This window comes from Streptomyces sp. NPDC088097, assembly GCF_044741845.1.
Classification (GTDB): Bacteria; Actinomycetota; Actinomycetes; order Streptomycetales; family Streptomycetaceae; genus Streptomyces.
On the sequence record NZ_JBIUTJ010000004.1, the window covers coordinates 166,908 to 280,268 of the forward strand.

A 113,361-nucleotide genomic window follows, 5' to 3' on the forward strand; every position below is an offset into this window, starting at 1 on the left:
CTGGGGCTGTTGTCGGTGTTCGTCGTCTCCGCTTCGGCCGCGTTCCTCGGCGACCTCGCGCTGTACTGGTTGGGCCGGCGCGGGGTGCACTCGCGGAGCGGCTCGCGGCTGTTGGAGTCCCTGCGCAGGCGGGCCACCCCGGAACGGCTGGAGGGGGCGCAGGCCAAGCTGGACGAGCACGGGGTCCTGGTGCTGGTGCTGTCCCGGCTGGTCCCGGCGGGCCGGATCCCGGTGATGCTGGCCTGCCTGCTGGGCGGGATGCCGCTGCGCCGCTTCGCCCGGGGCGACGCCCCGGCGTGCCTGGCGTGGGCCGCGACGTACGGGCTGATCGGGATCCTGGGCGGCTCGCTGTTCTCCGAGCCGTGGAAGGGCGTGGTCCTGGCGGTGGGGCTGACCCTGCTGCTCAGCGTGGTGCCGGGGCTGTGGCGGCGGCTGCGGGACTCCGGAGCGGCGCGCAAGGACTCCCCGGCCGGGTGAGCCGGGGAGCGGTCCGGGACGGGGTCGGTCCCGGCCGGTCCGCTCCCGGTCCGGCTCAGTGCGGCGCTCGGGCGAGCTCCGGGATCCGGTCGGCCCAGGGTCGGACGGCCTCCAGTTGGGCGGCGACCTGGAGGACCGTCGCCTCGTCGTGTTCCCGGCCCACCAGCTGGACGGCGAGGGGCAGTCCGTCCCGGCCGAAGCCCGCCGGGACGGAGGCCGCCGGGTTCCCCGTCACGTTCCACAGGCCCGTGTAGGCGATCATCGGCAGCGAGCGGAGCATCGCCCCGGTCATCCCCAGCCCGTCGAGGGCGCCGATCCGCCGCGGCCGGTCCGCGAGCACCGGGGTGAGCAACAGGTCGGGCCCGTCGAACACGCGGTTGGCCCGTACCGCCAACCGCTCCCCGTGCCGCATCGCCCATGCGACGGCGGCCTCGGGAACCAGCGCGGAGGCCCGTACGACCTGGCGGGTACGCCGCTCCAGCAGTTCGGGGTGGTCCACGGTGCGTGCCTCGGCCCGTACGCCTGCGTAGAACTGCGGGAGGAACGCGGCGGTGGTGTCGGGGTAGTGGGGGTCGATCTCCCGTACGTCGTGGCCGAGTTCGCGCAGGGCGCGGACCGTCTCCCGCAGGGCCCCGACGTGCTCGGGGTGGGGCCGTACGCCGCGCACGGCGGGCTTGGCCGACCAGCCGATCCGCAGCCGGCCGGGCTCGGTGGACGCCGCCCGCAGGAATCCGGTCGGCGCCGGCCGGGCGGTCCAACGGTCGCCGGCGGCGGGGCCCGAGAGGACGTCGTAGAGAAGGGCGCTGTCGCGGACGGTGCGGGTGAGCGGGCCGAGGGTGCCGAGCGCGTACCAGAGGTGCGGGTGCGGTGCGGTGGGGACCCTGCCGCGCTGCGGCTTGAGGCCGAAGACGCCGCAGCAGGCCGCCGGGATGCGGATCGATCCGCCGCCGTCACCGCCGAGGGCGGCGCCCACCACCCCGGCGGCGACAACGGCGGCGCTGCCCCCGCTGGATCCGCCGGTGGTGCGGGAGGTGTCCCAGGGGTTGCGGGTGTAGCCGTGGGCGGCCGACTCGGTGAAGGGCCACTGCCCGAACTCGGGCATGGTCGTCTTGCCGATGACGATCGCCCCGGCGGCCCGCAACCGGCGCACCGCCTCGCAGTCCCGGTCCACGGGGGTGGTGTTGGCGGCGCCGCCGAAGGTGGTGACCTCGCCGGCCAGGTCGAGTTCGTCCTTGACCGCGACCGGGACGCCGAGCAACGGGAGCCCCTCGGAGCCCGGTTCGGCGCGGCCCGCGTCGCAGGCGTCGGCCTCGGCGAGGGCCCGCGCGAAGCGCAGCGTACGGAAGGCCCCCAACCGGGGGTCGAGGCGCTCGGCGCGGGCGAGCGCGGCCTCGGTCAGCTGCCGCGCGGTGACCTTCCCGGCCCGGACGAGTTCGGCCTGCCGGGCCACTCCCGCGAATCCCAGCTCGCTGTCGTCCACGTACGCGCCTTCCCCGTGCGGTGTGTTCCGGGCACGAGGCACCGTATGCCAGGCCGACGGCCCGGCGACAGGGGCCCCCTTCGAGATCGGTCGGGAAAGGGACTGGACCTCAAGCGCGGTCGAGTTCCTAGGCTCGGGGCACCGGACGAACACACCGGGCGAACACACCGGGCGCCGAAGCCCGAGCACCGAGCACCGAGCACCGAGAAGGAGCCGATCCACCATGGACTACTCGCACGAGGACGCGGAACTGATCAAGCAGCCCATCGGCTACTGGAGTTGGGCCGCCTACGACTCCGTCGTCACCCGCACCCGGGGCGCCCTGGCCGACATCGGCGTGACACAGCCGCAGTGGTGGATCCTGGCCCGCCTGGCCGGTGGCGCCGGCGACGGGACCCGCGCCGACCTGGTCCGGACCCTGGGCGGCTACCTCGCGGTCGGTGACGAGGGCATCGACGTGGAGGTCGACGGGACCGTCTCCCACGGCTGGATCACCGAAACCCCCGAGGGCATGACCCTCACCGATCTGGGCCGGGAACTCCACGCGCGGGCCGCGGTGCTCCAGGACGAGCTGTGGGCGGAGCGCCACGCCGGCATCACGGACGAGGAGTACCTCACCACCCTCAAGGTGCTCCAGCGCTTCGTCCACAACACCGGGGGCCGCGCCTGGCACCACTGAGGGCCACCCCTCCGCGGCGGCCCGGACCAGGGCCCGCGGACACGCCCTACGGGAGGCGGAGCCCGTGCCGGTCCGCCCAGGCCGACAGCCCGGCGGCGAGCAGCAAGGGCTGGTCCTCCGGCGTGTGGTGTCCCGCGACCGCCTCCGAGCGTTCGATCTCCAGCCCGGCGATGTTCGCGGCGCACCAGGCGACGGTGTCCTCGCGCATCATCACCCCCGGGCCGGGCGCGAAGGCGAGCAGCAGTTTGGGCACGTCCGTACTGGCCTTGAGCCACCGGTCGTACGCCTCGATCCGGGCCACCACGTCGGCGGGCTCGCCCCCGAGCGGCATGGCGCGCGGCCACTGCAGGAGCGGCAGCCTGCTCTCCCGGGTCGGGTAGGGCTTGCGGTAGACGTCGAGGTCCCCCGGGGCGAGCGGCGTCGCGACGGTCCCGGGCAGGGCCTCCTCGATGAAGGCGTTGGCGTCGAGGATCATGGCCTCGCCGATCCCGGGCGTCTTGATGGCCCGGAACAACTGCCTTCCGCCTTCGGGGAATTCCTCCCAGTCCATCGGCTTGACGATGGTCTCGGTGAAGGCGATGCCGCGCACCCGGCCCGGGTGGCGCGCGGCCCAGTCGAAGGCCAGCGCGCCGCCCCAGTCGTGCCCGACGAGGATCACGTCCCGGAGGTCGAGCGCGTCGAACCAGGCGTCCAGGTAACGGGCTTGGTCGGCGAAGGTGTAGTCGATGTCGGGCTTGCCGGACTCGCCCATCCCGATGAGGTCGGGGGCCAGCAGCCGCCCGGACCCCACGGCCGGCATGACCTCCCGCCACAGGTACGAGGAGGTCGGATTGCCGTGCAGGAAGACGACGGGCACCCCGGCGCCGGACTCCATGTGGTGCATGGTCGAGTCGAGGATGTGATGGACGGGCACGCGGGTCTCCTTCGGGCGGAGTTGACCGAACACAAGTGAGTCAGTCAGCTGACTCACTCTACACCGGTGTCGGCGCGGGGGCATGGCGTTCCTGTCGCACCGCGGGAGACGATGAGCCGGGCAACGAGCCCCGTCGCCCGTACAGTCAGACGACCGGCCGCGGCCTGCCGCAGGGGGCTCCGGGCCCCGTCCGGCCGGCGCCGGCCCTCGTCGGCACCCTCGCCTGGACAGGAGCACGGCCGTGCGCGCATACGCCCAGACCCCGGCCCGTCGGAACCGTCAGGTGCTCGCGGACCTGATCGCGGTGGCCCTGATCGCGGCCGCGGTGGCCTTCGCCCTGGCGGTCCACGAGGTCATCATGCGACTGGCTGAACCGGGCCGGACGGTACAGAACGCGGGTGACCACCTCGCCACCAGCCTCGACGACGCCGGCGACGCGGCCTCGAAGGTGCCGCTCGTCGGGGACTTCCTGAAGAAGCCGCTCCACTCCGCGGCCGACGCCGGCGGCGGTCTCTCCGATGCCGGGCGGTCCCTCCAGGACACCGTGGGCCAGGTGGCCGACCTGACCGCACTCGCCCTCATCGTCATTCCGGTCGTCTGCGTACTCCTCCTGTGGCTGCCCCCGCGCCTGCTCTGGATCCGGCGCAGCGCGACCACCCGACGCCTGTTCGGCGCCCCCGGCGGCGCCGACCTGCTCGCCCTGCGCGCCCTCACCGGACCCCCGCGCGATCTCGTCGACATCTCCACCCCGCCGGAAGGCCTCGCCGACGCCTGGCGCCACGGGGACCGGCAGGTCATCACCGAGTTGTCCGAACTCGCGCTCAAACAGGCGGGCCTGCGACCCTGACCGGCGCGGCGGGCTCGGGGCACGCCCCGGGTCCGCGCGGGCGGGGTGGACGGGGAGGCGGGCCGTCAGCCGACCAGCGCGGCCAGGACCGATCCGAGCCCGTCCAGCGCGTCCCGCACGTGCGGGAGCGCCAGCGGGTCACGGGAGTTGAGCGCGGCCAACCGCTGCGCCGGGGTGACGCCGAGCAGGGGGCCGGTGGACAACCGGACCCGCAACGCGCCGAGTTCGTCGGCGAAGCGCTGCCCGCCGGGTGTGGGCGAGCCCAGCCGGCCGCCGAGCCAGTCCTCCAACTCCATGGCGTCGCCGACCCCGTTCCGGGCCAGTCCGGCGCGCAGCGGCGTCAGGTCGGCGTAGAGGTGCCGGCCGGCCTGCGGGGGCCGGGCGAGCGCCCCGACGGCCAGGAGTTCCCGGTGCGCGGCGGCGGCGACGGCCCCGTGCAGGGCGGCCGCCGCGTAGGCGCGCCCGGCGACGGCGTCGGGTTCGTCGAGGGCGTGCGCGGCGGCTCCGGCCACCGGGCCGGCGACGAGTGCGCCGGTGGCGGTCAGGATGTCGAGGGTCCGGGCGCGCAACCAGGTGCCGCGCGGGGTGGCCGGCAGGCGCAGGACGGCGGCGGGCCAGCCGGCGGGCAGCAGGGACCCGGACAGGTCGACGAGGACGGCGGCCCGGTCGGGGAGCATCTCGGCGGGGCTCAGTACGAGGGTCTCGTGCGGCCGGTGCACGGTGTCGCGCCAGCTCTCGTCGCTGACGACGAACAGGCCCGCCTCCTCGGCCGCCTCGCAGGCCTCCCGCAGCATCTCGGGCGGCGGGACGGTCGCGGTGGGGTCGTCGGCGACGGACAGCAGCAGGACGCGGGGGTCGCCGCCCTCCGCCCGGACCCGCCGCACCGTCTCCAGCAGCGCGTACGGGTCGGGTATGCCGCCGCACTCCGCCGGAGTGGGCACGTGGTAGGCCCGCCGTCCCAGCAGTCGGACCTGCGGAGTCCACCAGGCGGGACAGGGCCGGGGCAACATCACGTCCCCGCCGTACGCGCCGAGCAGCGCGAGCAGCAGGGTGGGCGCGCCGGGCCCGGCGGCGACGTTCTCCGGCGCGGTGGGCAGCCCGCGCCGGGCCCAGTGACGGCAGGCGGCCTCGCGTACGGGATCGCCTCCTCCGGGGGGCTCGGGCGCGGCGCGGCCCGCCGCGCCGGCGAGGACCGCTGTCAGCTCGGGCAGGACGGGCAGGCCCGGTTCGGGGGCGGGCGGACCGTAGCGGACCGGTCCGCGCCCCTCGGAGGCGGCGCGCCACGCTCCGGCCGGCCCGCCCGCCGTGCCCTCGGCCATGCCCGCCACCGCGCTCCGCCTTCCGCTGTCGCCACCGGCCATTCGATGCCGCCCTTCCCACGCTTCGTGCGATCGTTCGGCGCTTCCCGCCCGTCAGCCCCGCCGGCCGACGAGCGCGAGCAGCCGGGTCTGGGCGTTCGCGCCCGGTGGGATGTCCAGCGGCTGCGCGAACAGGCCGGTGGCCGCCAGACCGTCGGCGTAGGGCATGACCTCCTTGATGGCGAACTCCACGAGGCCGTCGGGCAATCTCTCGTCCGCGCCGACGGCCCGGGCGAGGTCCCAGGCGTGCACGACGCAGTCCGCCGTCATCTCCGAGCAGTACGCCGATCCGCGCGTGGGCCCGTACGACAGCGCCACGGTCCGCTCCAGCGCGTCGGGCGCGCCGAAGGCGGCCACGGCGGAGGCCGCGGCGCGGTCCCAGGCGGCGACCGGGTCCGCGCCGAGGAGATCGCCGGAGAGTTCGTCGCCGATGTCGGCGACGGTCCGGCCCTCGGTGAGCAGCGGGGGTATCCACCGCTGCTCACCGGTGACGTGATTGACCAGGTCGCGCACGGTCCACTCGGCACAGGGGGTGGGTGCGTCCCACTGGGCTTCCCCGACGGCCCGCACCCGCTCCCCGAAGAGCCGCAGCGCCGCGGCGTGCTGTTGGAGCAGCGTCTCCGGCATGGGTCTCACCGTCCTCCGTTCGCCCTGCGGACCACTCTCCTCGCCCCCACGCCGCCCTGCCACCGACCCGAGGCCGATCCGCCCGGACCCCTTGCCACCGAGGTGGTGTGTCCACATTTTGAAACGCATATCTCACATCGCGGCACGATCGCCTACGGTGATCACAGTGCTTCGACGACGAGGACGAGACGGGGAGTTGCGCCATGAACGAGACCCAGGGCACGCCGGAGATCCGTGAGACGGCCGTGTACACGCACGGGCACCACGAGTCGGTGCTCCGCTCGCACCGCTGGCGCACCGCCGCCAATTCGGCCGCGTACCTGATCGGCGAGCTGCGGCCGGGCATGCGGCTGCTGGACGTGGGCTGCGGCCCGGGCACGATCACCGCCGATCTGGCGGAACTGGTGGCTCCGGGCGGCCGGGTCACCGCGGTCGACGCGGCGGCGGACGTCCTGGCCCAGGCGAGCGCCCACGTACGGGAGCGCGGGCTCGCCGACTCGGTCGACTTCGCCACGGCGGACGTCCACGCGCTGGACTTCCCCGACGCCTCCTTCGACGTGGTCCACGCCCACCAGGTGCTCCAGCACGTCGGCGATCCGGTACGGGCGCTGCGCGAGATGCGGCGGGTGTGCCGGCCCGGCGGGATCGTCGCCGTCCGGGACGCGGACTACGCGGCGATGACCTGGTACCCGGCCACCCCCGGGCTGGAGGAGTGGCAGGACCTGTACGGCCGGGTGGCCCGGGCCAACGGGGGCGAGCCGGACGCCGGGCGGCGGCTCCTGTCCTGGGCCCGGGCGGCCGGCTTCGAGGAGGTCCGGGCCTCGGCGACGGTCTGGTGCTACGCCACCCCGGAGGAGGTCCGCTGGTGGTCCTCCCTGTGGGCGGACCGCACGAAGGCCTCCGCGTACGCCGACCGCGCGACGGAGGGCCGCCACGCCACCCCGGCGGACCTGACGGCGGTCGCCGACGCCTGGCACGCCTGGGGCGCTGCCCCGGACGCCTGGTTCTCGGTCCTGAACGGCGAACTCCTCTGCCGCGCCTGACTCCTGACGGCCCGGGGTGCTCCCCGCCTCAGGGCTGTCCCGTGATCCCCGGCGGGCGCATGCGGAAGTCGTAGGCGGCGGGCAGGGGGCGGGTGGTGAGGGCGGACCAGAGGTCGGACAGGGTCTCCTCGCCCTCGCGCAGGTCCGGGATCTCGAAGCCCTCCTCGAAGACGTGCAGGGCCGTGCTCACGTGGCCCTCGGCCGCCAGCAGGCGGGCGGCCAGCAGGCGGAAGCGGCCGTTCTCGCGCAGGGCGGGGCGGAGCCGGTCCCAGACCGCGCGGGCCTGCGGCAGCCGGCCTACGGCCAGTTGGGCCGTCATCGCCTCCCGGGCCAGCGCCGACTCGGCGGCCGTCCACGCCTCGCCGCCCCGGCTCTCCTCGATCAGGTCCGCGAAGGCCTCCGCGTAGCGGTCGGCGGCCCGCTCGGGGTCACCTGCCTGCGCGTCGGCCTCGGCCAGGCAGCGGAGCAGGGGCCAGCGCGAGGGGGCCAGGGACAGCCCGCGCTCCCAACTGCGCACGGCCTGGGCCACATCGCCCGCGTGCCACTGGGCCACCCCCAGGTGGTACTCGGTGAGCGGGTCGGCGGGGGCGGTCTCCAGCATGTCCCGCCAGTGCGCGGTGACCAGCGGGGGCCCCGGCGGGACCACCTTGCGGGGGGTGGGGAAGACTCCCGTGCGCCACAGCTCCAGCCACGGGGCCTGCTCCTCGCCGAGGTCGGCCTCCTCGAAGGGGGTGCCCGGCAGCTCGAACCCCCCGCGCAGCACCTCCAGCGCGCCCCAGCCCGATCCGCGGGCCAGCCGCTCCCCCGGTTCGGTGTCGACGACGCCACGCCACGCCTTGTGGGCGGCTTCCAGGGCGGCGGCCGGCAGCGCCCCGTCCAGGGCCTCGGCGGCGGCGCCGCGCGCCCGCGCCCAGTCGGCGCCGTGCACCGCGGCCGGATCCGCGGACAGCGGCCCGTACGCCTCCAGCCAGGAGAACTCCGTCCCGCCCTCCAGCCGTACGTGCTCCAGTTGGGTCCGGGCCAGACCGGCCTGGATCTCGGCGTAGCCTCCCGTGCCGGGCTCGGTGAGCCACTCCTGCCAGCGCCGGCCGCCCTCGCCCGCGCCCCACACGAAGAGCTTGCGGCCGCGCAGCCGGCCCGTGGAGGCCTGGACGAGGCCGTGGCCCTCGGCGTCGAGGGAGGTGATCCAGGGGCGGACGGTGTCTTGGACCTCGTAGAAGAAGTCCGCGGGGTAGGTGCTGTTCGACGGGTACGTGCGGTCCGCGTCCTGCCAGTCGGGCACCGGGATGCGGCGCAGGCTGCGCTCGTAGCCGAAGTGCCAGGCCTCGTCGGCGGGGGCGAGGACCCGGGTGCCCGGGTCCTCGGGGACGGCGATGTTGGACCACCAGTACACGGGCGCGGGCCGCTCGTGCGGGTTGCGCACGCGGACCCCGACGTAGAGGAACTCCGAGTCGGCCGGCAGCCACAGGTCCACTTGGAAGGGCAGGTCGCGCAGCCGCTCCCACTCCCACAGCCGGACCATCACACCGCCGTCGGGCGCGGGGACCAGCGCGGCGTGCAGGGGGGCGCAGGACAGGGCGGTGTGACCGGTGGCGCCGATGTTCCACTCGATCCCGCCGGAGAACCAGGCGCCGTTGAGGGCGAAGTTCGCCGGCTGGAACACCGGGTTGCGGTAGAGGAGTTCGCGTCCGCTCGGCAGGTGGACGAGGGAGTGGATCCGGCCGCCGAGCCCGGGCAGCACGGTGACGCGCAGCAGGCCGTTCTCGATGATGACGGCCTCCAACTCCTCCTCCGTGCGCTCCCGTCCGTATCCGTCCCGGATCCGGACGGGCAGCAGGGACCGCAGCGGCTCGTAGCCGATCTGGCGGGCCATGTCGCGGGGCAGCCCGTGGCGGGAGCGCTCGTCGAGGGTGTGGACCCCGTCGGGCGCGCGCAGGGCGGGCAGTGGGTTCTCCGGACCCAACGGGGCTGCGGGGAGGGACAGTCGTGCACGTCGGACGGTGGTGGCCATGGGGAAATGGAACACTCCGGCGCGGCCGGTGCACAGGGGTTCCGCACATCACCACCGGTCAGGATTACGCAAAGGCCCCCGCGACCAGGTCCGCGAGCAGGGCGCCCGCACGCGCGTCCGGATCCAGGTCGGGGTCGTAGACGGTGACGTTGAGGCCGACGCAGCGCGGCGAGTGGACCAGTACGCCCAGCAGTTCGGCGAGTTCGTCGGGCAGCAGCCCGCCGGGCTCCGGGCTGTCCACGGCCGGCATCACGGACGGGTCGAGGACGTCGGCGTCCAGGTGGATCCAGAAGCCGGACGTCGCCGGCGGGTGCAGCCCCTCCAGGGCCGCGCGGGCCACCGGCCCGGCGCCTCGTTCGCGGATCTCGCCGACGGTGGCGGCCGCGATCCCGGCGGCGTCCAGTTCGGGCAGGTCGGCGTCTCCGTCGCGCAGCCCGAAGAGGCGCACGTCCGTCTCGCGCAGGTAGGGACGGAGCCCTTCGAGGTCGGTGAGGTCGGCTTGGCCGCGTCCGGTGGACAGGGCCAGTTCCTCGCCGGCGGCCGCTCCGACGGGGCCGTTGACGGCCTCGTTGCCGGGGTGGCGGAAGTCGGCGGAGCCGTCGATCGCGGCGAGCCCGTACCGGCCCAGGCGGCGCATGGCCAGGGCGGCGCCGAGCTGGACGGAGCAGTCCCCGCCGAGGACCACGGGGAACTCCCCGGCCCGCAGGTGCCCCTCGATCCGGTCCGCGAGGGTGACGGTGTACCGGGCTAGGGCGGCGGCGTGGAAGACCCCGTCGCCCTCCTTCCAGTCGCCGCGGTCGTAGCGGGGCGCGACGACGACCCCGCCCTCACGGGCGCCGAGGCGTTGCAGCAGCCCCTGCTCGCGCAGGGCGCCGGCGAGCTTGTGGACCCCGGGGACCGCGGTGGGCGTGGGCGGGCGCAGGCCGAGGTTGGAGGGTGCGTCGAGGAGCACGAGGGTTCGCATGTCCCCATCCTGGGCGACGGACGGCCCCCGGGCGGCGCATTCGCACACACGACCGCCGCCCGGGTCCGCCGCTGCCCGCACCAGCGCACGCCCGGTGACGTCTCACCCGACGGGCGCCGTCACCGCCCAGCGCTCGTGGTCCCGCCAGGCCCCGTCCACGTGGAGGAAGTCCGGGGAGAACCCCTCCAGCCGGAAGCCCCTCCCCCGCACGAGGGCGATCGAGGCGGCGTTGCCGGGCTGGATGTTCGCCTCCAGCCGGTGCAGGCCGAGACCTCCGTCCTCCTGGGGGGCGAAGGCGTGCCCGAGGAGCAGTTCGAGGGCCTCGCCGAAGAGTCCGCGCCCGGCGGCGTGCGCGAAGGCCCCGTAGCCGAGCGCGCCGGACCGGAAGGCGCCGCGGACGATGTTGTTGACGTTGACGAAGCCGGCGAGGGCCCCTGTGGCGGGCTCGCAGACGAGGAAGCCGGCGCGGTCCTCGGCGCCGACCAGGCGGGTCGCCCAGGCCTCGAACTCCTCGGGCGTGGTGGGCGGGAACAGCCAGGGCCGGTGGAGCTCGCGGCTCTCGTGCGCGTGGGTGGTGAACTCGGCGCCGTCCGCGAGCCGCAGGGGCCGCAGACCGACCCGCGCGCCCTGGGCGACGTAGGGGTGAAAAGTCATTCGTCCAGGTTAGGAGGGTCCGGCATGATCCCGATGTGATCATCACCCGCGACACCGACGCACTTCTGCTCGCCGCCGTGCGCGACAACGCCGAATGGTGCGACGCCGTCTGTCGGGCCCACGGCGTGGAGGGCTCCGTCGGCGCGGACGCCTGGACCAGTGCCCGGCGGACCCCGCCCCTGTACCCCGACGCAGTGTCGCTGAGCCCCACCGCCGCGGCGGCCGCGTTGGTGGACCCGATCGACACCGCCTCGCCGGGGTGTTCGGTGAAGGACAGCTTCGCCTCGCTGGACCTGGCCCCGGCCGGGTTCGAGGTGCTGTTCGAGGCCCAGTGGATCCACCGCCCGGCCGGGCCGGCCCCGGCGGCGGCCTCCCGCCTGGAGTGGTCCGAGGTGACGGGGGCCGAGGAGCTGGAGGCCTGGGAGGCCGCCTGGGACGGGACGGAGTCCGGCGGGATCTTCCGCCCGACCCTCCTGGGCGAGGACCGGGCGTTCCTGGCGGGCCGCGCCGGGGGCCGGATCGTCGCGGGCGCCGTCGTCTGCTTCGGCGCCGAAGTGGCGGGCGTCTCCAACCTGTTCGCCCGGGACCCGGCCGACACGGACGCCACCTGGGCCGGGGTCCTTGACGCCGTCGCCGCGCGCCGGCCCGGCCTGCCGGTCGTCGGGTACGAGCACGGCGAGGACCTCGACGCCGCCGTCCGCGCCGGCTTCGCCCCCCTCGGACCCCTCCGCGTCTGGCTGCACACCGGTGGGGAAGCGAACTGAGCCGCACCGTTCCTGCGCCACGTGGCCCTGTTCGAGGCCGAACTCGGCCGGCCCTCGGGCATCGGCCCGATGCGGGACGACGAGTGCCCTGTCGACCCGGTCGCCTTTCGGGCCTTCGCGCAGGCGCTGGTGACCCGGCACCTGGCGACGCGGCACGGCGTCCTGACCGCCCCGTCGGAAGGGTTCGTCGCCGCGGTGCTGGTCCTGGCGGAGCGGGCCGCCCTCGAACTCGCCGCCCCGGCGCCCGCCGAGGAGGCGTCCGCCGCCGAACTGCGCGCGAAGGTGCGTGCGCCGGACCGCGCCATGACGCGCTGAGTCGGAGCCCCGGGCGGGGCACCCGTGCTCGGCCTACGCCTTCTTGCGGCGGCGGACCGCGTACGCCCCGCACAGGGCGCCCAGGACCGCCGCGATCAGCAGGGCGACCCACAGGGGCATCGTCACCTCGGGGATCAGCAGGCGGATCTTCGTGGAGCGGCGGTTCTCGAAGATGAAGACCAGGGTGAGGACCGCGAGCGCGATCATGCCCGCGCGCGCCGGGGTGATCGGGCCGCGGCCCTTCGAGCCGTCCTTGCGCGTGTGGGTGCTCATGCCCCCATGATCGGACCGTCCGGTTCCGGGCGATCAGATCTGAAGGTCCGTTCGGGGGACGTCGGGCCGCTCGAAGTCGAATACCTGTGCGTACAGGGACAGCTCCGCCTCCAGCGCCCGCACCATGCTCTCCGCGCGCCGGAAGCCGTGGCCCTCGCCCTCGAAGGTGAGGTAGGCGTGCGGTACGGAGCGTCCGCGCAGGGCGGCGAGCAGCCGTTCGGCCTGCGCCGGTGGGCAGATCGGGTCGTCCAGGCCCTGGAGCAGTACGAAGGGAGCGGTGATCCGGTCGGCGCGGGCCACCGGCGAGCGCTCCCGGGACAGCACGGCGAGGGTCTCGGGCGGGCCGGCGAGCCCGTCGAGGTAGCGGGACTCCAGGTCGTGGGTCTCGTCGGCGAAGCCCGCCAGGTCCAGGACCGGGTAGATGATCGCGGCGCAGGCGTACAGGTCGGTGGCGGCCAGCGAGGCCGCCGCCGTCCAGCCGCCCGCGCTGCCGCCCCGGACGGCGAGCCGATCCGGGTCGGCGGTGCCCTCGGCGGCCAGGGCGCGGGCCACGGCGGCGCAGTCCTCGACGTCGACCACGCCCCACTGTTCGCGCAGCCGATCGCGGTAGGCCCGGCCGTAGCCGGTGGAGCCGCCGTAGTTGACCTCGACGACGCCGATTCCGCGCGAGGTGAAGTAGGCGATGTGCAGGTCGAGCACGGGCGGCACGTGGTCGGTGGGCCCGCCGTGCGCCCACAACACGTACGGGGGCAGCTCGCCGACGGGGGTCCGCCGGCCGGGGTGGTGCGGCGGGTAGACGTGGGCGTGGATCTCCCGGCCGCCGGTGCCGTAGAAGGTCCGGGTCTGCGGTTCGGGGTAGTACGCGGGGTCGACCGGGTCCGCGGCCCGGGCGCCGACCACGCGGGCGTGGCCCGTGGCGGTGTCCAGTTCGACGACCTCGTAGGCGCTGCGGGGGCTGGCGGCGACCCCGTAGATCCGGGTGCCGATGACGGCCAGGGTCGGCTGCCAGGCCGTCCAGGGTCCGGCGGCATCGACGAGGTGTCCGCTCTCGGGGTCCAGGACGCCCAGCACCGCGGCGCCCCGGCCGTGCAGGACGGCGAGGAGCCCGGGGCCGGGTCCTTCGGGCAGCGGGGCGATCCAGGCGAGGCCCGGCTTCCACAGCGCGCCGCCGAACTCCTCCTCGCGCGGGCACAGCGCGACGGGCTCCCCGCCCCCGGGGTCCACCCGGTACGGGTTCCACCAGCCGCTGCGGTCGCTCACCGCGAGGAGGCTCCCGTCGGCCCCCCAGGCCACCTGGGCCACGGCCTCCTCGGGTCCGCCGAGCACCGTCCGGGGGGTGGCCAGACCTCCGTCGGGGGTCACCTCGGCCAGCTCCAGCTCGGTGCCGTCCCAGGGCATCCGGGGGTGGTCCCACACCAGCCAGGCGGCGTGCCGTCCGTCGGGCGAGAGCTTCGGGCCGGTGCGGAAGCGGTGTCGGTCGTCCGTCAACTCCCTTACAGCGGAGCGGTCTTCGGCGGCCGACCCGTCGAGCGGCACGGCCGCCGCGACCCGTCGCACGTCGGCGGGGCCGGGGCCGGTGAACTCCTCCAGCACGCACCAGACCTCGCCGCCCCGCAGGACGGGGTCGGCCCAGCGCAGCCCGCCGCCGACGGCCGAGAGGGGGGTCAGGGGGCGGGGCTCCGGGGCTCCGGGCGCGTCGGGTTCGTACGCGTAGAGCCGCTGGTCGGGGTGGTGGACGAAGACCACCAGCGGTCCGCGTCCGGGCTGTTCGCCGCCCGCCCAGGGCAGGCCCCCGTACTCGGTGAGGCGGCTGCGCACGTTCCAGGGCGCCGGGAGCACGGAGCGGGCGGCGCGGCCGTCGGCGGGTCGGCGCACCAGGGTCCGGCGGCCGCCCTCCCCGGGTCGGGGCTCGGTCCACCAGACCTCCGCGCCGACGGCGCCCAGGTACTCGGGGCGCCCGTCGTGGGCGGCGGCCAGGGCGGCGTCGATGGGCGAGGGCCAGCTGCCGTAGGGGCCGTCGGGGGCGGCGGCCATCAGCGGGGGCCCATCACAGGGTCCGCAGGGCGCGGTCGAGGACGCTCACGCCGAAGTGCAGGGCCTCGACTGGGACCCGCTCGTCCACGCCGTGGAAGAGGGACCAGTAGTCGAAGCCGGGCGGCAGCTTGAGCGGGGAGTAGCCGTAGCCGGTGATGCCGAGGCGGGAGAACTGCTTGGCGTCGGTGCCGCCCGCCATGCAGAAGGGGACCACGCGGGCGTCGGGGTCGAAGTGCCGGACGGCCTCGCACAGCACCTCGTACGTCCGCCCCTCGACCGGCGACTGGAGGGCGATCTCGTGGTGGTGGAACTCCCACCGCACGTCGGGGCCGGTGAGTTCGTCCAGGATGGCCTTGAACTCCTCCTCGCCGCCCGGCACGATCCGCCCGTCCACGAAGCCGATGGCCTGGCCGGGAACCACGTTGACCTTGTAACCGGCGCTGAGCATCGTCGGGTTGGTACTGCTGCGGATGACCGCCCGCACGAGTGCGGCGGCCGGGCCGAGCTTGTCGAGGAGGCCGTCCAGGTCGAATCCGCGGGCGCGCGGGTCGACCGACAGGCCCTGGAGGGCTGCGAGTTCGGTGATGCAGGCGACAACGGTGTCGGTGAGGTGGACCGGCCACTCGTACGCGCCGATCCTGGTGACGGCGGCGGCGAGCCGGCTGACGGCGTTGGCCCGGTTGGGCTTCGATCCGTGCCCGGTGGTGCCCTGCGCGGTCAACTTCACCCAAGCCGTGCCGCGTTCACCGGCGGCGATGGGGTAGAACGACCGGCCTCGGCCGGGGTGCACGGTGAAGGCACCCGATTCGCCGATCCCCTCCGTGCACCCCTCGAAGAGGTGCGGGTGGTGGTCGGCGAGGAAGCCCGACCCGTCGATCGCGCTGTCCTCCTCGTCGGCGGTGAAGGCGACCACGATGTCGCGGCGGGGTTTGATCCCGGCGCGTGCCCAGGACCGTACGACGGCCAGGACCATCGCGTTCGTGTTCTTCATGTCGACGGCCCCGCGGCCCCAGACCACACCGTCGCGGACCTCCCCGGAGAAGGGGTGCACGCTCCAGTCGGCGGCCTCGGCGGGGACCACGTCCAGGTGGCCGTGGACCAGGAGGGCGTCGGCCGTGGGGTCGCTGCCCTCGATCCGGGCGACCACGTTGGCGCGGCCCCCGGTGCGCTCCAGCAGCACCGGTTCCAGCCCGGCGCCGGCGAGGCGTTCGGCGACGTACTCGGCGGCCGGGCGTTCGTGGCAGTCGCCGCCGCCCCGGTTGCTCGTGTCGATGCGGATCAGCCCCGAGGTGAACTCGACGACCTCCTCGAAGGCGCGCGCGTCCGGCCCCGCGGGAGCGGCCCCCTGTTTCTGCATGTCATCCATACTGCTCCTCCACGGCCGCCGAGACGACCGTCGTGACCGCCTTGAAGGTCCTGATCCCCTCGTACATGGTTCCGCTCGTGTAGCCGACCTTGCGCTCGCCGCGGCGTTCGACCCCGGGGACCACGGTCGCGGCCAGCGAGAGGTGTTCGGCGTCGAACTCCACCTCCACCGCGAACGGGCCGCCGCGCACCGGCTCGTAGCGGACGGCCAGGGGGGCGGCCTCGGCGGCGGCGGCGCGGATGTCGGCGGCGGTGCGGGTGGGCGTGCGGCAGATCGCCGCGTAGCGCGAGACGTGGTCCTTGACGGCGACGGTGCGCGCGTCCGGGGCGTAGGCGGCGGCGTCGACGCAGGTCAGGTCGTCGCCGGTGACGAGGATGACGGGGACCCCGTACTCGGCGACCACATGGGCGTTGAGCAGGCCCTCGCTGGCGCGCAGGCCGTTGAGCCAGACCCCGGTGATGGAGTTGGCGAGGTAGGTGTGGGCGAGGACCCCCTCGGCGCCGGCTCCCGTGTGGTAGCCGACGAAGGCGACGCCGTCGACGTCGCCGTATTGGACGCCCTCGACCATCGAGAGGGACTTGTGGCGGCCGGTGAGCATCTCGACGCGGGCGTCCAGCTCCTCCAGGAGGAGGTTGCGCATGGTCCAGTGGGCTTCGTTGACGACCACCTGGGTGGCGCCGGCGTCGTAGAAGCCGAGGGCGGCCGCGTTCACGTCGGAGGTGAACAGGGCCCGGCAGCGTTCCCACTCGGGGGTGCCGGGCAGTACGTCCCGGGGCCAGGTGACGCCCGTGGCGCCTTCCATGTCTGCGGAGACGAGGATCTTCATCGGGCCCCCGGTGGGTCGGGACGCGGTGCGCGGACCGCCCACCCTAGCCCCGCGGACCCGCCCCGCCACCGGGGCGCGCCCGGCGTGGCGGGGGCGACCTCCGCCGGCGGCCCGGCGGGAGCGCGGGCGGGGCGCGGCCCGGGAAGTGCACCCGAACCGGTGAGCCGCCCGCGGGCCTCCGCGCCGGGCAACGGCCTTGGTCAGGCCTCGACTTCGCGCGCCAGGTTCGTGAGCAGGGTGTCGTAGATGCGGCCGAGTCCCTTGGGCGCGAAGGTGCGCTCGAAGAAGCCGCCGATGCCGCCGGCGCCGTTCCACACGGTGCTGACGACGACCTTGGCCTTGCCCTCGCCGGCGGGGGTGACCGTCCAGGTGGTGACCATGGAGGAGTTGCGGTCCTTCTCCACGAGCTGACCGTCCGTGGGCTCGGTGACCTCCAGCAGGCAGTCCCGTACGCGCTTGCTGGTGGCCTGGAGCTTCCAGTGCACCAGGGTGCCCCCGCCGTCGCCGCCCTCGCGCACCTCGTACTCGCTGAAGTGCTCGGGGAGCAGCTTGGGGCGCGTGCCGGTGTAGTCGGCGAGCGCGTCGAACACGGTCTCCGCGTCGGCCCCGATGATGCGCTCCGTGGTGGCCTCGACCTGCGCCATACCTGTTCCTCCAGCGGTTGTGACAGCTCGTCGCGGCAAGACAACCACCTCCGGCCCGGGCGCCCAAATCCGGGTCGGCCCGCGCGGGGGGCGGGGCCCGGTCCGCACGATCATGGGAACATGTGTTCTATTCTCGGGGACGATCCACCGAGGGAGGCACACCATGCGCTGGGACAACCTGACCGAGGGCGCCGGGACCGCCGACGCCGCGATCGGCTCGAACGGCTCGACGGCCGCCGACGCCGCGAACCGGGCGGACCCCGCGGGTCCGGCGGACGCGGCGGCCGCCCCCGTCCGCCCCGCCGCGCTGTTCGGGGCGGACTCCGTCACCACCCGGACCTTCGACACCCCCGAGTTCCGCGGGATCACCTTCCACGAGGTCCGGGCCCGCTCGATCCTCAACCGGGTGCCGGGCGCCTCCCGCATGCCGTTCGAATGGACGGTCAACCCGTACAGGGGGTGCAGCCACGCCTGCGTCTACTGCTTCGCCCGCAACACCCACAGCTACCTCGACCTGGACACCGGACTCGGCTTCGACTCCCAGATCGTGGTCAAGGTCAACGCCCCCGAACTGCTGCGCCGCGGGCTGGCGGCCTCCCGGTGGACCGGGGCGCATGTGGCCATGGGCACGAACGTCGACTGCTACCAGCGCGCGGAAGGGCGCTACCGCCTCATGCCCGGGATCATCGAGGCGCTGCGGGACCGCGCCAACCCCTTCTCCATCCTGACCAAGGGCACGCTGATCCTGCGCGACCTCCCCCTGTTGCGTCAGGCCGCGGAGGTCACCGAGGTCGGGGTGTCGGTGTCCGTCGGCTTCACCGACACCGCGCTGTGGCGGACCGTGGAGCCCGGCACCCCCTCCCCCGCCGCCCGGCTGGGCGCCGTGCGGACGCTGACCGACGCCGGGATCGAGTGCGGGGTCCTGATGGCCCCGGTGATCCCCTTCCTCGGGGACTCCCCGGAACGGTTGCGGGCCACCGTCCGCGCCGTCGCCGAGTCCGGCGCCACCTCCGTGACACCCCTGGTACTCCATCTGCGGCCCGGCGCCCGCGAGTGGTTCACCGCCTGGCTGACCGCGCACCACCCGCACCTGGTCCCGCGGTACGAGCGGATGTACGCGGGCGGCTCGTACGCGCCGACCTGGTACCAGCGGCAGATCACCCGCCAAGTCCACGAACTGGCGGCCGAATTCGGCATCGGGCCGGCCGGACGCGGGGCGGCCCGCCGGATCGTGCTGCCGGAACGGCCGTCCGAGCCGGCGCCCGCCGGGCCCACCCAGTTGACGCTGCTGTGACCGCCGGCGCGGGCCCGGGGCCCGCCGCACACCGCTGAACGCTCATCACATCGGGCCAATGCGGGGCTCAATCCCGTCTTCCCCCCTCGGTTTCCGGGACGATTCGCCCCAGAACCCTCGGCTGGGAGGCCTGATGCTGCACCCCGTGACCCGTCCCCTGAAGAAGCGCGCCACCGTCCTGTTGGCCCTGTCCACCGCGGTCGCCGCCCTCGCGGGCCCCGTCGCCGCCGCGCCCGCGCGCGGACCGGCCGGCCCGGCCCCGGCTCCCGCGCCGGCCGCCGCCCCGGCCTCCGCCTCCGCCCTGCGCTGGACCGGCTGCGCGACCCCGCGCTACCCGACCCTCCAGTGCGCCTCCCTGCAGGTCCCCCTCGATCACGCGGCCCCCGCCGGACGGCAGATCTCGCTGGCCCTGACCCGGGTCCCGCACACCGCGTCCGCCTCCCGCGGGCCACTGCTGGTCAACCCCGGCGGGCCGGGCGGCAGCGGCCGGGGCCTGGCCGGTTTCATCGCCTCCGCCCTGCCGAAGGACCTCGCCTCCGCGTACGACGTGATCGGCTTCGACCCCCGGGGCGTGGGCAAGAGCGAGCCCGCGCTCGACTGCACCGGAGACCACTTCAAGCCCGTGCGCCCGGACTCCGTCCCCCTGGACGGCGCCACCGAGCGGGCCAACCTGGAGCGGGTGCGCGCCTTCGCCGAGAACTGCGGCAAGCGCCACGCGGACGTGCTCCCGTACATCGGCACCGTCTCCGCCGCCCGCGACCTGGAGGTGCTGCGCACGGCGCTGGGCGCGCAGAAGCTGAGCTACTTCGGCTACTCCTACGGGACCTACCTGGGCGCGGTCTACGCCCGCCTCCACCCCGACCGGGTCGACCGCCTCGTCCTGGACTCCGTGGTGGACCCGGCCGGGGTCTGGTACGAGGACAACCTCGCCCAGGACCGCGCCTTCGACGCCCGCCACAAGGCCTTCCTCGCCTGGGTCGCCCGCTACGACGCCACCTACCACCTCGGCGGCGACCCGGCCCGCGTCGAGGCCCTCTGGTACCGGATGCGGGACGCGCTGCGCACGGCCCCGGCCGGCGGGAAGGTGGGTCCGGCCGAGCTGGAGGACACCTACATGCCGGGCGGCTACTACAACGGCTACTGGCCGGCCCTGGCCGAGGCCTTCGCGGCGTACTCCCGCGAGAAGGACCCCAAGCCGCTGGTGTCGGCGTACGAACGGTTCGGCGCCGTGGAGCCCTCGGCGGGCAACGGCTACAGCGTGTACTCGGCGGTGCAGTGCCGCGACTCTGCCTGGCCCCGGGACTGGAACCAGTGGCGGGCCGACATGTGGCGCACGCACGCCAAGGCGCCGTTCATGACCTGGAACAACGCCTGGTACAACGCCCCGTGCGCGTTCTGGCCGCAACAGCCCCTGGAAGCGGTCGACGTGACCAACTCCGACCTCCCGCAGGCGCTGCTGTTCCAGGCGACGGAGGACGCGGCGACCCCGTACGAGGGCGCGGTCAGCATGCGCGGGAAGCTGGCCGGCTCGGCGCTGGTGGTGGAGGAGGGCGGCGGCAACCACGGCATCGCCCTCAGCGGCAACAAGTGCCTGGACGAGAAGCTGTTCGGCTACCTGCGGACGGGCCGGGCCGAGGACGCCACCTGCCCCGCGCAGGCCGCGCCGAAGCCCTCCACCGCCACCCGGGCCGTTCCGCCCTCGGCGGGCGGGGCCGCCCTGCACGGCCTGCTGGGCTTCCGGGGCTGACGCGGGGCGCGGGCGCCGGACGGGACCACGCCCGAGACCTCACGCACTCCGGCGCCCCGTCCCCCTCGCCTCGGACGCCCGCGCCGCCTCCTACGCCTGCGCGGCCGGGAGGCGGGTCAGGGCGCGGGTCGCCGCCACCGCCAGGCGCGGGTGTGACCGGGCGCGTTCCAGGACCTCGCGGGCCCGGGGGTCGGCGAGGGCTCCCAGGCCCTCGGCGCAGGCCAGCGCCACCCGCCAGTACGGGTCGTGCGGTCCGAGCAGCCGCCCCAGGGTGGCGATCAGGGCGGGCGCCGATTCGGGGGCCCGCAGGGCGGCCAGCAGTCGGACCGGGTGCAGCGCGTAGGCGGTGCGCAGGGTGTTGGTGGCCAGGGCCGCCGCCGCGCGGGCGGTGCGGGGGTCCCCGAGGACGGCGAGGGCCTGCGCCGCGGCCTCGCAGCGGGCGGGGTCGCGGTGGTTGAGGAGCAGCACGAGGGCTTCGAAGGCCCGCCGGTCCCCGCCCAGCCCCAGCCGGTAGGCGGCGAGTTCGCGGGCCCACAGTGGTTGCCCGGCCGAGGTCAGGGCGTCGGCCAGGGTGTCGGGGCCGGCCGTGCGCAGGGTCTCGTAGAAGGGCGATCCGTCGGACTCGGCCCGCAGGCGTTCCAGCACGTCGTTCACCCGCCCACCCTAGGGACATCCGCGGTCCGCCGGGTGGTGTACCCCACATCTCCCCCGCTCTGGCCAAGGAGTTACCGAGCGGTTAGTCTCCTCTCCAACACGTACGGGACCGGCCTGGTGACGCAGCCGCCCCGTGTCGTTCGGTTCGGTACCCAGGTACCGCGGCAGCTCCGCGCTGCCTCTCCCACGGCGTGATCCCGGGACAGGGTCCGCCGCTTCGCACCCCTCATGGCATCCCGTGCGGCCCACTTCGCCGCACCGCGTGCCGCTCCAGGCCCGTGAGCCGTGCACCGCGCGCCGTGCCCTCAGTCGTCACCCTCTTCCACTGGAGTCCCGCGATGGACCTTCCGTCCACGTCCGGTCAGTCCACCCCGCCGTCCCCCTCCTCCCTGCGCACCGTCGCCGTGGTCGGCCTCGGCACGATGGGCACCGGCATCGCCGAGGTCCTCGCCCGGGCCGGCCGCGAGGTCATCGGCATCGACGTCAGCGAAGCCGCCACCCGTCGGGCCACCGCCTCCCTCGCCGCCTCCACGGCCCGTTCCGTGGCCAAGGGGCGGCTCACCGAGGAGGAGCGCGAGGCGGTCCTGTCCCGGCTGCGCACCTTCACCGAGCCCACCGCCGCCGCCGACGCCGACCTCGTCATCGAGGTGGTGCCGGAGGACTACGACCTCAAGCACCTCCTCTTCGACGAGTTGGACGCGATCGTCCGCCCGGACACGATCCTGGCGACCGGCACGAACGCCCTGTCGGTGACCCGGCTCGCCGCCGAGTCCCTGCACCCCGAGCGGGTGCTGGGCCTGCACTTCTTCAACCCGGCGCCGGCGATGAAGCTCGTGGAGATCGTCTCCTGCGTGCTGACCGCGCCACCCGCCGTGCGGGCGGTCACCGAGCTGGCCCGCGAGCTGGGCAAGGAGCCCGTCGCGGTGGGCGACCGGCCGGGCTTCGTCGCGGACGGCCTCCTCTTCGGCTACCTCAACCAGGCCGCCGCTATGTACGAGGCCAAGTACGCCTCCCGCGAGGACATCGACGCGGCGATGCGGCTGGGCTGCGGGCTGCCGATGGGGCCCCTCGCCCTGCTCGACCTGATCGGCGTGGACACCGCCCGCACCGTGCTGGAGGCCATGTACGCCTCCTCCGGCGACCGGCTGCACGCCCCGGCCCCGATCCTCGGGCAGCTCTCCGAGGCCGGCCTGACGGGGCAGAAGGCCGGGCGCGGTTTCTACACGTACGAGGCTCCGAACAGCGCGGTGACCGTCCGGGACCTGCAGACCCCGCTGGACGGCTCCCTGCTCGGCTCGGGCCGGCCGGTGTCCTCGGTCGGCGTGGCCGGTTCGGGGACGATGGCGAGCGGCATCGCGCAGGTCTTCGCGCAGGCCGGTTACGACGTGGTCCTCGCGGCCCGCAGCCAGGAGAAGGCCGAGGCCGCGAAGGCCGCGATCGGGAAGTCCCTGGGCCGTGCGGTGTCCAAGGGCCGCCTGACCGAGGAGGCCGCCGCGGCGACCCTGGGCCGGATCACCCCGGCGGGCTCACTGGAGGCCTTCGCCGAGGTGGACCTGGCCGTCGAGGCCGTCGCCGAGGACCTGGCGGTCAAGCAGGAGCTGTTCGCGAGCCTGGACAAGGTGTGCCGGCCGGGCGCGGTGCTGGCCACCACCACCTCCTCGCTCCCGGTGATCGCGGTCGCCCGCGCCACCTCGCGCCCGCAGGACGTGATCGGGATGCACTTCTTCAACCCGGCGCCGGCCATGAAGCTGGTCGAGGTGGTCCGGACCGTCCTGACCTCCGACGAGGTGCACGCCACGGTCCGCGAGGTCTGCGCGAAGGTGCGCAAGCACCCGGTGGACTGCGGGGACCGGGCGGGCTTCATCGTGAACGCGCTGCTCTTCCCGTACTTGAACAACGCCGTGAAGATGGTCGAGCAGCACTATGCGGGCATCGACGAGATCGACGCCGCGATGAAGCTGGGCGGCGGCTATCCGATGGGCCCCTTCGAGCTGCTCGACGTGGTCGGCCTCGACGTCTCGCTCGCGATCGAGAAGGTGCTGCACCAGGAGTTCCGCGACCCGGGCCTCGCCCCGTCGCCGCTGCTGGAACACCTGGTCGCGGCGGGTTGCCTGGGCCGGAAGACCGGCCGCGGATTCCGTGAGTACGCCCGGCGGTAAGGGGACTCCCCCCGATCCGACGGCCCCCGAGCAGGATGCGTGGGGAGGGTTGCTCGGGTCCGTCGGACCCTCACGGCGGACACACCCTCCCGAGCCCAGTGCGGGCCCTCCCCCGCATCCGTCCCCGTCCCACCCCCCGCGGACGCCCTCTCCTGCGGGAATGAAGTACTTTCGCTCTATGTCCACGCCCGCCAAGACCTCGCCCCGCGCCTCCGCCGCCTCCGACGCCCCGGAGAGCACGGCCGGGACCAAAGCGGCGGCCCAGCGGCTCAAGATGCGCCGCGAGCTCGCCGCCGCGGCCATGGAGCTGTTCGCCACCAAGGGGTACGAGGCCACGACCGTCGACGAGATCGCGGCGACGGCCGGGGTGGCGCGTCGGACCTTCTTCCGCCACTTCCGTTCCAAGGAAGAGGCGATCTTCCCCGACCACGACGACACCCTGACCCGCGCCGAGGCGGTCCTGGACGTGGCGCCGGCGCACGAGCACCCGCTCGACACGGTGTGCCGGGGGATCAAGGAAGTCATGAAGATGTACGCCGCCTCCCCGGCGGTGTCGGTGGAGCGCTACCGGCTCACCCGTGAGGTGCCGGCGCTGCGGGAGCGGGAGATCGCCTCGGTGGCCCGCTACGAGCGGCTCTTCACCCGCTACCTCCTGGCCCACTTCGACGAGCAGGACCACCACGACGGCAACGACGATCCGTTGCTGGCCGAGGTGGCCGCCTCGGCGGTGGTGACCGCCCACAACCACGTGCTGCGGCGCTGGCTGCGGGCGGGCGGGCAGGGGGACGTGGAGGCGCAGCTCGACCACGCCTTCTCCATCGTCCGCAAGACCTTCGGCTCCGGGATCGGCGCCGGCCGGACGGCCGGCGCGGTCGCCCCGGCGGCGGTCCCCCGGGCCGCGGTCCGTACCGAGGGCGAGGTGCTGGTCGCGGTGGCCCGTACCGACGCTCCACTGGACGAGGTCATGCGGACCATCGAAGAGGCGCTCAGAGCGAAGCGCTGACCGTTCGGCCCGACCGTTCGGAAAGACAGCAGCAGTCGCGCGGACCACAGTGGCCGCTCCCGTTCCGGGGGCGGCCACTTTCGTTTGTCCGAGTTGCCCCTACTCGCGGGTAACTCTGATCGATCATCGCTCATCCGTGCAGGTCAATCGGCAAATGAGAGAAAGTTTTGGCACGCGGTGCCTTGCTGAGTGACACGGGGTGCCATACGTTGAATCTCGTCCGGATGTCCCCGCGGCCACCGCCCACCCGGCGGAAACCGCGCCCCGGACGCCTGCGTCACCAGGCACCCGCACGCCCCACCACGGGCGTCGCCGCACCACAGCTCCGCCGGACCGACGGCACACACCACACACACCACAGCCGCTTCGACGCACCCCCGCACACCTCAGCGCACCCTCATCAGCGCTCAGCCGGAGGCACTACCGTGAAGGACATCCTGGACGCGATTCAGTCGCAGTCCGCCACCGCCGCAGACTTCGCGGCCCTGCCGCTCCCCGACTCGTACCGCGCGATCACCGTGCACAAGGACGAGGCGGAGATGTTCGCGGGGCTCACCACCCGTGAGAAGGACCCCCGCAAGTCCCTTCACCTGGACCAGGTCCCGGTGCCGGAACTCGGCCCGGGCGAGGCCCTGGTGGCCGTCATGGCCTCCTCGGTCAACTACAACTCGGTGTGGACCTCGATCTTCGAGCCGGTGTCCACCTTCAGCTTCCTGGAGCGCTACGGGCGCCTGTCGGAGCTCACCAAGCGCCACGACCTCCCCTACCACGTCATCGGCTCCGACCTCGCGGGCGTCGTCCTGCGCACCGGCCCCGGCGTCAACGCGTGGAAGCCGGGCGACGAGGTCGTCGCGCACTGCCTCTCGGTCGAGCTGGAGTCCTCGGACGGCCACAACGACACGATGCTCGACCCCGAGCAGCGGATCTGGGGCTTCGAGACCAACTTCGGCGGTCTCGCCGAGATCGCGCTGGTCAAGTCCAACCAGCTGATGCCCAAGCCCGACCACCTCAGCTGGGAGGAGGCCGCCTCCCCCGGCCTGGTCAACTCCACCGCGTACCGCCAGCTGGTCTCCCGCAACGGCGCCGGCATGAAGCAGGGCGACAACGTCCTGATCTGGGGCGCCAGCGGCGGACTCGGCTCCTACGCCACCCAGTTCGCGCTGGCCGGCGGCGCCAACCCGATCTGTGTGGTCTCCAGCCCCGAGAAGGCGGACATCTGCCGCGCCATGGGCGCGAACGCGGTCATCGACCGCAACGCCGAGGGGTACAAGTTCTGGAAGGACGAGCACACCCAGGACCCGAAGGAGTGGAAGCGCCTCGGCAAGCGCATCCGCGAGCTGACCGGCGGCGAGGACGTGGACATCGTCTTCGAACACCCCGGTCGCGAGACCTTCGGCGCCTCGGTCTACGTCACCCGCAAGGGCGGCACGATCGTCACCTGCGCCTCGACCTCGGGCTACAACCACGAGTACGACAACCGCTACCTGTGGATGTCCCTGAAGAAGATCGTCGGCTCGCACTTCGCGAACTACCGCGAGGCCTGGGAGGCCAACCGGCTGATCGCCAAGGGCAAGATCCACCCCACCCTGTCGAGGGTCTACTCCCTGGAGGAGACCGGCCAGGCCGCCTACGACGTCCACCGCAACCTCCACCAGGGCAAGGTCGGCGTCCTCGCGCTCGCCCCCGAGGAGGGCCTGGGCGTGCGCGACCACGAGCTGCGCGCCACGCACCTCGACGCCATCAACCGCTTCCGCAACGTCTGAGACGCCTCAAAGGCCAAAGGGACAGCCTGAGATGACAGAGCGCCAGAAGGACCGTCCGTGGCTCATGCGGACGTACGCCGGCCACTCCACGGCCGAGGCGTCCAACGAGCTGTACCGCCGCAACCTCGCCAAGGGCCAGACCGGCCTGTCGGTCGCGTTCGACCTGCCCACGCAGACCGGGTACGACCCCGACCACGTCCTCGCCCGCGGCGAGGTCGGTCGGGTCGGCGTCCCCGTCTCCCACCTGGGCGACATGCGGCGGCTGTTCCAGGACATCCCCCTGGAGCAGATGAACACCTCGATGACGATCAACGCCACCGCCATGTGGCTGCTGGCGCTCTACCAGGTGGCCGCCGAGGAGCAGGGGGCGGACGTCTCCCTGCTCCAGGGCACCACCCAGAACGACATCGTCAAGGAGTACCTCTCGCGCGGGACGCACGTCTTCCCGCCCGGGCCCTCGCTCCGACTGACGACCGACATGATCGCGTACACGGTCAACCACATGCCCAAGTGGAACCCGATCAACATCTGCAGCTACCACCTCCAGGAGGCCGGGGCCACCCCGGTCCAGGAGATCTCGTACGCGATGTCCACCGCGATCGCCGTGCTCGACTCGGTGCGCGACTCGGGCCAGGTGCCCGAGGAGCGCTTCGGCGAGGTGGTCGCCCGCATCTCCTTCTTCGTGAACGCCGGCGTCCGCTTCATCGAGGAGATGTGCAAGATGCGCGCCTTCGGCCGCATCTGGGACAAGGTCACCCGGGAGCGCTACGGCATCGAGAACGACAAGCAGCGCCGCTTCCGCTACGGCGTCCAGGTCAACTCCCTGGGCCTGACCGAGGCGCAGCCGGAGAACAACGTCCAGCGGATCGTCCTGGAGATGCTGGCGGTCACCCTCTCCAAGGACGCCCGGGCCCGCGCGGTGCAGCTGCCCGCCTGGAACGAGGCCCTGGGCCTGCCCCGACCCTGGGACCAGCAGTGGTCGCTGCGCATCCAGCAGGTCCTGGCGCACGAGAGCGACCTGCTGGAGTACGAGGACATCTTCGAGGGCTCGCACGTGATCGAGGCCAAGGTCGACTCCCTGGTCACCGAGTGCCTGGCCGAGATCGACCGGATCCAGGAGATGGGCGGCGCGATGGCCGCCGTCGAGTCCGGGTACCTGAAGGGCGAGCTGGTCTCCTCGCACGCCGAGCGGCGGGCCCGGATCGAGGCCGGCGAGGACAAGATCGTCGGCGTGAACTGCTTCCGGCAGACCGAGGAGAACCCGCTCACCGCCGACCTGGACGGGGCGATCATGACGGTCGACGCGGCCGTCGAGGCGCTGACCGTGGAGCGCATCACCCGCTGGCGGGCCGAGCGGCAGGAGTCCTCGGACCGGCAGGGCGGCGGCGACCCGTTCGTCTTCCCGACGGTCGGTCAGGCCCTGGACCGGCTGAAGGAGGCCGCGGCCGGGACCGAGAACATGATGGAGGCCACCCTGGAGTGCGCCCGGGCCGGCGTCAGCACCGGCGAGTGGTCGAGCGCCCTGCGCGAGGTCTTCGGCGAGTTCCGCGCCCCGACCGGGGTCTCCTCGGCCCCGGTGGCGGTCACCGCGGAGGAGGGCACGCCCATGGCCCTGGTCCGCGAGAAGGTCTCCCGCACGGCGGACGAGCTGGGCTCGGGCCGGCTGCGCCTGCTGGTGGGCAAGCCCGGTCTGGACGGGCACTCCAACGGCGCCGAGCAGATAGCCGTGCGGGCCCGCGACGCCGGCTTCGAGGTGGTCTACCAGGGCATCCGACTGACGCCCGAGGAGATCTCCACGGCGGCGCTGGCCGAGGACGTGCACTGCGTGGGACTGTCCATCCTGTCGGGCTCGCACAGCGCGCTCGTCCCGGACGTCCTGGAACGCCTGCGCACCGCCGGAGCGGGTGACATCCCCGTCATCGTGGGAGGCATCATTCCGAACGCCGACGCCGTCACCCTGATGGCCGCCGGCGTGGCCGCCGTCTTCACTCCCAAGGACTTCGGCATCACGGAGATCATCGGCCGTATCGTCGACGAGATCCGCAAGGCCAACAAGCTCGCCCCCCTCGACGTAGACAACGCATTCGTCGCAAGCACGGAGGTTTCCGCATGACCACGCCCCCTTCCCCGGTGAACCGGCTGCGCCCGCGCCGTTCCTGCCTCGCGGTGCCGGGATCGAACCCGCGGTTCCTGGAGAAGGCGCAGGGCCTGCCGGCCGACCAGGTCTTCCTCGACCTGGAGGACGCCTGCGCCCCGCTCGCCAAGGAGGGCGCCCGCCACACCATCGTGGAGGCGCTGAACCAGGGCGACTGGACCGGCAAGACCCGCGTGGTGCGCGTCAACGACTGGACCACGCACTGGACCTACCGCGATGTCATCACGGTCGTCGAGGGCGCCGGCCAGAACCTCGACTGCATCATGCTGCCGAAGGTCCAGGACGCCCAGCAGGTCGTGGCGCTCGACCTCCTCCTGACCCAGATCGAGAAGACCATGGGCTTCGAGGTCGGCAAGATCGGCATCGAGGCGCAGATCGAGAACGCCAAGGGCCTGGTCAATGTCGACGAGATCGCCGGCGCCTCACCCCGCCTGGAGACCATCATCTTCGGGCCGGCCGACTTCATGGCCTCGATCAACATGAAGTCCCTGGTCGTGGGCATGCAGCCGCCCGGCTACGGCGCGGACGCCTACCACTACATCCTGATGCGGATCCTGATGGCGGCCCGCATGCACGACCTCCAGGCGATCGACGGCCCCTTCCTCCAGATCAAGAACGTCGACGGCTACCGCGAGGTCGCCGGGCGCGCCGCCGCCCTGGGCTTCGACGGCAAGTGGGTGCTGCACCCCGGCCAGGTGGACGCCGCGAACGAGGTCTTCTCCCCCTCGCAGGAGGACTACGACCACGCCGAGCTGATCCTCGACGCCTATGACTGGTGCACCTCCGAGGCCGGCGGCAAGAAGGGCTCGGCGATGCTCGGCGACGAGATGATCGACGAGGCCAGCCGCAAGATGGCCCTGGTCATCGCGGGCAAGGGCCGGGCGGCCGGCATGCGGCGCACCACCAAGTTCGAGCACCCCTCGACCGAGAAGACGGCGGAGGCCTGAGCACCATGCAGTTCGGACGCACCTACGAGGAGTTCGAGGTCGGCGCGGTCTACAAGCACTGGCCCGGAAAGACCGTCACCGAGTACGACGACCACCTCTTCTGTCTGCTGACCATGAACCACCACCCGCTGCACATGGACAGCAACTACGCCGAGAACAGCACGGACTTCGGCAGGAACGTGGTCGTCGGCAACTACGTCTACTCGCTGCTGCTCGGCATGTCCGTGCCGGACGTCTCGGGCAAGGCCATCGCCAACCTGGAGATCGAGTCGCTGCGGCACGTGGCGCCGACCTTCCACGGCGACACGCTCTACGGCGAGACCGAGGTCCTCGACAAGACCCCGTCCAGGTCGAAGGACGACCGCGGGATCGTCCACGTCGAGACCAAGGGCTACAAGCAGGACGGCACCCTCGTCTGCGTCTTCCGGCGCAAGGTGATGGTCCCGACCGAGACGTACATCAAGGAGCGCGGCGGCGAGCAGCCCGGCCGGCCCCAGCTGAAGGAACAGGGGAAGTAGCCATGGCCCGACTCGCCCAGACCGCCGGCCTCACGGACGACCAGCGGGAGATCCTCAAGACCGTCAGGCAGTTCGTCGACAAGGAGATCATCCCGGTCGCGACCGAGCTGGAGCACCGCGACGAGTACCCGCAGCAGATCGTCGACGGCCTCAAGGAACTCGGCCTGTTCGGCCTGATGATCCCGGAGGAGTACGGCGGTCTGGGTGAGTCGTTGCTCACCTACGCGCTGTGCGTCGAGGAGATAGCGCGGGGTTGGATGTCCGTCTCGGGCATCATCAACACCCACTTCATCGTGGCGTACATGCTCAAGCAACACGGCACGCAGGAGCAGAAGGACCACTTCCTGCCGCGGATGGCGCTGGGCGAGGTGCGCGGCGCGTTCTCGATGTCGGAGCCGGGTCTGGGGTCCGATGTGTCGGCCATCACCTCCAAGGCGGTGAAGGACGGGGACGAGTACGTCCTGAACGGCCAGAAGATGTGGCTGACGAACGGCGGGACCTCCACGCTGGTCGCCGTCCTGGTCCGAAGTGACGAAGGACACCCCGAGGGCACGGCCCCCCACAAGTCGATGACCACCTTCCTCGTGGAGAAGGAGCCGGGCTTCGGCGAGGTCCGTCCGGGTCTGACGATCCCGGGCAAGATCGACAAGATGGGTTACAAGGGCGTCGACACCACCGAACTGATCATGGACGGACTACGCATTCCGGCCAATCGGGTGCTCGGCGGGCAGACCGGCCGAGGGTTTTACCAAATGATGGACGGGGTCGAGGTCGGCCGGGTGAACGTGGCCGCCCGCGGTTGTGGCGTCGCACAACGAGCCTTCGAGCTGGGTGTCGGGTATGCCCAGCAACGTCACACTTTCGGCAAGCCCATCGCCCAGCACCAGGCCATTCAGTTCAAGCTGGCCGAGATGGCTACCAAGGTCGAAGCCGCCCATGCGATGATGGTCAATGCAGCACGCAAAAAGGACTCTGGGGAACGAAACGACCTCGAAGCGGGGATGGCGAAGTACCTCGCGTCCGAGTACTGCAAGGAGGTCGTCGAAGATGCCTTCCGCATCCACGGCGGCTACGGCTTCTCGAAGGAGTACGAGATCGAGCGCCTCTACCGGGAGGCTCCGATGCTGTTGATCGGTGAAGGAACCGCCGAGATCCAGAAAATGATCATCGGGCGACGCCTGCTGGAGGAGTACCGCCTCCAGGGCTGAAAGTCTGATTTGGGGTGAAACATCCGAAGCTTCTCCGCGGAAGAGTCACTACCAGTCACGGGCCGACGGCCATCGACTCGGCTTCTGGCTTGCCCAGTTGTTGCGCGCAACCGATAGCATTCCAGTAAAGCCGCCGTCCCGTCCCCCCGTTTACGGCGCGGCAATCACCCGCTACGAAGGTCATCCATGCCCCACAGCCAAACCTCTGCACCTCGCGTCGGCTTCCTCAACGGACGTCTCGCACGCGGAGCATCGCCGTGGCTCCTGCCGACCGTCGCCACCGCGGCCATCACCCTCACCCGGGCGCGCAAGTCCGGGCGCTGGGCCGCGGCGGCCGTGCCCGCCACCGCTCTCGCGGCGGGCATGCTGTGGTTCTTCCGCGACCCCGAGCGCGAGATCGCCCAGGGCCGCGTCATCTCCCCGGCCGACGGTGTGGTGCAGAGCATCATGCCGTGGAAGGACGGGCGCACCCGCGTCGCGATCTTCATGAGCCCCCTGAACGTCCACGTCAACCGCGCGCCCCTGGCGGGCACGGTGACGTCCGTGGAGCACATCCCCGGCGGGTTCGTCCCGGCGTTCAACAAGGAGAGCGAGAACAACGAGCGCGTTGTCTGGCACTTCGACACCGAGCTCGGCGACATCGAGATGGTGCAGATCGCCGGCGCCGTCGCCCGTCGCATCGTCCCGTACCTGCCGGCCGGCACCAAGGTGGAGCAGGGCGAACGCATCGGACTGATCCGCTTCGGCTCCCGCGTCGACATCTACCTCCCCGAGGGCGTCGAGGTCGCGGTCGAGGTCGGTCAGGCCACCACCGCGGGGGTGACCCGAATTGACCGTGACTGACCCAGAGACCCCTGCCACCGGCTGGGTGCCCGAGTCCGCCGAGGAGGAGTCCGCCGAGGACGACATGCCGCTCTCGCTGCGGCTGTCGATAGCGGACACCCTCACGCTCGGCAACGCGACCTGCGGATTCATGGCGGTGTACTTCACCACCACCGGGATCCTCATTCCGCACCTCACCGGCAGCGGCGAGTCGGGCATGGCCCGACACAGCGCGGCGACCGCGGTGATACTGATGCTCCTCGCGGCGGTCTTCGACCTCTTCGACGGCATCGTCGCCCGCAAGCTGCGCAGCTCGCCGATGGGCGCCGAGCTGGACAACCTGTCCGACCTGATCAGCTTCGGCCTGGCGCCGGCGTACTTCGTGCTCGTCTACGGCATGGTCGCCGACGACGCGCACCAGAAGATGTCGGCACTCGCCGCGATCGTGGTGCTGCTCGCCGTGGTGCTCAGGCTGGCGAGATTCAGCTGCGTGACCATGAAGGACGGCATGTTCCAGGGCATGCCGAGCCCCTTCGGCGCCCTGACGGTCGTCTCCATCGTCCTGCTGGAGCTGCCGTTCATCCCGACCCTGCTGGCGATCGTCGGCGTGGCCTGGCTGATGGTGAGCCGGGTCGAGTACCCCAAGCCGCGGGGCGTCCTCGCGGTGGCGATGCTCAGCTGGATCGTGGGCGCGATGGGGCTGCTGGCGGCCTGGGCCTTCGAGGCGCCCGGTGGTCAGCTGCTGCTCCAGACGGGCTGTGCGCTCCAGATCGCCCTGGCGGCGACCATCCCGCTGTTCGCGACGACCCGTCGCGCGAACACGTTCCGCCACAACCGCCGTGAGGCGCGCGCGGCGCAGCTGCCGTAGCACCACCCGCTCGACGTACGCACGAGAGCCCCGGACGCCCAGGCGTCCGGGGCTCTCGCCGTTCCGCGCGGGCGGCGCACGCGCGCGTAGGGTTGAAGGGTTGATGTCGGAAAACCGCCAGCCCTGGGGGTCCCGGGCCGGAATGCTGGGAGTCATGTACACCGATACCGATCGCTGTGTGCGGGCCGTGCGGTCGAAGGACGCCCGCTTCGACGGATGGTTCTTCACCGCAGTGCGGACCACCGGGATCTACTGCCGTCCCAGTTGCCCGGCCGTCCCCCCGAAGGTCGAGAACATGACCTTCCTGCCCAGTGCCGCCGCCTGCCAGCAGGCCGGGTACCGGGCCTGCAAGCGGTGTCGGCCCGACACGAGCCCGGGTTCCCCCGAGTGGAACGCGCGGGCCGACTCCGTGGCCCGGGCCATGCGGCTGATCCGGGACGGGGTCGTCGACCGCGAGGGCGTGCCCGGGCTGGCCGCCCGGCTCGGGTACTCCTCCCGCCAGGTGGAGCGGCAACTCAACGCCGAGCTGGGCGCCGGGCCGCTGGCCCTGGCCCGGGCCCAGCGGGCGCAGACCGCGCGGCTGCTCATCGAGACCTCCGAGCTGCCCATGGCCGACGTCGCCTTCGCCGCGGGCTTCTCCTCGATCCGGACCTTCAACGACACCGTCCGCGAGGTCTTCGCCCTCTCCCCCAGCGAGCTGCGGACCCGGGCCGAGCGGACCGCCGGACGGCAGGCCGGGCCGCCCCGGATCCCGGGGACGATAAGCCTGCGGCTGCCCTACCGCTCCCCGCTGAACCCCGACAACCTCTTCGGGCACCTGGCCGCGACCGCCGTCCCCGGGGTCGAGGAGTGGCGCGACGGGGCCTACCGCCGCACCCTGCGCCTGCCCTACGGCACCGGCGTCGTGGCCCTGACCCCCGGCCCCGAGCACATCGGCTGCCGGCTGGCCCTGACCGACCTGCGGGACCTGACCATCGCCATCAGCCGCTGCCGCTGGATGCTCGACCTGGACGCCGACCCCGAGGCCGTGGACGAGCAGCTGCGCACCGATCCGCTGCTGGCCCCGCTCGTGGACAAGGCCCCCGGGCGCCGGGTCCCGCGTACGGTCGACGCGGCGGAGTTCGCCGTACGGGCCGTGCTGGGGAAGCAGGTGTCCACGGCCTCCGCGCGCACGCACGCGGCGCGGCTGGTGACCGCCTACGGGGAGCCGGTGGAGGACCCGCACGGCGGGCTGACCCACCTGTTCCCGAGCCCGCAGGCGCTGGCCGGGCTGGACCCCGAGGCGCTGTCGATGCCGCGCACCCGCCGCACCACGCTGACCACCCTGGTCGGGGCGCTGGCGGACGGTTCGCTGCCGCTGGGGATCGACAGCGACTGGGAGGCCGCCCGGGCGCGGCTGAACGCGCTGCCCGGCTTCGGGCCGTGGACCACCGAGGTCATCGCGATGCGGGCGCTGGGCGACCCCGACGCCTTCCTGCCGTCCGACCTGGGGGTGCGGCGGGCCGCCCGGGGGCTCGGCCTGCCGGGGACCCCCGCCGCCCTGACCGCACGCGCGGCCGGCTGGCGGCCGTGGCGGGCGTACGCCGTGCAGTACCTGTGGGCCACCGAGGACCACGCCGTCAACCACCTCCCCGTCTGAGGAGCACCGCACCATGAGCACGCCCCACGCCCACACGCCCCACGCCGACACGCGCGGCGACAAGCAGTACACCGTCGTCGACAGCCCGCTCGGGCCGCTCACGATGGTCTCCACCGGTGGGGTGCTCAGCGCCCTGTACATGACGGACCACCGCCACCGGCCGGCGGAGGAGACCTTCGGCGAGCGGGTCGCGGAGAGCGAGGAGCCCTTCCCCGAGGTGGTCCGGCAGTTGACGGCGTACTTCGCCGGGGAGCTGCGGGAGTTCACGGTCCCGGTGCGGCTGGAGGGCACGCCGTTCCAGCGGGACGTGTGGGACCGGCTCGTACGGATCCCGTACGGCGAGACCTGGTCGTACGGGCGGCTCGCGGCGGAACTCGGCAATCCGAAGGCCTCGCGCGCGGTGGGCCTGGCCAACGGCAAGAACCCGGTCAGCATCATCGTCCCGTGCCACCGCGTGATCGGGGCCTCGGGCGCGATGACGGGCTACGGCGGCGGGCTGGACCGCAAGGTGCGGCTGCTGGAGCTGGAGGGCAGGTAGCCGCGGGGCCGGCGGACCCGGGCCCGGACGCCGGGCCCGGGTGGAGCTCCCGGGTCAGATCACGGAGAGCGGGACCAGCAGGGCGAAGCCGGCGCCGGCCTCCACCGCGTACGCGTAGAGCGAGGGGTGTTGGACGGGGGCGGCGAGCAGGACGACGCTCTGCTGGGCGGCGGCCGCCGCGACCCAGTCACCGTCGGCGCCGAGGCGCCCCTGGTACCAGCCCTCGCAGGCGCCGGGGCCGGTGACGGCGAGGAGGTCGTCCTCGCGGCGGTAGAAGGCCTGCCAGCCCTCGGCGGGCACCGACCAGCCCTCGAAGTCCTCGAAGGGGGACCAGCCGCCCTCGCGGATCGCGGTGTCGAAGAGCCAGATCGGCATGCCTTCGGCGGTGACCTCGCCTCCGGTCTGGTCGTCGGTGGTGAAGTGGACCATGGGGAGCGCGTCAGAGCCGTCGGCCGTGCTGGGCCAGGCGTACATCGTGATCATCTGTGAATTCTGTCCTGCTCGAAGTAGGCACCGAATAACCCCTGGGACGATCGCCGCGCGGACCGCGCGGCCGCCGGCCGTCGCACTCTCAGGCCCGTTCAGGCCTGCGGCCGTCCTCCAGTTCCACGGCGCCCTCGCCCGACTCCAGGGCGCGGTAGGCCTCTTGGGTGCGCCGGCCGAGCGAACCGAGGAGGTGGGTGGTGAGTTCGGCCGGCTCGACGAGCTTCCAGGAGAGCAGTTCCTCCTCCTGGAGCCTGATGGAGGCCAGCTGATCGGCGTCGAGCACACCGCCGTCGTAGAGGTAGGCGGCCAGCGGCGGTCGGCCCGCGCCGAGGCTCCAGTCGACGGCGAGCAGCCGGCCGAGCGGGAGGTCGAGGCCGATCTCCTCGGCGCTCTCGCGGCGGGCCGCGGTGCGCGGCGACTCGCCCAGGTCGGACTCGATGGTGCCGCCCGGGAGGGCCCAGCCCTCACGGTAGTTGGGCTCGACCAGCAGGACGCGGCCCTTCGCGTCGCGGAAGAGGGCCGCGGCGCCGGCCAGCACCCGGGGCAGGCTCGCGATGTAGGCGGCGTAGTCGTCGGTGGTGGTCACGGCGCAACCCTAACCGGCCGCCCCGGGCGGGGCGGCGGCCGGGCCCGCGCTCGCCGCCCGGGGACCGGGGCGGCCCGGCGGGCGCGGGGGTCACGCGTCCGGGTGGCCGCCGTCCTCGCGGTCGCGGCCCTTGCCCTCGGCCACGCGGCGCAGCCGCTGGTGGCGGGCCGGGCCCTGCTCGGTGATGGCGTCGCCGACCATCGCCTTGACCGCGTCGCGCATGCCGTGGAGGGGGTGGTGGCGGGCGGGTCCGGCACCGGGGTCGACGCGCAGTTCCTTCACCAGGGCCCAGCACAGCACCAGCATGACGACGACGAAGGGCAGGGCGACCAGGATGGTCGCGGTCTGCAGGGACTTCAGCCCGCCGGCGACGAGGAGGACGGCCGCCACGGCGGCCATCAGCACGCCCCAGGTGACGACGAGCCAGGTCGGCGGGTTCAGGGAGCCGCGGCTGGTGAGCGAGCCCATGACCAGGGAGGCGGAGTCGGCGCTGGTGACGAAGTAGGTCATGACCAGGGCCATGGCCACCCAGGAGGTGACGGTGCCGAGCGGGAGAGCGTCGAGCATCGCGAAGAGGGAGGCCTCGGCCCCGTCCTTGACCGTGACGGTGAGGTCGGCGGCGCCGGTGGAGTCGAGCCGGATGGCGGTGCCGCCCATGACGCAGAACCAGACGACGGTGGCCCCGCTGGGCACCAGCAGTACGCCGACGAGGAACTCGCGGATGGTCCGGCCGCGCGAGATGCGGGCGATGAAGGTGCCGACGAAGGGGGCCCAGGAGAGCCACCAGGCCCAGTAGAAGATGGTCCACGCGCCGAGCCAGGTGCTGTCGGTGAACGCGCCGGTACGGGTGGCCATGGGCAGGAGTTCGTCGAGGTAGCTGCCGACGCTCGCGGGGATCACGTCGAGGATGTAGACGGTCGGGCCGAGCAGGAACACGAAGGCCATCAGGGCGGCGGCGAGCACGATGTTGATCGTGCTGAGCCATTTGACGCCCTTGTGCAGGCCGGAGAAGGCCGAGAGCACGAAGGCGCCGGAGAGCGAGGCGATGATGATCAGCTGTACCGCGGTGGAGATCCGCACCCCCGTGGTGATGCTGAGCCCCTCGGCGACCTGGAGGGCGCCGAGGCCGAGACTGGTGGCGGTGCCGAAGACGGTGGCGAAGACGGCGAGCAGGTCGATGGTCTTGCCCTGCCGGCCCTCGGCGCGCTCGGCGCCCATCAGCGGGACGAAGGCGGAGCTGAGCCGGTTGCCGCGGCCCTTGCGGAAGGTGGCGTAGGCGAGGGCGAGGCCGACGATGCCGTAGATCGCCCAGGGCGTCAGCGTCCAGTGGAAGAAGGAGTAGTCGAGGGCGGCTCGGGCCGCGTCGCCGGTGCCGGGGGCGGCTCCGCTGGCGGGCGGCGGATGCAGGTAGTGGGTGAGGGGCTCCCCCACTCCGTAGAACATCAGGCCGATGCCCATGCCCGCGCTGAACATCATCGCGATCCAGGCGAGGTTGGTGAACTCGGGCTCGGAGTCGTCGGCGCCGAGCCGGATCCGGCCGAAGCGGCTCATCGCGAGGACCACGCACATGACGAGGAACACGTCGGCGGCGATCACGAACAGCCAGGCGAAGTTGGCGAGCACCCAGGCCAGCGCGGTGGACGAGGCGCTGTCGAAGGAGTTCTTGCCCAGGGCCGCCCAGGCCACGACGGCCAGGACCGCGATCACGCCGATCACGACGACCTGGCGGTCGGGGGTCCCTTCCACGTGGCCGCCGGGCCCCCCACCTGGGACATCCGGACGTGGCTGTTCCAGTGAATCCGTGCTCATGCGGCCACACTATGCAGCTGTATATCCCCATTTAGGGGCATGGCGCGCCGGGTGTGGCCCAGGCCACCCATGGGCATAGGAGGATCCTCCGGATAGGCTCATGGTGGGCGCGACTGCACTGTTCGATAGCAAGGGATTAGCAAGGTGACGGACGGAGCAGTAACTGAGACCGCGCGCGTGCTCATCGCCGCGGACAAATTCAAGGGCTCGCTCACGGCCGTTCAGGTCGCGGAGCGGGTGACGGCGGGCCTTCGCAGGGCCGTACCGGACGTGGAGATCGAGACCCTCCCCGTCGCGGACGGCGGCGACGGGACCGTCGCGGCCGCCGTGGCGGCCGGGTTCGAACGCCGGGAGGTACGGGTCACCGGGCCCCTCGGAGACCAGGTCACGGCCGCTTTCGCGCTGCGCGGGAGCACGGCGGTGGTCGAGATGGCGGAGGCCTCCGGCCTCCAGCTGCTGCCCGCCGGCACCTTCGCCGCGCTGACGGCGACCACGTACGGATCCGGCGAGCTGCTCAAGGCCGCGCTGGACGCGGGCGCGACCTCGATCGTCTTCGGTGTGGGCGGCAGTGCCACCACCGACGGCGGCGCCGGAATGCTGGCGGCGTTGGGTGCGGTGTTCCTGGACGCGAACGGTGAACCGGTCGGTCCGGGAGGCGGCGCCCTGGCGGGTCTGGCCTCCGCCGACCTGTCCGGGATCGACCCCCGCTTCGCGGAGGTGGACCTCGTCCTGGCCAGCGACGTGGACAACCCGCTGACGGGCCCCAAGGGCGCGCCGGCCGTCTACGGTCCGCAGAAGGGCGCCTCGCCCGAGGACGTGGCGACGCTGGACGCGGCGCTGGCGCACTTCGCGGTGGTGCTGGAGAAGTCGATCGGGCCCAAGGCCGCCGAATGCGCGCTGCTTCCGGGCGCGGGCGGCGCCGGCGGCATCGGCTACGGGGCCCTGCTGCTCGGCGCGACCTTCCGTCCCGGCATCGAGCTGATGCTGGAGGTGCTGGGCTTCGCCCCGGCGCTGGAGCGGGCGACGCTGGTCATCACCGGCGAGGGCTCGCTCGACGAGCAGACCCTCCACGGCAAGGCTCCGGCGGGCGTCGCCGCCGCGGCGCGGGCCGCGGGCAAGCCGGTCATCGCCGTGTGCGGGCGCCTGCTGCTGGACCAGGAGGCCCTGGAGGCCGCCGGGATCCGCCGCGCGTACCCGCTGACGGACCTGGAGCCCGACCCGGCCAAGTCCATCCCGAACGCGGGACCGCTGCTGGAGCGGGTCGCGGAGAACATCGCCGCCGACGTGCTCTGAGCACCTCCCCCGTACCTCCACGAAGGCCCGGCCCCCCACTCTCGGGGGCCGGGCCTTCGGGCGTACCGGGGCGGGTCGGGCGGTCAGGCCGCCGGGCGGGCGGCGAGCAGGAGGTCGGCCGTGGTGACGACGCGGGCGAAGCCGCCGCCCTGGAGGTTGACCGCGGTGGCGGTGGCCAGCTCGTCGGCGGTCAGGCTCAGCCCGCCCGGGCCCTCACCGTCCGTCAGGTCGAAGGTGTGGGTGGCGTCGAGCGGGACGAGGACCTCGTAGCCGAGGTTGCCGGCCATCCGGGCCGTGGTCTCCACGCACATGTTGGTCTGGATCCCGACGACGACCACCTGGCCGATGCCCCGGGCGGTGAGCCAGTCCGCCAGGTCCGGGGTTCCGTAGAAGGCCGAGTTCACGCTCTTGGTGATCAGCAGGGCCGCCCCCTCGCGACGCTCCTCGACGAAGTCCTTGAAGGCGTGACCGGGTCGGTCCGGCGCCAGGGGGGACGCGCCGCGCGAGGCGTGCCGGACGAGGACCACGGGGCGGCCCGACTCCCGCCAGGCGTCCATCAGGGCGGCGATGTTCTCCTCGGCGGCCGGATTGTTGCGGCGGCCCCAGAAGGAGGCGTCGTCGAAGGCCCGCTGGACGTCGACGACGAGCAGGGCGCTGTCGGCGGCGATCCCCGGCAGGGGCGCGGATCCTGGCCGGGACGGGGGCTCGGGCCGGGACCGGGGCTGCGGCTCGGGCTGGGGATGCGGGGTCGTCGTCATGGCTCCATCGTGTCCCCGGGGCCGCTCGCGCCCCAGGGCCTCCGGGGACCCGTAACGATGGGATCCTGCCAATCTGGCAGATCCGCGCCGGCGCGACGTGGGAGAGTGGCCGCATGCACCGCGTCGCGATCGTCGCGCAGCCCGGAATACGGAGCTTCGACCTGGCCGTCATCACCGAGGTGTGGGGGCCTGACCGCAGCCGCGTCGGTGTCCCCGCCTTCGAGCTGCGGCGCTGCGCGCTGGACCCCGCCCCGTTCGAGCTGCCCGGCGGGCTCACCCTCACCCCCGACCGGGGGCTGGACTGGCTGGGCCGCGCCGACCTGATCGTCGTACCGGCCCTGGCCGAGCCCTTCGATCCGACGCCCGAACCGGTCCTCGCCGCCCTGCGCGAGGCGCACGCCCGGGGGGTGCCGGTGGCCGCGCTGTGCGCCGGGGCCTTCGTCCTGGCCGAGGCGGGGCTGCTGGACGGCCGCCGGGCCGTGACGCACTGGTGGCTGGCCCCGCAGCTGGCGGCCCGCCACCCCGGGGTGCTCGTGGAGGAGGCCCCGCTGTTCGTGGAGGACGAGGGGCTGTGGACCTCGGCCGGGGTGGCCTCCGGGATCGACCTGTGCCTGCACCTGGTGCGCGAGGCGCACGGCGCGGAGGCGGCCGCCGCCATCGCCCGCTCGATGGTCACCGGGCCCTTCCGCACCGGGGACCACGCCCAGTACCTGGACCGGCCCACCCCGGCGGCCGACCGGACCGCCGAGGCGTTGGCCGCCGTACGGGAACAGGCCCTGCGGCGGCTGCACGAGCCGCTGGACGTGCCCACGCTGGCCCGCTGGGCGGGGATGTCACCGCGCTCCTTCGCCCGGCACTTCCTCGCCGCGACGGGCACCACACCACACAAGTGGCTGCTGAGCCGCCGACTGGACGAGGCCCGCAAGCTGCTGGAGCGCACCGACCGCTCGATCCCCGAAGTGGCCCGCCGCGCGGGCTTCGCGAGCGAGGTCACCTTCCGCCAGCACTTCGGCGCCCGGGTCGGTCTGAGCCCCCGCGCGTACCGTGCGGCGTCCGCCGCCGCCCCCGCGGGCGGCGACAGTGTTAGAAATGGCTCATGACCGGACGTTCGGGTCGACACAGGGAAACGCGCCCGGCCGCCGTGCGCGCGCGCCTCTCCCTGGCCCGGCGCAGCGTCGCGGGGCAGGTCTTCGCCCTCCAGGCGGTCATCGTGTTGCTGCTGATCACCGCGGCCACCCTGGCCCTGGCTTTCCAGGCCCGCCGCGACAGCCTGCAGGACGCCCGCAACCGGTCGCTGGCCGCCGCGGAGGCCTTCGCGCACGCGCCGGGACTTCCCGGGGCCCTGAAGGCCGAGGCGCCGACGGTCGTACTGGAACCGCTCGCGGAAGGCGCGCGCAGGGCCTCCGGCCTCGACTTCATCGCCGTTCTCACCCCGGACGGCATCCGCTACACCGATGCCCGCCCGGAGCTGATCGGCACCCGTGCCACCGGTGACCTCGCCCGCGCGAGGGCCGGACACTCCTTCACCGAGGTCTTCAAGGGCAAGCCCAGCGACGCGGTCCGCGCGGTGGTCCCCGTCCGGGACGCGAGCGGGGCCGTCGTCGGACTGGTCTCCACCGGCATCGAGGTCCGCAACGTCGGAGACACCGTCGAACGGGAGCTGCCGCTGCTGATCGGCTCGGCCGTCGGCGCCCTGCTGCTCGGCACCGGCGGCGCCGCGCTGGTCAGCCGGCGGCTCCGGCGCCAGACCCGGGGCCTGGGCGCGGCCGACATGGCCCGGATGAACGAGCACCACGAGGCGGTGCTGCACGCCGTGCGCGAGGGCGTCCTGATCGTCGGTCCCGACCACCGGCTGCTGCTCGCCAACGACGAGGCCCGCCGCCTCCTCGACCTCCCCCCGGACGCCGAGCAGCGGCACGTGAGCGACCTCGGGTTGGACCCCCGCACCGCCGAGCTGCTCGCCTCGGGGCGGGTCGCCACCGACGAGGTCCACCTCGCGGGCGACCGGCTCCTGGCCGTCAACGTCCGGCGAACGGAGCCCTTCGCCGGGCGGCCCTCGGGCAGCGTCATGACCCTGCGCGACACCACCGAGCTGGCCGCGCTGTCGGGCCGCGCCGAGGTGGCCCGGGAGCGGCTCCAGCTGCTGTACGACGCCGGGGTGCGCATCGGCACCACCCTGGACGTGGTGCGCACCGCCGAGGAGCTCTCGGAGGTGGCGGTGCCCCGGTTCGCGGACTTCGTCACCGTCGAGCTGTTGGACCCGGTGCTGCGCGGGGACGAGCCCACGCCGGCGGCGGGGATGCACACCGAGATGCGCCGGGCAGCGATGTCGGGGGTGCGCGGCGACCAGCCGCTCCAGCCGGTCGGGGACGTGATCCGCTTCGTGGTGCCGACGGCGCCGATGGCGGCGGCCCTGGACGCCGGGCACGCGGTGCTGGCCCCCGATCTGCACGCGGCGCTGGGCTGGCGTGCGCAGGACGCGGACGGCACGCGCATCGCGTTGGAGTACGGGCTCCACTCGCTGATCTCCGTACCGCTCCAGGCCCGGGGGGTGGTCCTGGGCATGGCGAACTTCTGGCGGGCCGCCGACACCCCCGAGGCCTTCGAGGAGGAGGACCTGTCCTTCGCCGAGGAGCTGGGGGCCCGGGCGGCGGTCTCCATCGACAACGCCCGGCGCTTCACGCGCGAGCACGCCACCGCCGTCGCCCTCCAGCGCAGCCTGCTGCCCCGGGTGCTGCCGGACCTGAGCGCGGTGGACGTGGCGTTCCGCTACCTCCCGGCGAAGGCCGGGGTGGGCGGGGACTGGTTCGACGTGATCCCGCTGCCGGGTGCGCGGGTGGCGCTGGTGGTCGGGGACGTGGTGGGGCACGGGGTGCACGCGGCGGCGACGATGGGCCGGCTGCGGACCGCCGTGCACAACTTCTCCACCCTGGACCTGCCGCCGGACGAGCTGCTGGGTCACATGGACGAGCTGATCGACCGGATCGACCAGTTGGAGAACGGCGAACCGGGCCGGACCGAGGGTGCGGACGGTTCCGAGGACCCGGCCGGCGCCGACGGCCGCGCGGGCGTCGGGCTCGGCGAGGGGGCGGAGGAATCCGCCGGCATCACCGGGGCCACCTGTCTGTACGCCGTCTACGACCCGGTCTCGGGGCAGTGCACCATCGCCAGCGCCGGTCATCCCGGGCCGGCCCTGGTCCACGCCGACGGGCGGGTGGAGTTCCCCGAGCTGCCCACGGGGCTCCCGCTCGGGGTGGGCGGGATGCCCTTCGAGACGGTCCGGTTGGAACTGCCCGAGGGGAGCCGGCTCGTGCTGTTCACGGACGGGCTGCTGGAGGACCGCGACCGGGACTTCGACACGGGTCAGGCGCTGTTGCGCGAGACCCTGTCACGGCCGGGCCGCAGCCCCGAGCAGGCCTGCGCGGACGTGCTGGCGGCGCTGCTGTTCCCCTCGCCCGGGGACGACATCGCCCTGCTGGTGGCCGACACCCGGCGGCTGGACCCCTCACGGATCGCCGAGTGGGACGTGCCCGGGGACCCGGCGGCGGTGTCGCGGGTGCGGCGCGAGGCGGCGGCGCAGTTGACGGCGTGGGGGCTGGAGGAGATCTCGTTCACGGCGGAGCTGGTGCTGAGCGAGCTGATCACCAACGCCATCCGGTACGGCACGGCCCCCATCCGGGTCCGTCTGCTGCGCGACCGGAACCTGATCTGCGAGATCTCCGACGGCAGCAGCACCTCCCCGCACCTGCGGTACGCGGCCACCACCGACGAGGGCGGGCGCGGGCTGTTCCTCGTCGCCCAGTACGCCGAACGGTGGGGCACCCGCTACGCGGAGCGCGGCAAGGTCATCTGGGCGGAGCTGTCGCCCTCGGGCGGCGGAGGCGGCGGCGGGTCGTCGGACCCCGCCCCGGAGCTGGACCTGGACGCGCTGGAGGACCTGGCCTGGTGAGCGACACCCTCCGGCGCCCTCGGGCGTCAGAGGGGCCTGGTGCGGGCCAGGAGGACCGCCACGTCGTCCTGGGGGGCGGCCGGGAGCAACTGGACCAGGATGTCCTCGCAGAGCCCCTCCAGGGGCTGGGAGGCCCCTCTCAGGGCCCGTCCGAGCCGCTCCAGACCCTCGTCGAGGTCGCGGTCGCGGGCCTCGATCAGCCCGTCGGTGTAGAGGGCGAGGAGGGACCCGGGGGGCAGCGGGACCTCCTGGGTGCGGAACTCCCGGCCGCCGGTGCCCAACGGGGTCCCCGGGGGGCCCTGGAGGAAGGTGACCCTGCCGTCGGGGGTGGCGACGGCGGGCGGCGGGTGTCCGGCGCGGGCGATGACGCAGCCGCCGACGGCCGGGTCGTGGACGGCGTACACGCAGGTGGCCATCTCGTCCTCGCCGAGGTCGGCGACCACCTCGTCCAGGGAGCGGAGCATCTGCTCGGGCGGCACGTCGAGCCGGGCCAGGGTGCGTACGGCGGTGCGCAGCTGGCCCATGACGGCGGCCGCGTGGATGCCGTGGCCCATGACGTCGCCGATGACCAGGCCGGTGCGGCCGCGGGGCAACTGGATGACGTCGAACCAGTCGCCGCCGACGTCGTGGTCGCTGGCGGGCAGGTAGCGGCCGGTGAGTTCGAGGCCGGGCACCTCGGGCAGGGCGCTGTTGGTGAGGCTGCGCTGGAGGGTGAGGGCGGCCTGCCGCTGGGTGGTGTACATCCGGGCGTTGTCGATGTTGAGGGCGGCGCGCGCGACGAGTTCGTCGACGAGGACGCAGTCCTCCGCGTCGAAGGCCTCCCGGCCGCGCAGCCGGGTCACTGCGACGACTCCGAGGACCTTGCCGCGGGCGACCAGGGGCACCATGCGGGCGGAGCCGAGGGAGACGAGGTAGGCGCGCAGGTCGTCGGCCCGGGGGTCGGTGATCAGGGCGGGTACGTCCGCGCTGAACAGGTTCATCGGGACGCCGTCGGCGATGACCCTCTCGTAGGCCGTGTCGGCCGGGATCCGGAAGGTCTGGCCGGGTTTGAGGCGGGAGGTGGGCGCGAAGGGGTCGGGGAAGGTCGCGGCGAGCCGGCGCAGCACCCCGTGGTGGGAGGTGGAGGCCTCCTCGGGGTCGAGGACGGACTCCAGGATCTGTACGTCGGCGGAGTCCGCGAGCTGCGGTACGAGCAGGTCGACGATCTCCTGGGCGGTCTGGCGCAGGTCGAGGGTGGTTCCGATGTGCGTGCCGGACTCGGCGAGGAGGGCGAAGCGGGTCCGGGCCCGTTCGGCCGCGCGTTGGGCCCGCTGGCCTTCGGTGATGTCGATGAGGGAGGCGATGACGCCGAGGCGGTGGCCGCCGCTGTCGAGCAACGGGGCGTAGGAGCAGGACCAGGTCCGGTCGTGGTCGGGGTCCGCGGGGGTGCGGCCGGTGCGGCGCACGTCGACGACGGCCGAGCCGCCCTCCAGCACCCGGGCCATGGTGGCCTCCAGGGCGGTGGCGTTGACCCCGGGGACGACCTCGGTGAGGCGGCGGCCGAGGTGGTCGGCGGCGGGGACGCCGTTCATCGCGGCGAGGGCGTCGTTGACCCGTAGGAAGCGCAGGTCGGGGCCGAGGGTGGCGAGGCCGATCGGGGACTGGGTGAAGAGGCTCTGGAGGGCGGCCAGGGAGTCCCGCATGTGCAGGACCTCGGAGGTCTCCACCGCGATGAGCAGGGCGCCCGTACGGCCCTGGGGGTCGGCGGCGGGGACGATCCACATCTCCATCGGGATCGGGTGGCCGTCACGGTGGCGCACGGGCAGGGTGCCGACGACGGTCTCGCCGGCCTGGACGCGGGCGGTCAGCTCCCCGGCGAGGTCCCGGTTGGCCTCGGGGACCAGGACGGCGGAGCCGGAGCGTCCGAGGATGTCCTCGGGGCGGTGTCCGAGCAGTTCCTGGGCGGCGAGCGACCACTCCACGACGCGGCCGTCCGCGTCCTCCCGCCACAGGGCGAGGGGCAGCAGCTCGCGCAGTACGCCCGCGTACCCGACGGCCGCCGGCGGCGGATCGGGCACCTCGCTCGTCGACTGGTACGTGTCCAATGCACCGACCTAACCCCCGGGGGGTCCGATTCCTACCGATTCACCCTATCCGAGGGCCCGGCCGGAGGCGCTGCGTCATCTCCCGGCCAGGGTGTCCGTCCGCCTTCCCGCCCGCCCTCCGGGCCGCGTGCGGGGCGGACCGGAAGGGGAGCGGGGCGGGGATCGGCTCGGGTCAGAAGTCGACCTGGGCCTTCGTGTCGGCCCGGCCCACCGACTCCAGCTCCCAGGTCTTGCAGTAGAGCCTGCGGATGTACTCGATGTCGATGTTGCGCGCTCTCGCCTCCTTGACCGGGTACAGCAGCGTCAGCTCGTAGGACTTCTCGCGGTTGATGTCCCCCTCCTTGTCGCGCCACTGCCCGCGCGCCTCCTGGAGGGTGAGGCCCGAGGGGAACCGGGGGGTGATCACCTCGGCGACGAACTTGTTGAACTCGTCCTCGGTGATCGGCGGTTTGCCGTCGTGCCGGCCGGTGCCGAAGTAGAGGTGCGTGGAGATGTACGCGGTTCCGGGGGCGGTCGCGGAGAACTGCTCCTCGGCCGCCGCCGGGGCGGCGGTGCCCGGCGCGGAGGAGCCGGTCGTCGGTCCGCCGAAGGTGAGCAGCAGCGCGGCCGCCGCGAACACGGCTGCGGCGGGCATCGAGATACGTATCGAGCGCATGTCGTCCTGTTCCGTTGGGAGTGAGCGGTGAACGGTGGTGCGGATGAGGGGGTCGTGGGGGCCCGGCCGGCCGGGCGCGGGCCGGGTCAGGCGGCCCGGGCGGGCAGGGACTCCCGCAGGAACTGCGCGGCGTCGCGCAGCGACGTCGGGGCCGCTCCGGAGCGGCGCAGGCGCGCCGCCGTCCGGGCGAGGCTCTCGGTGGTGCGCACGGAGCCGATCGCGGCCGCCCTCGGGGCCAGCTCGGTGATCAGGTCCAGGGCCTCGCGCCAGGCCCCGGCCCGGACGAGGGCGGAGAGCAGTTCCGCGGTGAACAGGTGCCGGTAGGCGGGGCCGGGGGCGGTGACCGCCTCCTGGAGCAGGGGGACGGCGCGGTCCCAGCGGCGCAGCCGGGCGTGCACCCAGCCGTGGTGGCCGAGGAGTTCGGCCTCGTCGATCCACCAGGCCCACCGCGGATCGCGCCGGGAGAGTCCGTCGAGGAAACGGCTGCGGGCGCGGTCCATCAGGGCGAGGGGTTCGCGGTCGGCGCCGAGCAGGGCGAGCGCGTGGGCCTGCCGGATCAGCACGAGCCCGGCGACCCTGGCGGGCAGCGGACGCGGCCCCGCCACCCGGGCGGCCACCCGCAGGGCGGTGCGCGCACGGCCGGTGTGGGCGGCGAGCATGCTGTGGTTGAGCAGGGTCAGCCGGGCCGTCCACCGGTCGCCGCAGAGCCCGGCCAGGGTGAGCGAGCGCGCGTTCATGGCATGGGCCTGCCGGTAGCGGCCCGCGTCGAAGAGGATCCAGCCGGCGACCTCGGCCAGCTCGGCGAGGGCCGCCAGCGGGTCGGGCCCGTACGGGCGCAGGGCGTCGGGGTCGGCGGCCAGCTCCGGGATCAGCCGGAGGGTCTCGCGCACGGCGGGCAGGGCGGCCGTGGCCCCGCGCGAGACGTCCAGCCACACGAGCCGCTCGACGGCGTCCCGGGCGAGCGTGAGGACCGCCGGGGCGCGCCCGCCGGTGGGTTCCGGACGGGTCATGAGGCCAGGCCCGCCCCGACCGGAGCGGGACGGCCCCGACCGAGGGCGTCGAACTGGGAGGCCACCCGGGTCAGCCAGTCCACCTCGTCGCGGAAGTCCTCGTAGGGCGGTCGCGCGGGGATGTCGGAGGTGGCGTCGCAGGCGTCGGCCCGGTCCGCCCGTTCCTGGGCCGGCCGGCTCAGGACGGCCCTCACCTGGAGCGCCTCGCCCAGCGGCGAGGTGGGGTCCTCGGGCAGTTCCAGGGAACGTGCCACGCGGGAGAAGTCCGCCAGGGACAGCGAGGTGCGCAGGATCAACTGGCCGTCGCGTATCTCGATGACGCGGCGGTAGAGGCTGTAGTGCGGGTCCCGGGGCGGTACGAGGTCGCGCAGCCAGGACCGCGGCGGGTCCAGCGCGATGTCCGGGGAGGCCTCGTACAGCGCCCACCACAGGGGGCGCAGCCGCAGGTAGGAGCGGTAGCTGCGGAGCCAGCCCCGCGCCAGGGTGATCCGGATGCCCCAGGAGGGGATGGTCCAGCCGAAGATCTGCAGGAGGGCCCCGACGCTGCCGCAGGTCCACTGGACGGGGTCGAGGGCGGCGGCGTCGTAGTCCAGGCGGGTGCCGGCGATCTGGATGCCGCGGGTGACGCAGTAGACCAGGATCATGCTCGCGCCGACGGTGACGGTGCGCATGCCGACCTTGAGCCACTGGCGGTTGGCCATGGTGGTGAAGCGCAGCGACAGGCGGACCGTCTCGAACTGTCCGACGGCGCAGATCAGCAGGTAGAAGGTCATGTAGAGGGCGTAGCGGCCGTCCTGGATGCTGAGCAGGATCGTCGAGGTGGCGGTCTCGGACTTGGTGACGGGACCGACCGCGAGCGAGGCGGCCACCAGCACGACGAGGGCGACGCCGAAGAAGGACACCCGGCGGCGGGCCATGGCGCGGGCCTCGGCGGGGGGCGAGGACCAGTAGACGAGGACGACCTGTTGGGCGGCGGTGAGCACGACCACGGCGACCTGGGTGATCAGCGAGGTGATGTTCGGGAGACCGAAGAACCCCGAGATGTGCAGGCGCAGTTGGTCGAGGTCGACGAGGAAGCTGATGCCGGAGCAGAGGAAGTAGACGCACAGCGCCCACAGGGCGATGTCCTGGCGGCGGCGCAGCAGGTCCGGCAGCCGGTAGGCGAAGGCGGCGAGACCGACGATCGCGCAGACCCATGCGAGGACGGTGTAGAAGAGCGTCACGCGGGCCCCTGACCCTGGTCGGGACGGCCGAGCCCGCTCTCGATGCGGGCCACGATCTCGGCGGCCTCCGCCGGAACGCCCCACGCGGGCTCGGTCCAGCGCTTGTTGGCGCGGGCCAGGATCAACGAGGCCATGGTCTCCGCCTCCTGCTCCTCGTCGTCGCTGTAGCGGGAGCGCATCAGGACGCCGCGCACGGCGTTCGGATCGACGTCGGAGAAGAGCCGGCCGGAATCGTCCGGGTCGAGCCGCACGGAACCGCTGTGTTCGAAGGCGATGTGCGCGAGTTCGTGGGCGATGATGTGTTCTTTGTGCGCCGAAGAGGCGGCCTTCTCGAAGACGATGACGTCGTAGTCATCCAATTTCAGCCATATGCCAAAGAGATGGCGTTCCGGAAAGGGCGTCGCGATCAAATGGATGGGCCGTCGGCGCTGCTCGGTCAGGTACGAGTGCAGTTCGTCGATTCCGCAGCCGTGTTCCATGCCCCATTGGGCGAGGAGGTCCTCGCAGGTGTGGCGGACCTTCTTGAGTCGGCGTCTGAGCCGCCGGTCCTGCGACGCGGGTGACTCGGGTGACGCGGAGCCCGGTAACTTCATCCTGAGTCCTCCGGCGTACCCGTTTGGTCGGACAACGCGGCCATGATGCCACACGGTCAACGGGGCGAAGGTGTCGACGCGTTCCATCCGGCCACCTGGGCGGAAACGCACGGTGACCGCTCCGGAACGCTTTCGACACGGCCGCCGGACGGTGTGCGCGATTCCGGAAGGCGGCCCCGGATTCCCCACCCGCACGCGACGGATTCGACGCCGGTTCGACCCGGATTCGACCCGCGTTCGGCCCCGATCACGCCCCGTTCGGGGGCGGTCGGGGCCCGACCCGCCCTGGGGCCGCGCCGACCCGGGCGCACCGGCGCTCTCGGGGACCGTCGGGGGCCGTCCGGGAATCAGCCGGTTCGCGTCGCGAGGACCGCCGCGATCCCCTCCGCCAGGCAGGGGATCCGGTCGGCGGAGATGCCCGCGATGTTGATGCGGCCCGAGGTCGTTCCGTAGATGGCGTGGCGTCTGCGCAGCAGCAGCATCTCGGCGGAACTCAGCGGCAGCATCGAGAACATGCCGCGCTGGCCCGCGAGCGAGCGCGCCTGAGGAGCCCGGCCCAGGGCGTCGAGCCGGGCGGCGAGGTCGGTCCGGTTCTCCGCGATCCGGCCCCGCATGAGGTCGAGTTCGGCCCGCCAGAGCGCGCGCAGGCCCGTGTCCTGGAGGATCGTCGTCACCACGGCGGCCCCGTGCTCGGGCGGCATGGAGTACAGGGTGCGGGCGGCGTTCTGGAGCGCCGTCTCGGCGTGCCGCACCGCCTGGCGCGAGGCGCCGAGGACGATGGCGCAGCCCGTGCGGTCGCTGTAGAGGCCGAAGTTCTTCGAGCAGCTCACCGCGACGAACATCTCCGGGACCCGGTCGGCGAGCAGTCGGGTGGCCCACAGGTCGGCCTCCAGCCCGTCGCCGAGTCCGTGGTAGGCGAGGTCGACGAAGGGCACCCAGCCCTCCCGGGCGGCGAGTGCGGCCAGCGCCTCCCAGTCGGCCGGCTCCGGATCGGCCCCGGTGGGGTTGTGGCAGCAGCCCTGGAGGAGGACCACGTCGTCGCGCCGGGCCTGCGAGAGGTCCGCCAGGACGCGGTCGGAGTCGAAACCGCCCTCGGCGTCGCGCCAGCCGTACGTGCGCACGTCCAGCCCGGCGGCCTCCAGGATGGGGCGGTGGTTGACGTACGCCGGGTCGCTGATCCACACCGTGGTGCCGGGGCGGGTGCGGCAGATCAGGTCGGCGAGCAGGCGCAGCGCGCCCGAACCGGCGACGGTCTGGACGGCGGCGGCCCGGTCGGCCGGTCCGCCGAGGAGCGGGTCACGGCCGTCGCGCCCCTCGCCCAGCACCAGGTCGAGCAGGGCCCGGTTGAAGGCCGCGTTGCCGGACAGGCCCCGGTACTCCTTGGACTCGGAGCGCTCCGCGAGGCGCAGTTCGGCCTCGCGGACGGCCGCCATGACGGGCGTACGGCCGCTCTCGTCGCGGTAGACCCCGAGGACGAGGTTGAGGCGCTCGGCGCGCTCGTCGGCCCCGAACTCGTACGTCAGGTCCCACAGCGGGTCGGTCTGCGGCGGCGGGAGGAGCTCAAGCATCGGCGGGGACCTCGGTGCGGGGGTGGGGGCGGGCGGGGGAACGGCGGTTGGCGAGGACCACGCCGACGGTGATGAGGGGCACCCCGACCAGCACGGCCGCGGTCGGGGACTCCCCCAGCACCGGCACGGCGAGGAGGACCACGGCGACGGGGCTCAGGCTGCCGACGACGGAGCTGCGTTCGGCGCCCAGCCGACGGATCGCGAAGGCGTAGAGCAGCCCCGCGCACAGCCCGACGCCGAGCCCCTGCACGATGAGGAACAGGGCGATGTCCCCGCCGGCCGCGTGGGCGAGGCCCGTGGGCAGTCCCCCGGTCACGACCAGCAGGGCGATCACGGCGAAGGAGGGCAGGCAGAGCAGGCCGATCGAGCCGACGGGGTCGAGGTCGACGTCGCGCAGCCCCACCGTGTAGAGGGCCCACAGTCCGCTGGCGACCAGCAGGGTGCCGGCGCCCTCCAGGACGTCGGCGTCGACGGGGACCACGTAGCGCCAGACCAGTGCGGCGACCCCGGCCGCGATCAGCGCGAGCCCGGCGGCCTGGGTCCCCCGGGGGACGCCCCGGCCCCGGGCCGCCATCAGCGCGGCGACGAACAGCGGGACCATCCCCGGGACGATCGAGCCGACGAAGGCGGCGGAGGTCAGGGCCCCGCCGTGCATCGCGGCCAGGAAGAACGGCACCCCGGCCCCGCAGACGATCTTGATCGCGGGGCCCGGCCGTACGGCGGCGATCCGCCGGCGCCGGCGCCACAGGGCGGGCGCCAGGACGAGCAGGGGGACCCCGAAGCGCAACAGCGCGGCGTCGGCGGGCAGCAGGGTGGAGGCGCTCAGGGCGCGGGCGCTGAGCGCGAAGGCGGCCCAGATCGCCACGGTCACCAGGAGCGCGAGCATGCCCTCGGCCTGTGGGGAGAGGCGGCGCCGGCCGGGGTGTCCGGCCGGGTCGCCCACCGCGTGGGGAGGCGCGGTCGCTCGGGGTGTGTTCGTCGCGACCAAGGAAGTGGCTCCAGCCTCTGGGGCGCGGACCGGTCCGGTCCGCTGCCCTGGCAACGCTAGGGCTTCGGGCGGGGCAGCCGATTGCCAGTTCTGCGCCTCGGACATACGTTTGGGGCAGGATCTGCCAAGGATGGCCCGAAGAAGCCCCGGACCACACCGGGACACCGCCCGGACGACCCCCGGAAGTCCCCCGCTCGACCCCGGGGCCCCACCCGGACACCGCCGCTCGACGCCGAGGAGCACCCCGCACATGGCCATGGACGCGGTCGACCTCCAGATCATCCGGGAGCTCCAGGCCGACGGTCGGCTGTCCAACCAGGACCTCGCCGACCGCGTCCGCCTCTCCCCCTCGCCCTGCCTGCGCCGCGTGCGGCGGCTGGAGGAGGCGGGCCTGATCCGCGGCTACACCGCCATGGTCGACCAGGTCGCCTTCGGGCTCCCGATCACCGTGTTCGTCCGCATCCGCCTGGAGCGCCACACGGCGGAGGCGGTCGCGCTCTTCGAGGAGCACGTCGCGGTCATCGAGCACATCCAGGACTGCTACCTGATGGCCGGCAGCAGCGACTACCTGCTGCGGGTGGTGATCGAGGACCTGGAGGCGTACGAGTCCCTGGTGCGCCACCGGATCCACGCCATCCCGGGGATCGCCTCGATCGAGTCCAGCTTCGCCTTCGGCAGCGTGAAGCAGTCCCGCACCTACCCCCGCCCCACCCCGGGCGGGGCGGGGCGCACCGCCGGGGCGCTGACCGGGCGCTGACCGGGCGCTCAGGCCCGCACGGCCGCCTCGAAGGCCGCGTACGCCTTCGCGTCGAAGAGGACGAAGCGGACCTCCTCCACCGCCGTGTCCGCCGCCCGCACCGTTTCGACGGCGATCCGGGCGCCGTCGTCGATCGGCCAGCCGTAGACGCCCGTGGAGATCGCGGGGAAGGCGACCGTCCGGGACCCCAGCTCGTCGGCGACGCGCAGGGACTCCCGGTAGCAGGAGGCGAGCAGCGCGGAGCGGTCCTCGTCGCGGGACCAGACCGGGCCGACGGTGTGGATGACGTGCGCGGCGGGGAGGCGGCCCGCCGTGGTGGCCACCGCCCGGCCCGTGGCGAGGCCCTTGCCGTAGTGGGAGCGGCGCAGGTCTTCGCAGGCGGCGAGGATCTCGGGCCCGCCGCGCCGGTGGATCGCCCCGTCGACCCCGCCGCCGCCGAGCAGCGAGGAGTTCGCGGCGTTGACGATCGCGTCCGCCCGCTCGGCGGTGATGTCGCCCTGGACCAGCTCGATGCGAACCATCAGGACGCGCCCTTTCGCAGGTGCCGCCAGACCGACTTGGCGGCGTTGTGGCCGGACATCCCGTGGACCCCGGGGCCCGGCGGGGTCGCCGAGGAGCACAGGAAGACCGCCGGGTGGGCGGTGGTGTACGGGGAGAGGGTGGCCTTGGGTCGGAGCAGGAGCCGCAGGCCGGCCGCGGAGCCGCAGGCGATGTCCCCGCCGACGTAGTTGGGGTTGCGGGCGGCGAGCTGCGGCGGGCCGGCCGTGGCGCGGGCCAGGACCAGGTCCCGGAAGCCGGGGGCGAAGCGTTCCAGCTGCCGCTCCACGGCCTCGGTGAGGTCCCCTTCCCAGCCCGCGGGCACGTGCCCGTATGCCCAGAAGACGTGCTTGCCCTCCGGCGCCCGGCCGGGGTCGACCAGGCTGGGCTGGGCGGTGATCAGGAAGGGGTTGCGCGGGGCGCGGCCCCCGGAGGCGAGTTGCAGGGCGGCGTCGATGTCCCGGCTGCCGGGACCGATCTGTACGGTGCCGGCCCGGCGGGGGGCCTCGGCCGTCCACGGCACGGGGCCGTCCAGGGCGTAGTCGAGCTTGAAGACGGACGCGCCGTACTTGTAGCCGTCGTAGGCGCGCCCCAGGCGGGCGATCCGGGCCAGGGCGGTCGGGGAGGTGTCGAAGACGTACGCGCGGGCCGGCGGCAGGTCGTCGAGCCGCTTGACCTCGAAGCCGGTGTGCACCGTTCCGCCCAGCTCCCGGAGGTAGCCGGTGAGGGCGTCGGAGATCGACTGGGAACCGCCGCGCGGCATCGGCCAGCCGTTGGCGTGCGCGGCCAGGGCGAAGACCAGCCCGACGGCGCCGGTACCGATGCCGCCGAGGGGGGCGTTGACGTGGGCCACGAGCCCGGCGAACAGGGCGCGGGCCCGGTCGTCCCGGAAGCGGCGCAGCAGCCAGGTGGAGGGCGGCAGCCCGGCCAGCCCGAAGCGGGCCAGGGTCAGGGGGTCCCGGGGCAGCGCGGTGTTGGGCAGGGCCATGAAGTCCCGGGCCAGGGTGTCCCACTTGCCGAGGTACGGCTGCACCAGGCGCCGGTACGTTCCCGCGTCGCGGGGCCCGAAGGAGGCCGCGGTCTCGGCGACGGAGCGCGACAGCACGGCGGCGGTGCCGTCGTCGAAGGGGTGCGCCATGGGCAACGGGGCGTGCAGCCACTCCAGGCCGTGGCGGGCCAGCGGCATCGTGGCGAAGACCGGGGAGCCGATGCCGAGCGGGTGCACCGCCGAGCAGGGGTCGTGCCGGAAGCCGGGGAGGGTGAGTTCCTCGGTGCGGGCCCCGCCACCGACGGTGTCCGCGGCCTCGAAGACGGCGACGGAGCAGCCCCGCCGGGCCAATTCGACGGCGGCCGTCAGGCCGTTGGGCCCCGCCCCCACCACGACTGCGTCGAGAATCGACGGCACTGACAGCTCCTTCGTCCGGTGGCGGCCATGACCTTCAGGATATGGCGCTCGTCACGCGCGGGCCGCGCCCGGGGCCCCCGGAATGCCGCCGCCGGCGCCGGGGGGACCGGGCGCGGCGACCTACGCCCCGCGCAGCAGTTCGCGGATGCGGACGGCGGTGGCCTCGTCGCGGCCGACGGCGAAGGGCAGCGCGTTGTCCCGGTCCACCCGGAAGGGGACCCCGTCGACGGTGGACTGGACCCCGCCGGCCTCGGCGACGAGCAGCAGACCGGCCGCGTGGTCCCATGCGGAGGGCCAGGTGAAGGCGAGGCCGTCCATCTCGCCCCGGGCCACCTTGAGGTACTCCAGCCCGGCGGATCCGCAGGGGCGGGCGGCGATCCCGGGGACGTCGAGGCGGGCGAGGGCCCGCTTGTCGGCCTCGGAGGTGTAGAAGGGGTGCGCCGTCGCCACCCTCAGGTCGTCGCCGGGCCGCGGCGCGCCGGCCAGGATCCGCTCGCCGTTGACGTACGCGCCCTGCCCGCGCACGGCGGTGGCCATCTCCTCCAGAACCGGGGCGAAGGTCCAGGAGGCGAGGATCTCCCCGCGCAGCGCGAGGGCGACCAGGGTGCAGAATCCGGGCTCGCCGTTCACGAACTGCCGGGTCCCGTCGACCGGGTCGACGATCCAGACCGGCGCGTCGGCGCGCAGCGCCCCGTACACGTTCGGATCGGCGTGCACGGCCTCCTCGCCGACCACGGCGGAGCCGGGCAGGATCCGGGTCAGCGAGGCGGTGAGGTGTTCCTCGGCCAGCCGGTCGGCGACGGTGACGAGGTCGTGCGGACCGCTCTTCTGGTCCACCTCGTGCGCGGCGAGCTGCCGGAACCTCGGCATGATCTCCACCGCCGCCGCCTTGCGGACGGCCTCTTCGACGGCGGACAGGTCACGGGCCAGGAATTCTTCGATCATGCCCCCCATCAGACCACGCCGTCCCGGGCCGAGCCCACCGGTCCCGGGTGACGACCCGGTGAAGCGGCGGGGCCGGCGGAGAGGAGGCGGCCCGGGGCGGCCGGGCCGGCCGGTCAGCCGGTCAGCCGGTCAGGGCGGGGAGGACGTGTTGTCCGTACGCGTCGATGGTGGATTCGCGGGCGTCGTGAATGGCGTACACGCCGAACTGGTCCACGCCCAGGGCTTGCAGGGCCCGCAGTTTCTCGATGTGGGCCTCGACCGGGCCCAGCAGGCAGAACCAGTCGACGATCTCGTCGGGGACGAAGTCCGCCGACGGGTTCCCGGCACGGCCGTGGTGGCTGTAGTCGTAGCCTTGGCGGGACTTGACGTACTCGGTGAGTTCCTCCGGGACCATCGAGGAGTGTTCCCCGTAGCGGGAGACCAGGTCGGCGACGTGGTTGCCGACCATGCCGCCGAACCAGCGGCACTGGTCGTGGGCGTGGTCGAGGTCGTCGCCCACGTAGGCGGGGGCGGCCACGCAGATGGTGATCGAGTCCGGGTCCCGGCCGGCCGCCGCGGCGGCGTCCCGGACCGCCCTGATCATCCACTCCGTGAGGTAGGGGTCGGCGAGTTGGAGGATGAACAAGAACCGCGTTACCGCAGTACCGCAGTACGTGAAAACGCCGAAGCGGCGTCCGGTGCGGACCGGGCGCCGCTTCGGCGTGTGCGGGGCGGCGACGGGGGTCTCAGTGGTCCCCGGACCGGAGCGCCCCGGCCCCGGCTTCGTCACGGTCGCCGGGCACCGCCTCACGCTCGGCGCCGTGCTCGGCGTCCTGCTCGGCGTCGTGCTCCGTTCCGGGCGTCGCGTCCGCCGGCTTGAGCGGCGGCTTGCCCGGCCGGCCGAATGCCGGCGGGGCGGCCGCGGAGAGCAGCAGGGGGGCGGCCGCCAAGGCGAAGCAGGCGGGCAGGGGCAGGGCTTCGACGAGGAAGCCGGCCGAGGCGGCCCCGGCCGCGTTGCCCAGGTTGAAGGCGGTGGTGACCCAGGTGCCGACCCGGGTGCGGTTCCGGTCGGTGGCCTGCTCGTCGGCGAGCAGGTAGGCGGTGGTCAGGGTGGGGGCGACCAGCAGGCCGGTGACGGCGGTGGCGGCCATCATGGCGAGCAGGCCGGGGGCGGTGCCCGCGAGGGCCAGGGGCACGGCGAGCGCCGCGGCCAGGACGGCGAGGCGGGTACGGGCGTGGGTGCGCCAGTCGAGGCTTCCGTAGAGGAGTCCGCCGACCACGCTGCCGACGGCGAGGGCGGCCTCGATCCAGGCGACGGAGGCGAGTTGCGCGTGCCGGCCCGCGAAGGCGACCACGAGCAGGTTGAGCGAGCCGAGCGCCAGACCCAGTGCGGCCGACACGGACAGCGGGCCGGCCGTCGACCCGCCGACGGATCCGGCGGCGGGCGTTTCCGCGGCCTGCGCGGCGAGGGAGCCGCGCTGCGCACGTACGGGAGGCATCCGGACGAAGGCCGGCGTGCCGACCAGCACCAGGGCCGCGCTGACGGCGATGCCCAGCGAGGGCGCCGCCACGATGATGAGCAGCCCGACGATCAACGGGCCGGTCACGTACAGCACTTCCTCGCAGACCGTGTCCAGGCTGTAGGCCCGCTGGAGCATCCGCGGGTCGGGCAGCAGGTCGCTCCAGACCGTGCGCATCACCGGGCCGAGCGGCGGCGCGCAGGCACCGGCCGCGGCGGCGAGGGACACCAGCACCCAGGCGGGGGCCTCGCCGCCCCAGGTGAGGGCGGCGAGCGCGGCCAGCAGCAGCCCGTAGGCGACGCCCATGGGGAGCAGCAGCCGGGCCGAGCCGTGCCGGTCGATCAGGCCGGAACGCAGCGGCGCCAAAAGGGAGTTGGCGAGTCCGAAGACGGCGACCACGGCGCCGGCCACCACGTAGGAGCCGGTGCTCGCCGTGATGGCGAGGGTGAGGGACAGGAACACGATGCCGTAGGACAGCCGGCCGACGAGCGACACCTGGAACGTGCGCCCAGCCGACGGCATGCGCAGCACAGCACGGTACGAGGGCGGTGGGACGGGCGTGACCATCGGAATACTCCTCAACGACGTCGGCAGCGGTACGCACGGAGGCCACGCCGGGCAGCGCGTGGGGGCGTCCCGCCCGCACTGCCGGGGGCCGTCCGAGCCTCTCCGCACACGATCGGGGGTCGCGCCGCGAGTCCACCCGGCACGGATCGGCCCCGGCGGTGCCCGGACAGTCTGACGCACCGTGCTGGAGCGGCGCTCGCGCTCCGCTCGAACCGGCCGGCTGGACCGGCTTTCAAGCAGCTTTGCTGCCCCACGGCGGGACCCTGTACACCATGGACATGAATTGGGCGGACCTCACCACCTTCAAAATCGTCGCGGAAGAGTTGTCCTTCACCCGGGCCGCAGGGCGTCTGATGGTGTCCGTGTCGGCCGTCTCGCAGCGCGTGCGCCGCCTCGAACGAAGCCTGGGGCAAAGGCTGTTGACCCGAACCACCACGCATGTGGAACTGACGGAGGCGGGCGAGCTCGCCCGGGAGTCCATCGCGTCCATCGAGGAGCAGTGGAGCCGGACTCAGGCCCGGATCCAGGGCCTGGAGGAATCGCTGCCGGAGCTGGCGCGGCCGCTGCGCACGGCCCTGTACCGGCTCGCGCCGTGCGATCTCCAGAAGCCGCTGGCGACGATCGCGGCGCCGGGCGCGAGCGAGCTGCGCCACTACCGTTCGGTGGCGCTGGGACTCGATCAACTGCGGCGCGGCGAAGTCGACTTCCTGTGGTGGCGCACCTGGCACCGGCCGCACACCGAGCACGGCGAGGACCTGCGCGAGCTGCACACCCACGAGGTGGTGACGGAGGACGCCTGGGCCTATCTGGGCGGCCGGCACCCGCTGGCGGGCAGTCCCGGGCTGAGCCTCGAACAGCTCGCGGACTTCGCCTGGGTGGCGCCGCCGGAGGAGAGCGCCGCGGCGGTGCCGCGGCAGCTGAGCGAAGTCACCGGTCAGGCGAAGGAGTTCGTGCACTATCCCGAGTCCCAGGAGCTGGCCCACGAGCTGCTGCGCACCTCGACGGCGGTGAGCCTGGGCGGGCCCAGCGAACCGCTGCCCGCAGGGCTGCACCGCCTTCCGCTGTCCTCCGCGGTGCAGATCCGCTACATGCTCAGCTGGCGCCACCACCCGGCGGTGGAACAGCTGGCCCCCGTGGTCCTGGACCTGTACCGGCGGTGGTACGTGGAGCGCACCTCCGTGTGCAATCCGCACCACCACCGGCGCATGGTCACCGACCCGAAGACCTATCCGGGGCTGCCGGTCACCGGCTACTACCCGAGTGCCCCGCGAGCAATGGCCCACGGAGCCGCTGCGTGAGGTCCGCCCCGTCCCGCCGGGCCAGGTACGGCGCCGCCCGGCGGGACAGGTCCGCGAGGAGGCCGGCCGACTGCTCCTGGTGGACGTGGTGTCCGCCCTCCAGCCACACCGCCTCGGCCGGGCCCGTGGTGTGCCGGGTCCACGGCGCGGGCGCCAGCCCGTCCCGGGAGCCGAAGTACGAGACGACGGGGCAGTCCAGCACCGGCCGTTCCGGGGCCGTCCAGCGGGCGGCCAGCATCAGGTCGGCGTGGAAGACGGGCACCGTGAGGTCGACGAGCTCGTCGAGGCACTCCGGGTCGTCGAGTCCCTGGTCCATCAGCAGGCCGCGGATGAAACGCCGGTCCTCCGTGTCGTCCGGCCCCTCCAGACCCGAGGCGCCGCCCGGTGCGGGGGCCGCGCACGCGACCGTGGCCACCAGGGCCGGCGGGCGGGCGAGCCCGCCGCCCGCCTCCAGCGCCCACAGCGCGCCCAGGCTGTGCCCGAGCAGCACCACGGGAGCCGGGCCGAGCGAGTCGACGGCGTCGACGATGGCGGCCAACACCGCGTACGGGTCGTCGGCCAGGTCCTCGTCGAAGCGGTGACCGCGGCCGGGCAGGCACACGGAGCTCAGCCGCCAGGAGGGCGGCAGGTGCGCGGGCAGGGTGCGGGCCGTGGTGGGCCCGTCGCCCGCGCCGGGCACCACGACGAGTTCGACCTCCGGCGCGGTCGGACCGGACAGCATCGCGAGCCATCCTTCCTGGCTGCTCATGAAGCCCTCCCCAGCGGCGCGAGGGCCTGCTGCGGCACGCCGCGCAGTCCGGGCGGCGCCGTCCGGGTGGACAGCCCCGGCAGCCCTGGCAGGTCCGGCAGGTCGGAAAGGCGCCGGCCGGCGTCCCGGGCCACCTCCCCCGCCAGATGCGTGAACTGCTCCGCGAGCAGGCCCGTCTCCCCGGCGCCGAAGACCGTGCTGTTGCAGTGGAACCAGCCGCGCAGTCCTTCCCCGGCGCGGAACATGTCCAGCGACAGGTCGAAGCGCGGGGCGCTGGAGTTGATGTCGACCGGCGCGCTCCTCAGTCCGTGCAGGGCGAACCCGGCGTCGATCTCCTCCTCGAAGAGCTGGAAGGTCGCCTGGAGCAGCGGCTGCAGGCCCAGGTCCCGCTCCGGGTTCACCGCCTCCACCAGCACTTCGAACGGCAGGTCCTGGTGCGCGAAGCCGCCGAGCACCACTTCCCGTACCCGGCCGACCAGGTCGGTGAAGTCCGGGTCGTCGCGCAGGTCCGCCCGCAGCGCGAGCATGTTGACGAAGAACCCGACGACGCCTTCCACTTCGGGATGGGTGCGCCCGGCCACCGGCACGCCGACGAGCAGGTCGCGCTCGCCGCTGACCCGGGAGACGAGCACTTCGAAGACCGCGAGCAGGGTCATGAACAAGGTGGCGCCGGATGCCCGCGACAGGTCCCGCAGGGTCTCCGTCACCTCCGGGGACAGCGCGAACTCGACCGTACGGGTGCCCGGTGCGGCGGCGTCGTCGGGCCGGGCCGCGAGGGCGGGCAGGTGGGTGGGGGCGCCGTCGATGTGCGCCTGCCAGTAGGCGAGGAGTTCCGCGAGGGCGGGCCCGGCCAGTTCGGCCTGCTGCCAGGCGGCGAAGTCCCGGTAGCGCACCGGCAGCGGGAGCGGGAGCTGCGCCCGGCCCCGCAGGGCGGCCTCGTACCGCTGGGCGAGTTCCTCCAGGAGGAGCGTCATGGACCAGCCGTCGCAAACGATGTGGTGCATGGCCAGGGACAGCACGTGCTCCTGGGGTCCCAGGCGCAGCACGCGGGCCCGGAACAGCGGGCCGGCCTCCAGGTCGAAGGGGTCCTCCAGCATGCGGCGGCAGAAGTCGAGGACGGCCGCTTCCTGTTCCGGTCCCGGGGCGGCGGCGCATTCGGTCTGTTCCAGGGCGCCGGCCCAGCGCTCGTCGACGACCTGTACCGGGCCGTCGTCCGCGACGTCGAAGCGGGTGCGCAGCGACTCGTGCCGCTGGGCGAGTCCGGCGACGGCCGTGGCCAGGGCGGTGTGGTCGACCTCGCCGGTGAGCCGGAAGGATTCGCCCATGTGGTAGGCCGTCGAGTCGGGGTCCAGTTCGTGCAGGAACCACAGCCGGGCCTGGGCGTACGAGACGGGAGTCGCCGGGCCGTGCGTCGTGCGCACCAGGGGCCGTCGTTCGGGGCGGGTGCCGCGCTCGACGGCGGCGGCGAACTCCGCCACCGTGGGCGCCTCGAAGAGCGTTCTGACCGAAACCTCGGTGCCGAAGAGCTGCCGCACCCGGGACACGACCCGGCCGGCGCGCAGCGAGTGTCCGCCGATCCGGAAGAAGTCGTCGTCCCGTCCGACCCGGTCCAGCCCCAGGACCTCGGCCATCACCTGGGCGACCAGTTCCTCGGCGCCCGGCCGGGGCGCGGCGAACGCCTTGGCGGACACCTCGGCGGCCGCGGGCAGGCCCCGTACGTCGACCTTGCCGCTGGCCAGCAGGGGCAGGGCGGCCAGGGCCACGATGGCCGTCGGGACCATGGCGGCGGGCAGCCGGGCGGCGAGGTCGTCCCGCAGTTCCGCGAGCTGCCGGTCGCCGGCCGCCGGGGCGACGTAGGCGGTCAGGGCGCCGTCGTGGTGGACGGCGACGGCCTGCTGCACCCAGGGGAACGCCATGACGGCGGCCTCGACCTCGGAGAGCTCCACCCGGTGTCCGCGCACCTTGACCTGCCGGTCCAGCCGGCCGAGGAAGCGTACGGCGCCGTCGGCGGTGTGGGAGCCGCGGTCGCCGGTGCGGTACATCCGCGCTCCGGGGCGGTCGGTGTAGGGGTCGGGGAGGAACCTCGCCTCGGTCTCGGCGGGCAGGTTCAGGTAGCCGCGGCCGACGTGGGCGCCGGAGAGGTACAGCTCACCGGCGACGCCGGGCGGGAGCAGCCGGCCGGCCGGGTCCAGGATCCGGACCTGGGTGTTGGCCACCGGACGGCCGATCAGCGGGCTTTCGCTGGCGCCCAGCTGCCAGGCGAGGGCGTCGATGGTGCATTCGGTGGGGCCGTAGAGGTTCCACGCCGTGACCTCGGGCACCGCGCGCAGCCGCTGCCACAGCGGGGACGGGATCGCGTCGCCGCCGAGCAGCAGCAGGCCGGGGCGGTGGGCGGAGTTCTCGTCGAGCAGGCCGAGGTCGAGCAGCTGCGGAAGCTGTGCGGGCGGGATGTCGAGGACGTCGATGGCCGCGGCGCGCACGAAGTCGAGCAGGGCGTGCGGGTCGCGCCGGGTGTCCTCGCCGGCGACGTGCAGTTCGTGCCCGGCGGCCAGCCACAGGAACTGGTCGATGGTGGCGTCGAAGGCGAACGAGGCCGTCCAGGCCACCCGTCGGGGAGCGCCGGCGTGCCGGCCGGACGCCCGGTGGGCGGCCAGCAGGTTGGCGAGCGCGCCGTGTTCGAGTGCGATGCCCTTCGGTGTCCCGGTGGTGCCGGAGGTGAACAGCACCAGCGCGAGGTCGTCCGGGCCGGGGCCGGAGGCCGTCGCCGCCGGAGCGGTGACCGCCTGCGCCACGTCGATCACCGGCAGTTCGGCCGCGAACGGCGCGGCGGCGCCGGGATCGCCCAGCAGCGCCGACGCCCCGGACGCGGCCAGCACGGACCGCAGGCGCTCGGGCGGATCACTGTGCTCCAGGGGGACGGCCACGGCCCCCGCCTGCCACACGCCCAGCAGGGCGGCGACCATCAGGCGTGAGCGGTGGCCGGCGAGGGCCACGACCGGACCGTGCTCCGCCACCGCGCCGGCCACGCCCCGTACGGCGCGGCCCAGTTCGGCGAAGGTCCAGGTGCCGGCGGTGTCCGTGACGGCGGCCGCGTGCGGGGTGGCGTCCACCTGGCGCCACAGCGCGTCCAGGACCGAGCCATCGGTCACCGGTACGGCGGGCCCGGCCCCCAGGGCCAGGACGTCCGCGACGTGCGCGGGGCGCACCAGCGGGAGCTGGGAGACGGGGCGTGCCGGGTCGGCGACGACTTCGGCGGCCAGCGTGAGGAAGCTGTCGACCAGCCACTGGGCCTCGCCGGGGCCGAGCAGGGCGCGGTCGTAGGTGAACAGGCCGCGCAGTTCGTCGCCGTGCCGGTGGAGGTCCATGGCGAGCGGCAGGTCCGGGTCCTCGCGGCCGGGCGGGTTGACGGCGTGGATGCTCCGGGCGCCGGCGAGCTGGAGGGCGCTGTGCGCCGAGTCGTCCTCGAAGTACTGGAAGGCCGCCTGGACGAGCGGCATGCCGGAGGTGCGCTCGGGGTTGACCGCTTCGACGAGGCGTTCGAACGGCAGGTCCTGGTAGGCGAATCCGTTCAGCACCACGTCGCGGACCCGGCCCACCAGGCGCGTGAAGTCCGGGTCGTCGCGGAGGTCCGCCCGCAGCGCGAGCATGTTGACGAAGAACCCGACGACGCCCTCGGCCTCGGGGTGGGTACGCCCGGACACCAGGGTGCCCACGAGGAGGTCGCGCTCGCCGCTGTAGCGCGAGATGAGGACCTCGAACACCGAGAGCAGGGTCATGAACATGGTGGCGCCGGAAGCGCGCGACAGGTCCCGCAGGGCCTCGGTGACCTCCGGTGAGAGGGCGAAGCGCACTTCGCCCTCGGTGCGCGGGCCGGTGACGGGCTCGCTCGCCGTGGCGAACTCCAGGAGGGTGGGGGCGCCTTCGATGTGCGCCGTCCAGTAGTCGAGGAGTTCCGTCAGGGCGGGGCCGGTCAGTTCGGCCTGCTGCCAGGCGGCGAAGTCGCGGTAGCGCACGCCGTCGGGCGCCGGCTTCACGGTCCGGCCGTCCAGGGCCGCTTCGTAGAGGCCGTTGAGCTCTTCCAGGAGCATCGTCATGGACCAGCCGTCACAGACGATGTGGTGCATGGCCAGCGACAGCACGTGGTCCTGCGGTCCCAGGCGCAGCAGCCGGGCCCGGAACAGCGGTCCGCCGGTCAGGTCGAAGGGGTCCGCATGCATGCGGCGGCAGAAGTCGGCGATGGCCGCGGTGCGTTCCTCCTCGTCGCCGGTCCGTGCCGCGGGGGCCTCGATCAGCTCCAGCGTGCCGTTCCAGTGTTCGTCGACGCTCTGGACGGGCACGCCGTCGGCGACGGTGAAGCGGGTGCGCAGGGATTCGTGCCGCCGGGCGAGGGCGGCGACGGCGGTGGTGAGCGCCGCCGGGTCCAGCGGGCCGTCGATTCGGAAGGACTCGCCCATGTGGTAGGCCGTCGAGTCCGTCTCCAGTTCCTGCAGGAACCACAGGCGGCGCTGCGCGGAGGACACCGGGGCCTGCGGCCCGTGCGGCACCCGCGTCATGGGCCGCTGCCGGATGCCGCTGCCCCGGGCCACCTCGGCGGCGAACTCGGCGACGGTGGGGGCGTCGAAGAGCAGCTTGACGGGCAGGTCGACCCCGAACAGCTCGCGCGCCCGGGCGACCAGGCGCACGGCGGGCAGCGAGTGGCCTCCGAGCTTGAAGAAGTCGTCGTGGCGTCCCACCCGCCCGCGGCCCAGGACCTCGGCCATCATCATGGCGACCAATTGCTCGGCGCCCGGCCTCGGTTCCACGTAACCAGCCTCGGTCATCTGCCTCTCCGCTTCTCGTTGCCGGTCGGCGGTGCCGACCGGGTGCCTGCCGTCCGTCGTGTGGTGCGGTTAGGCGTTCGCCGCGATGCGATCGGCCAGTGCGCGGGCCGTGCCGCACTGGTAGATGTCGCGCACGGTCACCTTCAGTCCCTGTTCGCGCAGGCGCCGTACGCACATCGCCGCCTTGAGCGATCCGCCGCCCGCGGAGAAGAACCGGTCGTCGGGGCCGCAGGCGCCCGCGGGCAGCTGCTGGGCGAAGGCCGCCATGACGATGCCCAGCAGATCGCCGCCCCGGGTCGCGGCGGCCTCGCGTGTGGCGCTCTCCACGCCCGGGCGGGGCAGCGGCAGGGTGGGGGCGAGCGCGCCGGTGGCCGTCCGGGGCAGGGCGGTGACCAGGACCAGGTCGAGGGGGGCCGGCGGTGCGGACAGGTGCCGGGCGAGGTAGGCGCGCAGCCCGTCGCCGGCCGTCTTGACGGTGCGCGGCGGGTACGGCACCACGGGACCGGTGGCGCCGGTGGTGTGCGCGGCGTCGGTGCCGGAGTCGGTGCCTGTGCCCGTGCCTGTGCCCGTGCCCGTGCCCGTGCCCGTGCCTGTGCCGGCGAGCGCGAAGTGGTCGCGGTCGGCGGCGCCGGCCGCCGGGAAGGAGACGTCGAAGGCGCCGTCCGCGTCGCCCGCGGCCCAGCTGACGAGGGCGGGCCGGGCCAGTTCCTCGCCGAGCCGCCACACCTGCTCCGGGTCCAGCCCGGCGCACGGTACGGCAGGGCCCCGGCCGGCCGGTGACGTGGCGGCCGGTGTCGTGGCGGCCGGTGCGTCCTCGCGGACCGTCAACGCCTCGCGCAGCCGGCTGTTGGGGACGCCCCGGTAGGCGATCGGGCCGGGGTCCCGCTCCAGCCGGGTGCGCAGGGCTTCCGGCGTGAGTCCGTGGCCGGGTTCCGGCGCGGGCGCGGCTGCCGCGCCGGGGGCGGCGGGCTGCGGCGGGCAGTCGACGTGCAGGAGCGCGTCGAAGCGGAAGAGCGTCATCTCGTTGGGGTGGACGCCGCGCCGGGGCGCGATCTCCGCGTGCGAGACGCGCGCCAGCCGGGCGGGGGCGGCCGCCAGCCAGGCCGGATCCAGGCTCAGTTCGCCGTCGGCGGCCAGCTCGGCCTCCCGGGCCTCGCGGGCCGCGGCCACGTCCGGGGCGCCGCCGCCGGCCGGGGTGAGACGGGCGACCTTGAGGGCGGTGAAGGCCTCCGCGAGCCGGGCGTTGCGCAGGTCGCCCAGCAGGATGTGGCCGCCCGGACGGACGACGGCCGCAGCGCGGCGCACCACCTCCTCGAAGTAGTAGAGGGAGGGGAAGTACTGGGCGACGGAGTTGATGACGACGGTGTCGTACATCTCGTCGGCCACCTGCGGCGCGCGCAGCGCATCAGCCTGACACACCGTCACTTTTGCCCCGGCGCCCGGGATGAGGACGGCGAGCTCGGCGGCGCGCTGGTCGAGCAGTTCGACCGAGCGCGCCGAGAAGTCCGTGGCCACGTAGTGCTCGATGGGCGCCCCGGCCAGCACCCGGCGCATGATGAGGCCGGTGCCGGCGCCGATCTCCAGGATTCTGCGGGGGTGCAGCTCCAGCACCCGGCGGGCGGACTCGTCCGCCCACTCGGTCATGTCGGCGGTGGGGAGCAGGTCGCCGGTGAAGCTGTCGACCCAGCCGGAGTTCTCGCCGTCGCCGTCCGGCTCGTCGGCGCTCTCGTAGGTGTCGTCGAAGACGTTCTGCCAGGAGTCCAGGACGTCGCCGGCACCCCATCCGGCCCGCTCGGTGTCCGCGGCCGGATCGGGCACGACGTAGCCGACCAAGCGTGTCCCGTCCTCGGTGCGGCGGGTCACCAGGGCCGCCTCGCGCACCCGGGCGTGACCGGTCAGTGCCGCTTCGATGTCCTGCGCGGCTGTCACGGCGACGGCGGTGTCGATCATCGGTCTCCTCCGGTCTGCCGGGCGATGGCGGCCCGGTCGGTCTTGCCGCTGGGGGTGCGCGGCAGCGTGTGCAGGACGGTGATGGTCAATGGCACCGCCGCGGCGGGCAGCAGGTCCGCGAGCGCGCGCGTCAGGGCCGCGGGTTCGGGTGCCGTCGCACCGGGGGCCGTGGTGACGGCCGCGTGCAGGGTGCGGCCGCCTTCGGCGCGCTCGGGCGCCACGCAGACCGCTTCGCCGACGGCCGGCAGTTCGCGCAGGCAGGCCTCGACCTCCAGGAGGTTGACCCGGCTGCCCCGGATCTTGACCTCCTCGTCGAGGCGGCCGACGAAGCGCAGGGCGCCCTCTTCCAGCCGGACCAGGTCGCCGGTGCGGAAGGCGCGGGTGTGGCCGTGCGGGGTGCGCTCGACGCTCACGTAGCGGGCCGCACTCAGCTCCGGCTGATTGAGGTACCCGCTCGACATCGGCAGGCCCGCCACCAGCAGTTCACCGATGTCGCGCGGTGCGCCGTCCGTCGGCCCGGTCTCGTCCAGGGGGGCGATCAGCAGCTCGCAGCCGGGCAGCGGCCGGCCGATGGGCGGGTGCACCGGCCAGCTGTCGGCGGGCCCGTCGAGGGTGTGCACTGTGACCATCGCCGATTCGCTCTGCCCGTAGTGGTTGTTCAGGACGCAGTCCGGGAGCCGGGTGAACAGCTCGCGCACCGGCGCCGAGCACACGAGTTGTTCGCCGGCGATGTTGATCTCGGCCAGTGCGAGGTCGTCGAGGCTCTTCTCCATGCCGGCGGCGACGGCCAGCATGTTCAGGGCGAGGCAGGGCAGGAACAGCCGCTCGATCCGCTGTGCGCGCAGCCAGCCGAGGAGGTCGAAGGGGTCGGTCCGCAGCCGTTCGGGAACCGTCACCAGGGTGCCGCCTCCGGCGAGGGTGCCCAGGACCTCCTGGAACCACACGTCGAAGTTCATGGGCGCGAACTGCGCGGTGCGCAGGTCACCGCGCCGGGAGTGGGTGTGCTGCCACTCGGCCATGTTGTCCACGCACCTGTGCGGCAGGGCAACGCCCTTGGGCCGGCCGGTGGAGCCGGAGGTGTAGATCACGTACACCGGGCGGTCCGGTACGCACTCCAGGGGCGCCGGACCGGCGCCCGCCGGCGGGGTGGTCTCCGGGGCCGGCGGCGGGATCTCGACGGTCGGGGCCGGGGAGCCGGCCGCGGCGGCGGGCAGGGCTCCGCTGTGCAGCAGCACGGCCGGGCGGCTGTCGGCCAGCATGTGGGCGAGGCGCCGCTCGGGGTAGGAGGCGTCCAGCGGCACGCAGGCGGCGCCGAGCCGGATCACGGCCAGGGTCGCGGCGACCACGTCGGTGCCGCGCGGGCCGGTGACGGCGACGCGGTCCCCGGCGCGCACGCCCCGGTCGTGCAGGAGCGCCGCGATCTGCCCGGACCACGCCAGCAGCGCGTCGTAGCCGACCTCGCGGACCTCGTCGACGACGGCGGTCCGCGCACCGTGCCGGGCGGCCGAGCGGGTCAAGGACTCCAGGAAGCAGGGGGGTTGGGCCTCGCCGCCCCACAGGGAGGTCACGGGGGCGCTCATCCGCCGACCGCCGCGCGGAGCGAGGGGGACACGGGGCCGTGCTGCCCACGGGATTCAGGAACGGGCATGGCATGCCTCTCTGCGTAGCGTGCTGGGGTGGGGGGTTCCTCGGGTGGTCCGCGTGCGGTCGGATCGTCCGCGTGCGGTCGGGTCGTCCGCGTGCGGCGCCGCCGCCGGGCGGGCGGGCCGGCGGTTACGCCTCCTCGGCGAAGAGGGCGCGGTGCAGCGGGCTGGCCCGAAAGGGCCCGCCGGCGTACGGGGAGTGCGCCGACAGAGGCACCCGGCGGCCGTCCGCCCGTACCAGGGCGCCGGTGAAGGTGTACTCGGGGTGCAGGCCGTCGGCCGCCGGGCGTACGGCGCACTCCAGCGCGAGCACGTCACCGGGCGCCGCCTCGACCGGCTCGGGCGCGTCGAAGGGCACGTAGACGGGGAGCCAATTGGTGACGGTCTCCAGGCTGTCGAGGACCGGGCCGTCCGGGGTGCAGCGCATGGTCAGCCAGAGCAGCAGGCCGTCGACCGGGCCGGGCCGGGTGATGTCGAGCCGGACGGCCGGGAAGCGCGCGACACCCTCCTCCAGCTGCAGATCCTCCACCAGGCCCTCGCTGCTGCGCAGCGCCGAGCGGTCCACGTTGCCCACGCACATCCGCAGGTCGAACGGGCCGCCCGCGCAGGCGAGCACCTCGGCGACGTAGTCGGAGAAATCCACGTCCACCGCGAACTCCCCCTCCAGCAACTCCTGGAGGCCGACGGCGGCGGCGAGCGTGCCGACGACGGCGGGGATCACCGCGGCGCCCGGCGTCAGCAGCCGCTCGCGCACGTCGTCCAGGACGGCGGCCATGCCCTCGGCGCCGCCGATGCTGCCCACCAGTTCGGCGACGCAGACCCCGGCGCGTTCGGGCACGGCGACCGTGGTCGCCTCGCCGGACAGCACCTCGATGTCGAACTGCGGCTTTTTTGCGGCCAGTTCCGTGGCGCGCCGGGCACTGTCCGGAATGCTTTCGATGGCGCGCACGGACCGGGCGCCGCATTCGGCGGCATACAGCGACCACAAAAGGTCCGGGCCGCAGCCGACTTCCAGGACACGGGCGTGCGGGGCGCGCGCCTCGATCGCGTCCCGGAAAATCTTGTTCCGGGGTTCGTCCTCAAGCATCACGTGATAGAGGAAGTCGTCGTACAGGGGATATTCGCCGACCGAAGGCCACAGATACGGTCGTCCGCCCAGCGCCGCATCCCGCTTCACGCGCAGGCGCAGCCGCCGGCCGCCGGCCGTGACGGTATGCCAGAAGGGGGCACTGCCCCCCTTCGCGCCGACGTGTTCCTGTTCCTCGCCCTTGGCTACGACCGGGAATTCACTCATGGCGCCATCGTCACGGCGGGCCGGGCCGCCGTGAATACCCAAAATTCTTCACTCCCCGCAATAGGTGTGAAGCAGCGCTTCACAACCCCCTGTGACCAGCACTGTGTACGCAGACGAAAAAGCGGTCTCGAACCTTGCAGTATTTGACGGATAGCCGATACGGCCGCGGCGGTGTTAGCAATGACTGGTTGCCGCCCGCCGAATGGGAGTTGTCGTGCACCCGTTGACGCGTTCTTCGCTGAACCCCTCCGCACCCGAGGGGATGGGGAATGGAACACCCGGTACTTTCCGTGCCGATGCGCTTCTCCACGAGCTCGTGGCGGAGGCCGCGCACCGCTGGAGCGACCGCCCGGCCCTGGTGACCGACCAGGGCGCGCTCACCCACGGTGAACTGCACACCTGGTCGGGCCGGATCGCCCGGCACCTGCACGAGCGGGGCGCCGCCACCGGCGGCTACATCGCCGTGCTCGGCGATCACGCCCCGCACACCGTGGCCGCGCTGCTCGGCGTGGTGCGCGCGGGCGCCGCCTACGTGCCGCTGGATCCCCGCTGGCCGGCGGCGCGGCTCGCGGCGATGTTGTCCGCCCTGCGGGTCGGCTGCCTGATCGTGGACCGGGCCAACTACCGCGTGGCGGCGGAGATCTGTTGGTCGCTGCCCGAGCTCGCGCATCTGGTGTGCGTCGACGCGTCCGAAGAGCGTCCGTGGCAGGGCGAGTTCTCCGGGGAGACGGTCGCGGACCTGTGGGACTGGGTCGCCGACGACGAGGACGAACTGCGCGCCGCCGGCTTCAACCGCGGTGAGGGCGGTCCCTGTTACACCTCCGACGAGGTCACCGCCTACACCCGGCACGTCGCCGGCCTGGTCGCCCCCCACCTGGACGGCGCCTCACGCGTGCTGGAGGTCGGCAGCGGCATCGGGATGATCCTGCGGGAACTCGCCCCGAAGACGGCCCGCTACGTCGGCCTCGACCCCTCCCCGGTGGCCGCCGACAAGGCGCGCGACCGGGCCCGGCGGCACGCGCCGCACGCCGAGATCGTCACCGGCTTCGCCCACGAGGCCGCCACCCTGGCCCCGGGCCCCTACGACGTGGCCGTGTTGGCCAGCACCGTCCAGTTCTTCCCCGGCACCGACTACCTCCGCGACGTACTCGACGCGCTCGCCAACCAGTTCGACGGCGCCGGCACCATCGTCCTCGCCGACCTCGTCGCACCGGACCAGGAGGCGCACGACGGTCTGCGCGTACCCCCCGGCTTCTTCACCCGGCTCGCCGCCGAGGACCCGCGCTACGCCGAGGTCCGCGTACTGCCGCGCGACGGCGCCGGCCTCCCCCACGAACTCGCCGACCGCTACGACGTGGTGCTGCGCGTCGACCTCCGCCGCACCGCACGGACCGGGCCGGCGCTGACCGTGACCACCGGACACCACATCGCCCGCTGCTCGCCCGAAGCGCCCCCGGCGGCGGTGGACCCGGCGTCCCTCGCCTACGCGATCTTCACTTCCGGCTCCACCGGCACCCCCAAGGCGGTCGCCGTCAGCCACCGCAGCGTCGTCGGGCTCATCCACTGGGTGAACGACGCCTACCGGGTGACCCCCGACGACCGGCTCCTCATGGTCACCTCGTTCTGCTTCGACCTGTCGGTGTACGACGTCTTCGGCGTTCTCGCGGCGGGCGGCTCGATCCGGCTCGTCGCGGACGCCGACGCCACCGACCCAGACCGGCTCACCGAGATCCTGCAGAACGAGCCCATCACGTTCTGGGATTCCGCGCCGGCCGCGATGTCCGTACCCCTGTCCTTCCTCGAACTCGACGAGCCCCACGGGCGCGACACGCTGCGCCTCGTCTTCCTCAGCGGCGACTGGGTGCCGCTGTCGATGCCCGGACGGCTGCGCGACGCGTTCCCCGGCGTCCAGGTGGTCGCCCTCGGCGGGGCGACGGAGTGCACCGTGTGGTCGAACCACTTCCCGGTGGACACCGTCGACCCCTCCTGGCCGAGCATCCCCTACGGCATCCCGATGCCCGGCGCGCGCTACTACGTCCTCGACGACGCCCTGCGGGTCTGCGCCACCGGCGAGAGCGGCGACCTGTACATCGGCGGAGCCTGCGTGGCCGCCGGCTACGAGGGCGCTCCGGGGCTGACCGCGGTCAAGTTCCTGCCTGACCCGTTCCTGACCGCGCCCGCCCCGCCCGGCGACGGCCGCATGTACCGCACCGGCGACCGGGCCCGGCTGCTGCCGGACGGCAACCTCCGGTTCCTGGGGCGCGTCGACGACCAGGTCAAGGTGAACGGCTACCGCATCGAGCTGGCCGAGGTCCAGGCCGCGCTGGGCCGGTGCCCCGAGCAGATCCTCGAAGCCGTCGTCGTCGCGGTCGCCGGCCCCCACGGCCCCGAACTCGCCGCGTTCTACGTCCCCGCGCCCGCCGACGCCACCACCCGTACGGAGGCCACCGGTACGGAGTCCCCCGGTACCGGTTCCGCCGGCGCGGAGGTCGCCGGCCGGACCGATCCCCGCGCCACCGCGTCCCGGCTGCTGCCTTCCTACATGCTTCCGGACCACTTCGTGCCGGTCGCCCACATCCCCGTCTCCGCGACCGGCAAGGCGGACCGCGCGGCCCTGCTCAAGGCATCCGGATTCTCCTCGCACCGCTGACTCGCCCGCGCCGACCCTCCCTCGCCGGCCCTCCCACGCCCGCCCCGCACCCAGCCCGCGGGCACCGGAAGAGAGAAGAGAGAAGCAGCATGACCGGCATCGCCTTTCGTCCCGCCCTGCCCGGCGCCGCCCCTGCCGCCCCCGGCGCCACCGCGGTCCGCCTGCCATCGACCGTCACACGACGCGCGTTCGGCGACGCCGTGCACCGCCTCGCGTTCGCCGGCGCCACCGCACACAGCGTCGTCACCGACCCGCGGCACCGGCTGCCGCACGAGGTGGCGGGCCGGCTGACCTCGCTGATCGGGGCGCCCGCCGGCTGGCCCGGCCACCGGGTGCTGCGCGGCCTCTTCGCCGGCCTGGGCGAACCCGGCCCCACCCGCACCCACTGGTCCGAGCCGACCGGCCCGGCCGACGCGCCCTACGACCTCGGACTCGCCCTGATCGGCGGCCTGCTCGGAGAGGTCTTCGGCTGGACCGACCAGCAAGACGGCCGCCTGGTCCACAACATCCTGCCCAGCCCCGGCCAGGAGACCGCGCAGGTCGGCGCGAGCAGCACGGCCGCGCTGGCCTGGCACACCGAGGACGGCTTCCACTCCGAACGCGCCGACTTCCTGCTCCTGGTCTGCCTGCGCAATCCCGACCGCATCGGAACCCGCCTGGCCAGCATCCGCGACATCGGCCTGAGCGGCGCGGACGCCGCCCGCCTCGGCCGCCCCCAGCTGGTCATCGACCCCGACGACAGCTATGCGCCCGACCCCCGCGAAGCCGACCACGCCCGCGGCATCCGCACCGTATGGGGCACCGAGGACGCCCGCTGCGTGCGCTACGACCCCTCCTACACCCGGTTCCTCACCCCGGACCCGGAGTTCACCCGGGCGTACGCGCGGCTGGAGCCGGCCTTCGAGCGGCACGCCGTCGAGGTCGGCCTGGCCCCAGGCGATCTGCTGCTGATCGACAACGACGTGATGGTGCACGGCCGTTCGCCCTTCCCGCCGCGCTACGACGGCACCGACCGCTGGCTCAAGCGGGTACTGGTCCGCGCCGTCGGCACCGGACGCCCCGCCCGGCCCCCGCAGGAACGCCTGGAACACGGATTCGGCCAGCGCCGCGTCCGCCCCGCCGCTCGCCCCAGCTGACGACTGACGACTGAGGACACCGCCGTGCTGCCAGAGACCCTCACGCTGACCGACCCCCTGCTCTACTCGACGGGCGACCCCCACCCGCTCTGGCGGGCCATGCGCCGCGAACAGCCCGTCCAGTGGCACCAGCCGTCCGACGCGTCCGGCTTCTGGGCGGTGACCGGCTACGAACCCGGACTGCGGGTGCTCCAGGAGTGGCAGGTCTTCAGCTCCGAGCAGGGCACCATGCTGCGCCGCGACCTGACACAGCCCTACCCGGGCGCCGGAAAGATGCTCGCCCTCACCGACCCGCCCCACCACTCGGTGCTGCGCCGCGCGGTGGCCCGGCTCTTCACACCTCGTTCGCTGGGCCGCCTGGAGGACAAGGCGCGAGAGATCGTACGGCCGCTCGTGGCCGCAGCGGTGGCCGCCGGGCACTGCGACTTCGCGGTGGACGTCGCCGCACGCATCCCGCTCGCCCTCGCGGCCGACCTGCTCGGCGTGCCCGTCGAGGACGTCGGCATGATCGCCGCCGCCACCGCGCGGATCTCCTCCCGCGACCAGGACGACGGCGGACTCGACGCCCGGATCGCGCACCTGGAACTCCTCGACTACTACAGCCGGATCATGACGTCCCGGCGCGCGGACCCCGGCGACGACCTCATGTCCGCGCTGGTCACCGCCCAGGCGGACGGCGTCGGCCTCACCGACGAGGAAGCCCTCCTCACCTGCGACAACGTCATCGTCGCCGTGGGCGACACGACCCGCGCCGCGGCCGCCGGCGGCATGCTCGCCCTGCTCGAACACCCCGGCCAGTGGGCCGCGCTGAAGACGGGCCGGGTGGATCCGGCGCAGGCCGTCGACGAGATCCTGCGCTGGTCCCCGCCCGCCACCCACCTGCTGCGCACCGCGGTCCAGGACACCGTCCTGGCCGGGCAGCGCATCGCGGCCGGCGACCCGGTCACCGTGTGGATCCCCTCGCTCAACCGCGACGAGTCGATCTTCGGCGACGCCGACGTCTTCCGCCTCGACCGCACCCCCAACCGGCACCTCACCTTCGGCGGCGGCGTGCACTTCTGCCTGGGCGCGGCCCTCGCCCGGCTGGTCCTGCGGGTACTCCTGGAAGAACTGGTCGCCGGCACCGGCGACATCGCCCTGGCCGGCGAACCGCGGCGGCTCGCCTCGTACACCGTGGGCGGTCTCGCCGCCCTCCCCGTACGCCTCACGGCCCCCGCGGCCGCCCCCCGCGACGGCGGCGCCGGCTCCCCGGCCCTCGCCACCGCCCTTCCGTCCCCCGCCTGAGGAGCCTCCATGTCCGCCCCCATGTCCGCGCCCGCGTACGCACGGCACGACGTCACGGTGCACCACCTGGTGGCGATACAGGCCGCCGCCCGCCCCGACGCCGTGGCCGTCCTCGCCCGGGACGCACCACCGCTCACCTATCGGGCACTCGACAAGCGGTCCACCGCGCTCGCCCGCCGGCTGGCGGCCCAGGGCCTGCGCCCCGGCCGGTACGTGGCCGTCCGCATGCGCCGCACCCCGGCCTTCGTCGTCGCCCTGCTGGCCGTCCTGAAGGCCGGCGGCATCTACGCGGCCATGGACCCGAACTGGCCCGAGGCCCGGGTACGGCAGCTGATCGGCAAGGCCGACGCCCATGTCCTGACCGACGGCGGTCCGGACGACGGCTTCGCGCTGGAGCCCGCGCCGGGCCGCCACCGGCTGCGCCTCCAGGGGCCGCCCGGCAGCGGCCCGCTGCCGACGGCCGCGCCCGGCGACGGCTGCGCCCTGATGTTCACCTCCGGCACGTCCGGCGAGCCCAAGGGCTCCCTCTCCCCGCACCGCGCGGTGGCGAGCCGGTTCGTCGGCGTGGACTACGCCGACTTCGGACCGGGCCGCACCGTCCTGCAGGCCGCCCCGGTGTGCTGGGACGCCATGATGATCGAGCTGTGGTCGGTGCTCATGAACGGCGGCACCTCCCTGCTGCTGGGCGAGGGGAAGCACCTCTCCCCCGCGCTCGTGCGCGAGTACGCCGCCGGGGCGGGCCTGGACACCCTGTGGCTCACCGCGGCGCTCTTCAACACCTTCGTCGACGACGACCCCGGCTGCTTCACCGGCCTGCGCCAGGTCCTCACCGGCGGCGAGCGCCTCTCGCCGGGACACGTGGCCGGCTTCCGCGCCGCGCACCCCGGCATCCGCCTCGTCAACGGCTACGGGCCGGTCGAGACCACGGTGTTCGCCACGACCCGGGTGATCGAGGACGGCGACGCCGCACGCTACGGACAGATCCCGCTGGGCACCGCGCTGCCCGGCACGTCGGTCCACGTCGTCGACGCCCAGGACCGCCCCTGCCCGCCGGGCACCACCGGGGAGATCTGCATCGGCGGTTCCGGCCTCGCCCTCGGCTACCTGGGCGAGGAGGAGCTGACGGCACGGAAATTCGTCACGCTGCCCGGCGGCGAGCGCGTGTACCGCTCCGGCGACCTCGGCAGCCTGCACCCCGACGGGCTGCTGCTCTACGCGGGCCGCCAGGACCGCCAGGTCAAGATCCGCGGACAGCGCGTGGAGCCCGCCGAACTGGAGCGGTTCCTGGAGCACGCCGGTGTACCGCGGGCCGTCGTCACCGTCCTGCGCGACCCGGGCGGCGCCGCCGGCGGACTCGCGGCGCACTGCCTCGCCCCGGCCGACGGCCGCACCGCCGACGACCTGCGGGCGAGCTGCCACGCCGGACTGCCGCCCTACCTGCGCCCCCGGCAGCTGACGCTGCTCGACGCCTTTCCGCTGACCGCGAGCGGCAAGGTCGACCTCCGGGCCCTGGCCGAGCGCCCCGCCCCGGACCCGGCCGGCCCCCGCTCCGGCGAGCCGGACCAGGACGGCGCCGCGCACACCCCCGTACTGGAGGCGGTGCTCACGTCGGCCGGCGCGCTGGCGGGCCGCTCCGTGGGACCCGACGAGGACCTGTTCCAGACGGGTGTCGGCGACTCGCTGTTCGCCATGCAGCTCACCCACCGGCTGGAACTCCATCACGGCGTGCGGATCGCCCTGGACACGGTGCACGAGGGCCGCACCCCCCGGGCCATCGCCGCGGGCGCCGAGCCTCTCGACGAAGCGGCCGGCGGACAGCCCGGCGACGGGGAGGGGGCGGACGACCGGACCGCGCCCGGACAGCAGGAAGTGGTCGACAGCCGGCAGGACTTGTGGCTCCAGGAGCAGCTCGCGCCCGGCGACCCCGCCCATCTGCTGGTGCTCTCCTTCGCCGTCGCCCCGGCCCTGGACACCGCGAGACTGCGCACCGCCCTCGCGGCCGTCGCCGACCGCCACCCCGCGCTGCGTACCGTCTTCCGCCTCGACGGCCCGTCGGTCGTGGCCCACGAACTGCCCGGCGCGGTGATCCCCGTCGAGGAGACCGCGCGCGACGCCGGCCTCGCCGGCGCCCTGCCGGACGCCTGGCTGAAGCCGTTCGACCTGGCCGCCGACCCGCCGTTGCGCTGCTTCGTGACGCCCTGCGACACCGGCTCGGTGCTCACCCTGGTGCTCCATCACATCGCCTACGACGGCTGGTCGGAACGCGTCTTCCTCACCGACCTCGCCGCGGCGTACGGCCGGGCGGACGAAGCGGCCGGCCCCGCGGAACCCGGCGCCGTGGACCCCGTCCGCGCGCCCCGGTCCGCGCCGCGGGACGAGGCGGCGGTGGCCCGGGCCCGCGGGCACTGGCAGCACGCACTTGCGCCGGCCCGCCCGCTGGCCCTGCCGGCGGGCACACCGGGCGGCGCCCGGTTCGCGCAGCGCAGGCTGGCGCTCGATGCCGCGGAGGTCGGCGCGCTGTGCGCGCGCACGCACCGGTCAGCGCACTTCTCGGCGCTCGCCTGGTACGGCACCGCGCTGCACCGGGCCACCGGCACCGATCGCTTCGCCCTGGCCACCTACCACGCCGGCCGGGAGCGCGTCGGCGGTGACGTGGTCGGCTACTTCGTACGCCCCATCCCCCTGGTGCTCGACTTCGGTTCCTGCGACGGGCCGGCGGAACTGGCGGCGGCGGCCCGCCGGGACTGGCTGGCGGGCGTCGGCCTGGCGCCGCTGCCGCTGTCCGACCTGGCGGCCGTCGCACCCCGTCCCGACGACCCCCGGCTGCCCCCGGTCTTCCAGGCCGCCGTGATCTACCAGAACGCGCCCGCCGCGGACCTGCGCCTGCCCGGCCATGAGGTCGTCCGCCGCGACGTCCCGCCGCCCGCCGCCTCCCTGCCGCTGCTCGTCCAGATCTGGCCGGCCGCCGACGGCTCCTGGAGCGTGTGGCTGGAGTGCGACCCGGCCCGCGTCCGGGAGGCGTTCCTCGACGAACTCGCCTCCAGCCTCACGGACCTGCTGCACCCCGCCGGGGCGGCGAGCCGCGGGCCCGTCCCGTCAGGTCCCGTCAGCCGAGGGCCGGGATGATCCCGGAGCCGTACGCGTCGATGGTGGATTCCCGGGCGTCGTGCATGGCGTACAGGGCGAACTGGTCGACGCCCAGGGCTTGCAGGGCCCGCAGTTTCTCGATGTGGGCCTCGACCCGGCCCAGCAGGCAGAACCGGTCGACGATCTCGTCGGGGACGAAGTCAGCCGACGGGTTCCCGGCGCGGCCGTGGTGGCTGTAGTCGTAGCCCTGGCGGGACTTGACGTACTCGGTGAGTTCCTCGGGGACCATCGAGGAGTGTTCCCCGTAGCGGGAGACCAGGTCGGCGACGTGGTTGCCGACCATGCCGCCGAACCAGCGGCACTGGTCGCGGGCGTGGTCGAGGTCGTCGCCCACGTAGGCGGGGGCGGCCACGCAGATGGTGATCGAGTCCGGATCCCGACCGGCCGCCGCGGCGGCGTCCCGGACCGCCCTGATCATCCACTCCGTGAGGTAGGGGTCGGCGAGTTGGAGGATGAACCCGTCGGCCTTCTCCCCGGCCAGCGCCAGGGCCTTGGGCCCGTACGCCGCCATCCAGACGGGCAGCTTCCCGTCCTTGATCCAGGGGATCCGGATCGGGTTGCCGTCCACCTGCGCCTCCCGGCCCTCGGCGAGGTCGCGGATGACGTCGATGGCCGCGCCGAGCCGGGCGAGGGTGTTGGGCGCGCGGCCGGCGACCCGCATCGCCGAGTCCCCGCGGCCGATCCCGCAGACGGTGCGGTTGCCGTACATGTCGTTGAGGGTGGCGAAGGTGGAGGCGGTCACCTCCCAGGTGCGGGTACCCGGGTTGGTGACCATCGGGCCGACGTGCAGGCGCTGCGTGTTCGCCAGGATCTGGCTGTAGATGACGAACGGTTCCTGCCAGAGGACCGCCGAGTCGAACGTCCAGCCGTAGCGGAAGCCGTTGCGCTCGGCCCGCTTCATGAGGCTGACGACCTGCGAGGCGGGTGGGTCGGTCTGGAGGACGAGGCCGAAGTCCATGCGGGGACTCTCCTTACAGGTACTGGCAGGTGGAGCGGTGGACGAAGGTCCCGTGGCCGGCCCGCCCGGTGTACTCCCGGTGGTCGATGACGAGTTCGCCGCGCGAGAGCACGGTGTCGACGCGTCCGGTGATCCGCCTGCCCTCGTACGCCGAGTAGTCCACGTTCATGTGGTGGGTCTCGGCGGAGATGACCTGCTCGGCGTGCGGATCGTAGAGGACGATGTCGGCGTCGGCGCCCGGCGCGATGGTGCCCTTGCGCGGGTAGAGGCCGAACATCCGGGCCGGGGTCGCGCAGGCGATCTCGATCCAGCGGCGGCGGCTGATGTGTCCGTCCAGGACGGCCTGGTGGAGGAGGTCCATGCGGTTCTCCACCCCCGGCAGCCCGTTGGGGATCTTCGAGAAGTCTCCGCGGCCCAGCTCCTTCTGGCCCCGGAAGCAGAACGGGCAGTGGTCGGTGGAGACCACCTGGAGGTCGTTCGTGCGCAGCCCCCGCCACAGCGCCGCCTGGTGCTCGCGGGGACGCAGCGGGGTGGAGCACACGTACTTGGCGCCCTGGAAGTCGGGCTCCTCCAGGTTGTCGGTGGACAGGAACAGGTACTGCGGGCAGGTCTCGCCGAAGACCGGCAGGCCCTTGTCCCGGGCGAGCGCCAGTTCCGCGAGCGCCTCCTCCGCCGAGACGTGCACCACGTAGAGCGGGGAGCCGGCGACCCGCGCGAGCTGGATGGCCCGGTGGGTGGCCTCGGCTTCGAGGAGCACCTTGCGGACCTCGCCGTGGTGGCGGGGGTCGGTCTCGCCGCGCGCGAGGGCCTGTTCGACGAGGACGTCGATGGCGATGCCGTTTTCGGCGTGCATCATGATCAGCCCGCCGTTGGCGGCGCCGCGTTGCATCGCGCGCAGGATCTGCCCGTCGTCGCTGTAGAAGACGCCGGGGTAGGCCATGAACAGCTTGAAGGAGGTGACGCCCTCGCCGACGAGGAGGTCCATCTCCTTCAGGGTCCCCTCGTTGACGTCCGAGAGGATCATGTGGAAGCCGTAGTCGATCGCGCAGTTGCCGTCGGCCTTGGCGTACCAGGTGTCGAGCCCCTCGCGCAGGGAGTGGCCCGGGGTCTGCACGGCGAAGTCGACGATGGTGGTGGTGCCGCCCCAGGCGGCCGCGCGGGTGCCGGTCTCGAAGGTGTCGGAGGCGGCGGTCCCGCCGAAGGGGAGTTCCATGTGGGTGTGGGCGTCGACCCCGCCCGGGATGACGTACTTCCCGCCGGCGTCGACGACGTGGTCGGCCGTCCACGCGGCGGCGGCGCCGGAGCCGGTGGCGGCGAGCGCCGCCACCCGCCCGTCCTCGATCAGGACGTCGGCGTGGAGCTCGTCGGCGGCCGTGATGACGAGGCCGCCGCGGATCAGGGTGCGGTTGCTCATGGAACTCTCCTCCCGGGGGCTGTCTACTGGATGGTGCGGAGCGCTTGTTCGAGGATCTCGGCGCCCTCTTCCGCCTCGGCGACGGTGAGGGAGAGCGGCGGGGCGATCCGCAGCACGCTCGTGTCGTGGCCGCCGCCCTTGCCGAGCAGCAGGCCTCCGGCGCGGGCGGCCTCCAGGACGGCGGCGGCCGCCTCCGGGTCGGCGCGGTCGGTGCCGGGCTTCGTCAGCTCCAGTGCGGCCATCAGGCCCCGGCCGCGCACCTCCCGTACGGCGGGCACCGCGGCCGAGACGGCCCGCAGGCGTTCCAGGAGCAGTCCGCCGACGCGGCGGGCGTTGCCCTGGAGGTCGTGCTCCAGGAGGTACGAGAGGTTCGCGACGCCGGCCGCCATGGTGACCGGGGAGCCGCCGAAGGTGGAGATGGAGTTGGTGTCGAGGCAGTTCATCACCTCGGCGCGGGCCACGACCCCGCCGATCGACATGCCGTTCCCGATGCCCTTGGCGAAGGTGATGATGTCCGGCGGCCCGTTCTGCGCGTGGGCCTGCCAGCCCCAGAAGTGCTCGCCGGTACGGCCCCAGCCGGTCTGCACCTCGTCGCTGATCCACAGGATCCCGTGCCGGTCGAGGACCTCGCGGAAGGCCCCGTAGAGCCCGTCGGGCGGGGCGGTGAAGCCGCCCACGCCCTGGATCGGCTCGGCGATGAGCGCGGCCACTCCCCCGCGCGCCTGCCCCAGCACGTCTTCGAGGTCGGCGACGGCCGCCGCGGTGAACTCGGCGTCGGGCAGGGCGGCGAAGGGGCCGCGGGTGCGGACGGCGCCGTGCACGTAGTACGTCTGGAGCGGGGAGAGGCTGGTCGGGGACCAGCCCCGGTTGCCGGTGATGGAGACGGTCGAGAAGGACCGGCCGTGGTAGCTGTTGCGCATCGCCAGGATCTGGTTGGAGCGGCGGTACGTGGTCGCGAGCAGCAGGGCGGTGTCGTTGGCCTCGGTACCGGAGGTGGTGAAGAAGACCCGGGCGTCGGGGATGCCGGAGAGCGCGGCGACCCGTTCGGCCAGCTCGACCATCGGCCGGTTCAGGTACAGGGTGGAGGAGTGGATGATCCGCCCGGCCTGTTCGGAGACGGCCTTGGTGACCTCGGGCAGGGCGTGGGCGGTCATCGTGGTGAGGATGCCGCCGAAGAAGTCGAGGTAGCGGTTGCCGTCGGCGTCCCAGACGTGGCGGCCCTCGCCGTGGGTCAGCTCGATGGGGCGGTCGTAGTAGAGCGCGAGCCATTCGGGCATGACGGAGGTGTGGCGGCTGTGCAGGGGGATGGGGTTGCTCACGGCTGTACGAGCCCTCCGTAGGCGTCGGGGCGGCGGTCGCGGTAGAAGGCCCACTGGTCGCGGACCTCCTTGATCAGGTCGAAGTCGAGGTCCCGGACGAGGAGTTCCTCCTCCTTGTCGCTCGCCACCTCTCCGACGAACTGTCCGCGCGGGTCCACGAAGTAGCTGGTGCCGTAGAACTCGTTGTCGCCGTACTCCTCTTGGCCGACGCGGTTGATGGCGGCGATGAAGTACTCGTTGGCGACGGCGGAGGCGGGCTGTTCCAGCTTCCACAGGTAGGCCGACAGACCGCGGGAGGTGGCGGAGGGGTTGAAGACCAGTTGGGCTCCGGCGAGGCCGAGCGCGCGCCAGCCCTCGGGGAAGTGGCGGTCGTAGCAGATGTTGACGCCGACCTTGCCGACGGCGGTGTCGAAGACCGGCCAGCCGAGGTTGCCCGGGCGGAAGTAGTACTTCTCCCAGAAGCCCTTGACCTGGGGGATGTGGTGCTTGCGGTACTTGCCCAGGTAGCTCCCGTCGGCGTCGATGACGGCGGCGGTGTTGTAGTAGAAACCCTCGGACTCCAGCTCGAAGACCGGTACGACGATCACCATGCCGGTCTCCCGGGCCAGCTCCCGCATCCGGCTGACCGTGGGGCCGTCGGGGACGGCCTCGGCCCAGCGGTAGTGCTCGGGCTCCTGGACCTGACAGAAGTAGGGGGCGTTGAAGACCTCCTGGAAGCCGATGATCTTCGCACCCTGGGCGGCAGCCCGACGGGCGTGCTCCTCGTGCTTCGCGATCATCGACTCGGTGTCTCCGGTCCAGGTGGCCTGGACGAGTGCGGCGCGGACGACTTGGGCCATGAGCTGCTCCTCGCGACGGGAACGCCGAGTTCTACGCACGTAGACGGTGTCCGTAGGGAGTCGAAGGTAGGCCTCGTCACAGCCCGGGGCAAGACCACCATGCGCGGTTGGAGTAGTCGATCAAGTTACGTCTCCACGCGATCGTTTCCGATCAACAGACGGGCGGATCAGGCATCGACCGGGAGGCCGGCGACGCGCAGGGCGTGGGTCAGGTCCCGGTAGCGGGTACCGGGCAGGGAACGGGCCGCGTGCAGCAGCCGGGGGGCGAACCACTGCGGCTCGTGGCGGGCCAGCGCGGCGGCCTCCTCGGCGGTGCGCAGCCCGACGAACGCGCCGAGCAGGAGCAGGGCCTCGTGGTCCCGACCGGCGCCGCCCAGCACGAGGGCGGCCTCGGCGACCTCCGCGGCGGGGCGGGCCACGCCCTGGCGCAGCAGCCGCTCGCAGTCGGCGTCCCGGCCCGCGTCCCCGAGCGCGGCGGCGGCCGCGGCGAGCCCGCCGGGCGGGAGGGAGGCCGCCTCCCACAACAGGGTGGCCCAGTCGGCGGCGAGCCCGGCGCGGCCCAGTTCGACGGCGAGGCCGGGCAACCGCGAGGCGGGCCCGGCGGCGGCCTCGCACAGCAGGACGTGGGCCTCGCCGGTGCGGCCCTGGGCCCGCAGCGCGAGCAGGTGGCCGACGAGGTCGGGGCGGGCCGGGGCGGGCGGCTCGGCGGGGGCGACCTCGGCCGGGGCGGGGGCCGGCGCGACCTCGGCGGCCGGTCCGGGGTCGAGGTGGCCGAAGCGGGCCCCGCGCGGGGCCGGGAGCGCCGGCGCCGGTGCGGGGATCGGGGCTTCGGCCGCGGGGGCTCCCGCGTACCGGGCCCCACCGGTGCGGCGGGCTCCGCGCAGCCACCGCCCCTCGCGCTGGCGGGGCACGGCGGGCAGGGGCTCCGCCGGCGACTGCGGGGCGGGCGGTGCCTGCGGGGGCGGGGCGCCCTCGGAGGCGGGCCCGGGCTCGGAGCGCCCGGGCCCCGCGGAGGCGTCCGCGAGCGGCCACGGCCCGGGGGCGGGGTCCGTGTACGGCCCGGGGGCGGGCTCCCCGTAAGGCCCCGCGGCCGGCTCCCCGTGCGGTCGGCCCGTCGGGTCCGGGGTCCGGGGTGCGCTCCCGACGGTGAGGGCGGCCAGTGCCTGCGAGCGGGCCACCAGGTCCGCGTACCGCGCGGCGGCGCGCGCCTCGTCGTCCCGGCTCCAGGCCAGCTCCCGGGTCAGGGCGGCGGCCCCCACCGGGTCCTCCGTCCGGTCGAGCCGGGCGGACAGGGTCCGCAGCGCCTCCCGGGTCGCGGCCCGTTGCTCCTCGGCGGCGGCGAGCAGCGCGCGCAGTTCCCCCGCGCCGCCGGGCAGGGTGTCCCAGACGGCGACGGCGGCGGCGCGCAGCCCGGCGGCGTAGGCGCTCTCCCGGGCCACGGCGTCGGGCTCCCCCGGGAGGTCCCCGAGCAGGGACTCCAGCACGTCCCAGGGGGGCATCGCGACCCCGTCGGCGCAGGCCCGCATGCCCTCGGGGTCCCGCCGCAGGAACTCCCCGTACCAGCCCGCCGAGGGATCCAGCCTGCGCGTCAATTCCCGTACGTACTCGGCGAGTTGCCCGATCACCAGCGTAGTCGGCGTCTCCATCCCCGCATTGCACCGCACCCGTGTTACGGGCGGGCTACGGGAGTCTCAAAGCTTGACGGCGATCCCGGTGTGCGGGCGCTTCCCCCGGCGGGCCAACGTGGCGGGCACGTCCAGCATCCAGAACTGCCAGGTGTACTTGCGCGTCATCAGCTTCCGCACCCGGGCCAGCCCCTCCCCGTCGAGCAGGCGCGCCCGCCCCTCGATGGCGACCGCCCCCTCCACCGGGCGCCCGCGCATGTCGCAGGGGGCCACGGTGACGCGGGCGTCGTTGCGGATGCGCTTGACCTTCCAGGAGTCGCTGCGCGTCCATACGTACAGCTCACCGCCGTCGGCCACCGCCCAGACGGGGGTGGCCACGGGCGTGCCGTCCTTCCGGAAGGTCGTGAGGTTCACGTACCGGGCCCGGCCCAGATCTTCGAGTGTCATGGCCCGACCTTAGGGCGTGCCGTCGAAGTCGCCCGGTGCGCCGTGGGTCAGGGCCTGCCCGGGCCAGGAAGGGGCCGAAGGGCCCGGCCGGCCGGGTCCGCTCCACCGGGCGACGGACATGACGGGTATACGGAAGGGCGCCGGTGCCCGGGTCAGACGGGGACGAGGGCGCAGCGGCGCAGCACGTCGTCCAGGGAGAGGCCGAGCGCCTGGGCGAGGGCGGCGACGGTGAAGAAGGCGGGGGTGGGTGCCCGGCCCGTCTCGATCTTGCGGAGGGTCTCGGCGGAGAGCCCGGCGCCGGCCGCGACCTCGACCATGCTGCGGGCGCCGCGGGCTTGGCGCAGCAGTGCGCCGAGGCGTTCGCCGCGCTCGCGCTCTTCGGGAGTCAGGGGGGTTCGGACCATGGCCCCATCCTACCCCGGACCCCAATTAGTATCCCGGTAAAGTTATACCGGTATAGTTATTGGCATGGTGAAGATCAAGACAGATGAATCCATCGAGAAGATGCGCCTCGCCGGCCGGGTGGTCGCGCAGGCGTTGGCGGCCGTACGGGAACACGCCCGGGTGGGCGTCTCCCTGCGGGAGCTGGACGGCACGGCGCGCGCGGTGCTGCGGGAGGCCGGGGCGACCTCTCCCTTCCTGGGGTACCGGCCGCAGTTCGCGCCGGTCCCCTTCCCGGCGGTGGTGTGCGCCTCGGTCAACGACGCCATCGTGCACGGCATCCCGGACGACTACCTGCTGCGCGACGGCGACCTGGTCAGCATCGACTGCGGGGCGGAACTGGGCGGTTGGGTCGGCGACTCCGCCGTCAGCTTCACGGTCGGCCAAGCCCGCCCCGCCGACCTGCGGCTGATCCGGACCGCCGAGGAGGCCCTCGCGGCGGGCATCGCCGCCGCCGTCCCCGGCAACCGGATCGGCGACATCGCGCACGCCGTCGGCACGGTGTGCCGCGCGGCCGGCTACGGCATCCCGGACGGTTTCGGCGGCCACGGCATCGGCCGGAGCATGCACGAGGACCCGGGCGTCCCCAACGAGGGCCCGCCGGGGCGCGGCATGAAGCTGCGCCCCGGCATGGTCCTCGCGATCGAGCCGATGCTGGTCGCGGGCGGCACGGACGACTACACCTGCGACCCGGACGGCTGGACCCTGCGCACGGTGGACGGCTCCCGCGCCGCCCACGCCGAACACACGGTGGCGATCACCGCGAACGGCCCGCGCGTCCTGACCGCGCTGTAGGTCCCGCCGCCCGAGGTCTCGGAGGTCCTGCCGCCCGGCGTTCCGGCCGGCCGATGGCCCGACGGGGCGCCACGGCCCGCCGACGACCTACGGCCTGCCCGCGGGGCGGACCACCTGGGCCGAGCCTCCGCCCCGGCGGGTGGGTTCGGCCGCCGCCAGCCAGCGGCCGTCCGGGAGCCGCTGGACCCCGGTCGCGGCGCCGATCTCCGGGTTCTGCCGGAAACCGTGGCCCAGCGCCTCCAGTTCGCCGCGGACCGGGCTGTTCCACAGGCCCGGTTCCAGCTCGGTGGTGGTCTGGTTGCGCTGGCTCGCGCGCGGGGCCGCGATGGCGTCGACCAGCGGCAGCCCCCGGTCCAGGTGACCGGTCAGGGTCTGCAGGACGGTGGTGATGATGGTCGCGCCGCCCGGGGAGCCGACGGCGAGGAGCGGGCGGCCGTCCTCCAGGACGATGGTCGGGGACATCGAGGAGCGCGGTCGCTTGCCCGGTCCGGGCAGGTTCGGATCCGGGACCCCGGGGGCGGCCGGGGCGAAGGAGAAGTCGGTCAGCTCGTTGTTGAGCAGGAAGCCCCGACCCGGGACGGTGATGGCGCTGCCGCCCGTGGACTCGATGGTCAGGGTGTAGGAGACCACGTTGCCCCAGCGGTCGGCGACCGTCAGGTGCGTGGTGTTCTCGCCCTCGTAGGTGGTCGGCGCGGCCTGCCCGGTGGTGGCGCAGGGCGCGGGGTTCCTGGGGTCTCCGGGGGCCAGCGGGCTGGTCAGGGCCCGGTCCGGCGTGATCAGGCAGGCCCGCGTGTCCGCGTACGACTGGGAGAGCAGCTCCCGGGTCGGGACGGACTCGGCGGCCGGGTCGGCGACCCAACGGCCCCGGTCGGCGAAGGAGATCCGCGAGGCCTCGATGTAGCGGTGCAGGTACTGGGCCTCGGTCAGCTTCGACAGGTCGGTTCGCTCCAGGATGTTCAGCGCCTCCCCCACCGTCGTGCCGCCGGAGGAGGAGGGGGCCATGCTGTACACGTCCAGGCCCCGGTAGCCCACCCGGGTGGGGGCCTGCCGCTTGACGCCGTACGCGCGCAGGTCGGCGGCGGTCAGGTCGCCGGAGCGGACGACGCGGGTCGCGGCCGGGTCCACGGGGGGCTTGCGCACGGCCCGGACGATGTCCTCGGCGAGGGGCCCCCGGTAGACGGCGCCCGTGCCCTTGCGGGCCAGCTCGGCGTAGGTCGCGGCGAGGTCGGGGTTCTTGAAGGTGGAGCCGACCACGGGGAGCTGCCCGCCGGGCAGGAAGAGCTTCGCGGTGGCGGGGAAGTCCTTGAAGCGGTCCTGGTTCAGCTGGGTCTGGGCCCGGAAGGTGGGGTCGACCGTGAAGCCGTCGCGGGCCAGCTTCTCGGCGGGGCGCAGGAGTTGGCCCAGCGAGCGCGTGCCCCAGGTGTCGAGGGCGCTCTTCCAGGTGGCAGGGGTGCCGGGGACGCCGACGGAGCGGCCGCTGGTCTGGCCCTGCTCGAAGGGGATGGGGACGCCGTTCTCCTGGAACAGGCCGGCGGTCGCGCTCGCGGGGGCGGTCTCGCGGCCGTCGATGGTCTGCACGCGCCGGGTCTTCGCGTCGTAGTACACGAAGTAGCCGCCCCCGCCGATCCCGGCGGAGTAGGGCTCGGTGACCCCGAGGGCGGCGGCGACCGCGACGGCCGCGTCCACGGCGTTGCCGCCGGCGCGCAGCACCGCGATGCCCACGGCGGAGGCGTCGGCGTCGACGCTGGCCACGGCGCCTCCGTAGCCGGCGGCGACGGGCACCTTGGGCGGGGCGGGGGCCTGCCCCGGCGGCGCGGCGGCGCCCGTGGAGACGAGGGCACCGGCGAGGGCGACGAGGGCTAACTGACGGGCGGCGGGAATGCGCATCCGGTTCCTCCAGTCGACGGCCGGTCAGGTCCGGCTGCGGCAGCCTAACTTCACGGCGCCCCCCGCGTCAGGAAGGTCACCCGGCGACTACCATCCGCCGCATGAACGACGACATGCGCAACATCGTGCTCGGGGTGATGGCGACCGCGATCAGCGGTGGGTTCGGCTGGTTCTCCCGGACCTACCTGTGGCGTCGCGCCCTGCGCCGCAAGCAGGCCTTCTTCGGGTTGCCGACCGGCTCGGACTGCCTGTTCGTGGTGAACCGCCAGATGGGCGGGACCGATTCCTCGCTGCACCGCAACGACGCCTTCGCCCTGTTGGAGATATCGTCGCTGATCCGCGACTGCGGGGCGAACGTGCAGATCGTCACCCACGACGCCGCCCGGCAGGGGTTCGGCGAGCGCGCCGAGTTCTGCGTGGGCGGCCCCGTCTCCAACTCCCGCACGACGGCGCACCTCGCCTCGCTGCTGCCGGGGGTGCGGGTGGACGTGTCGACCGAGCCGGGACCGGATCGCGGGGCGATCGGCGTGGGCGGGGAGACGTACCGCTGGGAGAGGGGCGTCGCCGAGTACGTGCTGCTGGCGCGGTTGGTGACGCAGCGGGGCACCCGGCCGGTGTTCCTGGTGTCGGGGCAGACCGCCAACAGCAACCAAGCCGGAGCCCGCTACCTGGCGCGCAACCACCGGGAGTTGGAGCGCAAGTACGGCGACGACTCCTTCTGCGTCCTGCTCAGGGTGGTCAACTCGGACGCCTACGGGCCGGACGTGACGGAGCTGGTCGGGGACGTCACGCGGGCGGCCCGGACACCCGTAGCGGCAGCCGCGTGATCCCGTTGATGAAGTTGGACACCAACCGGCGCGGCTCGCCCGCGAGTTCGGGAGCGGGCATGGCGGCGCGCCACTCCTCGTAGAGGGTGCGCAGTTGGAGCCGGGCGAAGTGGGCGCCGAGGCAGACGTGCGGGCCGTCGCCGAAGGAGACGTGCGGGTTCGGGGAGCGGCCGAGGTCGAGGCGGTGGGGGTCGGCGAAGACGCGTTCGTCGTGGTTGGCGGAGGCGTGGAAGACCACGACCTTGTCCCCGGCCCGGATTGGGGCGCCCGCCAGTTCGGTGTCCACGCCGGCGGTGCGGCGGAAGCTCAGCACGGGCGGGTGCACCCGCAGCAGCTCCTCGACGGCCCGGTCCGTGGGGACCTCGCCGCAGGCGAGGCGCCGGTAGGCGTCGGGGGGGCGGGCGAGGGCGAGCAGTCCGCCGGGCGCCGCGCCGCGGACGGTGTCGTTGCCGGCGACGGTCAGCAGGAAGAAGAACATCTCCAGCTCGCCCGGCTCCAGTTCGGCGAGGGCCAGGGCGGTCATCACGTCCTCGCCGGGGTGGGTCCGTTTGTGGGCGGCCAGTGCGCGGGCGTAGTCGAACATCTCGCCGAGCAGGGCCGGGGAGCGCGGGTCGAGCGGCTTGCCGTCGGGGCCGAGGAGCGGCGCGGGGGCGTCCTCGGGGTCCTGGTAGCCGATGACGCGCACGGTCCACTCCAGCAGCAGCCCCCGGTCGGAGGCCGGGACGCCCAGCAGGTCGGTGAGGTTGAGCAGGGCGTACTCGTCGGTGACGGCGGTGACCAGGTCAGCGGCGCCGTCCTCGGCCCCCGCGCGGGCCTCGGCCAGGAGCGTACGGGCGCGGTCGCGGACCCGGCTCCCGAAGGCGTCGACGCGGGCGGGGGTGAAGGCGCGGGCCACCAGGCGGCGCAGCCGGCCGTGGGCGGGCGGGTCCTGGTTGAGCATGGTGCGGCGCAGGAAGGGCAGGTCGGCGGGGTCGGGGTCGCGGATCTGGGTGGCGCCGAGCCAGGAGGAGTACGTGGTGTGGTCGCGCAGCACCCGGACCACGTCGGCGTGCCGGGTGACGGCCCAGAAGCCCGGTCCGGCGGGCCAACCGTCGATCTCCGGCTCCTCCTGCCGGGCCACGGGGTGGTGGTCGCGCATCAGCCGGTAGCGGGCGTGCGGGACGCCCCCGGCGTAGACACGGGGGTCGAACACGTCGGGGACGGCGGGGATGGCGGGGGCGCCGGGATCGGCGGTCGCGCCGGGATCGGCGGCGCGGGACGCGCGGGCCCCGGGGTCTTCTGCGGCTCGTTCCATGGCCCACACGGTGGCGTCCGCGCCGGGGCCGCGCAAGACGCCCCCCGGGGGTCAGGCGCCGATGTCGCAGCGGGCGGCGGGCAGCTGCGTGTCCGGTCCGCTCAGGATCACCTCGACCTGCGTGCCGAGGCCGGACAGGGCGGTGCAGACGATCTGGCTGCGGGCGAGCGGCTCCAGTGGCCCGACGTCGAAGGGGAGGCGGACCTCGAACCGTCCGGCCCCCAGGTAGGCGGGGCCGGACCTGATCGCCGCGTCCGTGGAGACCCCGGGCAGCCGGGTCCCGATGCCCGCTTCCCGTTCGGTCGGACCGGGGCCCAGCAGGAGGCGCGCCAAGCCGGTGCCGGGCCCGACGGTCGGGTCCTTGATCGCGGGCGAGGGGACGAGCCGGCCGTCGGGGCCGACGAAGTAGGCCATCGGCGCGCCGCCGGGCGAGGCCACCTCGACCTTCGCGGGGGCTCCGCTCTCGACCACCCCGGTGGGCTTGATCCCGCAGCCCGCCAGGAGCGGGGCGGCGAGCGGGAGCAGGAGCGCGAGGGTGACCGCTGCGGTCCGGGGGCGGGTCACGGGCCAGCCTCCAGGGGCATGTCGAAGGTGAAGACGGCTCCCCCGGCGGGCGCGTTGGCGGCGCGCAGGGTGCCGCCGTGGAGGCGGACGTTCTCCCGGGTGATGGCGAGGCCGAGTCCGCTGCCGGCCGAGCGGGTACGGGCGGCGTCGGCCTTGAAGAAGCGGTCGAAGACGTGCGGCATCACCTCTGCGGCGATCCCGGGGCCGCTGTCGGCGACCTCGATCAGCAGACGCTCGCCCTCGGGGGCGGCGGCGGTGCGGACGCTGACCCGTACGGGGGCGTCGCCGTGCCGCAGGGCGTTGCCGACGAGATTGGCGAGGATCACGTCGAAGCGGCGCGGGTCGAGCCGGGCCCGGACGCCCTCCGGGAGGTCGGTGCTCACCCGCTCGTCGTCCCAGTGGCGGCGCTCCAGGCTCTTCTCGACGGCCTCGCCGACGTCCACGTCGTCCAGGTTGAGCTCGGCGGCGCGGGAGTCGAAGCGGGACATCTCCATGAGGTCCTCGACGAGCACGGCCAGCTTTCCGGTCTCGGAGCTGATCAGGTGCAGGGCCTTGGCGGTGTCGGGACCGAGTTCCTCGGCGTCCTCGTCGAGGACCTCGGTGACGGCGAGCATGCCGGCGAGCGGGGTGCGCAGCTCGTGGGAGACGTCGGAGGCGAAGCGGCGGGCCCTGGTCTCGGCCTCGCGCAGCTCGGCCACCGACTGCTCCAGGGCGCGGGCGGTCTCGTTGAAGGTGCGGCCGAGCCCGGCCAGTTCGTCGGAGCCCTTGACCTCGATGCGGGTGTCGAGGCGGCCCCGGCCGAGGCGTTCGGCGGCGCGCCGCATGTCCCGTACCGGGCGCAGCACGCTGCGGGCCGCGAGGAGGGCGGGGATCACGGCGATGGCGAGGCCGGGGATGGCGCCCTGCCGGGCGGCCTGGACCATGGCGTCGACGGTCTGCTGCTCCAGGAACAGGGGCATCACGGCGTAGAGGGTGACGCCGGTCGCCTGGCGGGAGCCGTTGGCGGCGAAGACGGCCGGCATGCCGATGGTCAGGTAGGGCTCGCCCTTGGCGTCCTCCACCCGTTGGAAGGCCCCGTGGGGGTGGGAGGAGACCTGCTCGCGGAGGGTTTCGGTGAGCAGCGCCGAGGTGGGCGCGTTGGAGGAGGAGATCCGCAGGGTGCCGTATTCGGCGTACACCGTCCAGAAGTGCGGTTTCCCGCGCTTGCCGATCTCGTTGACGATGCGCTGGAGTTGCTCCCGGTCCATGGGCAGCGCCAGGGTCTGGGCCTCCAACTGGTCGCGCAGGGTGCTGACGGCGGTGTCCTGGCTCTGCTTGAGGATCGCGGTGCGAGCCTGTTGGTAGGTGAGGGCGGCGGTGCTGACGGCGCTGATCGCGGCCACCAGGAGGAAGGCGGCGATCAGGCGGGTGCGCAGCCCGAGGCGGGCCGGGTTTCGCATGGTCGGACCCCTACAGCGGTCCGAAGCGGTAGCCGAAGCCCCGCACGGTCTGTATGTAGCGGGGGGCCGCGTCGGGGTCCTCGATCTTGTGGCGGAGTCGGCGTACGCAGGCGTCCACGAGGCGGGCGTCGGCGTGGTAGCTGTGCTCCCACACGTACTCCAGCAGTTGCTGGCGGGAGAAGACCTGCTCGGGCGAGGCGGACAGGTGCATCAGGAGTTTGATCTCGCTGGGGGCGAGGGGCACGCGTACGCCGTTCTTGGAGACGGTCAGCCCGGCCCGGTCGACGGCCAGCTCGCCGTGCCGGTCCACCTCGGGGCGGCCGAAGGGGTCGCCGAGGCGGCGCAGCACGGCCTTGATGCGGGCCTCGATGATCTCGGTGCGGGCGGGTTTGACGATGTAGTCGTCGGCGCCGGCCTCCAGGCCGACGACGATGTCGAAGTCGTCGCCGCGCGCGGTGAGCATGATGATCGGGACCTCGCTGACCTCGCGGATGCGGCGGCAGACCTGGACCCCGTTGATCCCGGGGAGCATGAGGTCGAGCAGGACCAGCTCGGGGTGGAAGTCCGACATGCGGCGCAGCCCGTCCTCGCCCGTCTCGGCGGCGCTCACCTCGTGTCCTCTGCGGCGTAGGCCGAGTGCCACGCCCTCCCGGATGGAAGGGTCGTCCTCGATCAGCAGTACGCGTGGCATCCGGTCAGTATCCCAGGGGGTTTGCTGTGCGTTCGTCCCGCTAACGGCCGATCTTCCGTTTGAGGGAGTCCAGCAGATCGGTGATCTCCGTCAGGCCGAGGGGCCTGGCGAGGAGTACGACGACCAGGGCGACCACCGCGGTTCCCGCCCCGGCCGCGGCGAACGGCCCGAGGCCGTCGACGGCCCGGGCGACCCCGTGGCCGGCGGCGCCCGCGGGCAGGCAGGCGGTGAGGAGGCGCAGGTGGGTGCGCAGGGCCGTGGCGGGGCGTCCGCCCCGGCCACCGGCGCGCGGGCCGAGCCGGCGGGCGAGGGCGTACCCGGTCATGGCGGCGCCCGCCGTGAAGGCGACGGCGGAGGAGGCGGCCATCCCGGTCACGGCCCAGCGGGTGGGCAGCAGGAGGTAGGCGGCGTAGCTCAGGGCCGCGTTCAGGGCGACGACGACCAGGTTGAGGAAGAACGGCGTCCTGGTGTCCGAGAGGGCGTAGAAGCCGCGCGAGAGCACGTACTGCGCGCAGAAGCCGATCAGGCCGGGGGCGAAGGCGATCAGCATGCCGGCCATGACCCGGACGTCGGCGGGGGTGTTCTCCCCGTATCCGGCGGCGCAGTCCATCAGCCAGGGGGCGAGCGCGGCGAAGGCCGCGGCGGCCGGGACGACGAAGGCGGCGCCGGCGCGCAGCGCGTAGGAGATGTCCGCACGGACGGAGGCGAGGTCGCCCTCGTCGGCCGCCGCGCTCATCCGGGGCATGAGGGCGGTCACCAGGGAGACGGTGACGATGCCCTGCGGGACGACCCACAGCTGGTAGGCATAGGTGTAGGCGGCGTAACCGGATCCGTCGGCTTCGTGGCCGACGGAGGTGGAGAGCCTGGTCACCACCCAGTAGGCGATCTGGTTGGTGAGCACGAGCACGACCAGCCAGCCCGCGTTGCGCAGGGGGCGGGCGAGGCCGCTGCCGCGCCAGTCGAAGCGGGGTCGCCAGCGGAAGCGCGCGGCCCGCAGCGAGGGGACCAGGGCGAGGGCCTGGATCACTATGCCCGCGGTGGTGCCGAGTCCGAGGAGGCGGATCTCGCCGTCGGAGAGGCTCTCGGAGCCCCCGTGGGTGAGCTGAAGGAAGAGTCCGAACACGCCGATGACGACGAGGTTGTTGAGGACCGGCGTCCACATCATGGCGCCGAACCGGCCGCGGGCGTTGAGCACTTGTCCGAGGAGGGTGAAGAGCCCGTAGAAGAGGATCTGCGGGAGGCAGTACCGGGCCAGGGCGACGGTGGTGCTCAGGTCGGTGCCGGTGTAGCGGGGGGCGTACAGGCCGACGATCAGCGGACCGGCGAGGACGGCGACGGTGGTGAGCGCGACGAGGGCCACCGCGCAGGCCGTCAGCAGCCGGTCGGTGTAGGCGGCACCGCCGTCCTCGTGCTCCTTGGCGGCGCGCACCAGTTCGGGGACGAAGACGGCGTTGAGGGCTCCGCCGACGAGCAGCATGTAGATGATGTTCGGGACCGTGTTGGCGACGGCGTAGCCGTCGGCGCGGATCCCGCTGCCGAGGGCGGCGACGACCATGGCGGAGCGCAGGAAGCCGGTGGCGCGGGAGACGACGGACCCGGCCGCCATGAGCGCGCCGCTGCGCAGCACGGACGTGGATCCGGACCGGGGCCGGGCGGTGGTCCGGCCCGGGACCCCGGCGTCGGCGTCGGTCGTCCTGGTGTCGATGTCCGTCACGGGCGGACCGGACGGAGCGGGCGGACCGGAGGGAACGGGCGGACCGGAGAGAACGGGCGGACACACGCGCCCGTGTGGAGCGCGGAGTTGGTGTGGCCGTCCATCGAGGTCTCTCCCGTTTCGCCGAGCGTTTCGAGTGTGGAGGGTACCCCGGGCCGCCGGCGGGACCACTGCCGGGCGAGTTCCCCTCACCGGTAGGGCCTTTCGGCCTTCGCTGCGCGCCGAAGGTCCTTTCTCCGGCATTCCGCCCACTTTCTTTGTGACCGAGCGGCGACGATTCGGCTGCGGCCCATGTCACAAGGAGAAAAAAGATAAATTCGGTGATTTGGGCAACCTAACGTCGTCACGTTCGCTCCTTGCTTATGGACGATCTTTACTTCGGAGGGGTTTTCGTTGAGCCGTACACGTCGTACCGCACTGCCACGCCGTCCGTTCCCCCGGGGGCGCGGACGCCACGTCGCGCTCGCCGGAGGAGCCGCGCTGCTGGCCGCCGCGCTCACCGCCTGCGGGAGCACCGGCTCCGGCGCGGGTGCGGACGGCAAGGCGGGGGCGAAGGGGAAACCGGCCATGGCGGTCGCAGTGAAGTTGACGGGCGACCAGGTCAAGGCCGGTGAGCCGGTGACGGTGACCCTGGCCGACGGCACGTTGGCGCAGGTGAAGGTGACGGACGCCAAGGGCGGGGAGATGCCCGGGCGGATATCCGCCGACGGGAAGACCTGGACCTCCGAGCGCAATGCCTCGCCGGGCACCGATTACAAGGTCGAGGCCCAGGACACCGAAAGTCGCGGCGCGAGCGCACAGTTCAAGACCTCGGCCGCCGACAAGGTGAACAAGGTCTCGATCAACATTCCCAAGGGCAGCACGGTGGGTGTGGCGATGCCCGTCTCGCTCGTCTTCGACAATCCGGTGAAGAACAAGGCCGAGGTCGAGAAGCAGCTGAAGGTCACCACCTCGAACAACACCGAGGGGTCCTGGGGTTGGGTCAAGGACTACTCCGGGAACGACCGGGTGGACTGGCGGCCCAGGGAGCACTGGAAGTCCGGTACCGACGTGAAGGTGGAAATGAACCTGAACGGCGTGGACTCCGGTTCGGGGGGCGGCCTCTTCGCCCGTGATTACACCACCGAGTTCAAGGTGGGCAAGGACCGCCGCATGGAGGTCGACCTCGCCACCAAGGAGATGTCGGTGTCCGAGGACGGTCGGGTCGTGAAGACCATTCCGGTCTCCGCGGGCACGCCCGGCGGCCAGAAGGCCTCCTGGTCCGGGAAGATGGTGCTGATGGCCAAGGAGGGCACCATCCGGATGGACTCCCAGACGGTGGGCCTGGGCAACTCCTACGACAAGATGGTCGACTACTCGATGCGGCTGACCTGGTCGGGCATGTACGTCCACGCCGCCCCGTGGAACAACGCCAACTTCGGCAACGCCAACACCAGTTCCGGCTGCGTGGGCATGAGCGACGCCGAGGCCAAGTCCTTCTACGGGCAGGTACAGGTGGGCGACCCCTTCGAGGTGGTCGGCGAGGGCTCCAAGGGCAATGCCGACCTGGGCAACGGGTACGGCGAGTGGAACCTGTCGTGGGACGCCTGGAAGGCCAAGAGCCAGGCCGGCGGTACGCAGGCCGGCTGATCCGGCGGGCGCGCGGCCGGAGAGCCGCCTCCTCCGGCCGCGCGACTGACTCTCGTTCAATTGTTACCGCTACGTAACTTACTCACGGGTTACCAGCGGTAAGCCTCCCCCGTTACCGTCGGGTCACTTCGGACCCCGGCGTACGCGAGGAGCGATCGATGGCACTCCGCCCCCACACCGCAGCAGCCGTGGCGGCCGTGCTCACGGCAGCCGCCCTGGGCCTGGCCCCCCACCAGGCCCAGGCGGCCCCCACCGCCACCACCGCAGCCTCCCCCGAGCTGCGTTTCCACGACATCCCCGGCTCCGGCGGCATCACGCTCAAGGGCAACGTCTTCACCCCGGCGGGCGCCAAGGCCGGCCAGAAGTTCCCGCTGATCGTGCTGCCCACCAGTTGGGGCATGCCGCAGATCGAATACATCGTCCAGGCCAGGCAACTCGCCGACGCCGGCTACGTGGTGGTCTCCTACACCTCGCGCGGCTTCTGGCTCTCCGGCGGCGAGATCGAGACCGCCGGCCGCGCCGACATCGCGGACGTCTCCGCCGTCATCGACTGGGCCCTGGCCACCACCCCGGCCGACCCGGACCACGTGGGCCTCGGCGGGGTCTCCTACGGCGCCGGCATCAGCCTCCAGGCCTCCGCCCACGATCCCCGGATCAAGGCCGTGGTCGCGCTCAGCGGCTGGGCCGACCTGATCGAGTCCATCTACTCCGGCCGCACCCAGCACCTCCAGGCCGCCGGGCTGCTCGGCGGCGCCGGTTACCTCACCGGCCGGCCCGGCCCCGAACTCCAGAAGGTCCTGGGCGACTTCCTCGGCTCGAAGCTGGAGAACGAGCAGGCGATGATCGACTGGGGCCGCGAGCGTTCCGCCGTCGAACAGATCGACCGGATCAACGCCAACGGCGCCGCGATCATGCTGGGCAACGCCTGGGGCGACACCATCTTCCCGCCCAACCAGTACGCCTCCTTCTTCGAGAAGCTCACCGGCCCCAAGCGCCTGGAACTGCGCCCCGGCGACCACGCCACCGCCGAGGGCACCGGCCTGCTCGGCCTGCCCAACGACACCTGGACCAGCGCCCACCGCTGGTTCGACCGCTACCTCAAGGGCGAGCGCAACGGCGTCGACACCGAGGCCCCGGTGCGCATCAAGTCCCGTACCGACAGCGGCTACGAGAACTACGCCGACTGGAAGTCGGTGGGCTCCGGCGGATCCGAGAAGATCGCGCTCGACGACAGCAAGCACGTCTTCGCCAACATCGACTCGGGGGCCAACGGCGGAGTGGTGCTGCTCTCCAGCGTCCTCGACCAGTTCTTCAAGGCGCCCCCGACGGTGTCGGTCCCGCTCCTGCCCCGGTCCTTCGCCGCGGTCTGGCAGTCCGGCCGCTATGACCGCGAGCGCCGCGTCCGCGGCACGGCCCGCCTGCACACCACCGTCACGCCCACCAAGGGCGACGGCACCTTCGTGGCGTACCTCTACGACGTCGGCCCCCTGGGCATCGGCAAGTTGGTCAGCAACGCCCCGTACACCTTCCACGGGAAGACCCCCGGGCAGTCGTTCGCGGTGGACCTGGATCTCTTCTCCACCGCCTACGACGTGCCCGAGGGCCACCGGCTCGCCCTCGTCGTGGACACGGTCGACCCGCTCTACATCGAGCACAATCCCTCGGGCGCGCAGCTGACCTTCTCCTCGCCGCGGACCGATCCCAGTTGGGTCTCGGTGCCGCTGCGCGAGCAGTGATCCACGACTGCCGCCGGGCGGGGACGGCCCGTCCCCGCCCTCACCTCTCCGGCAGTGCCGTTTCCGGATCGGTGGGGACGATGTCCACCGCCGTGGTCTTGGGGCTGTGGCGCTCGCGCCGGGCCACCCAGGTGGCGAACCAGGACAGCAGCATGCACATGCCGATGTAGATCGGCGAGATGATCATCACGACCGGGATGAAGGGCAGGTCGTAGTCCAGGTTCGAGGCGATCAGCTTGCCCGCGTGCAGGAACTCCTCGTAGGTGATCAGGAATCCCAGCGAGGTGTCCTTGAGGGCCACGACCAACTGGCTGATGATCGTGGGGAGCATCGCCCGCACCGCCTGCGGGGCGAGGACGTGGGCCATGACCTGCGTCTTGCGCATGCCGAGCGCGTACGCCGCCTCGCCCTGGCCCCTCTCCACGGCGTTGATGCCCGTACGGAAGACCTCGGCCAGCACCGACCCGTTGTACAGGGTCAGCCCGGCCACCAGGGCGGGCAGCGGCTGCACCTTGAGCGCCACGAAGATGAAGAAGATCATCACCAGGACCGGCATGGCCCGGAAGAACTCCACGCACAGCGTCGCCAACCAGCGCAGGGGCCGGTGCACCGACAGCCGGCCCGTGGCGAGCACCGCCCCCAGCAGCAACGAGAGAACCGCCGCGTACGCGAAGGCCTTGAGGGTGTTGCCCAGGCCCCTGAGCAGCAGCTCCTGGATGCCCTCGTAGGTGAAGGGGCTCCACTTGGCGGAGGTGAACTGGTCGGTTTCGAAGAGCAGGTAGAGGATCCAGCCCAGCAGCGCGAGGATCACCACCGTGGAGCCGATCCCGTAGAGCAGGTGCCGCTTGCGGGCCTGGGGTCCCGGGATGTCGTAGAGGGCGGTGGACTGCGTGTCCCCGTGGAGCGCGTGCGCGGTCATCGGGCGACTCCGTAGCGCTTCTCCAGCACGTGGAAGAGCGCGCTGATGGACAGGGTGATGATCAGGTATCCGACGGCGATCCAGACGAAGGTCCAGACGATGCTGTAGCCCAGCTCGTTGAGGGTCTTGTAGGTGCCCAGCAACTCCGTGACGCTGAAGGCGCCGGCGATGGCGGAGTTCTTGGCCAGGGCGATCAGGGTCGAGCCGATGGGCGGGATCACCGACCGGAAGGACTGGGGCAGGACCACCGTGCCGAGGGTCTGACCGAAGGACATGCCGAGGCTGCGGGCGGCCTCGCCCTGCCCCTTGGGGACGGTGTTGATGCCCGAGCGCAGCACCTCGCAGATGAACGCGGAGGTGTAGCAGCCCAGCGCGAGGACGGCGAAGAGCTGGAAGGGCAGGACCAGTCCGAAGCGGGGCAGGCCCAGCAGGACGGCGAAGAACAACAGGGTGAGCGGGGTGTTGCGCAGGACCGTCACCCAGACCGTGCCGAGGACCCGCAGGGAGCCGATGGGCGCGACCCGGAAGGAGGCCATGACGAAGCCCAGGACCAGGGCGAGCAGGGAGGCGTAGACGGTCAGTTCGACGGTCCCGAGGAAGCCCTCGCCGTACAGGGCGAAGTTGTCGGTCAGTACTTTCATCGCGGTGCGTACTCCCCTCAGCCCGCCGGGTAGCGGTCGATGGGCGGCGGGGTCGGGGCCGGCTCTCCGGAGAGGCCGAGCGTGACCTCGTAGGCCTTCTTCCAGTCGCCGTTCTTCTCGTGCGCGGCGAGGGCGTCGTCGAGGGCGAAGCGCAGCGCGTTGTCCGAACGCGGGACGCCGACGCCGTAGGGCTCCTGGGAGAAGGGCTTGCCGACCACCTTGAGTTCGTCGGGGACCTTGGCGGCATAGCCGAGGAGGATGGAGTCGTCGGTGGAGACGGCGTCGACCTGGTAGGTGAGCAGGTTGTCCACGCAGACCGAGTAGGTGTCGTAGGCGACGAGGATCGCCTTCGGGAACTCCTTCTGGAGCCGCTGGTAGGGGGTGGAGCCGGCAGCCGAGCAGACCTTCTTGCCGGCGAGGTCCTCGGGGCCCTTGATGTCCTTCTCGTCCTTGCGGACCAGCAGGGACTGCCCGGCCATGAAGTACGGGCCGGCGAAGCCGACCTGCTTCTTGCGGTTGTCGTTGATCGTGTAGGTGCCCACGTAGTAGTCGATCTGGCCGTTCTGCAGGGCCGTCTCGCGGTTGGCCGAGGCGATCGTCTTGAACTCGATGGTCTTGGGGTCGAAGCCCAGCGAGGCGGACATCATCTTGGCGATCTCGATGTCGAAGCCGGAGTAGCGGCCGCTCGCGGGGTCCTTCTCCCCCATGTACGGCTGGTCCTCCTTGACGCCGACCACGAGGTGGCCGCGCTTCTTCGCCCGCTCCCAGGTGGGCGACTCGGGCAGCCGGAAGTCGGTGGCGATCCGGTACGCGGGAAGGTCCTCGGGCTGGGGTCCCTTGACCGGGGGGCTGCCGGACTTGCCGCAGGCCGCGAGGGCGAGCAGGGCCAGGGCGAGGGCGAGGGCGCGCAGGGTCAACAGGGTGTGCTTCATCGGGCCGCCCCTCAGTGCTTGAGGATCTTGGAGAGGAAGTCCTTGGCGCGCTCGCTCTCGGGAGCCGTGAAGAACTCCTCCGGGGTGCGGTCCTCGACGATCCTGCCGTCGGCCATGAAGACGACGCGGTTGGCGGCGGAGCGGGCGAAGCCCATCTCGTGGGTGACCACCACCATCGTCATGCCCTCGGCGGCGAGCTGCTGCATGACCTCCAGCACCTCGTTGATCATCTCCGGGTCCAACGCGGAGGTCGGTTCGTCGAAGAGGAGGGCCTTGGGGCTCATGGCGAGGGCGCGGGCGATGGCCACGCGCTGCTGTTGGCCGCCGGAGAGCTGTGCGGGGAACTTGTCCGCCTGGTCGGCGAGGCCGACCCGGTCGAGGAGTTCGCGGGAGCGCTTGTCGGCCTCGTCCCGCTTGCGCTTCCTGACCTTGATCTGGGCGAGGGAGACGTTCGCCAGGACGGTCTTGTGCGCGAAGAGGTTGAAGGACTGGAAGACCATGCCCACCTCGGCGCGCAGTTGGGCCAGCTCCTTGCCCTCCTCGGGGAGGGGCCGGCCGTCCAGGCTGATCGTTCCCGACTCGATGGTCTCCAGCCGGTTGATCGTCCGGCAGAGGGTGGATTTCCCCGAGCCGGAGGGGCCGATGATCACCACCACCTCCCCGCGGCCGACGGTGAGGTCGATGTCCTGGAGGACGTGCAGGTTTCCGTAGTGCTTGTTCACTGCCCGCAGCTCGATCAACGGATCGACGGCCATACGCTGCCCTGCCCACTTGTCGGTGTGTCGAGGTCAGCGCAAACTATCCAGCCGTCGGAGTGGACTTCGCCCCGACACGCGTAAAAGCGGCATAAAGCACATGGGCCCTTTTTTCAGTCCGGCCCGTGCCGGCCGCCCCCGTCAGCCCTCGGAGGCCTCGGCGTAGGCCTGACTCAGCTCGGGCGAGCCGGTCATGGCCCAGGAGACTCCGGAATCGATCACGTTGAGCTCCCGGCCCGAGACGAGGCGGATCATCGGCTGGCCGTTGGGCCACACCTGCCAGCGCGCGCCCCCGATGGTGCGGACCACCACGGTCCCGAGGTAGAAACCGGCGTCGTTGCCCAGCCAGGGCACGATCTCGGGGTCCCGGCGCCAGCGCGGCATCAGCTGGTCGAGGGCCTCCAACGAGGCGGGGGTCTGGTCCAGTTCGAGACCCGCCGCCCGCGCCTGGGCGCGCAGCATCTCGCATTCCGAGAACAACTCGGCGGCGCCCTCGGGGTCGTCCGCGAGGGCGGCGGCGAGTCCCGCACCCCGTTCCGTTTCGTGCCGGTTCCGCCAGTTGGCCAGGAAGGGGATGTTCATACCGAACAGCCTGGCACCAGGATCCCCGGCCGGCCACAGGGCGCGCCTGGATCCGTTTCAGAGCTCCAGGTCGACGACGACCGGCGCGTGGTCGGAGGCTCCCTTGCCCTTGCGCTCCTCGCGGTCCACGTAGGAGTCCTTGACCGCCTTCGCGAAGGGCTCGTTGCCGTAGACGAGGTCGATGCGCATGCCCCTGTTCTTGGGGAACGCGAGCATGCGGTAGTCCCAGAAGGTGTAGGGGTGGTCGTACTTGAGGGCCCGGGGGAAGACGTCGGAGAGCCCGACGGACCGCAGTGTCTCCAGCGCCGCCCGCTCCTCGGGGGTGACGTGGGTCAGGCCCGCGAAGACCGCCGGGTCGTAGACGTCCTCGTCGGTCGGCGCCACGTTGAAGTCGCCGAGCACCGCGAACGGACGCGGGCCGGCCGCGTCTTCGGCGACGGCGCCGGCCAGCGCGCGGAACCAGTTCAGCTTGTAGCCGTAGTGGTCGTGCTCGACCTCGCGTCCGTTCGGCACGTACACCGACCAGACGCGCACGCCGCCGCAGGTCGCGGAGATCGCGCGGGGCTCCTGGACGCCCTCGTAGTCGGGCCCGTCGGGCAGGCCGAGGACCACGTCCTCCAGGCCGACCCGGGAGAGCAGGGCCACGCCGTTCCACCGGCCGGTGGCGTTGACGGCCGACTCGTAGCCCAGCTCCCGCAGCTCGGCGGCCGGGAACTGCTCCGCCGAGCACTTGGTCTCCTGGACGCAGAGCACGTCCGTGCCCGAGCTCTCCAGCCAGGCCAGCAGGCGCGGCAGCCTGGCGGTGATCGAGTTGACGTTGTAGGTGGCGATACGCATGCCCACCAACCTACCGCCCGCCACCGACAGTCACAGTGCGGCGCTCTCTCCCGCCGCCAGCCTGCTGTGGGGTGCGCCGCCGAGGCCGTCCAGGGCCGAGTCGTAGATCGGCCGCGCGATGTCGGAGAGGTAGGCGTCGTGGATGTCGATGGCCCGGCGCGGCTTGACCTCGCGGACGTAGTCCACCACTTCGGCGACCTTGTTCCAGGGGGCGTGCACCGGGATCATCAGCGTGTCCACCGGAGCGTCCGGCACCGTCAGGGCGTCGCCGGGGTGGAACAGGGAGGCGTCCACGAGGAAGCCCACGTTGGTGATCCGGGGGAGGTCCGGGTGGATCACGGCGTGCAGCTCGCCGTGGACCTGCACCTCGAAACCGGCGGCGGAGAAGGTGTCCCCGTGGCCCACGGTGTGCACCCGGCCCGGGTACGCGGCGGAGAGCCGGTCGGCGACGCTGCGCAGGGTCCACACCTCGGCCGCCGGGTTGGCGTCGAGGGCCGCGCGCAGGCGGCCCTCCTCGAAGTGGTCCGGGTGCTCGTGCGTGACCAGCAGCGCCTCGGCGCCGAGGCCCGCGTCCGCTTCGCTGAAGGCGCCCGGGTCGATGACGAGCGTGCGCCCGCCCTTTTCCAACTGGACGCAGGAGTGCAGCCGTTTGGTGAGCTTCATGATCCCACTCTATGGGCTGTCCCGTAATCCCTGGTGGGCGCGCGGCGTCGGCTACGGCACCTCGCCGCGTTGTCGGAACGCCCGAATACGTCCAGTATTCGGGCGTCCCTCCGCCTTGCGATGCACCGCATCCGACGCCGCGCGCTGATCCACCACGCATTACGGGACAGCCCTTAGGGAACGGTGGTGGAGACGACGTAGACCCTCGGGTTCTTCGGGTTGGTCAGGTCGACGGTGACGTCCCGGGTGGGGCGGGGGTCCTGGGCCTCCAGGGTGGTGCCGGACCACTTGTGCTTCTTGCTCCAGCTCCAGCCCGCGACCTTGGCGTCGTGCTCGGAGATCGACACCCCCGGGGTGAGCGCCCCGCGGCTGGTGCCGAGGTCGGCCAGGAAGACGTCGAGTTCCTTGGGAGTCAGCCCGAACTGGACGTACAGCCGGCTGGTGTGCCAGTTGTTCGTCTCCAGGTAGCCCACGAGCGAGGCCATCATCGGGATGGGGACCTCGTACACGCTGCGCTGCACCTTGGAGGGCCAGGCCTCGCGGACCTTGACGGCGCCGACGCGGGCCGCCTTGTCCCGGCCGCTCTCGCGGCTCTGTTGCGCCGATACGGCGAGGTAGCCCGCCGGGACCCCGACGAGCAGCAGGATGATGATCGCGGTGATCCACCGGCGGCGTACGGTGCGGCGCCGGTCCTCGCGGGACTCCGAGGGGGGCGGCGGGGTGGCTCCGGAGTCGGGGGACGGGGCCTGTCTGGGCAGGGAGGGCGGGGTCACTGCTGTTCCTGGTCCTCGGGGGCGGTGGCGGAGGCGGAGCGCCACCCGAGCTGCGCGTAGCGCTCGTGGCGTTCGACCCGCCGGCGCGTGGCCCGGCGGAAGCGGCGGGCCACGAGCCGGGCGAGGTCGGCGGCGCCGACCATCCCGGCCTCCGGGCCCAGCTCGGCCTTGGCGATCCTGGCCTCGGGGCGGTAGCCGCGGCCGGTCAGGTGGCGGCGGAAGGCCTCCCGGGCGGGACCGATGAGCAGGTCGTCGGCGGCGCTGACACCGCCGCCGATGACAAAGCAGGAGGGGTCGAGGGCCGCGGCGAGGTTGGCGATGCCGACGCCGAGCCACTGGCCGATGTCCTGGAGCAGCTCGACGCACATGGCGTCGCCCTCGCGGGCCAGCTCGGTGATGAGGGGCCCGGTGATCTCCTGGACGTTGCCGCCGACGCGGGCGATGATGTCGTGCGCCACCGGGGAGTCGGCGGCCGCCAGCTCGCGCGCCTCGCGGACCAGGGCGTTGCCGGAGCTGTACTGCTCCCAGCAGCCGCGGTTGCCGCAGGGGCAGCGGTGGCCGCCGGGGACCACCTGCATGTGGCCGAACTCGCCGGCCACTCCGTAGCGGCCGCGCTTGACCTGGCCGCCCTCCAGGATGGCGCCGCCGATCCCGGTGCCGAGCGTGATCATGACGAGGTGGTCCTCGCCGCGACCGGCGCCGAAGCGCCATTCGGCCCAGGCCGCGGTGTTGGCATCGTTGTCCACCATGACCGGGACCACCAGGCGGGACTGGAGGGCGTCGCGCAGCGGCTCGTCGCGCCAGGCCAGGTGGGGGGCGAACAGGACGCGGGAGCGGTCGGCGTCGACCCAGCCCGCGGCGCCGATGCCGACGGCGTGCACGTCGTGCCGGTCGGACAGGTCGAGGACCAGCTCGACGATGGTGTCCTCGACGACCTTGGGGCTCTTGGACTTGTCCGGGGTCTCGGCCCGGATCTTCTCCAGGATGACCCCGTCGGCGTCGACGACGCCGGCCATGACCTTGGTGCCGCCGATGTCGATGCCGACGGTCGGTACCCTCGGGGCCGTCAGCAGGGACCGGCGCTCGCGGGTCCCGACGGTCCGCAGGACGGTGCCCCGCGCCGCCCCCCGGTGGGCGAGCGTGAAGTCCCGGTACGTGCTCATCGAGTCGTGTCGTCCCTGTCGCCGGCCGGATCGGATGGGTTGCTCGTTCCTGATTCTGCCACCCGCTCCAGCTCGTGGCTCAGCTCGTCCAGCTCCGAGCCGCCCGCCATCTGCCGGGTCAGCTCGTCCAGGGTGATCGAGTCGCGGGTGTGGTTGCCGGCCATGGTGCCGCGCTTGAGGAGGACGAAACGGTCCCCGACCAGGTACGCGTGGTGCGGGTTGTGGGTGATCAGGACCACGCCGAGGCCCGCGTCGCGGGCGGCGGCGACGTACTTGAGGACCACGCCGGACTGCTTGACGCCCAGGGCGGCGGTGGGCTCGTCCAGGACGAGGACCTTCGCGCCGAAGTACACGGCGCGGGCGATGGCGACGCACTGGCGCTCGCCGCCGGACAGGGTGCCGATGGGCTGGTCCACGTCGCGCAGGTCGATGCCCATGCGCAGCAGCTCGGCGCGGGTGGTCCGGCGCATGTGGTCCACGTCGAGTCGGCGCAGGGGGCCGCGGCCCTTGGTGGGCTCGGAGCCGAGGAAGAAGTTCCGCCAGACCGGCATGAGCGGGACGACGGCGAGGTCCTGGTAGACGGTGGCGATGCCGTGGTCGAGGGCGGCGCGCGGGTTGGCCAGTACGGTCTCCTCGCCCTCGATCTCGAAGCTGCCGGCGTCGTGCCGGTGCAGCCCCGCGATGATCTTGATGAGGGTGGACTTGCCCGCGCCGTTGTCGCCGAGCACGCAGGTGATCTCGCCGGCCGAGACCTCCAGGGAGACGCCCTGGAGGGCGCGGATGTTGCCGTAGTGCTTGCTGACGTCCGTCAGTCTCACCAGGGGGGCCGTGTCCGGCGCCGTGTCCTTGGTCATGCGCTCGCCCGTCACTTGCTGGCCTCCGCCCGCTTGCGCACCCACGCGTTGAGCAGCGTGGCCAGCAGCAGCATCCCGCCGAGGAAGAACTTGAACCAGTCCGGGTTCCACTGGGCGTAGACGATGCCGTTGCTGGTCATGCCGAAGATGAAGGCGCCGACGGCCGAGCCGATCGCCGAGCCGTAGCCGCCGGTCATCAGACAGCCGCCGATGACGGCCGCGATGATGTAGAGGAACTCGTTGCCCACGCCCTCGCCCGACTGGACCACGTCGAACGAGAACAGGATGTGCTGGCCGGAGATCCAGGCGCACAGCGCGACGCCCATGTAGAGGCCGATGCGGGTCTTGACGACGGGCACGCCGGTGGCGCGGGCCGCGTCCGCCCCGCCGCCGACGGCGAAGATCCAGTTGCCGGCGCGGGTGCGCAGCAGGATCCAGGTGGCGACCACCACGAGGGCCAGCCACCACAGGATGGTCACCTTGAGGGTGACCGAGCCGATGTTCCACTGCGAGGCGAACAGGGCCCGCGCCGAGGAGAAGCCCTCCATGTCGGCGATCGACTTGGTGGAGACGGACCCGCTGATCAGCTTGGTGAAGCCGAGGTTCAGCCCGGTCAGCATCAGGAAGGTGCCCAGCGTGATGATGAAGCTGGGCAGTTTGGTGCGGGTCAGCATGAACCCGTTGAAGAACCCGATGGCCAGGGTGACCAGCAGCGACACGAGGACGCCGACCCACACGTTGGCGGTCATCTGGTAGCTGAACATCGAGCTGAACAGCGCCGAGGTGGTGACCATGACGCCGGCGGACAGGTCGAACTCGCCGCCGATCATCAGCAGGGCCACCGGTACGGCCATGATGCCGATCGTGGAGGCCGAGTACAGGATCGTGCTGAGGCTGGAGGTCCGCAGGAAGCTGTCGGCGGCGAAGGAGAAGAAGACGAAGACGGCGACGGCGCCGACGACCGCGCCCAGCTCGGGGCGGGCCAGCAGCCTGCGGACGAGGGAGGCCGGCGCGAGCCGTTCGTCGGCGACGGGGGCGGTCGTGCTCATCGGCTGCCCCGCTTGATGTACTTCTCCAGCTCGGCGGCCTGGGTCCCGGTGACGATCTGGGGCCCGGTCAGCACCGGACGGCCGCCGCCGAGGACGTCGGCGTTGTAGCGGTAGAGCCACAGCAGGTCGACCGCCTCGTACCCCTGGAGGTAGGGCTGCTGGTCGACGGCGAAGCCGAGGGCGCCCGACTGGAGGTCGCGGGCCACGGACTCGTTGAGGTCGAAGGTGTCCACCTCGGCCTTGCTGCCGGCCGCCTCCTTCGCCTTGACGGCGGTGGGCGCGAAGGGGGCGCCCAGGGTGAGGATGGCGTCCACGGAGGGGTCGGCCTGGAGCTTGGCCTGGAGGGCGGCCTGCACGGACGGCATGTTGGTGCCCTCCACGTAGAGGTTCTCCATGCTGCCGGCGAAGGTCTTCTTCGCCCCGGCGCAGCGCTGCTCGTGGCCGACGTTGCCCTGTTCGTGCAGGACGCAGACGGCCTTCTTGCGGCCCCGCTTGGTCAGCTCGGTGCCGACCGCCTCGCCCGCGATCTCCTCGTCCTGGCCGATGTGGGCCAGGGCCCCGTACGCGGCGGACTGGGCGGATCCCGAGTTGACGGTGATCACCGGGATGCCCGCCTTCACGGCCTTGGCGACGACGTCCTTGAGGGCGTCGGGCTTGGCCAGGCTGACGATGATGCCGTCGACCTTCTGGTCGATCGCGTTCTGCACGAACTGGGCCTGCTGCTGTGCCTGGTCGTCGTGCGCGTAGACGAAGTTGATGTTGTCCTTCGCCGATGCCTCCTTGGCACCCTTCTGGACGATGTCCCAGAAGGTGTCGCCGTCGCCCGCGTGGGTGACCATCGCGAAGGTCCATTTCGGCGTGGACACGGCGGGCCGGCCCGCCTCGGCGGCCTTCGCCCGCTCCTCGGCGCGCTTGCCGCCGGTGCTGCTGCAACCCGCGAGGGAGGCTCCCAGTACCACCGCGAGCACGGCGCCCACGACGCGTACCCCTGTCCGAACCCTAGCCACGTCGCCGCGCCCTTCCCTCGTCACCAATTCGGTCATTCCGTTTCCGGCCGACCAGTATCCGCCACAGTTGACCATGCGGGGCCATCGGGGCACGCGCCGGCGGATTGACAGGTCCCCCGGAGGGGGTCACGTTGAGTGCATGCGCATCGGGCTCATCGGAACGGGGCGGATCGGCTCGTTCCACGCGGCCACCCTGGCCCGCCACCCGGACGCCGGCTCGCTGCTGCTCGCCGACGCCGACCCGGCGCGGGCCGTACGACTCGCGGAGCGGCTGGGTGCCACGGCCGCCCCCTCGGTCGAGCAGGTCTTCACCTGGGGCGTGGACGCCCTGGTCGTCGCCTGCGCCACCGAGGGCCACGCCGGGCTGGTCGTACGGGCGGTGCGCGCCGGGCTCCCGGTGTTCTGCGAGAAGCCGCTGGCCCCGGACCTGACACGGAACCTGGCGGTGCTGCGCGAGGTGACGGCCGCCGGCGGGACCCTCCAGGTGGGCTTCATGCGCCGTTTCGACGCGGGGTACCGGACCGCGCGGGAGCTGGTCCGTTCGGGCGCGCTCGGTCGGTTGCACACCGTACGGACGACGACCGCCGATCCCGCGCCGCCGACGGCCGCGTACCTGGCGACCTCGGGGGGCCTGTACCGGGACTGCCTGGTGCACGACTTCGACGTGGTGCGGTGGGTCACCGGGCGCGAGTTCACCGAGGTCTACGCGGTCGGTTCCGACGCGGGGCCCGCGCGGTTCCGGGAGGCCGGGGACGTGGACACCTGCGCGGCGCTCGCCACCCTGGACGACGGGACGCTGGTCTCCTCCACGGGCACCCGGTGCAACGGCGCCGGGTACGACGTGCGGATGGAGCTGGCCGGCGAGCGGGACCAGGTCTCCTCCGGGCTGGACGACCGGACCCCGATCGCCTCGACCGAACCGCAGGGCCCGCCCCCGGCGAGCAAACCGTGGTCCGGGTTCCTGGAGCGTTTCGCGCCGGCCTACGAGGCGGAGCTGACGGCGTTCGTCCGGTTGGTGCGCGGGGAGGACGTCAACCCCTGCGACGGCCGGGACGGCCTCGCGGCCTTCCGCGTGGCGGAGGCCTGCGAACGGTCCCGGCGGGAGCGGCGCCCCGTGCGCCTGGAGGAGCTGCCGGATCTGTGAGGGGGCCGTGGGGGGCTCGCGTGGTGTGGGGGGCTCGGGCGGCATGAGGACCACCGTAGGACCGGTGATCAAGCCCGCAGCAGCCCAATGTCGGCCAAACCCCGGCCCGTCAGCCGGCGGCACGGCGGCCCCAGGCGGTGCCTGCCAGGACCAGCGCGGCGCCCGCGAAGCCGGCGGCGCCGAGGTGTTCGCCGCCGATGGCGGTGCCCGCGGCGGCGGCCCACAGCGGTTCGGTGCCCAGCAGCAGGCTGACGCGCGAAGGCGAGGTGCGGCGTACGGCCCACATCTGCACGAAGAAGGCGAACAGGGTGCAGAAGACCGACAGGAAGGCGAGCCCGGCCCATTCGGCGGCCCCGAAGTCCGCCGCCGCCGCCCAGGGCGAGGACCCGGTGCCGGGGACGGCGGCCAGGAGGGCGAAGAGCAGGACGCAGGTGCCGAGCTGGACCGTGGTCAGGGAGAGCGCGTCCGCGTCCTGGACGGCCTTGATCCGGGCCATGAGCAGCACGTGCAGGGTCCGGGCGAGGGCGGCGCCCAGGATGAGCAGGTCGCCGAGGCCGGGGGCGGCGATCCCACCGCCCTGGGTGAGCAGGACGACGCCGGCCACGGAGACCGCGGCGGCGCCGAGGAAGCCGGCGGAGGGGGCGGTGCGCCGGACGGCGGCCTCGGCGAGCGGGGTGAAGATCATGGTCAGGCTGATGATCAGGCCGGCGTTGGTGGCGGAGGTGTGCACCACCCCGTAGGTCTCCAGCAGGAAGATCCCGCCGAGCACGAGGCCCAGCAGGCCCGCCCCGCGGATCTGGGCGGCGCTCAGGGCGCGCAGTCCGCGCCGACCGGCGAGGACGAGGGCGGGCAGCACGAGGGCGAAGCGCAGCACGAGCACGGCGATCACGGTGTGCGGGGTGGTGACCCCCTTGGCCGCGAGGTAGCTGCCGCCCCAGACGACGGCGACCAGCAGGACGGGCAGGTCCGCGAGCCAGGCCCGGCGGGGGGCGAGGGCGGGGGCGGGGGGGGCGAGGGCGGACACCGGGGCGACTCCGACGGCTGGGAAGGGCGGTGGAGACGTCGGCGGCTCGCACGGGGGCGGGCCCACGGTAGCGGAGACGATCTTCGCCGTCGACCGCGTTCCGGGGCCGCCGCCGCACGACGGCCGGGGCCCGTCCGACCGGGCGCCCGCCCCGGCGCCCGACCCGACGCCCCGACGCCCCGACCCGACGCCGCGCGTCCGGTCGCCGCGTCCGCCCCGCGGGCCCGGTCGGCGTCAGTCGCCCATCGTGCCGAAGGAGGCCCGGCCCGTCCGCCGGTAGGTGTGGGCGGCCACGCCGTTCGGGGTGGTCCGGGAGGCGGTCAGCTCGAAGGCCGTCGGGAGTCCGCCGATCGGGAAGAGGCGCCGACCCGCGCCGAGGACGACGGGGAAGACGAGCAGGTTCAGCTCCTCGACGAGGTCCCGCGCCAGCAGCCACTGGGCCAACTGCCCGCTGCCGTGTACCTGGAGCTCCCCGTCGGTGGCGTCCTTGGCCCGGACCACCTCCGCCTGGAGGTGCTCGCCGTCGATGACGGTGGCGCCCTCCCAGGCGGGCTCCTTGAGGGTGGTGGAGGCCACGTACTTGGGGAGGTGGTTGAGGCGGCTCGCGATCGGGTCGGCCGGGTCGTCGTGGCGTGGCCAGTAGGCGGCGAAGATCTCGTACGTCCGGCGGCCGAGGAGGAAGGCCCCGGCGCGGTCGAACACCTCGGTGACGCACTCCCCCATGCCGGCGTCGGCGAAGGGTGCGACCCAGCCGCCGTGCGCGAAGCCGTCGCTGGTGTCCTCCTCGGGCCCGCCCGGGGCCTGCATCACTCCGTCGAGGCTCAGGAAGGTGGTGAGGGTGAGCTTTCCCATGGTGGCGCGCTCCTCGGTCGGTCGGCGGGCCCGCCCGCGGGACCCGTACGCCCTTCCAGACTCCCGCCGGGCCCCGATCTCATCGGTGCGGCGCGCCGGCCGTGGCGGAGACCGCCCCCGGGTACGCCTACGGGGCGCACCGCGTGCGGTGCGCCCCGTAGGACGGTGCCCTGGCCCCGGGGGTGTCGGCCCCCGGGGCGGTCGTTGGGCGGAGCGGGCGGGATTCAGCCGCCGAGCTCCTGGTGACGGGCGGCGTGCGCGGCGGCGCCGGCCTCCGTCAGCGAGCCGAACAGGCGCAGGCGGGAGAAGCCGCCGTCCGGGAAGATGTCGATGCGCACGTGCGTGCCGACCGCCGGGGCGTCCAGGACGAAGCGGTGGTTGGTGTCGGGCTGCAGGCGGGTGCGCGGCAGGAACTCCGTCCACTCGCCGTCCTCGCCCGTCTTGACGGACAGCGAGGCCCAGCCGGCCGAGTTGCCCTTGAGGTAGGCGGTGTCGATCTCGACGGCGCGGATCTCGGAGTCGGCGACCAGCTGGTAGCGGATCCAGTCGTTGCCGTTGTCACGGCGACGGGCGGTCTCCCAGCCGTCGTCCATCTTGCGGGAGCGGCCCGGGTTGATGGTGTTGGTCGGCGGCGAGTAGAAGCGGTTGGACGCGTCCTCGACCGAGCCGCCGTTTTCCAGGGCGACCACGTCGAAGGTGCCGAGCGTGGCGAGCCACTTCGGGTCCGGGACGACCTCGCCGTAGACGCGCAGGCGGGCGATGCCGCCGTCGGGGTGCTGGTTGACGCGCAGGTGCGTGAAGCGCTGCTCGGCGTCCACCACGAAGCCGTTGGCCGCGTGGCCGCCGACCGGGGTGCGCGGGACCAGGGTGGTCCACTTGACGTCCTCGCCGAGGAGTTCCTCGGGCGTGGGGGCGCCGACGACCGAGGTGCCCTCGACGGAGACGGCCTGCGGCATGTTGCCGCGGAAGTGGGCGGTGTCGACGACGATGCCGCGGATGACGCCGGGGGCGCCGAGGCGGACCAGGGCGTAGTCGTGGTCCTCCGGGGTGGGCCACGGCTGGGTGGCGGAGACGCCGCGGCGACGGCGGGTCTCCCAGCCGTCCATGACCTTGCCCTTGTGACCGAAGTGCTCGGGGTCGAAGTGCGCGGCCTCGGCGATGAGGAGGTTCTCGCGCTCGGCGAAGAACTCGTCGTTGGCGAAGGTGACACCGGCGCCGAGCTCACGGGCGGCGAGGTTCGCGTACTGGGTGAACGGGAAGTCCGCGGTGCGGTAGTCCGCGTACGGGTCGCCGCCCCCGTACGGGTTCGCGTTGCCGGTGAAAGAAGCCAGTTCAGTCGAACGCTGTGCCACTGTCAGTTCTGCCTTTCAAGGAGGAGGCCCGTGGGCTCGGACGGGGTGCCGTGGTCGGCGATGCGCGTGCCGCGCAGCCAGGTGGACTTCACGACGCCGTGCAGGGTCTTGCCCGCGTACGCCGTGACCTGGTTGCGGTGGTGCAGGTGGACCGGGTCCACGGTGAAGGTCTCTTCGGGGGCCAGTACGGCGAAGTCGGCGTCACGGCCGACCTCGATGGCGCCCTTCTGCGCGAGTCCGGCCAGCGTGGCCGGGGCGGCGGACATCCAGCGGACGACGTCCTCCAGGGAGCGCCCGCGCTTCCTGGCCTCGGTCCAGATCGCCGGCAGGCCCAGCTGGAGGGAGGAGATGCCGCCCCACGCGGTGGCGAAGTCGCTGGTCTTGAGGTCCGCGGTGGAGGGGGAGTGGTCGGAGACGATGCAGTCGATCGTGCCGTCGGCGAGCGCGTCCCAGAGCAGGTCCTGGTTGGCGGACTCGCGGATGGGCGGGCAGCACTTGAACTCGCTCGCGCCGTCCGGCACTTCCTCGGCCGTGAGGGTGAGGTAGTGCGGGCAGGACTCCACGGTGATCCGTACGCCCTCGGCCTTGGCGGCGGCGATCAGCGGCAGCGCGTCGGAGGAGGACAGGTGCAGCACGTGGACGCGGGCGTTGAGCCGGCGCGCCTGGGCGATCAGGTTCTGGATCGCGGTGTTCTCGGAGTCCCGCGGGCGGGAGGCGAGGAAGTCGGCGTACTTGGGGCCCGGCACCTGCGGAGCGGACTCCAGGTGGTGCGGGTCCTCGGCGTGCACGATCATCAGGCCGCCGAAGCCGGTGATCTCGGCGAGCGAGGTGGCCAGTTGGTCCTGGTCCAGCTCGGGGAACTCGTCCACGCCGGAAGGCGACAGGAAGCACTTGAAGCCGTAGACCCCGGCGTCGTGCAGGGGGCTCAGGTCCTTGACGTTGTCCGGCAGGGCGCCGCCCCAGAAGCCGACGTCCACGTGCGCCTTGGCGCGGGCGACCTCCTGCTTGACGCGGAGGTTGTCGACCGTGGTGGTCGGCGGCAGGGAGTTGAGCGGCATGTCGAGGATGGTGGTGATGCCACCGGCCGCGGCGGCGCGGGTGGCCGTCCAGAACCCTTCCCACTCGGTGCGTCCCGGGTCGTTCACGTGGACGTGGGTGTCGACCAGGCCGGGGAGCAGGACGTCGTCGCCGAAGTCCTCCAGCCGGGCTCCGGCCGGTACCTCGGCCTCGTACGCCAGCACGGCCGTGATCTTCCCGTCGGCGACGGCCACCGAGGCGGCGCGCGTCCCCTCGGGGGTGATGACGCGCGTCGAGCGCAGTACCAGTTCCACAGCCACGTCGGCCACCGGAACCTCCCCATCTACTTCCACAGAGCGAAATTCAACGTTCTGTTGACGGAGTCTTCACCGCGATCCGGGACCCGTCAAGAGCGACCGGACGGAGCACCGACCCACTTCTGCCGCAATTGGATGTTTCCACAGGATGGAATTAAGATTTCACTATCCAGAATGTAGCTACCACCACGGGGAGCCGGGCCGGTAGGTTCCCAGGGCGTCCACCACCAGGACAAACCCCCTCTGACCGGCGGGGACGGCAAGGCCCCGGCTCTAGGGCCGGCGCCGACCGACCGGTAGGCTGCTTGCTTGCCTGCCAGCACCGAAAGGACCGCGCCGTGCCGACGTCCAGCGCCAGCACCACCGACGCTTCCGCCAAGCCCACCGCCGCCAGCGGTGGCGTCCAGTCCCTTGAGCGCGCCTTCGATCTGCTCGAACGCATGGCCGATGCCGGAGGCGAAGTCGGCCTCAGCGAGCTCTCCGCCGCCAGTGGCCTGCCGCTGCCGACCATCCACCGCCTCATGCGCACCCTCGTGGCGTGCGGCTACGTACGCCAGCAGCCCAACCGACGGTACTCCCTGGGCCCCCG

Annotated in this window: 96 protein-coding genes and 1 pseudogene (2 of these 97 running past the window's edge); 34 read left to right on the forward strand and 63 right to left on the reverse strand. The window is 73.2% G+C overall.

Features of this window, described 5'->3' with window-relative positions; translation table 11 throughout:
* Positions 1–477, forward strand: the 3' portion of a protein-coding gene (locus tag ACIOD1_RS14840) for a VTT domain-containing protein (RefSeq protein ID WP_365619389.1). It extends 171 nt beyond the left edge of the window; the window shows 477 of its 648 coding nt (coding positions 172–648); its start codon lies off the left edge, out of view; its stop codon occupies positions 475–477.
* A gap of 55 nt (positions 478–532) precedes the next feature.
* Here the strand turns inward: ACIOD1_RS14840 and ACIOD1_RS14845 are convergent, their stop codons facing one another.
* Positions 533–1,957, reverse strand: coding sequence for an amidase (locus ACIOD1_RS14845; protein WP_401902513.1), 1,425 nt, complete (start codon positions 1,955–1,957; stop codon positions 533–535).
* A gap of 223 nt (positions 1,958–2,180) precedes the next feature.
* On the opposite strand from ACIOD1_RS14845, the gene ACIOD1_RS14850 reads away from it, so the two are divergent.
* Complete coding sequence (locus tag ACIOD1_RS14850) at positions 2,181–2,636, forward strand: MarR family winged helix-turn-helix transcriptional regulator (protein ID WP_365618991.1); 456 nt, start codon at positions 2,181–2,183, stop codon at positions 2,634–2,636.
* 46 nt (positions 2,637–2,682) lie between these two features.
* On the opposite strand, the gene ACIOD1_RS14855 is transcribed toward ACIOD1_RS14850, so the two are convergent.
* Positions 2,683–3,549 carry a haloalkane dehalogenase gene (locus tag ACIOD1_RS14855; protein ID WP_365618994.1) on the reverse strand — a complete coding sequence of 289 codons (867 nt, stop codon included), beginning with the start codon at positions 3,547–3,549 and terminating at the stop codon, positions 2,683–2,685.
* A 241-nt stretch (positions 3,550–3,790) separates the two neighbouring features.
* Between ACIOD1_RS14855 and ACIOD1_RS14860 the strand changes: the two genes are divergently transcribed.
* Complete coding sequence (locus tag ACIOD1_RS14860) at positions 3,791–4,396, forward strand: hypothetical protein (RefSeq protein WP_401902515.1); 606 nt, start codon at positions 3,791–3,793, stop codon at positions 4,394–4,396.
* 65 nt (positions 4,397–4,461) lie between these two features.
* Here the strand turns inward: ACIOD1_RS14860 and ACIOD1_RS14865 are convergent, their stop codons facing one another.
* Both ACIOD1_RS14865 and ACIOD1_RS14870 read right to left on the reverse strand, forming a co-directional pair.
* The gene (locus tag ACIOD1_RS14865; protein WP_365618999.1) at positions 4,462–5,715 is read right to left on the reverse strand and encodes an aminotransferase class I/II-fold pyridoxal phosphate-dependent enzyme; all 1,254 of its coding nucleotides are present in this window, start codon (positions 5,713–5,715) and stop codon (positions 4,462–4,464) included.
* Between the two features lie 93 nt (positions 5,716–5,808).
* The gene (locus ACIOD1_RS14870) at positions 5,809–6,381 is read right to left on the reverse strand and encodes a TIGR03086 family metal-binding protein (RefSeq protein ID WP_365619002.1); all 573 of its coding nucleotides are present in this window, start codon (positions 6,379–6,381) and stop codon (positions 5,809–5,811) included.
* A 203-nt stretch (positions 6,382–6,584) separates the two neighbouring features.
* On the opposite strand from ACIOD1_RS14870, the gene ACIOD1_RS14875 reads away from it, so the two are divergent.
* On the forward strand, positions 6,585–7,424 hold the full coding sequence (locus ACIOD1_RS14875) for a methyltransferase domain-containing protein (protein WP_365619005.1): 840 nt from the start codon (positions 6,585–6,587) through the stop codon (positions 7,422–7,424).
* Positions 7,425–7,452: 28 nt separating this feature from the next.
* Here ACIOD1_RS14875 and ACIOD1_RS14880 read toward each other — a convergent pair whose 3' ends face one another.
* The 3 genes from ACIOD1_RS14880 to ACIOD1_RS14890 form a co-directional block, all read right to left on the reverse strand.
* On the reverse strand, positions 7,453–9,435 hold the full coding sequence (locus ACIOD1_RS14880) for a DUF5107 domain-containing protein (RefSeq protein ID WP_401902517.1): 1,983 nt from the start codon (positions 9,433–9,435) through the stop codon (positions 7,453–7,455).
* Positions 9,436–9,499: 64 nt separating this feature from the next.
* A complete protein-coding gene (locus ACIOD1_RS14885; RefSeq protein WP_401902518.1) occupies positions 9,500–10,399 on the reverse strand; it encodes an arginase family protein in 900 nt (299 codons plus the stop codon).
* Between the two features lie 102 nt (positions 10,400–10,501).
* Positions 10,502–11,053, reverse strand: coding sequence for a GNAT family N-acetyltransferase (locus tag ACIOD1_RS14890; protein WP_401902521.1), 552 nt, complete (start codon positions 11,051–11,053; stop codon positions 10,502–10,504).
* A gap of 35 nt (positions 11,054–11,088) precedes the next feature.
* Here ACIOD1_RS14890 and ACIOD1_RS14895 point away from each other — a divergent pair, with 35 nt between their 5' ends.
* Entirely contained in the window at positions 11,089–11,817 is a 729-nt protein-coding gene (locus tag ACIOD1_RS14895; RefSeq protein ID WP_401902524.1) for a hypothetical protein, read from the forward strand.
* Between the two features lie 21 nt (positions 11,818–11,838).
* Positions 11,839–12,132 (forward strand): DUF6086 family protein, encoded by a 294-nt coding sequence (locus tag ACIOD1_RS14900; protein ID WP_365619018.1) that lies wholly within the window; start codon positions 11,839–11,841, stop codon positions 12,130–12,132.
* Between the two features lie 33 nt (positions 12,133–12,165).
* Here the strand turns inward: ACIOD1_RS14900 and ACIOD1_RS14905 are convergent, their stop codons facing one another.
* The 5 genes from ACIOD1_RS14905 to ACIOD1_RS14925 all read right to left on the reverse strand — a co-directional run bounded on the left by ACIOD1_RS14905 (position 12,166) and on the right by ACIOD1_RS14925 (position 17,275).
* A complete protein-coding gene (locus ACIOD1_RS14905) occupies positions 12,166–12,405 on the reverse strand; it encodes a LapA family protein (protein WP_365619020.1) in 240 nt (79 codons plus the stop codon).
* A 33-nt stretch (positions 12,406–12,438) separates the two neighbouring features.
* Positions 12,439–14,439 carry a prolyl oligopeptidase family serine peptidase gene (locus ACIOD1_RS14910; RefSeq protein ID WP_365619023.1) on the reverse strand — a complete coding sequence of 667 codons (2,001 nt, stop codon included), beginning with the start codon at positions 14,437–14,439 and terminating at the stop codon, positions 12,439–12,441.
* 13 nt (positions 14,440–14,452) lie between these two features.
* Complete coding sequence (locus ACIOD1_RS14915; RefSeq protein WP_401902527.1) at positions 14,453–15,796, reverse strand: M20/M25/M40 family metallo-hydrolase; 1,344 nt, start codon at positions 15,794–15,796, stop codon at positions 14,453–14,455.
* Between the two features lies 1 nt (position 15,797).
* Positions 15,798–16,631, reverse strand: coding sequence for a M55 family metallopeptidase (locus ACIOD1_RS14920; RefSeq protein ID WP_401902529.1), 834 nt, complete (start codon positions 16,629–16,631; stop codon positions 15,798–15,800).
* 200 nt (positions 16,632–16,831) lie between these two features.
* Positions 16,832–17,275 (reverse strand): SRPBCC family protein, encoded by a 444-nt coding sequence (locus tag ACIOD1_RS14925; protein WP_365619032.1) that lies wholly within the window; start codon positions 17,273–17,275, stop codon positions 16,832–16,834.
* A gap of 163 nt (positions 17,276–17,438) precedes the next feature.
* On the opposite strand from ACIOD1_RS14925, the gene ACIOD1_RS14930 reads away from it, so the two are divergent.
* Both ACIOD1_RS14930 and ACIOD1_RS14935 read left to right on the forward strand, forming a co-directional pair.
* The gene (locus ACIOD1_RS14930) at positions 17,439–18,569 is read left to right on the forward strand and encodes an Rv2578c family radical SAM protein (protein ID WP_365619035.1); all 1,131 of its coding nucleotides are present in this window, start codon (positions 17,439–17,441) and stop codon (positions 18,567–18,569) included.
* 133 nt (positions 18,570–18,702) lie between these two features.
* Positions 18,703–20,316: an alpha/beta hydrolase gene (locus ACIOD1_RS14935; RefSeq protein WP_365619038.1), complete on the forward strand. Its 1,614-nt coding sequence runs from the start codon at positions 18,703–18,705 to the stop codon at positions 20,314–20,316.
* A 90-nt stretch (positions 20,317–20,406) separates the two neighbouring features.
* Here the strand turns inward: ACIOD1_RS14935 and ACIOD1_RS14940 are convergent, their stop codons facing one another.
* Positions 20,407–20,970, reverse strand: a complete 564-nt coding sequence (locus tag ACIOD1_RS14940; RefSeq protein ID WP_401902531.1) for a HEAT repeat domain-containing protein — start codon at positions 20,968–20,970, stop codon at positions 20,407–20,409.
* A gap of 338 nt (positions 20,971–21,308) precedes the next feature.
* On the opposite strand from ACIOD1_RS14940, the gene ACIOD1_RS14945 reads away from it, so the two are divergent.
* The 11 genes from ACIOD1_RS14945 to ACIOD1_RS14995 all read left to right on the forward strand — a co-directional run bounded on the left by ACIOD1_RS14945 (position 21,309) and on the right by ACIOD1_RS14995 (position 34,590).
* Positions 21,309–23,129 carry a 3-hydroxybutyryl-CoA dehydrogenase gene (locus ACIOD1_RS14945; protein ID WP_365619391.1) on the forward strand — a complete coding sequence of 607 codons (1,821 nt, stop codon included), beginning with the start codon at positions 21,309–21,311 and terminating at the stop codon, positions 23,127–23,129.
* A 178-nt stretch (positions 23,130–23,307) separates the two neighbouring features.
* Positions 23,308–24,132: a TetR family transcriptional regulator gene (locus ACIOD1_RS14950; RefSeq protein WP_365619044.1), complete on the forward strand. Its 825-nt coding sequence runs from the start codon at positions 23,308–23,310 to the stop codon at positions 24,130–24,132.
* Positions 24,133–24,557: 425 nt separating this feature from the next.
* The gene (gene ccrA, locus ACIOD1_RS14955; protein WP_365619047.1) at positions 24,558–25,895 is read left to right on the forward strand and encodes a crotonyl-CoA carboxylase/reductase; all 1,338 of its coding nucleotides are present in this window, start codon (positions 24,558–24,560) and stop codon (positions 25,893–25,895) included.
* 31 nt (positions 25,896–25,926) lie between these two features.
* Entirely contained in the window at positions 25,927–28,008 is a 2,082-nt protein-coding gene (locus tag ACIOD1_RS14960; RefSeq protein ID WP_401902534.1) for a protein meaA, read from the forward strand.
* Positions 28,005–28,997: a CoA ester lyase gene (locus ACIOD1_RS14965; RefSeq protein ID WP_365619052.1), complete on the forward strand. Its 993-nt coding sequence runs from the start codon at positions 28,005–28,007 to the stop codon at positions 28,995–28,997. Before ACIOD1_RS14960 ends, ACIOD1_RS14965 begins: the two co-directional genes overlap by 4 nt.
* 5 nt (positions 28,998–29,002) lie before the next feature.
* Positions 29,003–29,515 carry a MaoC family dehydratase gene (locus tag ACIOD1_RS14970; protein WP_365619055.1) on the forward strand — a complete coding sequence of 171 codons (513 nt, stop codon included), beginning with the start codon at positions 29,003–29,005 and terminating at the stop codon, positions 29,513–29,515.
* A gap of 2 nt (positions 29,516–29,517) precedes the next feature.
* Positions 29,518–30,723 (forward strand): acyl-CoA dehydrogenase family protein, encoded by a 1,206-nt coding sequence (locus ACIOD1_RS14975; protein WP_365619058.1) that lies wholly within the window; start codon positions 29,518–29,520, stop codon positions 30,721–30,723.
* A gap of 186 nt (positions 30,724–30,909) precedes the next feature.
* Positions 30,910–31,566: a phosphatidylserine decarboxylase gene (locus ACIOD1_RS14980; RefSeq protein WP_365619061.1), complete on the forward strand. Its 657-nt coding sequence runs from the start codon at positions 30,910–30,912 to the stop codon at positions 31,564–31,566.
* A complete protein-coding gene (gene pssA, locus ACIOD1_RS14985) occupies positions 31,553–32,413 on the forward strand; it encodes a CDP-diacylglycerol--serine O-phosphatidyltransferase (protein WP_401902538.1) in 861 nt (286 codons plus the stop codon). Before ACIOD1_RS14980 ends, pssA begins: the two co-directional genes overlap by 14 nt.
* A gap of 154 nt (positions 32,414–32,567) precedes the next feature.
* Positions 32,568–34,052, forward strand: coding sequence for an AlkA N-terminal domain-containing protein (locus tag ACIOD1_RS14990; protein WP_401902540.1), 1,485 nt, complete (start codon positions 32,568–32,570; stop codon positions 34,050–34,052).
* Positions 34,053–34,065: 13 nt separating this feature from the next.
* A complete protein-coding gene (locus tag ACIOD1_RS14995; RefSeq protein WP_365619067.1) occupies positions 34,066–34,590 on the forward strand; it encodes a methylated-DNA--[protein]-cysteine S-methyltransferase in 525 nt (174 codons plus the stop codon).
* Positions 34,591–34,644: 54 nt separating this feature from the next.
* Here ACIOD1_RS14995 and ACIOD1_RS15000 read toward each other — a convergent pair whose 3' ends face one another.
* The 3 genes from ACIOD1_RS15000 to ACIOD1_RS15010 all read right to left on the reverse strand — a co-directional run bounded on the left by ACIOD1_RS15000 (position 34,645) and on the right by ACIOD1_RS15010 (position 37,471).
* Positions 34,645–35,073 (reverse strand): hypothetical protein, encoded by a 429-nt coding sequence (locus ACIOD1_RS15000; protein ID WP_365619070.1) that lies wholly within the window; start codon positions 35,071–35,073, stop codon positions 34,645–34,647.
* A gap of 88 nt (positions 35,074–35,161) precedes the next feature.
* Positions 35,162–35,662, reverse strand: a complete 501-nt coding sequence (locus ACIOD1_RS15005) for an NUDIX hydrolase (RefSeq protein ID WP_365619073.1) — start codon at positions 35,660–35,662, stop codon at positions 35,162–35,164.
* A 90-nt stretch (positions 35,663–35,752) separates the two neighbouring features.
* Complete coding sequence (locus ACIOD1_RS15010) at positions 35,753–37,471, reverse strand: BCCT family transporter (RefSeq protein ID WP_401902543.1); 1,719 nt, start codon at positions 37,469–37,471, stop codon at positions 35,753–35,755.
* 144 nt (positions 37,472–37,615) lie between these two features.
* On the opposite strand from ACIOD1_RS15010, the gene ACIOD1_RS15015 reads away from it, so the two are divergent.
* Positions 37,616–38,764, forward strand: coding sequence for a glycerate kinase (locus ACIOD1_RS15015; protein WP_365619078.1), 1,149 nt, complete (start codon positions 37,616–37,618; stop codon positions 38,762–38,764).
* 83 nt (positions 38,765–38,847) lie between these two features.
* Here the strand turns inward: ACIOD1_RS15015 and ACIOD1_RS15020 are convergent, their stop codons facing one another.
* Positions 38,848–39,522 carry an isochorismatase family protein gene (locus ACIOD1_RS15020; RefSeq protein WP_365619081.1) on the reverse strand — a complete coding sequence of 225 codons (675 nt, stop codon included), beginning with the start codon at positions 39,520–39,522 and terminating at the stop codon, positions 38,848–38,850.
* 113 nt (positions 39,523–39,635) lie between these two features.
* Here ACIOD1_RS15020 and ACIOD1_RS15025 point away from each other — a divergent pair, with 113 nt between their 5' ends.
* Both ACIOD1_RS15025 and ACIOD1_RS15030 read left to right on the forward strand, forming a co-directional pair.
* Positions 39,636–40,622 (forward strand): GlxA family transcriptional regulator, encoded by a 987-nt coding sequence (locus ACIOD1_RS15025; protein ID WP_401902547.1) that lies wholly within the window; start codon positions 39,636–39,638, stop codon positions 40,620–40,622.
* Positions 40,619–43,471 carry a SpoIIE family protein phosphatase gene (locus ACIOD1_RS15030; protein WP_365619085.1) on the forward strand — a complete coding sequence of 951 codons (2,853 nt, stop codon included), beginning with the start codon at positions 40,619–40,621 and terminating at the stop codon, positions 43,469–43,471. The genes ACIOD1_RS15025 and ACIOD1_RS15030 overlap by 4 nt, the downstream gene beginning before the upstream one ends.
* Before the next feature lie 26 nt (positions 43,472–43,497).
* Here ACIOD1_RS15030 and ACIOD1_RS15035 read toward each other — a convergent pair whose 3' ends face one another.
* The 7 genes from ACIOD1_RS15035 to ACIOD1_RS15065 all read right to left on the reverse strand — a co-directional run bounded on the left by ACIOD1_RS15035 (position 43,498) and on the right by ACIOD1_RS15065 (position 51,592).
* A complete protein-coding gene (locus ACIOD1_RS15035) occupies positions 43,498–45,555 on the reverse strand; it encodes a SpoIIE family protein phosphatase (protein WP_365619088.1) in 2,058 nt (685 codons plus the stop codon).
* A gap of 172 nt (positions 45,556–45,727) precedes the next feature.
* Positions 45,728–46,210, reverse strand: coding sequence for a DUF3574 domain-containing protein (locus tag ACIOD1_RS15040; protein WP_401902550.1), 483 nt, complete (start codon positions 46,208–46,210; stop codon positions 45,728–45,730).
* Between the two features lie 86 nt (positions 46,211–46,296).
* Positions 46,297–47,220 (reverse strand): DNA-binding protein, encoded by a 924-nt coding sequence (locus ACIOD1_RS15045; RefSeq protein WP_401902553.1) that lies wholly within the window; start codon positions 47,218–47,220, stop codon positions 46,297–46,299.
* Positions 47,217–48,443 carry an MAB_1171c family putative transporter gene (locus ACIOD1_RS15050; RefSeq protein ID WP_401902555.1) on the reverse strand — a complete coding sequence of 409 codons (1,227 nt, stop codon included), beginning with the start codon at positions 48,441–48,443 and terminating at the stop codon, positions 47,217–47,219. The genes ACIOD1_RS15045 and ACIOD1_RS15050 overlap by 4 nt, the downstream gene beginning before the upstream one ends.
* Entirely contained in the window at positions 48,440–49,036 is a 597-nt protein-coding gene (locus ACIOD1_RS15055) for a toxin (protein WP_365619100.1), read from the reverse strand. The genes ACIOD1_RS15050 and ACIOD1_RS15055 overlap by 4 nt, the downstream gene beginning before the upstream one ends.
* A 347-nt stretch (positions 49,037–49,383) precedes the next feature.
* A complete protein-coding gene (locus tag ACIOD1_RS15060; protein WP_401902558.1) occupies positions 49,384–50,604 on the reverse strand; it encodes an aromatic amino acid transaminase in 1,221 nt (406 codons plus the stop codon).
* Positions 50,597–51,592, reverse strand: coding sequence for an EamA family transporter (locus ACIOD1_RS15065; RefSeq protein WP_401902560.1), 996 nt, complete (start codon positions 51,590–51,592; stop codon positions 50,597–50,599). The genes ACIOD1_RS15060 and ACIOD1_RS15065 overlap by 8 nt, the downstream gene beginning before the upstream one ends.
* A gap of 250 nt (positions 51,593–51,842) precedes the next feature.
* Between ACIOD1_RS15065 and ACIOD1_RS15070 the strand changes: the two genes are divergently transcribed.
* Positions 51,843–52,349, forward strand: coding sequence for an Lrp/AsnC family transcriptional regulator (locus ACIOD1_RS15070; protein WP_401902562.1), 507 nt, complete (start codon positions 51,843–51,845; stop codon positions 52,347–52,349).
* An 8-nt stretch (positions 52,350–52,357) separates the two neighbouring features.
* Here ACIOD1_RS15070 and ACIOD1_RS15075 read toward each other — a convergent pair whose 3' ends face one another.
* From ACIOD1_RS15075 to ACIOD1_RS15095, 5 genes and pseudogenes are all read right to left on the reverse strand, one after another.
* The gene (locus ACIOD1_RS15075) at positions 52,358–52,870 is read right to left on the reverse strand and encodes an O-acetyl-ADP-ribose deacetylase (protein WP_401902563.1); all 513 of its coding nucleotides are present in this window, start codon (positions 52,868–52,870) and stop codon (positions 52,358–52,360) included.
* Complete coding sequence (locus ACIOD1_RS15080; protein WP_401902565.1) at positions 52,870–54,291, reverse strand: phytoene desaturase family protein; 1,422 nt, start codon at positions 54,289–54,291, stop codon at positions 52,870–52,872. Before ACIOD1_RS15080 ends, ACIOD1_RS15075 begins: the two co-directional genes overlap by 1 nt.
* A gap of 120 nt (positions 54,292–54,411) precedes the next feature.
* Positions 54,412–55,236, reverse strand: coding sequence for an inositol monophosphatase family protein (locus tag ACIOD1_RS15085; protein ID WP_401902567.1), 825 nt, complete (start codon positions 55,234–55,236; stop codon positions 54,412–54,414).
* 121 nt (positions 55,237–55,357) lie between these two features.
* Positions 55,358–55,858 (reverse strand): annotated as a pseudogene (locus ACIOD1_RS15090) (LLM class flavin-dependent oxidoreductase); the annotation flags it as partial.
* A 103-nt stretch (positions 55,859–55,961) separates the two neighbouring features.
* Entirely contained in the window at positions 55,962–57,302 is a 1,341-nt protein-coding gene (locus tag ACIOD1_RS15095; RefSeq protein ID WP_401902568.1) for an MFS transporter, read from the reverse strand.
* A 272-nt stretch (positions 57,303–57,574) separates the two neighbouring features.
* Between ACIOD1_RS15095 and ACIOD1_RS15100 the strand changes: the two genes are divergently transcribed.
* Positions 57,575–58,600, forward strand: a complete 1,026-nt coding sequence (locus ACIOD1_RS15100; protein ID WP_401902570.1) for a LysR family transcriptional regulator — start codon at positions 57,575–57,577, stop codon at positions 58,598–58,600.
* On the opposite strand, the gene ACIOD1_RS15105 is transcribed toward ACIOD1_RS15100, so the two are convergent.
* The 5 genes from ACIOD1_RS15105 to ACIOD1_RS15125 form a co-directional block, all read right to left on the reverse strand.
* A complete protein-coding gene (locus tag ACIOD1_RS15105; protein WP_401902572.1) occupies positions 58,545–59,348 on the reverse strand; it encodes a thioesterase II family protein in 804 nt (267 codons plus the stop codon). The genes ACIOD1_RS15100 and ACIOD1_RS15105 overlap by 56 nt on opposite strands.
* A complete protein-coding gene (locus ACIOD1_RS15110) occupies positions 59,345–64,168 on the reverse strand; it encodes an amino acid adenylation domain-containing protein (protein WP_401902574.1) in 4,824 nt (1,607 codons plus the stop codon). Before ACIOD1_RS15110 ends, ACIOD1_RS15105 begins: the two co-directional genes overlap by 4 nt.
* Positions 64,169–64,237: 69 nt before the next feature.
* Complete coding sequence (locus ACIOD1_RS15115) at positions 64,238–66,118, reverse strand: methyltransferase (RefSeq protein WP_401902577.1); 1,881 nt, start codon at positions 66,116–66,118, stop codon at positions 64,238–64,240.
* Entirely contained in the window at positions 66,115–67,698 is a 1,584-nt protein-coding gene (locus ACIOD1_RS15120) for an AMP-binding protein (RefSeq protein WP_401902578.1), read from the reverse strand. The genes ACIOD1_RS15115 and ACIOD1_RS15120 overlap by 4 nt, the downstream gene beginning before the upstream one ends.
* Before the next feature lie 193 nt (positions 67,699–67,891).
* The gene (locus ACIOD1_RS15125) at positions 67,892–69,055 is read right to left on the reverse strand and encodes a class I SAM-dependent methyltransferase (protein WP_401902581.1); all 1,164 of its coding nucleotides are present in this window, start codon (positions 69,053–69,055) and stop codon (positions 67,892–67,894) included.
* 316 nt (positions 69,056–69,371) lie between these two features.
* On the opposite strand from ACIOD1_RS15125, the gene ACIOD1_RS15130 reads away from it, so the two are divergent.
* The 4 genes from ACIOD1_RS15130 to ACIOD1_RS15145 all read left to right on the forward strand — a co-directional run bounded on the left by ACIOD1_RS15130 (position 69,372) and on the right by ACIOD1_RS15145 (position 77,251).
* On the forward strand, positions 69,372–71,705 hold the full coding sequence (locus ACIOD1_RS15130) for an AMP-binding protein (protein WP_365619138.1): 2,334 nt from the start codon (positions 69,372–69,374) through the stop codon (positions 71,703–71,705).
* Positions 71,706–71,794: 89 nt separating this feature from the next.
* Positions 71,795–72,841 carry a TauD/TfdA family dioxygenase gene (locus ACIOD1_RS15135; protein ID WP_401902583.1) on the forward strand — a complete coding sequence of 349 codons (1,047 nt, stop codon included), beginning with the start codon at positions 71,795–71,797 and terminating at the stop codon, positions 72,839–72,841.
* Positions 72,842–72,865: 24 nt separating this feature from the next.
* Positions 72,866–74,125, forward strand: coding sequence for a cytochrome P450 (locus ACIOD1_RS15140; protein ID WP_401902586.1), 1,260 nt, complete (start codon positions 72,866–72,868; stop codon positions 74,123–74,125).
* Positions 74,126–74,134: 9 nt separating this feature from the next.
* Positions 74,135–77,251 (forward strand): amino acid adenylation domain-containing protein, encoded by a 3,117-nt coding sequence (locus ACIOD1_RS15145; protein ID WP_401902589.1) that lies wholly within the window; start codon positions 74,135–74,137, stop codon positions 77,249–77,251.
* Here the strand turns inward: ACIOD1_RS15145 and ACIOD1_RS15150 are convergent.
* The 7 genes from ACIOD1_RS15150 to ACIOD1_RS15180 all read right to left on the reverse strand — a co-directional run bounded on the left by ACIOD1_RS15150 (position 77,232) and on the right by ACIOD1_RS15180 (position 84,278).
* The gene (locus ACIOD1_RS15150; protein WP_401902591.1) at positions 77,232–78,230 is read right to left on the reverse strand and encodes a TIGR03842 family LLM class F420-dependent oxidoreductase; all 999 of its coding nucleotides are present in this window, start codon (positions 78,228–78,230) and stop codon (positions 77,232–77,234) included. The two genes, ACIOD1_RS15145 and ACIOD1_RS15150, sit on opposite strands and share 20 nt — an antisense overlap.
* 13 nt (positions 78,231–78,243) lie before the next feature.
* Positions 78,244–79,644 carry a dihydropyrimidinase gene (hydA, locus tag ACIOD1_RS15155; protein WP_401902593.1) on the reverse strand — a complete coding sequence of 467 codons (1,401 nt, stop codon included), beginning with the start codon at positions 79,642–79,644 and terminating at the stop codon, positions 78,244–78,246.
* A gap of 23 nt (positions 79,645–79,667) precedes the next feature.
* A complete protein-coding gene (locus tag ACIOD1_RS15160) occupies positions 79,668–80,921 on the reverse strand; it encodes an aspartate aminotransferase family protein (protein ID WP_365619397.1) in 1,254 nt (417 codons plus the stop codon).
* A gap of 38 nt (positions 80,922–80,959) precedes the next feature.
* The gene (locus ACIOD1_RS15165) at positions 80,960–81,802 is read right to left on the reverse strand and encodes a nitrilase-related carbon-nitrogen hydrolase (protein WP_365619156.1); all 843 of its coding nucleotides are present in this window, start codon (positions 81,800–81,802) and stop codon (positions 80,960–80,962) included.
* A 167-nt stretch (positions 81,803–81,969) separates the two neighbouring features.
* The gene (locus ACIOD1_RS15170) at positions 81,970–83,448 is read right to left on the reverse strand and encodes a hypothetical protein (RefSeq protein ID WP_401902596.1); all 1,479 of its coding nucleotides are present in this window, start codon (positions 83,446–83,448) and stop codon (positions 81,970–81,972) included.
* Between the two features lie 45 nt (positions 83,449–83,493).
* Positions 83,494–83,874, reverse strand: a complete 381-nt coding sequence (locus tag ACIOD1_RS15175) for a PPOX class F420-dependent oxidoreductase (RefSeq protein ID WP_365619162.1) — start codon at positions 83,872–83,874, stop codon at positions 83,494–83,496.
* A gap of 152 nt (positions 83,875–84,026) precedes the next feature.
* Positions 84,027–84,278: a helix-turn-helix transcriptional regulator gene (locus ACIOD1_RS15180; RefSeq protein ID WP_365619165.1), complete on the reverse strand. Its 252-nt coding sequence runs from the start codon at positions 84,276–84,278 to the stop codon at positions 84,027–84,029.
* A gap of 64 nt (positions 84,279–84,342) precedes the next feature.
* On the opposite strand from ACIOD1_RS15180, the gene map reads away from it, so the two are divergent.
* Positions 84,343–85,110 carry a type I methionyl aminopeptidase gene (gene map / locus ACIOD1_RS15185; protein ID WP_365619168.1) on the forward strand — a complete coding sequence of 256 codons (768 nt, stop codon included), beginning with the start codon at positions 84,343–84,345 and terminating at the stop codon, positions 85,108–85,110.
* Between the two features lie 87 nt (positions 85,111–85,197).
* On the opposite strand, the gene ggt is transcribed toward map, so the two are convergent.
* The gene (gene ggt, locus ACIOD1_RS15190) at positions 85,198–86,997 is read right to left on the reverse strand and encodes a gamma-glutamyltransferase (protein WP_401902599.1); all 1,800 of its coding nucleotides are present in this window, start codon (positions 86,995–86,997) and stop codon (positions 85,198–85,200) included.
* Between the two features lie 101 nt (positions 86,998–87,098).
* On the opposite strand from ggt, the gene ACIOD1_RS15195 reads away from it, so the two are divergent.
* Positions 87,099–87,824, forward strand: coding sequence for a hypothetical protein (locus ACIOD1_RS15195; RefSeq protein WP_401902600.1), 726 nt, complete (start codon positions 87,099–87,101; stop codon positions 87,822–87,824).
* Here ACIOD1_RS15195 and ACIOD1_RS15200 read toward each other — a convergent pair.
* Genes ACIOD1_RS15200 through murJ form a run of 5 tightly spaced genes read right to left on the reverse strand, consistent with a single transcriptional unit; the run spans position 87,784 to position 93,526 of the window.
* On the reverse strand, positions 87,784–89,118 hold the full coding sequence (locus tag ACIOD1_RS15200) for a cytochrome P450 (RefSeq protein WP_401902603.1): 1,335 nt from the start codon (positions 89,116–89,118) through the stop codon (positions 87,784–87,786). The two genes, ACIOD1_RS15195 and ACIOD1_RS15200, sit on opposite strands and share 41 nt — an antisense overlap.
* Positions 89,119–89,169: 51 nt before the next feature.
* On the reverse strand, positions 89,170–89,682 hold the full coding sequence (locus tag ACIOD1_RS15205; protein WP_401902605.1) for a hypothetical protein: 513 nt from the start codon (positions 89,680–89,682) through the stop codon (positions 89,170–89,172).
* Entirely contained in the window at positions 89,679–91,121 is a 1,443-nt protein-coding gene (locus ACIOD1_RS15210) for an ATP-binding protein (RefSeq protein ID WP_401902608.1), read from the reverse strand. The genes ACIOD1_RS15205 and ACIOD1_RS15210 overlap by 4 nt, the downstream gene beginning before the upstream one ends.
* A 10-nt stretch (positions 91,122–91,131) precedes the next feature.
* Positions 91,132–91,812, reverse strand: coding sequence for a response regulator transcription factor (locus ACIOD1_RS15215; RefSeq protein ID WP_365619186.1), 681 nt, complete (start codon positions 91,810–91,812; stop codon positions 91,132–91,134).
* A gap of 40 nt (positions 91,813–91,852) precedes the next feature.
* Positions 91,853–93,526, reverse strand: coding sequence for a murein biosynthesis integral membrane protein MurJ (gene murJ / locus ACIOD1_RS15220; protein WP_401902610.1), 1,674 nt, complete (start codon positions 93,524–93,526; stop codon positions 91,853–91,855).
* Between the two features lie 393 nt (positions 93,527–93,919).
* Here murJ and ACIOD1_RS15225 point away from each other — a divergent pair, with 393 nt between their 5' ends.
* Both ACIOD1_RS15225 and ACIOD1_RS15230 read left to right on the forward strand, forming a co-directional pair.
* Positions 93,920–95,155, forward strand: coding sequence for an Ig-like domain-containing protein (locus ACIOD1_RS15225; protein WP_401902612.1), 1,236 nt, complete (start codon positions 93,920–93,922; stop codon positions 95,153–95,155).
* Positions 95,156–95,313: 158 nt separating this feature from the next.
* Positions 95,314–96,891: an alpha/beta fold hydrolase gene (locus tag ACIOD1_RS15230; RefSeq protein ID WP_365619189.1), complete on the forward strand. Its 1,578-nt coding sequence runs from the start codon at positions 95,314–95,316 to the stop codon at positions 96,889–96,891.
* A gap of 40 nt (positions 96,892–96,931) precedes the next feature.
* Here the strand turns inward: ACIOD1_RS15230 and ACIOD1_RS15235 are convergent, their stop codons facing one another.
* The 12 genes from ACIOD1_RS15235 to ACIOD1_RS15290 all read right to left on the reverse strand — a co-directional run bounded on the left by ACIOD1_RS15235 (position 96,932) and on the right by ACIOD1_RS15290 (position 107,036).
* Entirely contained in the window at positions 96,932–97,810 is an 879-nt protein-coding gene (locus ACIOD1_RS15235; RefSeq protein WP_365619191.1) for an amino acid ABC transporter permease, read from the reverse strand.
* On the reverse strand, positions 97,807–98,451 hold the full coding sequence (locus ACIOD1_RS15240) for an amino acid ABC transporter permease (RefSeq protein ID WP_365619194.1): 645 nt from the start codon (positions 98,449–98,451) through the stop codon (positions 97,807–97,809). The genes ACIOD1_RS15235 and ACIOD1_RS15240 overlap by 4 nt, the downstream gene beginning before the upstream one ends.
* 17 nt (positions 98,452–98,468) lie before the next feature.
* On the reverse strand, positions 98,469–99,383 hold the full coding sequence (locus tag ACIOD1_RS15245; protein ID WP_365619197.1) for a glutamate ABC transporter substrate-binding protein: 915 nt from the start codon (positions 99,381–99,383) through the stop codon (positions 98,469–98,471).
* An 11-nt stretch (positions 99,384–99,394) separates the two neighbouring features.
* Complete coding sequence (locus ACIOD1_RS15250; protein WP_365619199.1) at positions 99,395–100,138, reverse strand: amino acid ABC transporter ATP-binding protein; 744 nt, start codon at positions 100,136–100,138, stop codon at positions 99,395–99,397.
* 141 nt (positions 100,139–100,279) lie between these two features.
* Positions 100,280–100,720 carry a DUF6278 family protein gene (locus ACIOD1_RS15255; protein WP_365619202.1) on the reverse strand — a complete coding sequence of 147 codons (441 nt, stop codon included), beginning with the start codon at positions 100,718–100,720 and terminating at the stop codon, positions 100,280–100,282.
* 57 nt (positions 100,721–100,777) lie between these two features.
* Positions 100,778–101,557 (reverse strand): exodeoxyribonuclease III, encoded by a 780-nt coding sequence (locus tag ACIOD1_RS15260; RefSeq protein ID WP_365619205.1) that lies wholly within the window; start codon positions 101,555–101,557, stop codon positions 100,778–100,780.
* Between the two features lie 30 nt (positions 101,558–101,587).
* On the reverse strand, positions 101,588–102,220 hold the full coding sequence (locus ACIOD1_RS15265) for an MBL fold metallo-hydrolase (RefSeq protein WP_365619207.1): 633 nt from the start codon (positions 102,218–102,220) through the stop codon (positions 101,588–101,590).
* Between the two features lie 173 nt (positions 102,221–102,393).
* A complete protein-coding gene (locus ACIOD1_RS15270) occupies positions 102,394–102,993 on the reverse strand; it encodes a hypothetical protein (protein WP_365619210.1) in 600 nt (199 codons plus the stop codon).
* The gene (locus tag ACIOD1_RS15275; protein WP_365619213.1) at positions 102,990–104,156 is read right to left on the reverse strand and encodes an ROK family glucokinase; all 1,167 of its coding nucleotides are present in this window, start codon (positions 104,154–104,156) and stop codon (positions 102,990–102,992) included. Before ACIOD1_RS15275 ends, ACIOD1_RS15270 begins: the two co-directional genes overlap by 4 nt.
* Entirely contained in the window at positions 104,153–105,010 is an 858-nt protein-coding gene (locus ACIOD1_RS15280) for an ATP-binding cassette domain-containing protein (RefSeq protein WP_401902618.1), read from the reverse strand. The genes ACIOD1_RS15275 and ACIOD1_RS15280 overlap by 4 nt, the downstream gene beginning before the upstream one ends.
* Positions 105,011–105,021: 11 nt before the next feature.
* Positions 105,022–106,059: an ABC transporter permease gene (locus tag ACIOD1_RS15285; RefSeq protein WP_401902620.1), complete on the reverse strand. Its 1,038-nt coding sequence runs from the start codon at positions 106,057–106,059 to the stop codon at positions 105,022–105,024.
* Positions 106,056–107,036, reverse strand: a complete 981-nt coding sequence (locus ACIOD1_RS15290) for a sugar ABC transporter substrate-binding protein (protein ID WP_365619222.1) — start codon at positions 107,034–107,036, stop codon at positions 106,056–106,058. Before ACIOD1_RS15290 ends, ACIOD1_RS15285 begins: the two co-directional genes overlap by 4 nt.
* A 169-nt stretch (positions 107,037–107,205) precedes the next feature.
* Here ACIOD1_RS15290 and ACIOD1_RS15295 point away from each other — a divergent pair, with 169 nt between their 5' ends.
* Positions 107,206–108,210 (forward strand): Gfo/Idh/MocA family oxidoreductase, encoded by a 1,005-nt coding sequence (locus ACIOD1_RS15295; RefSeq protein ID WP_365619225.1) that lies wholly within the window; start codon positions 107,206–107,208, stop codon positions 108,208–108,210.
* Positions 108,211–108,319: 109 nt separating this feature from the next.
* On the opposite strand, the gene ACIOD1_RS15300 is transcribed toward ACIOD1_RS15295, so the two are convergent.
* The 4 genes from ACIOD1_RS15300 to allB form a co-directional block, all read right to left on the reverse strand.
* Positions 108,320–109,234, reverse strand: a complete 915-nt coding sequence (locus tag ACIOD1_RS15300) for a DMT family transporter (protein ID WP_401902621.1) — start codon at positions 109,232–109,234, stop codon at positions 108,320–108,322.
* Positions 109,235–109,468: 234 nt separating this feature from the next.
* The gene (locus ACIOD1_RS15305) at positions 109,469–110,086 is read right to left on the reverse strand and encodes a dihydrofolate reductase family protein (RefSeq protein ID WP_401902623.1); all 618 of its coding nucleotides are present in this window, start codon (positions 110,084–110,086) and stop codon (positions 109,469–109,471) included.
* 224 nt (positions 110,087–110,310) lie between these two features.
* The gene (alc, locus tag ACIOD1_RS15310; protein ID WP_365619231.1) at positions 110,311–111,438 is read right to left on the reverse strand and encodes an allantoicase; all 1,128 of its coding nucleotides are present in this window, start codon (positions 111,436–111,438) and stop codon (positions 110,311–110,313) included.
* Positions 111,439–111,440: 2 nt separating this feature from the next.
* Positions 111,441–112,775, reverse strand: a complete 1,335-nt coding sequence (allB, locus tag ACIOD1_RS15315) for an allantoinase AllB (RefSeq protein WP_401903063.1) — start codon at positions 112,773–112,775, stop codon at positions 111,441–111,443.
* Between the two features lie 335 nt (positions 112,776–113,110).
* Between allB and ACIOD1_RS15320 the strand changes: the two genes are divergently transcribed.
* On the forward strand, positions 113,111–113,361 hold the start of the coding sequence (locus ACIOD1_RS15320; protein ID WP_365619235.1) for an IclR family transcriptional regulator. 553 nt of this gene lie beyond the right edge of the window; 251 of the gene's 804 nt are visible here — the first part of the coding sequence; its start codon is at positions 113,111–113,113; its stop codon lies beyond the right edge, outside the window.

Bases quoted from the DNA above. Each gene is read 5' to 3' on its own strand.
- ACIOD1_RS15175 (WP_365619162.1), bottom strand. From the start codon at position 83,874: ATGACACTCGAAGATCTGGGCCGGGCCCGGTACGTGAACCTCACGACC.
- ACIOD1_RS15025 (WP_401902547.1), top strand. From the start codon at position 39,636: ATGCACCGCGTCGCGATCGTCGCGCAGCCCGGAATACGGAGCTTCGAC.
- ACIOD1_RS15010 (WP_401902543.1), bottom strand. From the start codon at position 37,471: ATGAGCACGGATTCACTGGAACAGCCACGTCCGGATGTCCCAGGTGGG.
- ACIOD1_RS15030 (WP_365619085.1), top strand. From the start codon at position 40,619: ATGACCGGACGTTCGGGTCGACACAGGGAAACGCGCCCGGCCGCCGTG.
- ACIOD1_RS15145 (WP_401902589.1), top strand. From the start codon at position 74,135: ATGTCCGCCCCCATGTCCGCGCCCGCGTACGCACGGCACGACGTCACG.
- ACIOD1_RS15260 (WP_365619205.1), bottom strand. From the start codon at position 101,557: ATGCGTATCGCCACCTACAACGTCAACTCGATCACCGCCAGGCTGCCG.
- ACIOD1_RS14990 (WP_401902540.1), top strand. From the start codon at position 32,568: ATGTACACCGATACCGATCGCTGTGTGCGGGCCGTGCGGTCGAAGGAC.
- ACIOD1_RS14870 (WP_365619002.1), bottom strand. From the start codon at position 6,381: ATGCCGGAGACGCTGCTCCAACAGCACGCCGCGGCGCTGCGGCTCTTC.
- ACIOD1_RS14935 (WP_365619038.1), top strand. From the start codon at position 18,703: ATGCTGCACCCCGTGACCCGTCCCCTGAAGAAGCGCGCCACCGTCCTG.
- ACIOD1_RS15210 (WP_401902608.1), bottom strand. From the start codon at position 91,121: ATGCGAAACCCGGCCCGCCTCGGGCTGCGCACCCGCCTGATCGCCGCC.
- ggt (WP_401902599.1), bottom strand. From the start codon at position 86,997: ATGCGCATTCCCGCCGCCCGTCAGTTAGCCCTCGTCGCCCTCGCCGGT.
- map (WP_365619168.1), top strand. From the start codon at position 84,343: ATGGTGAAGATCAAGACAGATGAATCCATCGAGAAGATGCGCCTCGCC.
- ACIOD1_RS15275 (WP_365619213.1), bottom strand. From the start codon at position 104,156: ATGAGCACGTACCGGGACTTCACGCTCGCCCACCGGGGGGCGGCGCGG.
- ACIOD1_RS15060 (WP_401902558.1), bottom strand. From the start codon at position 50,604: ATGCTTGAGCTCCTCCCGCCGCCGCAGACCGACCCGCTGTGGGACCTG.
- ACIOD1_RS15020 (WP_365619081.1), bottom strand. From the start codon at position 39,522: ATGACGACGACCCCGCATCCCCAGCCCGAGCCGCAGCCCCGGTCCCGG.
- ACIOD1_RS15165 (WP_365619156.1), bottom strand. From the start codon at position 81,802: ATGGCCCAAGTCGTCCGCGCCGCACTCGTCCAGGCCACCTGGACCGGA.
- ACIOD1_RS14925 (WP_365619032.1), bottom strand. From the start codon at position 17,275: ATGGCGCAGGTCGAGGCCACCACGGAGCGCATCATCGGGGCCGACGCG.
- ACIOD1_RS14945 (WP_365619391.1), top strand. From the start codon at position 21,309: ATGGACCTTCCGTCCACGTCCGGTCAGTCCACCCCGCCGTCCCCCTCC.
- ACIOD1_RS15100 (WP_401902570.1), top strand. From the start codon at position 57,575: ATGGACATGAATTGGGCGGACCTCACCACCTTCAAAATCGTCGCGGAA.
- ACIOD1_RS14995 (WP_365619067.1), top strand. From the start codon at position 34,066: ATGAGCACGCCCCACGCCCACACGCCCCACGCCGACACGCGCGGCGAC.
- ACIOD1_RS15135 (WP_401902583.1), top strand. From the start codon at position 71,795: ATGACCGGCATCGCCTTTCGTCCCGCCCTGCCCGGCGCCGCCCCTGCC.
- ACIOD1_RS14885 (WP_401902518.1), bottom strand. From the start codon at position 10,399: ATGCGAACCCTCGTGCTCCTCGACGCACCCTCCAACCTCGGCCTGCGC.
- ACIOD1_RS14950 (WP_365619044.1), top strand. From the start codon at position 23,308: ATGTCCACGCCCGCCAAGACCTCGCCCCGCGCCTCCGCCGCCTCCGAC.
- ACIOD1_RS15305 (WP_401902623.1), bottom strand. From the start codon at position 110,086: ATGGGAAAGCTCACCCTCACCACCTTCCTGAGCCTCGACGGAGTGATG.
- ACIOD1_RS14960 (WP_401902534.1), top strand. From the start codon at position 25,927: ATGACAGAGCGCCAGAAGGACCGTCCGTGGCTCATGCGGACGTACGCC.
- ACIOD1_RS14875 (WP_365619005.1), top strand. From the start codon at position 6,585: ATGAACGAGACCCAGGGCACGCCGGAGATCCGTGAGACGGCCGTGTAC.
- ACIOD1_RS15280 (WP_401902618.1), bottom strand. From the start codon at position 105,010: ATGACCAAGGACACGGCGCCGGACACGGCCCCCCTGGTGAGACTGACG.
- ACIOD1_RS14890 (WP_401902521.1), bottom strand. From the start codon at position 11,053: ATGACTTTTCACCCCTACGTCGCCCAGGGCGCGCGGGTCGGTCTGCGG.
- ACIOD1_RS14865 (WP_365618999.1), bottom strand. From the start codon at position 5,715: ATGGCCGAGGGCACGGCGGGCGGGCCGGCCGGAGCGTGGCGCGCCGCC.
- ACIOD1_RS14980 (WP_365619061.1), top strand. From the start codon at position 30,910: ATGCCCCACAGCCAAACCTCTGCACCTCGCGTCGGCTTCCTCAACGGA.
- ACIOD1_RS15200 (WP_401902603.1), bottom strand. From the start codon at position 89,118: ATGGAACGAGCCGCAGAAGACCCCGGGGCCCGCGCGTCCCGCGCCGCC.
- hydA (WP_401902593.1), bottom strand. From the start codon at position 79,644: ATGAGCAACCGCACCCTGATCCGCGGCGGCCTCGTCATCACGGCCGCC.
- ACIOD1_RS14920 (WP_401902529.1), bottom strand. From the start codon at position 16,631: ATGAAGATCCTCGTCTCCGCAGACATGGAAGGCGCCACGGGCGTCACC.
- ACIOD1_RS15150 (WP_401902591.1), bottom strand. From the start codon at position 78,230: ATGGACTTCGGCCTCGTCCTCCAGACCGACCCACCCGCCTCGCAGGTC.
- ACIOD1_RS14970 (WP_365619055.1), top strand. From the start codon at position 29,003: ATGCAGTTCGGACGCACCTACGAGGAGTTCGAGGTCGGCGCGGTCTAC.
- ACIOD1_RS15215 (WP_365619186.1), bottom strand. From the start codon at position 91,812: ATGCCACGCGTACTGCTGATCGAGGACGACCCTTCCATCCGGGAGGGC.
- ACIOD1_RS14910 (WP_365619023.1), bottom strand. From the start codon at position 14,439: ATGGCCGCCGCCCCCGACGGCCCCTACGGCAGCTGGCCCTCGCCCATC.
- ACIOD1_RS15245 (WP_365619197.1), bottom strand. From the start codon at position 99,383: ATGAAGCACACCCTGTTGACCCTGCGCGCCCTCGCCCTCGCCCTGGCC.
- ACIOD1_RS14905 (WP_365619020.1), bottom strand. From the start codon at position 12,405: ATGAGCACCCACACGCGCAAGGACGGCTCGAAGGGCCGCGGCCCGATC.
- ACIOD1_RS15045 (WP_401902553.1), bottom strand. From the start codon at position 47,220: ATGACCCGTCCGGAACCCACCGGCGGGCGCGCCCCGGCGGTCCTCACG.
- ACIOD1_RS14880 (WP_401902517.1), bottom strand. From the start codon at position 9,435: ATGGCCACCACCGTCCGACGTGCACGACTGTCCCTCCCCGCAGCCCCG.
- ACIOD1_RS15120 (WP_401902578.1), bottom strand. From the start codon at position 67,698: ATGAGCGCCCCCGTGACCTCCCTGTGGGGCGGCGAGGCCCAACCCCCC.
- ACIOD1_RS15085 (WP_401902567.1), bottom strand. From the start codon at position 55,236: ATGATCGAAGAATTCCTGGCCCGTGACCTGTCCGCCGTCGAAGAGGCC.
- ACIOD1_RS15160 (WP_365619397.1), bottom strand. From the start codon at position 80,921: ATGCCCGAATGGCTCGCGCTCTACTACGACCGCCCCATCGAGCTGACC.
- ACIOD1_RS15070 (WP_401902562.1), top strand. From the start codon at position 51,843: ATGGCCATGGACGCGGTCGACCTCCAGATCATCCGGGAGCTCCAGGCC.
- ACIOD1_RS15295 (WP_365619225.1), top strand. From the start codon at position 107,206: ATGCGCATCGGGCTCATCGGAACGGGGCGGATCGGCTCGTTCCACGCG.
- ACIOD1_RS15195 (WP_401902600.1), top strand. From the start codon at position 87,099: ATGAACGACGACATGCGCAACATCGTGCTCGGGGTGATGGCGACCGCG.
- ACIOD1_RS15075 (WP_401902563.1), bottom strand. From the start codon at position 52,870: ATGGTTCGCATCGAGCTGGTCCAGGGCGACATCACCGCCGAGCGGGCG.
- ACIOD1_RS15285 (WP_401902620.1), bottom strand. From the start codon at position 106,059: ATGAGCACGACCGCCCCCGTCGCCGACGAACGGCTCGCGCCGGCCTCC.
- ACIOD1_RS15235 (WP_365619191.1), bottom strand. From the start codon at position 97,810: ATGACCGCGCACGCGCTCCACGGGGACACGCAGTCCACCGCCCTCTAC.
- ACIOD1_RS15095 (WP_401902568.1), bottom strand. From the start codon at position 57,302: ATGGTCACGCCCGTCCCACCGCCCTCGTACCGTGCTGTGCTGCGCATG.
- ACIOD1_RS15125 (WP_401902581.1), bottom strand. From the start codon at position 69,055: ATGAGTGAATTCCCGGTCGTAGCCAAGGGCGAGGAACAGGAACACGTC.
- ACIOD1_RS15250 (WP_365619199.1), bottom strand. From the start codon at position 100,138: ATGGCCGTCGATCCGTTGATCGAGCTGCGGGCAGTGAACAAGCACTAC.
- ACIOD1_RS14965 (WP_365619052.1), top strand. From the start codon at position 28,005: ATGACCACGCCCCCTTCCCCGGTGAACCGGCTGCGCCCGCGCCGTTCC.
- ACIOD1_RS15265 (WP_365619207.1), bottom strand. From the start codon at position 102,220: ATGAAGCTCACCAAACGGCTGCACTCCTGCGTCCAGTTGGAAAAGGGC.
- ACIOD1_RS15110 (WP_401902574.1), bottom strand. From the start codon at position 64,168: ATGACCGAGGCTGGTTACGTGGAACCGAGGCCGGGCGCCGAGCAATTG.
- ACIOD1_RS15170 (WP_401902596.1), bottom strand. From the start codon at position 83,448: ATGGAGACGCCGACTACGCTGGTGATCGGGCAACTCGCCGAGTACGTA.
- ACIOD1_RS15055 (WP_365619100.1), bottom strand. From the start codon at position 49,036: ATGAAGTTACCGGGCTCCGCGTCACCCGAGTCACCCGCGTCGCAGGAC.
- ACIOD1_RS15255 (WP_365619202.1), bottom strand. From the start codon at position 100,720: ATGAACATCCCCTTCCTGGCCAACTGGCGGAACCGGCACGAAACGGAA.
- ACIOD1_RS15105 (WP_401902572.1), bottom strand. From the start codon at position 59,348: ATGAGCAGCCAGGAAGGATGGCTCGCGATGCTGTCCGGTCCGACCGCG.
- ACIOD1_RS15230 (WP_365619189.1), top strand. From the start codon at position 95,314: ATGGCACTCCGCCCCCACACCGCAGCAGCCGTGGCGGCCGTGCTCACG.
- ACIOD1_RS14915 (WP_401902527.1), bottom strand. From the start codon at position 15,796: ATGCAGAAACAGGGGGCCGCTCCCGCGGGGCCGGACGCGCGCGCCTTC.
- ACIOD1_RS15115 (WP_401902577.1), bottom strand. From the start codon at position 66,118: ATGATCGACACCGCCGTCGCCGTGACAGCCGCGCAGGACATCGAAGCG.
- ACIOD1_RS15180 (WP_365619165.1), bottom strand. From the start codon at position 84,278: ATGGTCCGAACCCCCCTGACTCCCGAAGAGCGCGAGCGCGGCGAACGC.
- ACIOD1_RS14930 (WP_365619035.1), top strand. From the start codon at position 17,439: ATGCGCTGGGACAACCTGACCGAGGGCGCCGGGACCGCCGACGCCGCG.
- ACIOD1_RS15240 (WP_365619194.1), bottom strand. From the start codon at position 98,451: ATGAAAGTACTGACCGACAACTTCGCCCTGTACGGCGAGGGCTTCCTC.
- ACIOD1_RS15000 (WP_365619070.1), bottom strand. From the start codon at position 35,073: ATGATCACGATGTACGCCTGGCCCAGCACGGCCGACGGCTCTGACGCG.
- ACIOD1_RS14850 (WP_365618991.1), top strand. From the start codon at position 2,181: ATGGACTACTCGCACGAGGACGCGGAACTGATCAAGCAGCCCATCGGC.
- ACIOD1_RS14975 (WP_365619058.1), top strand. From the start codon at position 29,518: ATGGCCCGACTCGCCCAGACCGCCGGCCTCACGGACGACCAGCGGGAG.
- ACIOD1_RS15040 (WP_401902550.1), bottom strand. From the start codon at position 46,210: ATGCGCTCGATACGTATCTCGATGCCCGCCGCAGCCGTGTTCGCGGCG.